The 101,708-nt window shown below is 71.9% G+C and carries 151 protein-coding genes and 1 riboswitch (2 of these 152 only partly in view); of the genes, 76 read left to right on the top strand and 75 right to left on the bottom strand.

Annotated elements, in window-relative coordinates:
* The 5 genes from AB0Q99_RS02815 to AB0Q99_RS02795 form a co-directional block, all read right to left on the bottom strand.
* On the bottom strand, positions 1 to 46 hold the 5' end (the start) of the coding sequence (locus AB0Q99_RS02815) for a hypothetical protein (protein WP_363567755.1). Its footprint begins 152 nt before the window's first position; the window shows 46 of its 198 coding nt (coding positions 1–46); it begins with the start codon at positions 44 to 46; the stop codon falls past the left edge of the window.
* Positions 46 to 264 carry a hypothetical protein gene (locus AB0Q99_RS02810; protein WP_363567753.1) on the bottom strand — a complete coding sequence of 73 codons (219 nt, stop codon included), beginning with the start codon at positions 262 to 264 and terminating at the stop codon, positions 46 to 48. Before AB0Q99_RS02810 ends, AB0Q99_RS02815 begins: the two co-directional genes overlap by 1 nt.
* Positions 257 to 403, bottom strand: a complete 147-nt coding sequence (locus tag AB0Q99_RS02805; RefSeq protein ID WP_360251546.1) for a hypothetical protein — start codon at positions 401 to 403, stop codon at positions 257 to 259. The genes AB0Q99_RS02810 and AB0Q99_RS02805 overlap by 8 nt, the downstream gene beginning before the upstream one ends.
* Entirely contained in the window at positions 403 to 594 is a 192-nt protein-coding gene (locus AB0Q99_RS02800) for a hypothetical protein (RefSeq protein ID WP_363567751.1), read from the bottom strand. Before AB0Q99_RS02800 ends, AB0Q99_RS02805 begins: the two co-directional genes overlap by 1 nt.
* A gap of 321 nt (positions 595 to 915) precedes the next feature.
* The gene (locus AB0Q99_RS02795) at positions 916 to 1,143 is read right to left on the bottom strand and encodes a helix-turn-helix domain-containing protein (RefSeq protein ID WP_363567749.1); all 228 of its coding nucleotides are present in this window, start codon (positions 1,141 to 1,143) and stop codon (positions 916 to 918) included.
* A 169-nt stretch (positions 1,144 to 1,312) separates the two neighbouring features.
* Here AB0Q99_RS02795 and AB0Q99_RS02790 point away from each other — a divergent pair, with 169 nt between their 5' ends.
* The 5 genes from AB0Q99_RS02790 to AB0Q99_RS02770 all read left to right on the top strand — a co-directional run bounded on the left by AB0Q99_RS02790 (position 1,313) and on the right by AB0Q99_RS02770 (position 4,032).
* Positions 1,313 to 1,858, top strand: coding sequence for a UTRA domain-containing protein (locus tag AB0Q99_RS02790; protein ID WP_363567747.1), 546 nt, complete (start codon positions 1,313 to 1,315; stop codon positions 1,856 to 1,858).
* Positions 1,859 to 1,860: 2 nt separating this feature from the next.
* Positions 1,861 to 2,643 (top strand): GntR family transcriptional regulator, encoded by a 783-nt coding sequence (locus AB0Q99_RS02785; RefSeq protein WP_363567745.1) that lies wholly within the window; start codon positions 1,861 to 1,863, stop codon positions 2,641 to 2,643.
* Between the two features lie 156 nt (positions 2,644 to 2,799).
* Positions 2,800 to 3,132, top strand: a complete 333-nt coding sequence (locus AB0Q99_RS02780) for a type II toxin-antitoxin system RelE/ParE family toxin (protein WP_363567743.1) — start codon at positions 2,800 to 2,802, stop codon at positions 3,130 to 3,132.
* Between the two features lie 76 nt (positions 3,133 to 3,208).
* Positions 3,209 to 3,580 (top strand): helix-turn-helix transcriptional regulator, encoded by a 372-nt coding sequence (locus tag AB0Q99_RS02775; protein ID WP_363567741.1) that lies wholly within the window; start codon positions 3,209 to 3,211, stop codon positions 3,578 to 3,580.
* Positions 3,577 to 4,032 carry a hypothetical protein gene (locus AB0Q99_RS02770; RefSeq protein WP_363567739.1) on the top strand — a complete coding sequence of 152 codons (456 nt, stop codon included), beginning with the start codon at positions 3,577 to 3,579 and terminating at the stop codon, positions 4,030 to 4,032. The genes AB0Q99_RS02775 and AB0Q99_RS02770 overlap by 4 nt, the downstream gene beginning before the upstream one ends.
* A 71-nt stretch (positions 4,033 to 4,103) precedes the next feature.
* Here the strand turns inward: AB0Q99_RS02770 and AB0Q99_RS02765 are convergent, their stop codons facing one another.
* On the bottom strand, positions 4,104 to 4,532 hold the full coding sequence (locus AB0Q99_RS02765; protein WP_363567737.1) for a hypothetical protein: 429 nt from the start codon (positions 4,530 to 4,532) through the stop codon (positions 4,104 to 4,106).
* A 130-nt stretch (positions 4,533 to 4,662) separates the two neighbouring features.
* Here AB0Q99_RS02765 and AB0Q99_RS02760 point away from each other — a divergent pair, with 130 nt between their 5' ends.
* The 15 genes from AB0Q99_RS02760 (at position 4,663) to AB0Q99_RS02690 (ending at position 12,297) form a co-directional block, all read left to right on the top strand.
* Entirely contained in the window at positions 4,663 to 5,211 is a 549-nt protein-coding gene (locus AB0Q99_RS02760) for an endonuclease domain-containing protein (protein ID WP_363567735.1), read from the top strand.
* Between the two features lie 101 nt (positions 5,212 to 5,312).
* Positions 5,313 to 5,525: a hypothetical protein gene (locus tag AB0Q99_RS02755; RefSeq protein WP_363567733.1), complete on the top strand. Its 213-nt coding sequence runs from the start codon at positions 5,313 to 5,315 to the stop codon at positions 5,523 to 5,525.
* Positions 5,522 to 5,716, top strand: coding sequence for a hypothetical protein (locus AB0Q99_RS02750; RefSeq protein ID WP_363567731.1), 195 nt, complete (start codon positions 5,522 to 5,524; stop codon positions 5,714 to 5,716). The genes AB0Q99_RS02755 and AB0Q99_RS02750 overlap by 4 nt, the downstream gene beginning before the upstream one ends.
* Positions 5,713 to 5,925, top strand: a complete 213-nt coding sequence (locus AB0Q99_RS02745) for a hypothetical protein (protein ID WP_363567730.1) — start codon at positions 5,713 to 5,715, stop codon at positions 5,923 to 5,925. The genes AB0Q99_RS02750 and AB0Q99_RS02745 overlap by 4 nt, the downstream gene beginning before the upstream one ends.
* Entirely contained in the window at positions 5,922 to 6,119 is a 198-nt protein-coding gene (locus AB0Q99_RS02740) for a hypothetical protein (protein WP_363567728.1), read from the top strand. Before AB0Q99_RS02745 ends, AB0Q99_RS02740 begins: the two co-directional genes overlap by 4 nt.
* Positions 6,120 to 6,213: 94 nt before the next feature.
* Complete coding sequence (locus tag AB0Q99_RS02735; RefSeq protein WP_363567726.1) at positions 6,214 to 7,158, top strand: hypothetical protein; 945 nt, start codon at positions 6,214 to 6,216, stop codon at positions 7,156 to 7,158.
* 97 nt (positions 7,159 to 7,255) lie between these two features.
* Positions 7,256 to 8,551: a replicative DNA helicase gene (dnaB, locus tag AB0Q99_RS02730; RefSeq protein WP_363568203.1), complete on the top strand. Its 1,296-nt coding sequence runs from the start codon at positions 7,256 to 7,258 to the stop codon at positions 8,549 to 8,551.
* Between the two features lie 344 nt (positions 8,552 to 8,895).
* Positions 8,896 to 9,075: a hypothetical protein gene (locus tag AB0Q99_RS02725; RefSeq protein WP_363567724.1), complete on the top strand. Its 180-nt coding sequence runs from the start codon at positions 8,896 to 8,898 to the stop codon at positions 9,073 to 9,075.
* Positions 9,076 to 9,181: 106 nt separating this feature from the next.
* A complete protein-coding gene (locus tag AB0Q99_RS02720) occupies positions 9,182 to 9,580 on the top strand; it encodes a DUF4326 domain-containing protein (protein ID WP_363567722.1) in 399 nt (132 codons plus the stop codon).
* Complete coding sequence (locus AB0Q99_RS02715) at positions 9,580 to 9,861, top strand: hypothetical protein (RefSeq protein ID WP_363567720.1); 282 nt, start codon at positions 9,580 to 9,582, stop codon at positions 9,859 to 9,861. The genes AB0Q99_RS02720 and AB0Q99_RS02715 overlap by 1 nt, the downstream gene beginning before the upstream one ends.
* 3 nt (positions 9,862 to 9,864) lie before the next feature.
* The gene (locus AB0Q99_RS02710) at positions 9,865 to 10,032 is read left to right on the top strand and encodes a hypothetical protein (RefSeq protein WP_363567719.1); all 168 of its coding nucleotides are present in this window, start codon (positions 9,865 to 9,867) and stop codon (positions 10,030 to 10,032) included.
* Positions 10,029 to 10,667 (top strand): hypothetical protein, encoded by a 639-nt coding sequence (locus AB0Q99_RS02705; protein WP_363567717.1) that lies wholly within the window; start codon positions 10,029 to 10,031, stop codon positions 10,665 to 10,667. Before AB0Q99_RS02710 ends, AB0Q99_RS02705 begins: the two co-directional genes overlap by 4 nt.
* A gap of 3 nt (positions 10,668 to 10,670) precedes the next feature.
* Positions 10,671 to 10,928, top strand: a complete 258-nt coding sequence (locus AB0Q99_RS02700; RefSeq protein WP_363567715.1) for a hypothetical protein — start codon at positions 10,671 to 10,673, stop codon at positions 10,926 to 10,928.
* Positions 10,929 to 10,931: 3 nt separating this feature from the next.
* Entirely contained in the window at positions 10,932 to 11,765 is an 834-nt protein-coding gene (locus tag AB0Q99_RS02695; protein WP_363567713.1) for a hypothetical protein, read from the top strand.
* Between the two features lie 73 nt (positions 11,766 to 11,838).
* A complete protein-coding gene (locus AB0Q99_RS02690; protein ID WP_363567711.1) occupies positions 11,839 to 12,297 on the top strand; it encodes a hypothetical protein in 459 nt (152 codons plus the stop codon).
* A gap of 4 nt (positions 12,298 to 12,301) precedes the next feature.
* Here AB0Q99_RS02690 and AB0Q99_RS02685 read toward each other — a convergent pair whose 3' ends face one another.
* Positions 12,302 to 12,529 carry a hypothetical protein gene (locus AB0Q99_RS02685; RefSeq protein WP_363567709.1) on the bottom strand — a complete coding sequence of 76 codons (228 nt, stop codon included), beginning with the start codon at positions 12,527 to 12,529 and terminating at the stop codon, positions 12,302 to 12,304.
* 107 nt (positions 12,530 to 12,636) lie between these two features.
* Between AB0Q99_RS02685 and AB0Q99_RS02680 the strand changes: the two genes are divergently transcribed.
* From AB0Q99_RS02680 to AB0Q99_RS02575, 22 genes are all read left to right on the top strand, one after another.
* Positions 12,637 to 13,260 carry a hypothetical protein gene (locus AB0Q99_RS02680; RefSeq protein WP_363567707.1) on the top strand — a complete coding sequence of 208 codons (624 nt, stop codon included), beginning with the start codon at positions 12,637 to 12,639 and terminating at the stop codon, positions 13,258 to 13,260.
* Positions 13,261 to 13,271: 11 nt separating this feature from the next.
* Positions 13,272 to 13,493 carry a hypothetical protein gene (locus AB0Q99_RS02675; protein ID WP_363567705.1) on the top strand — a complete coding sequence of 74 codons (222 nt, stop codon included), beginning with the start codon at positions 13,272 to 13,274 and terminating at the stop codon, positions 13,491 to 13,493.
* Entirely contained in the window at positions 13,493 to 13,933 is a 441-nt protein-coding gene (locus AB0Q99_RS02670) for a hypothetical protein (protein ID WP_363567703.1), read from the top strand. Before AB0Q99_RS02675 ends, AB0Q99_RS02670 begins: the two co-directional genes overlap by 1 nt.
* Positions 13,930 to 14,820: a hypothetical protein gene (locus AB0Q99_RS02665; RefSeq protein WP_363567701.1), complete on the top strand. Its 891-nt coding sequence runs from the start codon at positions 13,930 to 13,932 to the stop codon at positions 14,818 to 14,820. Before AB0Q99_RS02670 ends, AB0Q99_RS02665 begins: the two co-directional genes overlap by 4 nt.
* A 45-nt stretch (positions 14,821 to 14,865) precedes the next feature.
* Positions 14,866 to 15,237 (top strand): hypothetical protein, encoded by a 372-nt coding sequence (locus AB0Q99_RS02660; RefSeq protein ID WP_363567699.1) that lies wholly within the window; start codon positions 14,866 to 14,868, stop codon positions 15,235 to 15,237.
* A complete protein-coding gene (locus tag AB0Q99_RS02655; protein WP_363567697.1) occupies positions 15,234 to 15,515 on the top strand; it encodes a hypothetical protein in 282 nt (93 codons plus the stop codon). Before AB0Q99_RS02660 ends, AB0Q99_RS02655 begins: the two co-directional genes overlap by 4 nt.
* Positions 15,512 to 15,751: a hypothetical protein gene (locus AB0Q99_RS02650; protein ID WP_363567695.1), complete on the top strand. Its 240-nt coding sequence runs from the start codon at positions 15,512 to 15,514 to the stop codon at positions 15,749 to 15,751. The genes AB0Q99_RS02655 and AB0Q99_RS02650 overlap by 4 nt, the downstream gene beginning before the upstream one ends.
* Positions 15,748 to 16,029 carry a hypothetical protein gene (locus tag AB0Q99_RS02645; protein ID WP_363567693.1) on the top strand — a complete coding sequence of 94 codons (282 nt, stop codon included), beginning with the start codon at positions 15,748 to 15,750 and terminating at the stop codon, positions 16,027 to 16,029. The genes AB0Q99_RS02650 and AB0Q99_RS02645 overlap by 4 nt, the downstream gene beginning before the upstream one ends.
* Positions 16,026 to 16,613 (top strand): hypothetical protein, encoded by a 588-nt coding sequence (locus AB0Q99_RS02640; protein ID WP_363567691.1) that lies wholly within the window; start codon positions 16,026 to 16,028, stop codon positions 16,611 to 16,613. Before AB0Q99_RS02645 ends, AB0Q99_RS02640 begins: the two co-directional genes overlap by 4 nt.
* Positions 16,610 to 16,978 (top strand): hypothetical protein, encoded by a 369-nt coding sequence (locus AB0Q99_RS02635; RefSeq protein ID WP_363567690.1) that lies wholly within the window; start codon positions 16,610 to 16,612, stop codon positions 16,976 to 16,978. Before AB0Q99_RS02640 ends, AB0Q99_RS02635 begins: the two co-directional genes overlap by 4 nt.
* Positions 16,979 to 16,983: 5 nt before the next feature.
* On the top strand, positions 16,984 to 17,286 hold the full coding sequence (locus tag AB0Q99_RS02630) for a hypothetical protein (protein WP_363567688.1): 303 nt from the start codon (positions 16,984 to 16,986) through the stop codon (positions 17,284 to 17,286).
* The gene (locus AB0Q99_RS02625; protein WP_363567686.1) at positions 17,283 to 17,639 is read left to right on the top strand and encodes a hypothetical protein; all 357 of its coding nucleotides are present in this window, start codon (positions 17,283 to 17,285) and stop codon (positions 17,637 to 17,639) included. Before AB0Q99_RS02630 ends, AB0Q99_RS02625 begins: the two co-directional genes overlap by 4 nt.
* Positions 17,636 to 17,920, top strand: coding sequence for a hypothetical protein (locus AB0Q99_RS02620; protein WP_363567684.1), 285 nt, complete (start codon positions 17,636 to 17,638; stop codon positions 17,918 to 17,920). Before AB0Q99_RS02625 ends, AB0Q99_RS02620 begins: the two co-directional genes overlap by 4 nt.
* Positions 17,917 to 18,135 (top strand): hypothetical protein, encoded by a 219-nt coding sequence (locus AB0Q99_RS02615; protein ID WP_363567682.1) that lies wholly within the window; start codon positions 17,917 to 17,919, stop codon positions 18,133 to 18,135. The genes AB0Q99_RS02620 and AB0Q99_RS02615 overlap by 4 nt, the downstream gene beginning before the upstream one ends.
* Positions 18,132 to 18,626 (top strand): hypothetical protein, encoded by a 495-nt coding sequence (locus AB0Q99_RS02610; RefSeq protein WP_363567680.1) that lies wholly within the window; start codon positions 18,132 to 18,134, stop codon positions 18,624 to 18,626. The genes AB0Q99_RS02615 and AB0Q99_RS02610 overlap by 4 nt, the downstream gene beginning before the upstream one ends.
* Before the next feature lie 328 nt (positions 18,627 to 18,954).
* Positions 18,955 to 19,158: a hypothetical protein gene (locus tag AB0Q99_RS02605; RefSeq protein WP_363567678.1), complete on the top strand. Its 204-nt coding sequence runs from the start codon at positions 18,955 to 18,957 to the stop codon at positions 19,156 to 19,158.
* Positions 19,158 to 19,691, top strand: a complete 534-nt coding sequence (locus AB0Q99_RS02600; RefSeq protein ID WP_363567677.1) for an ImmA/IrrE family metallo-endopeptidase — start codon at positions 19,158 to 19,160, stop codon at positions 19,689 to 19,691. The genes AB0Q99_RS02605 and AB0Q99_RS02600 overlap by 1 nt, the downstream gene beginning before the upstream one ends.
* Before the next feature lie 37 nt (positions 19,692 to 19,728).
* Positions 19,729 to 20,259, top strand: coding sequence for a hypothetical protein (locus AB0Q99_RS02595; protein ID WP_363567675.1), 531 nt, complete (start codon positions 19,729 to 19,731; stop codon positions 20,257 to 20,259).
* Between the two features lie 32 nt (positions 20,260 to 20,291).
* Entirely contained in the window at positions 20,292 to 20,690 is a 399-nt protein-coding gene (locus AB0Q99_RS02590; protein WP_363567673.1) for a hypothetical protein, read from the top strand.
* Positions 20,691 to 20,755: 65 nt separating this feature from the next.
* A complete protein-coding gene (locus tag AB0Q99_RS02585) occupies positions 20,756 to 21,424 on the top strand; it encodes an HNH endonuclease family protein (protein ID WP_363568201.1) in 669 nt (222 codons plus the stop codon).
* Positions 21,421 to 21,663 (top strand): hypothetical protein, encoded by a 243-nt coding sequence (locus tag AB0Q99_RS02580; protein WP_363567671.1) that lies wholly within the window; start codon positions 21,421 to 21,423, stop codon positions 21,661 to 21,663. The genes AB0Q99_RS02585 and AB0Q99_RS02580 overlap by 4 nt, the downstream gene beginning before the upstream one ends.
* Before the next feature lie 194 nt (positions 21,664 to 21,857).
* Entirely contained in the window at positions 21,858 to 22,739 is an 882-nt protein-coding gene (locus tag AB0Q99_RS02575) for a PIN domain-containing protein (protein WP_363567669.1), read from the top strand.
* Between the two features lie 389 nt (positions 22,740 to 23,128).
* On the opposite strand, the gene AB0Q99_RS02570 is transcribed toward AB0Q99_RS02575, so the two are convergent.
* The 21 genes from AB0Q99_RS02570 to AB0Q99_RS02470 form a co-directional block, all read right to left on the bottom strand.
* Entirely contained in the window at positions 23,129 to 23,710 is a 582-nt protein-coding gene (locus AB0Q99_RS02570; RefSeq protein WP_363567667.1) for a hypothetical protein, read from the bottom strand.
* Positions 23,707 to 23,976 (bottom strand): helix-turn-helix transcriptional regulator, encoded by a 270-nt coding sequence (locus AB0Q99_RS02565; protein ID WP_363567665.1) that lies wholly within the window; start codon positions 23,974 to 23,976, stop codon positions 23,707 to 23,709. The genes AB0Q99_RS02570 and AB0Q99_RS02565 overlap by 4 nt, the downstream gene beginning before the upstream one ends.
* Positions 23,973 to 24,233: a hypothetical protein gene (locus tag AB0Q99_RS02560; protein ID WP_363567663.1), complete on the bottom strand. Its 261-nt coding sequence runs from the start codon at positions 24,231 to 24,233 to the stop codon at positions 23,973 to 23,975. The genes AB0Q99_RS02565 and AB0Q99_RS02560 overlap by 4 nt, the downstream gene beginning before the upstream one ends.
* Positions 24,227 to 24,412 carry a hypothetical protein gene (locus AB0Q99_RS02555; RefSeq protein ID WP_363567661.1) on the bottom strand — a complete coding sequence of 62 codons (186 nt, stop codon included), beginning with the start codon at positions 24,410 to 24,412 and terminating at the stop codon, positions 24,227 to 24,229. The genes AB0Q99_RS02560 and AB0Q99_RS02555 overlap by 7 nt, the downstream gene beginning before the upstream one ends.
* On the bottom strand, positions 24,409 to 24,633 hold the full coding sequence (locus tag AB0Q99_RS02550; RefSeq protein WP_363567659.1) for a hypothetical protein: 225 nt from the start codon (positions 24,631 to 24,633) through the stop codon (positions 24,409 to 24,411). Before AB0Q99_RS02550 ends, AB0Q99_RS02555 begins: the two co-directional genes overlap by 4 nt.
* Complete coding sequence (locus tag AB0Q99_RS02545) at positions 24,630 to 24,983, bottom strand: hypothetical protein (RefSeq protein ID WP_363567657.1); 354 nt, start codon at positions 24,981 to 24,983, stop codon at positions 24,630 to 24,632. The genes AB0Q99_RS02550 and AB0Q99_RS02545 overlap by 4 nt, the downstream gene beginning before the upstream one ends.
* Before the next feature lie 60 nt (positions 24,984 to 25,043).
* Positions 25,044 to 25,292 carry a hypothetical protein gene (locus tag AB0Q99_RS02540; RefSeq protein ID WP_363567655.1) on the bottom strand — a complete coding sequence of 83 codons (249 nt, stop codon included), beginning with the start codon at positions 25,290 to 25,292 and terminating at the stop codon, positions 25,044 to 25,046.
* 34 nt (positions 25,293 to 25,326) lie between these two features.
* Complete coding sequence (locus AB0Q99_RS02535; RefSeq protein WP_363567654.1) at positions 25,327 to 25,494, bottom strand: hypothetical protein; 168 nt, start codon at positions 25,492 to 25,494, stop codon at positions 25,327 to 25,329.
* A 56-nt stretch (positions 25,495 to 25,550) separates the two neighbouring features.
* Complete coding sequence (locus tag AB0Q99_RS02530) at positions 25,551 to 25,940, bottom strand: hypothetical protein (RefSeq protein ID WP_363567652.1); 390 nt, start codon at positions 25,938 to 25,940, stop codon at positions 25,551 to 25,553.
* 7 nt (positions 25,941 to 25,947) lie between these two features.
* Positions 25,948 to 26,421: a hypothetical protein gene (locus tag AB0Q99_RS02525; RefSeq protein ID WP_363567651.1), complete on the bottom strand. Its 474-nt coding sequence runs from the start codon at positions 26,419 to 26,421 to the stop codon at positions 25,948 to 25,950.
* Entirely contained in the window at positions 26,418 to 26,675 is a 258-nt protein-coding gene (locus tag AB0Q99_RS02520; protein WP_363567649.1) for a hypothetical protein, read from the bottom strand. Before AB0Q99_RS02520 ends, AB0Q99_RS02525 begins: the two co-directional genes overlap by 4 nt.
* A 158-nt stretch (positions 26,676 to 26,833) precedes the next feature.
* On the bottom strand, positions 26,834 to 27,166 hold the full coding sequence (locus AB0Q99_RS02515; RefSeq protein ID WP_363567647.1) for a hypothetical protein: 333 nt from the start codon (positions 27,164 to 27,166) through the stop codon (positions 26,834 to 26,836).
* Positions 27,163 to 27,381: a hypothetical protein gene (locus AB0Q99_RS02510; protein WP_363567646.1), complete on the bottom strand. Its 219-nt coding sequence runs from the start codon at positions 27,379 to 27,381 to the stop codon at positions 27,163 to 27,165. The genes AB0Q99_RS02515 and AB0Q99_RS02510 overlap by 4 nt, the downstream gene beginning before the upstream one ends.
* Complete coding sequence (locus AB0Q99_RS02505; RefSeq protein WP_363567644.1) at positions 27,378 to 27,638, bottom strand: hypothetical protein; 261 nt, start codon at positions 27,636 to 27,638, stop codon at positions 27,378 to 27,380. Before AB0Q99_RS02505 ends, AB0Q99_RS02510 begins: the two co-directional genes overlap by 4 nt.
* A 25-nt stretch (positions 27,639 to 27,663) precedes the next feature.
* Positions 27,664 to 28,005 carry a hypothetical protein gene (locus AB0Q99_RS02500; protein ID WP_363567642.1) on the bottom strand — a complete coding sequence of 114 codons (342 nt, stop codon included), beginning with the start codon at positions 28,003 to 28,005 and terminating at the stop codon, positions 27,664 to 27,666.
* Positions 28,002 to 28,238, bottom strand: a complete 237-nt coding sequence (locus AB0Q99_RS02495) for a hypothetical protein (protein ID WP_363567640.1) — start codon at positions 28,236 to 28,238, stop codon at positions 28,002 to 28,004. Before AB0Q99_RS02495 ends, AB0Q99_RS02500 begins: the two co-directional genes overlap by 4 nt.
* A 10-nt stretch (positions 28,239 to 28,248) precedes the next feature.
* Positions 28,249 to 28,692, bottom strand: coding sequence for a DUF4326 domain-containing protein (locus AB0Q99_RS02490; RefSeq protein WP_363567638.1), 444 nt, complete (start codon positions 28,690 to 28,692; stop codon positions 28,249 to 28,251).
* Positions 28,693 to 29,107: 415 nt separating this feature from the next.
* Positions 29,108 to 29,446, bottom strand: a complete 339-nt coding sequence (locus tag AB0Q99_RS02485; RefSeq protein ID WP_363567637.1) for a hypothetical protein — start codon at positions 29,444 to 29,446, stop codon at positions 29,108 to 29,110.
* A 100-nt stretch (positions 29,447 to 29,546) separates the two neighbouring features.
* Positions 29,547 to 29,795 carry a hypothetical protein gene (locus AB0Q99_RS02480; RefSeq protein WP_363567635.1) on the bottom strand — a complete coding sequence of 83 codons (249 nt, stop codon included), beginning with the start codon at positions 29,793 to 29,795 and terminating at the stop codon, positions 29,547 to 29,549.
* Between the two features lie 88 nt (positions 29,796 to 29,883).
* A complete protein-coding gene (locus tag AB0Q99_RS02475) occupies positions 29,884 to 30,300 on the bottom strand; it encodes a hypothetical protein (RefSeq protein ID WP_363567633.1) in 417 nt (138 codons plus the stop codon).
* 3 nt (positions 30,301 to 30,303) lie between these two features.
* Positions 30,304 to 30,684, bottom strand: a complete 381-nt coding sequence (locus tag AB0Q99_RS02470) for a hypothetical protein (RefSeq protein ID WP_363567631.1) — start codon at positions 30,682 to 30,684, stop codon at positions 30,304 to 30,306.
* Between the two features lie 90 nt (positions 30,685 to 30,774).
* Between AB0Q99_RS02470 and AB0Q99_RS02465 the strand changes: the two genes are divergently transcribed.
* A complete protein-coding gene (locus tag AB0Q99_RS02465; protein ID WP_363567629.1) occupies positions 30,775 to 31,131 on the top strand; it encodes a hypothetical protein in 357 nt (118 codons plus the stop codon).
* A 65-nt stretch (positions 31,132 to 31,196) separates the two neighbouring features.
* On the opposite strand, the gene AB0Q99_RS02460 is transcribed toward AB0Q99_RS02465, so the two are convergent.
* The 21 genes from AB0Q99_RS02460 to AB0Q99_RS02360 all read right to left on the bottom strand — a co-directional run bounded on the left by AB0Q99_RS02460 (position 31,197) and on the right by AB0Q99_RS02360 (position 43,413).
* The gene (locus AB0Q99_RS02460) at positions 31,197 to 31,952 is read right to left on the bottom strand and encodes a DUF2493 domain-containing protein (RefSeq protein WP_363568199.1); all 756 of its coding nucleotides are present in this window, start codon (positions 31,950 to 31,952) and stop codon (positions 31,197 to 31,199) included.
* Positions 31,933 to 32,319, bottom strand: coding sequence for a hypothetical protein (locus tag AB0Q99_RS02455; protein ID WP_363567627.1), 387 nt, complete (start codon positions 32,317 to 32,319; stop codon positions 31,933 to 31,935). The genes AB0Q99_RS02460 and AB0Q99_RS02455 overlap by 20 nt, the downstream gene beginning before the upstream one ends.
* Before the next feature lie 195 nt (positions 32,320 to 32,514).
* Positions 32,515 to 33,288, bottom strand: coding sequence for a hypothetical protein (locus tag AB0Q99_RS02450; protein WP_363567625.1), 774 nt, complete (start codon positions 33,286 to 33,288; stop codon positions 32,515 to 32,517).
* A complete protein-coding gene (locus tag AB0Q99_RS02445) occupies positions 33,288 to 34,217 on the bottom strand; it encodes a hypothetical protein (RefSeq protein WP_363567624.1) in 930 nt (309 codons plus the stop codon). The genes AB0Q99_RS02450 and AB0Q99_RS02445 overlap by 1 nt, the downstream gene beginning before the upstream one ends.
* Entirely contained in the window at positions 34,217 to 34,666 is a 450-nt protein-coding gene (locus AB0Q99_RS02440; protein WP_363567622.1) for an HNH endonuclease, read from the bottom strand. The genes AB0Q99_RS02445 and AB0Q99_RS02440 overlap by 1 nt, the downstream gene beginning before the upstream one ends.
* A gap of 65 nt (positions 34,667 to 34,731) precedes the next feature.
* Positions 34,732 to 35,790: a hypothetical protein gene (locus tag AB0Q99_RS02435; RefSeq protein ID WP_363567620.1), complete on the bottom strand. Its 1,059-nt coding sequence runs from the start codon at positions 35,788 to 35,790 to the stop codon at positions 34,732 to 34,734.
* Positions 35,787 to 36,353: a hypothetical protein gene (locus AB0Q99_RS02430; RefSeq protein WP_363567618.1), complete on the bottom strand. Its 567-nt coding sequence runs from the start codon at positions 36,351 to 36,353 to the stop codon at positions 35,787 to 35,789. The genes AB0Q99_RS02435 and AB0Q99_RS02430 overlap by 4 nt, the downstream gene beginning before the upstream one ends.
* Before the next feature lie 72 nt (positions 36,354 to 36,425).
* Complete coding sequence (gene ssb, locus AB0Q99_RS02425; RefSeq protein ID WP_363567616.1) at positions 36,426 to 36,896, bottom strand: single-stranded DNA-binding protein; 471 nt, start codon at positions 36,894 to 36,896, stop codon at positions 36,426 to 36,428.
* 147 nt (positions 36,897 to 37,043) lie between these two features.
* Positions 37,044 to 37,316, bottom strand: a complete 273-nt coding sequence (locus tag AB0Q99_RS02420; protein ID WP_363567614.1) for a WhiB family transcriptional regulator — start codon at positions 37,314 to 37,316, stop codon at positions 37,044 to 37,046.
* A complete protein-coding gene (locus AB0Q99_RS02415; RefSeq protein WP_363567612.1) occupies positions 37,313 to 37,921 on the bottom strand; it encodes a hypothetical protein in 609 nt (202 codons plus the stop codon). The genes AB0Q99_RS02420 and AB0Q99_RS02415 overlap by 4 nt, the downstream gene beginning before the upstream one ends.
* Positions 37,914 to 38,102: a hypothetical protein gene (locus AB0Q99_RS02410; protein WP_363567611.1), complete on the bottom strand. Its 189-nt coding sequence runs from the start codon at positions 38,100 to 38,102 to the stop codon at positions 37,914 to 37,916. Before AB0Q99_RS02410 ends, AB0Q99_RS02415 begins: the two co-directional genes overlap by 8 nt.
* Positions 38,099 to 38,545, bottom strand: coding sequence for a hypothetical protein (locus tag AB0Q99_RS02405; RefSeq protein ID WP_363567609.1), 447 nt, complete (start codon positions 38,543 to 38,545; stop codon positions 38,099 to 38,101). The genes AB0Q99_RS02410 and AB0Q99_RS02405 overlap by 4 nt, the downstream gene beginning before the upstream one ends.
* Positions 38,535 to 38,795 (bottom strand): LuxR C-terminal-related transcriptional regulator, encoded by a 261-nt coding sequence (locus AB0Q99_RS02400; RefSeq protein WP_363567608.1) that lies wholly within the window; start codon positions 38,793 to 38,795, stop codon positions 38,535 to 38,537. Before AB0Q99_RS02400 ends, AB0Q99_RS02405 begins: the two co-directional genes overlap by 11 nt.
* A complete protein-coding gene (locus AB0Q99_RS02395; RefSeq protein ID WP_363567606.1) occupies positions 38,792 to 39,640 on the bottom strand; it encodes an exonuclease domain-containing protein in 849 nt (282 codons plus the stop codon). The genes AB0Q99_RS02400 and AB0Q99_RS02395 overlap by 4 nt, the downstream gene beginning before the upstream one ends.
* 79 nt (positions 39,641 to 39,719) lie before the next feature.
* Positions 39,720 to 40,811 (bottom strand): hypothetical protein, encoded by a 1,092-nt coding sequence (locus AB0Q99_RS02390; RefSeq protein WP_363567604.1) that lies wholly within the window; start codon positions 40,809 to 40,811, stop codon positions 39,720 to 39,722.
* Positions 40,811 to 41,728 (bottom strand): hypothetical protein, encoded by a 918-nt coding sequence (locus AB0Q99_RS02385; RefSeq protein ID WP_363567602.1) that lies wholly within the window; start codon positions 41,726 to 41,728, stop codon positions 40,811 to 40,813. The genes AB0Q99_RS02390 and AB0Q99_RS02385 overlap by 1 nt, the downstream gene beginning before the upstream one ends.
* Positions 41,725 to 42,168, bottom strand: a complete 444-nt coding sequence (locus AB0Q99_RS02380; RefSeq protein WP_363567600.1) for a hypothetical protein — start codon at positions 42,166 to 42,168, stop codon at positions 41,725 to 41,727. The genes AB0Q99_RS02385 and AB0Q99_RS02380 overlap by 4 nt, the downstream gene beginning before the upstream one ends.
* A complete protein-coding gene (locus tag AB0Q99_RS02375) occupies positions 42,168 to 42,491 on the bottom strand; it encodes a hypothetical protein (protein ID WP_363567598.1) in 324 nt (107 codons plus the stop codon). The genes AB0Q99_RS02380 and AB0Q99_RS02375 overlap by 1 nt, the downstream gene beginning before the upstream one ends.
* Complete coding sequence (locus tag AB0Q99_RS02370; RefSeq protein WP_363567596.1) at positions 42,488 to 42,832, bottom strand: hypothetical protein; 345 nt, start codon at positions 42,830 to 42,832, stop codon at positions 42,488 to 42,490. Before AB0Q99_RS02370 ends, AB0Q99_RS02375 begins: the two co-directional genes overlap by 4 nt.
* A 93-nt stretch (positions 42,833 to 42,925) precedes the next feature.
* A complete protein-coding gene (locus AB0Q99_RS02365) occupies positions 42,926 to 43,162 on the bottom strand; it encodes a hypothetical protein (protein WP_363567594.1) in 237 nt (78 codons plus the stop codon).
* A complete protein-coding gene (locus tag AB0Q99_RS02360) occupies positions 43,159 to 43,413 on the bottom strand; it encodes a helix-turn-helix transcriptional regulator (protein WP_363567593.1) in 255 nt (84 codons plus the stop codon). Before AB0Q99_RS02360 ends, AB0Q99_RS02365 begins: the two co-directional genes overlap by 4 nt.
* A 287-nt stretch (positions 43,414 to 43,700) precedes the next feature.
* Here AB0Q99_RS02360 and AB0Q99_RS02355 point away from each other — a divergent pair, with 287 nt between their 5' ends.
* The 13 genes from AB0Q99_RS02355 (at position 43,701) to AB0Q99_RS02295 (ending at position 55,649) form a co-directional block, all read left to right on the top strand.
* Positions 43,701 to 44,141, top strand: coding sequence for a hypothetical protein (locus tag AB0Q99_RS02355; RefSeq protein ID WP_363567591.1), 441 nt, complete (start codon positions 43,701 to 43,703; stop codon positions 44,139 to 44,141).
* A gap of 4 nt (positions 44,142 to 44,145) precedes the next feature.
* Positions 44,146 to 44,424, top strand: coding sequence for a hypothetical protein (locus AB0Q99_RS02350; protein ID WP_363567589.1), 279 nt, complete (start codon positions 44,146 to 44,148; stop codon positions 44,422 to 44,424).
* 96 nt (positions 44,425 to 44,520) lie between these two features.
* On the top strand, positions 44,521 to 46,104 hold the full coding sequence (locus AB0Q99_RS02345; protein WP_363567587.1) for a recombinase family protein: 1,584 nt from the start codon (positions 44,521 to 44,523) through the stop codon (positions 46,102 to 46,104).
* Positions 46,105 to 46,414: 310 nt separating this feature from the next.
* Positions 46,415 to 46,542, top strand: a riboswitch (FMN riboswitch).
* Positions 46,543 to 46,760: 218 nt separating this feature from the next.
* A complete protein-coding gene (locus AB0Q99_RS02340; protein ID WP_363567585.1) occupies positions 46,761 to 47,489 on the top strand; it encodes a riboflavin synthase in 729 nt (242 codons plus the stop codon).
* Positions 47,486 to 48,133: a nicotinamide mononucleotide transporter family protein gene (locus tag AB0Q99_RS02335; protein ID WP_363567583.1), complete on the top strand. Its 648-nt coding sequence runs from the start codon at positions 47,486 to 47,488 to the stop codon at positions 48,131 to 48,133. The genes AB0Q99_RS02340 and AB0Q99_RS02335 overlap by 4 nt, the downstream gene beginning before the upstream one ends.
* Positions 48,130 to 49,401: a bifunctional 3,4-dihydroxy-2-butanone-4-phosphate synthase/GTP cyclohydrolase II gene (locus AB0Q99_RS02330; protein WP_363567581.1), complete on the top strand. Its 1,272-nt coding sequence runs from the start codon at positions 48,130 to 48,132 to the stop codon at positions 49,399 to 49,401. Before AB0Q99_RS02335 ends, AB0Q99_RS02330 begins: the two co-directional genes overlap by 4 nt.
* Positions 49,402 to 49,441: 40 nt before the next feature.
* Positions 49,442 to 49,915, top strand: coding sequence for a 6,7-dimethyl-8-ribityllumazine synthase (gene ribH / locus AB0Q99_RS02325; protein ID WP_363567579.1), 474 nt, complete (start codon positions 49,442 to 49,444; stop codon positions 49,913 to 49,915).
* A 101-nt stretch (positions 49,916 to 50,016) separates the two neighbouring features.
* Positions 50,017 to 50,289 carry a phosphoribosyl-ATP diphosphatase gene (locus tag AB0Q99_RS02320; protein WP_363567577.1) on the top strand — a complete coding sequence of 91 codons (273 nt, stop codon included), beginning with the start codon at positions 50,017 to 50,019 and terminating at the stop codon, positions 50,287 to 50,289.
* A gap of 99 nt (positions 50,290 to 50,388) precedes the next feature.
* Positions 50,389 to 51,237: an ATP phosphoribosyltransferase gene (hisG, locus tag AB0Q99_RS02315; RefSeq protein ID WP_363567575.1), complete on the top strand. Its 849-nt coding sequence runs from the start codon at positions 50,389 to 50,391 to the stop codon at positions 51,235 to 51,237.
* A gap of 106 nt (positions 51,238 to 51,343) precedes the next feature.
* Positions 51,344 to 51,796, top strand: coding sequence for a PH domain-containing protein (locus AB0Q99_RS02310; protein WP_363567574.1), 453 nt, complete (start codon positions 51,344 to 51,346; stop codon positions 51,794 to 51,796).
* Positions 51,797 to 52,088: 292 nt separating this feature from the next.
* Positions 52,089 to 53,432, top strand: coding sequence for a hemolysin family protein (locus tag AB0Q99_RS02305; RefSeq protein ID WP_363567572.1), 1,344 nt, complete (start codon positions 52,089 to 52,091; stop codon positions 53,430 to 53,432).
* Positions 53,429 to 54,475: a hemolysin family protein gene (locus tag AB0Q99_RS02300; RefSeq protein WP_363567570.1), complete on the top strand. Its 1,047-nt coding sequence runs from the start codon at positions 53,429 to 53,431 to the stop codon at positions 54,473 to 54,475. Before AB0Q99_RS02305 ends, AB0Q99_RS02300 begins: the two co-directional genes overlap by 4 nt.
* Positions 54,476 to 54,662: 187 nt before the next feature.
* A complete protein-coding gene (locus AB0Q99_RS02295) occupies positions 54,663 to 55,649 on the top strand; it encodes an NAD-dependent epimerase/dehydratase family protein (RefSeq protein ID WP_363567568.1) in 987 nt (328 codons plus the stop codon).
* A gap of 125 nt (positions 55,650 to 55,774) precedes the next feature.
* On the opposite strand, the gene AB0Q99_RS02290 is transcribed toward AB0Q99_RS02295, so the two are convergent.
* Together AB0Q99_RS02290 and AB0Q99_RS02285 are read right to left on the bottom strand one after the other, a co-directional pair.
* Complete coding sequence (locus tag AB0Q99_RS02290; protein ID WP_363568197.1) at positions 55,775 to 57,856, bottom strand: AAA family ATPase; 2,082 nt, start codon at positions 57,854 to 57,856, stop codon at positions 55,775 to 55,777.
* Between the two features lie 392 nt (positions 57,857 to 58,248).
* Positions 58,249 to 58,851 (bottom strand): AAA family ATPase, encoded by a 603-nt coding sequence (locus AB0Q99_RS02285; RefSeq protein ID WP_363568195.1) that lies wholly within the window; start codon positions 58,849 to 58,851, stop codon positions 58,249 to 58,251.
* A 264-nt stretch (positions 58,852 to 59,115) separates the two neighbouring features.
* Between AB0Q99_RS02285 and AB0Q99_RS02280 the strand changes: the two genes are divergently transcribed.
* Positions 59,116 to 60,279 carry an acyl-CoA dehydrogenase family protein gene (locus tag AB0Q99_RS02280; protein WP_363567566.1) on the top strand — a complete coding sequence of 388 codons (1,164 nt, stop codon included), beginning with the start codon at positions 59,116 to 59,118 and terminating at the stop codon, positions 60,277 to 60,279.
* A 154-nt stretch (positions 60,280 to 60,433) separates the two neighbouring features.
* On the opposite strand, the gene AB0Q99_RS02275 is transcribed toward AB0Q99_RS02280, so the two are convergent.
* Positions 60,434 to 60,928: a hypothetical protein gene (locus AB0Q99_RS02275; RefSeq protein WP_363567564.1), complete on the bottom strand. Its 495-nt coding sequence runs from the start codon at positions 60,926 to 60,928 to the stop codon at positions 60,434 to 60,436.
* A 229-nt stretch (positions 60,929 to 61,157) separates the two neighbouring features.
* On the opposite strand from AB0Q99_RS02275, the gene AB0Q99_RS02270 reads away from it, so the two are divergent.
* From AB0Q99_RS02270 to fxsA, 4 genes are all read left to right on the top strand, one after another.
* On the top strand, positions 61,158 to 61,598 hold the full coding sequence (locus tag AB0Q99_RS02270; RefSeq protein ID WP_363567562.1) for an Lrp/AsnC family transcriptional regulator: 441 nt from the start codon (positions 61,158 to 61,160) through the stop codon (positions 61,596 to 61,598).
* 31 nt (positions 61,599 to 61,629) lie between these two features.
* On the top strand, positions 61,630 to 63,267 hold the full coding sequence (locus tag AB0Q99_RS02265; RefSeq protein ID WP_363567560.1) for an amidohydrolase family protein: 1,638 nt from the start codon (positions 61,630 to 61,632) through the stop codon (positions 63,265 to 63,267).
* 240 nt (positions 63,268 to 63,507) lie between these two features.
* Positions 63,508 to 65,154 carry an apolipoprotein N-acyltransferase gene (lnt, locus tag AB0Q99_RS02260; protein ID WP_363567558.1) on the top strand — a complete coding sequence of 549 codons (1,647 nt, stop codon included), beginning with the start codon at positions 63,508 to 63,510 and terminating at the stop codon, positions 65,152 to 65,154.
* Between the two features lie 55 nt (positions 65,155 to 65,209).
* Positions 65,210 to 65,788 (top strand): FxsA family membrane protein, encoded by a 579-nt coding sequence (gene fxsA, locus AB0Q99_RS02255; protein WP_363567556.1) that lies wholly within the window; start codon positions 65,210 to 65,212, stop codon positions 65,786 to 65,788.
* Positions 65,789 to 65,940: 152 nt separating this feature from the next.
* Here the strand turns inward: fxsA and AB0Q99_RS02250 are convergent, their stop codons facing one another.
* From AB0Q99_RS02250 to AB0Q99_RS02240, 3 genes are all read right to left on the bottom strand, one after another.
* Positions 65,941 to 66,315 (bottom strand): RNA polymerase-binding protein RbpA, encoded by a 375-nt coding sequence (locus AB0Q99_RS02250; protein WP_188300504.1) that lies wholly within the window; start codon positions 66,313 to 66,315, stop codon positions 65,941 to 65,943.
* Positions 66,316 to 66,598: 283 nt separating this feature from the next.
* Positions 66,599 to 68,218 (bottom strand): hypothetical protein, encoded by a 1,620-nt coding sequence (locus AB0Q99_RS02245; protein WP_363567554.1) that lies wholly within the window; start codon positions 68,216 to 68,218, stop codon positions 66,599 to 66,601.
* Between the two features lie 107 nt (positions 68,219 to 68,325).
* Positions 68,326 to 68,520 carry a hypothetical protein gene (locus tag AB0Q99_RS02240; protein WP_049660046.1) on the bottom strand — a complete coding sequence of 65 codons (195 nt, stop codon included), beginning with the start codon at positions 68,518 to 68,520 and terminating at the stop codon, positions 68,326 to 68,328.
* 394 nt (positions 68,521 to 68,914) lie between these two features.
* Here AB0Q99_RS02240 and AB0Q99_RS02235 point away from each other — a divergent pair, with 394 nt between their 5' ends.
* From AB0Q99_RS02235 to AB0Q99_RS02220, 4 genes are all read left to right on the top strand, one after another.
* Positions 68,915 to 69,337 carry an ankyrin repeat domain-containing protein gene (locus AB0Q99_RS02235; RefSeq protein ID WP_363567552.1) on the top strand — a complete coding sequence of 141 codons (423 nt, stop codon included), beginning with the start codon at positions 68,915 to 68,917 and terminating at the stop codon, positions 69,335 to 69,337.
* 24 nt (positions 69,338 to 69,361) lie between these two features.
* Positions 69,362 to 69,880, top strand: a complete 519-nt coding sequence (locus tag AB0Q99_RS02230; RefSeq protein WP_363567550.1) for a GNAT family N-acetyltransferase — start codon at positions 69,362 to 69,364, stop codon at positions 69,878 to 69,880.
* A 57-nt stretch (positions 69,881 to 69,937) separates the two neighbouring features.
* The gene (locus AB0Q99_RS02225; RefSeq protein WP_363567548.1) at positions 69,938 to 71,011 is read left to right on the top strand and encodes a serine hydrolase domain-containing protein; all 1,074 of its coding nucleotides are present in this window, start codon (positions 69,938 to 69,940) and stop codon (positions 71,009 to 71,011) included.
* A gap of 128 nt (positions 71,012 to 71,139) precedes the next feature.
* The gene (locus AB0Q99_RS02220) at positions 71,140 to 71,640 is read left to right on the top strand and encodes an NUDIX hydrolase (protein WP_363567547.1); all 501 of its coding nucleotides are present in this window, start codon (positions 71,140 to 71,142) and stop codon (positions 71,638 to 71,640) included.
* Between the two features lie 15 nt (positions 71,641 to 71,655).
* On the opposite strand, the gene AB0Q99_RS02215 is transcribed toward AB0Q99_RS02220, so the two are convergent.
* From AB0Q99_RS02215 to AB0Q99_RS02205, 3 genes are all read right to left on the bottom strand, one after another.
* Entirely contained in the window at positions 71,656 to 72,306 is a 651-nt protein-coding gene (locus AB0Q99_RS02215; RefSeq protein ID WP_363567545.1) for a vitamin K epoxide reductase family protein, read from the bottom strand.
* 114 nt (positions 72,307 to 72,420) lie between these two features.
* Positions 72,421 to 73,236 (bottom strand): thioredoxin domain-containing protein, encoded by an 816-nt coding sequence (locus AB0Q99_RS02210; protein ID WP_363567544.1) that lies wholly within the window; start codon positions 73,234 to 73,236, stop codon positions 72,421 to 72,423.
* Positions 73,237 to 73,409: 173 nt separating this feature from the next.
* Positions 73,410 to 74,084 (bottom strand): hypothetical protein, encoded by a 675-nt coding sequence (locus AB0Q99_RS02205; protein WP_363567542.1) that lies wholly within the window; start codon positions 74,082 to 74,084, stop codon positions 73,410 to 73,412.
* Between the two features lie 157 nt (positions 74,085 to 74,241).
* On the opposite strand from AB0Q99_RS02205, the gene AB0Q99_RS02200 reads away from it, so the two are divergent.
* Complete coding sequence (locus AB0Q99_RS02200; RefSeq protein WP_363567541.1) at positions 74,242 to 75,123, top strand: CHAD domain-containing protein; 882 nt, start codon at positions 74,242 to 74,244, stop codon at positions 75,121 to 75,123.
* Between the two features lie 36 nt (positions 75,124 to 75,159).
* On the opposite strand, the gene AB0Q99_RS02195 is transcribed toward AB0Q99_RS02200, so the two are convergent.
* Positions 75,160 to 76,044 (bottom strand): helix-turn-helix transcriptional regulator, encoded by an 885-nt coding sequence (locus tag AB0Q99_RS02195; protein WP_363567539.1) that lies wholly within the window; start codon positions 76,042 to 76,044, stop codon positions 75,160 to 75,162.
* Between the two features lie 118 nt (positions 76,045 to 76,162).
* On the opposite strand from AB0Q99_RS02195, the gene AB0Q99_RS02190 reads away from it, so the two are divergent.
* Entirely contained in the window at positions 76,163 to 76,936 is a 774-nt protein-coding gene (locus tag AB0Q99_RS02190; RefSeq protein WP_363567538.1) for an SDR family oxidoreductase, read from the top strand.
* 7 nt (positions 76,937 to 76,943) lie between these two features.
* On the opposite strand, the gene AB0Q99_RS02185 is transcribed toward AB0Q99_RS02190, so the two are convergent.
* Positions 76,944 to 77,732: a uracil-DNA glycosylase gene (locus tag AB0Q99_RS02185; RefSeq protein WP_363567536.1), complete on the bottom strand. Its 789-nt coding sequence runs from the start codon at positions 77,730 to 77,732 to the stop codon at positions 76,944 to 76,946.
* A 232-nt stretch (positions 77,733 to 77,964) separates the two neighbouring features.
* Here AB0Q99_RS02185 and AB0Q99_RS02180 point away from each other — a divergent pair, with 232 nt between their 5' ends.
* Positions 77,965 to 78,927 carry an SPFH domain-containing protein gene (locus AB0Q99_RS02180; protein ID WP_363567534.1) on the top strand — a complete coding sequence of 321 codons (963 nt, stop codon included), beginning with the start codon at positions 77,965 to 77,967 and terminating at the stop codon, positions 78,925 to 78,927.
* A 107-nt stretch (positions 78,928 to 79,034) separates the two neighbouring features.
* On the top strand, positions 79,035 to 79,484 hold the full coding sequence (locus tag AB0Q99_RS02175) for a CBS domain-containing protein (RefSeq protein ID WP_363567532.1): 450 nt from the start codon (positions 79,035 to 79,037) through the stop codon (positions 79,482 to 79,484).
* Between the two features lie 130 nt (positions 79,485 to 79,614).
* Here AB0Q99_RS02175 and AB0Q99_RS02170 read toward each other — a convergent pair whose 3' ends face one another.
* The 4 genes from AB0Q99_RS02170 to AB0Q99_RS02155 all read right to left on the bottom strand — a co-directional run bounded on the left by AB0Q99_RS02170 (position 79,615) and on the right by AB0Q99_RS02155 (position 86,006).
* Entirely contained in the window at positions 79,615 to 82,506 is a 2,892-nt protein-coding gene (locus tag AB0Q99_RS02170; RefSeq protein WP_363567530.1) for an FAD-binding and (Fe-S)-binding domain-containing protein, read from the bottom strand.
* 201 nt (positions 82,507 to 82,707) lie between these two features.
* Positions 82,708 to 83,712, bottom strand: coding sequence for a glycosyltransferase family 2 protein (locus AB0Q99_RS02165; RefSeq protein WP_363567528.1), 1,005 nt, complete (start codon positions 83,710 to 83,712; stop codon positions 82,708 to 82,710).
* Between the two features lie 232 nt (positions 83,713 to 83,944).
* A complete protein-coding gene (locus tag AB0Q99_RS02160) occupies positions 83,945 to 84,616 on the bottom strand; it encodes a lytic transglycosylase domain-containing protein (protein WP_363567526.1) in 672 nt (223 codons plus the stop codon).
* Positions 84,617 to 85,160: 544 nt separating this feature from the next.
* Positions 85,161 to 86,006 (bottom strand): EI24 domain-containing protein, encoded by an 846-nt coding sequence (locus AB0Q99_RS02155; RefSeq protein ID WP_363567524.1) that lies wholly within the window; start codon positions 86,004 to 86,006, stop codon positions 85,161 to 85,163.
* A gap of 141 nt (positions 86,007 to 86,147) precedes the next feature.
* Here AB0Q99_RS02155 and AB0Q99_RS02150 point away from each other — a divergent pair, with 141 nt between their 5' ends.
* Positions 86,148 to 86,936: a serine protease gene (locus AB0Q99_RS02150; RefSeq protein WP_363567522.1), complete on the top strand. Its 789-nt coding sequence runs from the start codon at positions 86,148 to 86,150 to the stop codon at positions 86,934 to 86,936.
* 297 nt (positions 86,937 to 87,233) lie between these two features.
* On the opposite strand, the gene AB0Q99_RS02145 is transcribed toward AB0Q99_RS02150, so the two are convergent.
* From AB0Q99_RS02145 to AB0Q99_RS02135, 3 genes are all read right to left on the bottom strand, one after another.
* Positions 87,234 to 88,421, bottom strand: a complete 1,188-nt coding sequence (locus AB0Q99_RS02145) for a helix-turn-helix transcriptional regulator (RefSeq protein WP_363568193.1) — start codon at positions 88,419 to 88,421, stop codon at positions 87,234 to 87,236.
* A gap of 215 nt (positions 88,422 to 88,636) precedes the next feature.
* Entirely contained in the window at positions 88,637 to 90,076 is a 1,440-nt protein-coding gene (locus tag AB0Q99_RS02140) for an amino acid permease (protein WP_363567520.1), read from the bottom strand.
* Between the two features lie 232 nt (positions 90,077 to 90,308).
* Entirely contained in the window at positions 90,309 to 90,551 is a 243-nt protein-coding gene (locus AB0Q99_RS02135) for a hypothetical protein (RefSeq protein ID WP_363567518.1), read from the bottom strand.
* A 169-nt stretch (positions 90,552 to 90,720) separates the two neighbouring features.
* Here AB0Q99_RS02135 and AB0Q99_RS02130 point away from each other — a divergent pair, with 169 nt between their 5' ends.
* Both AB0Q99_RS02130 and AB0Q99_RS02125 read left to right on the top strand, forming a co-directional pair.
* A complete protein-coding gene (locus AB0Q99_RS02130; protein WP_363567516.1) occupies positions 90,721 to 91,767 on the top strand; it encodes a Ku protein in 1,047 nt (348 codons plus the stop codon).
* 72 nt (positions 91,768 to 91,839) lie between these two features.
* Positions 91,840 to 92,121, top strand: coding sequence for a hypothetical protein (locus tag AB0Q99_RS02125; RefSeq protein ID WP_363567514.1), 282 nt, complete (start codon positions 91,840 to 91,842; stop codon positions 92,119 to 92,121).
* A 33-nt stretch (positions 92,122 to 92,154) separates the two neighbouring features.
* Here the strand turns inward: AB0Q99_RS02125 and AB0Q99_RS02120 are convergent, their stop codons facing one another.
* Together AB0Q99_RS02120 and AB0Q99_RS02115 are read right to left on the bottom strand one after the other, a co-directional pair.
* A complete protein-coding gene (locus AB0Q99_RS02120; protein WP_363567512.1) occupies positions 92,155 to 93,543 on the bottom strand; it encodes an NADP-dependent succinic semialdehyde dehydrogenase in 1,389 nt (462 codons plus the stop codon).
* Between the two features lie 174 nt (positions 93,544 to 93,717).
* Positions 93,718 to 93,999, bottom strand: coding sequence for a DUF6158 family protein (locus tag AB0Q99_RS02115; protein WP_363567510.1), 282 nt, complete (start codon positions 93,997 to 93,999; stop codon positions 93,718 to 93,720).
* Positions 94,000 to 94,160: 161 nt separating this feature from the next.
* Between AB0Q99_RS02115 and AB0Q99_RS02110 the strand changes: the two genes are divergently transcribed.
* On the top strand, positions 94,161 to 95,159 hold the full coding sequence (locus tag AB0Q99_RS02110; protein WP_363567508.1) for an adenosine deaminase: 999 nt from the start codon (positions 94,161 to 94,163) through the stop codon (positions 95,157 to 95,159).
* Between the two features lie 56 nt (positions 95,160 to 95,215).
* On the top strand, positions 95,216 to 96,301 hold the full coding sequence (locus AB0Q99_RS02105; RefSeq protein WP_363567507.1) for a hypothetical protein: 1,086 nt from the start codon (positions 95,216 to 95,218) through the stop codon (positions 96,299 to 96,301).
* A gap of 25 nt (positions 96,302 to 96,326) precedes the next feature.
* On the opposite strand, the gene AB0Q99_RS02100 is transcribed toward AB0Q99_RS02105, so the two are convergent.
* The 4 genes from AB0Q99_RS02100 to AB0Q99_RS02085 all read right to left on the bottom strand — a co-directional run bounded on the left by AB0Q99_RS02100 (position 96,327) and on the right by AB0Q99_RS02085 (position 99,135).
* Entirely contained in the window at positions 96,327 to 96,959 is a 633-nt protein-coding gene (locus AB0Q99_RS02100; RefSeq protein WP_363567505.1) for a vitamin K epoxide reductase family protein, read from the bottom strand.
* Positions 96,956 to 97,747, bottom strand: coding sequence for a thioredoxin domain-containing protein (locus AB0Q99_RS02095; RefSeq protein ID WP_363567503.1), 792 nt, complete (start codon positions 97,745 to 97,747; stop codon positions 96,956 to 96,958). The genes AB0Q99_RS02100 and AB0Q99_RS02095 overlap by 4 nt, the downstream gene beginning before the upstream one ends.
* A gap of 168 nt (positions 97,748 to 97,915) precedes the next feature.
* On the bottom strand, positions 97,916 to 98,575 hold the full coding sequence (locus AB0Q99_RS02090) for a hypothetical protein (RefSeq protein WP_363567502.1): 660 nt from the start codon (positions 98,573 to 98,575) through the stop codon (positions 97,916 to 97,918).
* Positions 98,576 to 98,673: 98 nt separating this feature from the next.
* Complete coding sequence (locus AB0Q99_RS02085; protein WP_363567500.1) at positions 98,674 to 99,135, bottom strand: SRPBCC family protein; 462 nt, start codon at positions 99,133 to 99,135, stop codon at positions 98,674 to 98,676.
* 133 nt (positions 99,136 to 99,268) lie between these two features.
* Here AB0Q99_RS02085 and AB0Q99_RS02080 point away from each other — a divergent pair, with 133 nt between their 5' ends.
* Positions 99,269 to 100,138 (top strand): DNA-formamidopyrimidine glycosylase family protein, encoded by an 870-nt coding sequence (locus AB0Q99_RS02080; RefSeq protein WP_363567498.1) that lies wholly within the window; start codon positions 99,269 to 99,271, stop codon positions 100,136 to 100,138.
* Positions 100,139 to 100,253: 115 nt separating this feature from the next.
* Here the strand turns inward: AB0Q99_RS02080 and AB0Q99_RS02075 are convergent, their stop codons facing one another.
* Positions 100,254 to 101,111, bottom strand: a complete 858-nt coding sequence (locus tag AB0Q99_RS02075; protein WP_363567496.1) for an SAM-dependent methyltransferase — start codon at positions 101,109 to 101,111, stop codon at positions 100,254 to 100,256.
* Positions 101,112 to 101,378: 267 nt separating this feature from the next.
* Positions 101,379 to 101,690, bottom strand: a complete 312-nt coding sequence (locus AB0Q99_RS02070; RefSeq protein ID WP_363567494.1) for a hypothetical protein — start codon at positions 101,688 to 101,690, stop codon at positions 101,379 to 101,381.
* Between AB0Q99_RS02070 and AB0Q99_RS02065 the strand changes: the two genes are divergently transcribed.
* Positions 101,674 to 101,708: the start of a polysaccharide deacetylase family protein gene (locus tag AB0Q99_RS02065; protein ID WP_363567492.1), read on the top strand. 583 nt of this gene lie beyond the right edge of the window; the window shows 35 of its 618 coding nt (coding positions 1–35); its start codon is at positions 101,674 to 101,676; its stop codon lies beyond the right edge, outside the window. The genes AB0Q99_RS02070 and AB0Q99_RS02065 overlap by 17 nt on opposite strands.

Below are 101,708 nucleotides of genomic sequence, written 5' to 3'. Positions count from 1 at the left end.
CCCGCTCGATGCTGGCGATGCCGTCGTAGCGCTCCTGCATGGTCATCAGGTGGTCCTCCAATCGGGGGCGATCTCCCAGGTGGCGGTGTAGCCGTTGGCCTGGGCGGTGGCGATGCGCTGGTCACGCTCGGCCTCGCCGTAGGCGCTGATCCCGGACGCGGCCGGAGAGACGCCAGCACTGGCGAGGGACTTGCCGATCGGGTCGAGGTAGGCGGACCCGTCGGGGTTGAACACCCGGACGATGTAGACGGTGCGGTCACTCACCGGAGTCCTCCTCGTCGCCCTCCAGCAGGAGGTCGAGGTACGGGGTCCCGTCCGCCGCCGTCATCAGGCACAGCAGCTCGACGAGGTCTCGGCAGTCCGGGTCGCCCAAGGGGCGCGGAACGATGTCGCCGGCGGCCATCAGACGATGTCCAGCGGCGTCCGGGTCCGGCTCGCACGCTCCGACTTGAGGCACCGCAGCAAGTCCTGCTGCGCCACCAGCTCGTCGGCGATGGACTTCCGTTCGGCCGGGTCGCCGACGGCGGCACCGAACGCGGCGGCGGTCTCCGCGATCTGGCTCTCCAGCAGGGCGATCTGCTCGTCGACGTTCACTGCGGCTCCTTCTCGGTCGGGTCGATCGGCTTACGCGGCCGCGGGATCCTCGGGATCGCCGGCCGGTTGTCCCAGTCGCTCACTTCGCCGGCTGCGGGTTCGGCAGCGGCGGCAGCGGGTCGTGGCCGTAGCCACCGTTCGCCGAGTGGTCACCGCCACCGTCTCCGTTGGCGAACGCACGGTCGGGCGTGGGCATGGGGTCCTCCTTCGTGTGGCGCTGACCGATGTCCGGCGCGCCGTAGGCGGGGGTAGGGCGGGAAGGCTGCGGGCCAGGCTCGACAGGGTCAAGGCCGTCCCACAGGTGGTCGGTGGTGCCGGCCATCACGCGGCGTCCGCCAGGTCGTACAGGGCCTGGATCTTGGCGGCGACGACAGAGCGGGGGATGCGGATCGCGCCGCCCCGGCCGGCCTGACCGCGGGACCACTGCTTGCCGTGGCGGATCGCTTCGAGCTCTCCTTCGTGCACCCACCTGTAGATGGTGGGGACGCTGACCCGGAGCGCCCTGGCGGTCTCCTTGACGGTCAGTACCGGCGGACTCTCGGGCAGCATGCTGAAGCCCTCCTTCCGAGGGGTTCTCGTTGGCTGATACCTCAACTGTAGTGGTGTTCTTGAAAGGTTGCAAGGTTCTCATGCTGGCTGCTGGCTACCGCCTGGCCAACCTGGTGGCTTAACTTGATATGCAGCAAGGTGTTCGAAAGTGCAGGCGAGGGGAGGTGCGGTGACCGCGGAAGGTGAAGAGCTCGATGCCTCGGAGGCTTATCTGAAGCCGCCGAAGGCGGGCTCGGCTGACCCCTGGACGACGCAGGCGAAGACAGCTGGTGGAGTGCCCGGCCAGCGCTTGATCTCCGCTGGCGTTGTTCCAGCGCCAGCGCGAGTCGCAAGTGCCCTGGGGCTCACGGCTGGCCAGCCGGTGGTCTCCCGCACCCGACTCGTTCTGCTGAATGACAGGGCTGTCGAGGTGGTGGTCTCGTATTTTCCCGTCGAGATTGCGGGCGCCACCGCCCTCGCCGAGCGCCGTCGGATCAGGGGTGGGCATGTCGCACTGCTGGCCGACCTCGGCTTCAGGACAGCCTCGGCACCTGAGGAGGTCAGGGCTCGGCCCATTTCGAGCGAGGAGCTGGAGATCCTGGATGCGTCCGCAGAGGACTGGGTCTTCGACGTCTTCCGGACTGTCTTCGACCAGGCCGGCACCGCGTTCGAAGTCACGCAGATGACCATGCTCGCCCGCGAGCGAACCCTCCACTACACCGTTCAGATCGGTTGACCATGGCAGACCAAGAATCCAATACCCCCAAGCAGAAGCTCACTTACGAGCCCTGGGCACAGCACGAGCTCATGGCTAGCTACCTGCGCGAAGGGATCCTGAACGGGGACTTCCCTCCAGGCTCCAAGCTGCCGTCTACCCGGCTGATGCAAGAGAAGTTCGGCGCTGCACCGCAGACGATCAAGAACGCGAACGACTTGCTCGCGAAGGAGGGCCTGGCGGTGAGCCATCGCGGTAGTGGCATCATCGTTCGCCCTCACCAGCAGCAGACCCTGGTCCCCGCTGAAACAAAGGCGCCGGCTGAGCCTGGACAGTCCTACAGCTGGATCGCAGTTGCTGAGCGGAAAGGTAGGACGGCGGCAAGCGAGCTGTTGTCTGTCGAAGTCGTAGTCCCCCCTGCAGACGTTCGCCAGGCACTTGGTCTGAGCACCGACGGGACCGCGGCGGAGCGGGTGCAGGTTCTCTCACTGGATGGGGAGCCGGCCGAGTTGGTGCGGTCGTACTACCCGCTGGACCTGGCGGAGGGTACTCCCCTGCTGCAGAAGAAGAAGATCAAGGGTGGGACGCCGCGGCTGCTTGCCGACATGGGCCACCTTCCGGAGCGCTGCGTAGACAGGGTCTCCGCTCGAATGCCTACCCTTGATCAGTTCCTCGTGCTGAAAATGCCCACGCGGGAGCCCATCCTGCGGACCCTGCGGACGGTTTATGACCAGAGCGGCAAGGTGATCGAGGTGACGGTCATGGCCAAGGCGGGCAACGACTATGAGCTCCAGTACGAGTTCTAGCGCGCAGGCACCCGTCGAGGCCCGCACGCCTCGACGATCGGAGTGCGGAAACCCCGTATCGGCTCAGGCGATATCGGCTACTCTCCTTCGGGGGGAGGGTCTGCCGAAAGATGGGGGTCGCCTGTGCCCGGACGCTGGGAGCTCTACCGATCGCCGATGGGGGCCGACGTCGTACGTCGGGAGATCGACAAGTGCAAGCTGAAGCGCTTCGAGATCGCAAAGCTCCAGGCGATCATGGAGCGCGCCGCCACAGGCACGCTCCGCCCTCCCGATGTCAAGCATCTCGGTGATGGCCTGCTGGAACTGCGCTTCGAAGGGGAGAAGCGGATCTTCCGTCTCTTCTACTCCGAGGTCGACGACCAGGGGCCTGTCCTGCTCGCGCTCAAGTTCATCAACAAGAAGTCCACGCAGGGCATCGCCACGCAGCCCGGCGACATCGACTCGGCACGCAAGCGGCTGACGGAGTGGTCCAGACGCAAGCGCCCGTGACCGGAGTAAGGGCCCGCCGTTGATGGAATATCTGGCTTAGGCGATACTCGGAGCATCTTCAAGGGGAGAGAGCACCATGGATGAGCACTTGGCATCACTACTCGGCATCGACCCGGACGACCCGGACGCGAAGCGCGCTCATGAGGACGCGGAAGCCCTGATGCAGCTCATCCAGACCCTCGTGGCTCACCGCAAGTCCGCGAAGCTCACCCAGAAGGCCGTCGCTGCCGACATGGAGACGACACAGTCCGCGGTGTCCGAGTTCGAGCGGCAGGGCGGGGACCCCCGCCTTTCAACGATCATGAGATATGCGCGGGCCGTCGGACTGAAGATCTACGTCAAGGCGCACACAGACCAAGAGGTCGCCCAGCCCTCCAGCAGCTGGACACAGGTCGCCGAGACAGAAGAGCGCGTCCCAAGCTCGCCTGGCCGCCGGAAGGCAGCATGACAGACAGCACCGCACGGAAGATCACAACCGTCGACGAGCTGCTCGCTGTTGCGCAGCTGAACCGCATCCAGTACTTCGAGGTGAGTGGGCGTCGCTTCGACGGCTTCGAGCCCCCCAGTGACGGGCTGCCCGACGAGGGGTTGGCGCAGGTTCGGCTGATGCAGCTCTTCGACGGCAAGGTCATTGCCGCACGAGCGCGCGCCGAGGTGCACGCCGAGGAGGGCGCCCTGGTCGCGGACGTGGCCGCGTTCTTTCACGCCTCCGAGGAACTCAGCGTCACGCCGGATGTCCTTGCCGGCTTCGTCAAGCGCGTCGCCTCGCCCATCATCCGCCCATACCTTCGCGAGGCCATTCACGGCACCGCCATGAAGCTGGGCATGGCCGAGGTGCCCCTCCTTGCGCCACTGGATCATGCAGGCGACGAGGTTCCCAGCCCGGATTCGGCGGGCTGAATCGATTCACCAGCCTTCGCACACAGCTGCGCCCCGCCCGGTGGGATCCGGTGCGGGGCGCAGCCGTGTGTTCAGCGAACGTGGTTGATGAACGCCTTCGACCCGTCACGCAGGTCGATCGTGGCGCCGTGGCCGACGGCCGGCGGGTTCGGCTGGGATGAGTAGCGCTCGACGGCGGCAATCTCGCCCGGGTCGGCGGCCAGCAGGGCGGCAATGAGCCCGCGCTCGACGCCGCCCAAGCTGTCCATCTCTGCATCCTCAGGCTTGCCGTACCCGGCCGGCTTCTCTCCCAGCCGCGGCTCCGGGTCCGGGTGGTCGCCCCACTTCTCGCCCGGCGCGCTCATGAGGACGACCTGCCAGTTGGTGGTCCGGCCGCCGGCCTCGACGACGACACCGTACGGGTGCCGGGTATTGCCGGTGTCAGCGAAGGACTTCACGGCCGCGCCCGGCAGGGTTGCTGCGGCGTCGAGGAGGAGCTGCTGAAAACGGGCAGGGCGCATGAGTGAACGTTCCTTCGATCTTGGAGTGCGCTTCCAACGCTACATCTGTGCGCGTGGACGCCGATGAAGGCGCAGCTTGACCATACAGAGAGCATTGCTACATATCAAGAAACCCTGTATGGTTCGACTTATGCCCCACCATCTGAGCGGCATCAGCTGCACTGTGCACCGGAAGTACCTCCTGACATGCGAGAACTACGACAGCCTCTGGGAGCGATCTGGAGGCGCGTGTGAGGTCTGCGGGACGCCGGGCAACCTCGTAATCGACCACGACCACCGGTACGGTCGCGCCGCCGTACGAGGCCTGCTTTGCAACCGGTGCAACCAGACCCTCGGGGCCCTGGATCGGTTGATGCCGTTCCCGGCGGTGAGGCACCACAACCCCAGCCACTCGTTTCGCGAGTACTACGAGCGTGCTTGGTTTGTTGGGAATACCCACGAAAGGCAGGCCGGGAGGAAGGTTCACCGGAGGTCCGCCGATATCTGGCAGGACCTCGTCTACTACCGGAGGGCGGCGGCAGCCCTCCTGAACAGCAAGCCCACCGATCTTCTCCTGCCCCTGAGTAGCCCGCGCGAGACAGCCGAGGCACTCCGGAAGCACATGAGCCCTCAGGGCTTCGCGATTCTCGTACGGCTTCTCGTCAAGATGCGCGAGACCCCGAAGCGGGACAGGCAGTAGGGCAACTACGCAAACGGCCCCGCCGAAGCGAGGCCGTTCCAACCACCGTGCGCGCCCTCTGGCCTGGTAACCGAAGCGCGCACCGATCGAAGGAATCCATCATGGCATCCTCCATCGCCGTTCCCAAGCCCGCCCCGGCCGCTCTGGCCGGTCTCCTTCCCGACGACGCCCCGCACCCGCTGCGTTTCCAGCGCTTCGGCGCTGGCGTGATCGCCGCGTACTCGCCGGCGCAGATCAAGCGCAGCGATGCCTGGTCCGTCTTGACCGACCTGTTCGGTGACCTCTTCGACGTGACCCCGGCGGTGGCCCGATGATCGCCGTCACCGTCGCGCGTCCCACCGAGAGCCTGGCCATCGCCCGCATGCCCTTGATCGAGCGCGGGAGCGCGGGTGCCTACTGGCTGGCCCTCCGCGCGAAGAGCGTGGGTGACGCCCACGGGGCGCTGCTGTTCGCGAAGCGCTACCTGCGTGCGCTGGCCAACGGCAACGTAGGGGAGGCGCTGTGACCGCCACCGCCACGGCCCCGCGTATCACCGCGGGGCTGATCAACGTGACCCTCCCCGACGACGGTCCGGCGATGCGTGCGACGTGGATCGCGTCGGACCAGGTTGTCGTCGGCTTCGACCCGCGGTTCCTGACCGCCGAGCTGGTCGTCATGGTCCTGCAGTCGGTGCACGGCGACGCCATCAGCTTCGTCGAGGGGGTGCCGCGGTGAGGCTGCTCAAGGCCCGTCACGAGAGCCAGTCCGGTGCCGCGTCGCAGATCGCTGCGACTGCCGAGGACGCCCGCGTTCTCGGCTGGGAGAACGTCGAGACGCACTACGAGCCGCTGACCGGCTACCACACCGTGACCGGTGTCCTGCCGGCGACGACGGCGCAGCGGACGATCGACCGCAGCCTCGGCCGCTGACCTTCCCTGTGGGCCGCCCCGCCGCGGGCGGCCCCCCTTTCGCTCCCCTTCACCCGCCGCGCCCACAGCACAGGCACTCCTTCCCGGAGCACACGTGAACTACGGACGGATCCGCCGCGGCCCCATGGCCGCCGACGCGTTCACCCAGATTCGCAACGCCCTCTTCCGCGACACCCACCTGTCCTTCCGTGACAAGGGTGTGTTCGGGCTCATCTCCACCCACCGCGACGGCTTCGGTGTCAGTGCCGAGTCGATCGCTGCGATGTCGCCGACTGACGGTCTTACCGCGGTGAAGACGTCGCTGCGGAACCTGGAGAAGCGTGGCTATCTCCAGCGCACGCGGCAGCGGAACGCGAACGGCACTCTCGGTGGTGCCGTGTACTACATCACCGACCAGCCGGAGGCGTTCGAGGAGGCTCAGGAGCTGGAAAGTGCCAGCTCAGAGCCTGCGGTGGCTCAGCCACCGTTGGCTCAGCCTACGTTGGGCGGGCCTACGTTGGCTGAACCAGCGGTGGTTTCGCCTACGTTGGCTGAACTGCCGCATAAGAACACCAATTCCAAGCACACCAGTCGGAAGAAGACCACCTCCCCCTCCCGTCCCTGTGCGCAGCCGGCACCTGCGCCGGTTGCTAGGCCGGTCGAGAGGGAGGAGGAGGCGGGTCGTAGCCCCGAACTCAACCGCGCGGTCCTCTTCCTGCAGCGGCTGCCCGCTCCGTGGACCATCGGCCCGAAGGACGCCCAGCGGATCGCCCCCGCGCTCCTCGGGACGGCCGCACGGCTCGGCTGGTCCCTGGACGACGACCTTGCCGACCAGCTGTGCACCAACCCGGACGGGATCAACAGCTACGCCGCGGTCCTGGAGAGGGACCGGATCCCGAACCTGATCCCGCACCAGGCAGTCCACGGCCGGCGCGGCAACCTCCCGCCGGTGTGTGGCAGCTGCCTCGACGACAACCCGCACGCGGCCCACAACCCCCGCTGGCGCACCCGCAACGGCCAGGCCTGCCCCGACTGCCACCCCGCCGCCCGTGCGGCCTGAATCTCCAGGAGCCCCCGTGGCCATGTACCTCGTAGAACCGCCGCACGACGACCACGAGCCCGACTCGGACGTCATCCCCGACGGCGGCCCCGACAACATGTGGGCCGAGCAGGCCGCCCTCGCTGGCATGCTCTTCGACCGTGACACGGTTGGAGAGGTCTGTTCCATCCTCAAGCCGCGCGACTACATGCGGCCCGCCCACGAGCTCATCCACTCCGCGATCGTCCGCCTGTTCTCCCGTGGTGAACCCACCGACCCGATTGCCGTCGGTGCCGAGCTTGCTCGAACCGGTGACCTCCAGCGCGCCGGCGGGGCCCCGTACCTTCACGCGCTGCTGCAGAGGGCGTCGCAGGATCCCGCCTACTGCGCGGGCATCGTCCAGGAACAGGCCGTGCTGCGCCGCCTGGTTGCCGCGGGCGTCCGCATCACCGGGATGGGCCGCGCCGGCGAGGGCAACGTTCGGGAGATCGTCGACGCCGCGCAGAAGGAGCTGTTTGCGGTCGCCGACGAGCACGCCGAAGAGGACATGCTGTGCGTCGCCGACACGATGGAGGCGCACCTCGACGATATTGAGGCCCGCAAGGCGAACCAGGGCAAGCTCGTCGGCGTTCCGACGGGCTACGCCGACCTCGACGCGCTGACCGGGGGCCTGCGCGGCGGCCAGATGATCGTGGTGGCGGCCCGGCCGGCGATGGGGAAGTCGACCCTCGCCCTCGACTTCGCCCGCTCCGCCGCGATCCAGCACGGCCTGCCGACCGTCATCTTCAGCCTGGAGATGAGCCGTGGCGAGATCCACGACCGTCTGCTGTCCGCCGAGGCGAAGGTGTTGCTCGACCGGATCCGCTCCGGAAACCTGACCGACGACGACTGGATGCGGGTCGCCCGGCGGATGGACGACGTCCGGAACGCCCCGCTGTACATCGACGCTTCGCCCCAGCTCACCGGCATGGACGTCCGGACGAAGGCTCGCCGGCTGGCCCAGAAGTGCAAGCTGGGTCTGGTCATCATCGACTACTTGCAGCTCATGCAGTCCGGTGGCGCAAAGGCCGAGAACCGGCAGCTCGAAGTCTCGGAGATCTCCCGCGGCGCGAAGACGCTCGCCAAGGAACTCGACGTGCCGGTGGTCGCGCTGTCGCAGCTGAACCGCGGACCGGAGCAGCGGCAGGACAAGCGGCCGGTGGTGTCGGACCTGCGCGAGTCCGGGTCGATCGAGCAGGACGCGGACATGGTCATTTTGTTGCACCGGGAGGACGCGTACGAGAAGGAGTCCCCGCGGGCCGGCGAGGCCGACCTGATCGTCGGGAAGCACCGCAACGGGCCGACGGCGACGATCACGGTGGCCAGCCAGCTGCACTACTCCCGGTTCGTAGACATGGCCCCCGAAGGTGCCTGATTTTGTAGGGTCTCTCGCTCCGCGTCGGAATCTCACCGCGATGTCGGATCGGAAGTCGGATACGACACCGGTCGTGAGACAGCCCCGGTTACAGGCTCGACAGGCGCCATCGAACGAGGTGAGCCACCGAACAACCGACACGGACGTGAGACTCCAGCGTCCGACACGTCGTGAGACTGCTGACAAAGCTGCAGGTCATGAGGCCGCCGTCCGACACAAGCGGCGAGACCCTACACCTCAGGCGGAGTTGAGCGCGTTTCGTCCCGTCAGCGGGCTACCCGCACGCCCGCAGCATTTCGTGCTTGCCCATGACATCAAACAGCCGAACACGAAAGGAGCCACACATGGCTTGGGAAATCAGCCTGAAGAAGTGGCAGAAGTATGAGCGGATCGCGGCCGAGCAGGCACGGAGGGAGCCGCAGGCGCCGGAGCCTGTCGAGTGGGAGGAGCTGTCTCCGATGACGCGGCTGGCCGCGGTTGCGGCAGCCCTCGGTCTGACTGCCCAGCAGCTGCCCAACGAGTAGCGGGGCCGACGGGCGGGCGCCTCTGGCGCCCAATCACTCCCGTCGCGGGGCTATCCGCATGCCCGCAAAACTGGAACAATTCATCTCAGATCGGGAGGAATCAACCATGACTGTCACCACCCCCGCCCGCATCCAACGCCTCCGCACCAAAGGCTGGCGCGCACCCGAGAACGCCGTGTACGTCGGCCGCGGTAGCGCCTGGGGCAACGCGTGGCGCGTCGGCGACCTCCGCGGCTGGACTGTCCTTCCCGGCGGCTGGATCGACCGCCGCCCGCACGCGCCGCTCACCGCGGAGCAGGCCGTCGCGTGCTTCCAGAACTCCCGCACCCACGACGTCGAGTTCCTCCGGGTCATTCGCGAGGAGCTCGCCGGCCGGACGCTGATGTGCTGGTGCCGCGTTGGCGCGCCGTGCCACGGGGACTGGCTGCTGGAGGTCGCGAACGGCTCGACACCGCTGGAGGACCTGGTGGACCGCAGCGCCAAGCCCGAATACCTGGAGGGCTGATGGACCTCACCACCCCCGGCGGCACCCGGGAGTTCCTGCTCCTCTGCCTCGACGGCCCGCGCAAGCGCACCGCGGTTCAGCTCGTCAAGGTGTTGGAGCTGCAGCCCACGTTCGCCGACGCGGTCGATGTCCACGCGCCCGATCTCGCCGCTCTTCGTCGGCAGGTCGAGGAGGCCCGCGCCGCCCAGGCGAAGGCGAAGGGGGTCGCAGACCGGGCCCGGCGTGCCTACGCAGACGCGCTGGAGACCTGGATCCGCACCCCGACCACCAAGGAGAACTGACCGATGTCCAGCCACTACGCCATCGCCGACGTGTGGATCGGCAACCTCGACAGCGAGGATGAGGCCGACCACATCACCGAGATCATCGACACCGCTCTTGGCGCCGCTGGCTACCACGGCACCGTGACCGTCACCGCCCGCGCGTACGACACCGGTGGGGGAGACCAGTGACCGACGCCTATCCGCCGCTCACCACGGCCCGACTTGCTGACATCCGTGACCGCGGCGAGCGCCCCAGCCAGTTCACCGCCCGCACCATCCGCGACGACTACGCCGCGATGCTCGCCGAGATCAACCGGCTTGCCAGAGTGATCGACGAGCTCACCACCGAGATCGCCGAAGGCGTCACCAGCCAGACGATGCTGAAGGGGCTCACCGTCCAGGACGGCAGGGTCTGCCTGGAGATCGAGCCCGCCCGGGAGATGCTCCTGATCCTCGTCGCCTCGATGCGCGCCATGCTCGACGACGCCGGCGCTGAGAACTACCTCACCACCGAGGCCACGTTCCCGCCCGAGGTCAGCCTCGACATCCAGGACGGCCAGCACCCCGAGGACTCGTACACCCTCACCGTCCAGAGACGCCACCGGCCCACCGCGCATGACTTCCGGCGCCGTGCCGAGGCTGACCGGGACGCCGCTCGCGTAGAGGCCGACCGCCTCCGCGCCGAACTGGCCGCCGCCCGCGACCGCACCCTGACCGAGGCTGCCGAGATGCTGCGGAAGGCTGTGGTCTCCCCGAACGAGACGGATGGCATCTACGAGGCCAGCGAGATCCTGCTCGCCGCCCGAAACTCGAAGGAGGACTGACTGATGGCCAGGTCGAAGCGCAGCCCGCGTGAGCGGATCGAGCGGGCGTTCCATGTCAGCTTCCTGCTGCCTGCCCAGGCGGCGGAGTTGCTCGACGAGTACGCGGCGCAGGTTCGCGAGGAGACGCTTGCCGAAGCCGTGGCCGTGATCCACCGGTTGCCGTCGCTTCCGGCGGCTGGCGCGGACCAGCACTGGTACCGGTTCGGCCAGAACCGGGCCGCGACCGCGTTGCTCGCCGCCCGAACCTCGAAGGAGGACTGACCGATGGGTGCCGCCCTCCACCTCGCCCACGCCCACCAACTCCCGCCCGGCCCGAAGCGCAAGCGCAAGAACAGCGACGGCGGTGGAAGCGAGTTCGACCGCTACGCCACCAGGATCTACCGTGACGACCGCGCCGACCATGAGGCGAAGGAACTCCTCCTCGCCCTCGCCTACGTCCTCACCCACCCGCGCGAGGACGACGAGAAGCCGTTCACCGCGGCGTCGAAGCTGCTCGGTCACAACCGGATCGGCGGCTGGCGAATCCGAAAGCTCATCGCGAACGACGTTCCCCGCTACGAGTCGCCAATCCACCGCCCGTTCAGTCAGCAGGACGACGAGTTGTTCAAGCGCTGCGCGGCGCCACGTCTGCGCCCGTTCAAGGAGCCCGCGCCGGTTGTCCAGCAGTCGCTGCTCAGCTTGACGTTCGAAGGGCCGGGCCAGCCCTCGGAGCATCAAGAGGACTTCCGGAACCGGCTCAAGGTGTGCGGCGCGGAGGCCAGCGACTACGTCATCGAGAAGTTGCCGGAGACGGGCTGGCACAAGCCGCACTGGTTCTGCACCCGGCACCGCGCCGAGCAGAACCGCACCCAGCGCCAACTCGTCGAGCCGAACAAGCTCGCGCCGAAGCCGATCCCGAACGCTGGCGGCCTGATGCCGTGCTACTTCGACTCGGACTGGGAGTACGTGTACCGGTTCTACATGGGGGAGCGCTGGGAGCCGCCGGTGTACGGGCTTCGGGCGGATGACTGGCCTGTGCCGGGGCGGGAGCCGGTGCCGCAGCGGGCCCGGCTGCGCCTGGCGGCGGTGGACGGCGAGTTGCTCGGCGGTGTGATGTGACCGAGCGAAAGCCCCAGGAGGCCCCTGTGGCGGCCGAACGGGTCGCGTTGGACCTGGGGGAGGGGGAGGTGTCGTGAGGCCATTCTCGCCCCCTTTTGAGGGCATCTGCGGTACGTGTGAGCAGACCCTGCCGATCCGCAAAGACGGGTGCGTCAAGCGCCACCCCATCCCGTACGACCCCGACGGGCCGATCGTCTTCGCCGTGACCGCCCGCGGTCCTGTCGCCTGCACCACCTGCCCCGGCGCCGGCGAACCCCCGGCCATCCGGCTGGAGATGACGTTCGCGCGCTGGCTCCACGCCCACGCCGCCCGCCGCGACTGCCGCGACAACCCGGTCACGTTCCTCGCCCAGTGGATGTTCCGGCCCTGCTCCCGCACCCGGAAGACGCCGTCCGACGTGACCTGGTCCAGCCCTGAGGAGCTGCACCTGCAGTTCCACGCCACCGACGGCGAGTGCGGCTGGCAGTGCCGGTACATCGAGCAGGCCGCCAAGGCGTTCGCCGAGTACGACGACGCCCGCCGCGCGGCCTGAGCGGCTACCCGGCGCCGGGAAGGGGTGGCAGGGGCTTCCGGTCGGGTCGTTTGGCGACCCGGCCGGCTGCCTGGCGGGCCTTTTCGTGGTTGATGCCGGCGGAGGTGCCGATGTCGCGCCAGGAGAGGCCTGCGGCGTGGGCGAGGAGGATCTCGTCGTCGAGGGCGTCGAGCTGCGCACGGATCTTGAGGGCGCGGGTTCTGAGGGCTTGGGGCCAGTGTTCGGTGCTCATGGGCGCCATGGTCCCATGCCGCCCGTCTACTTTCTAGACAAGTGTGAGCGGGTGTGAAATGCTGGCTGTGTCTAGAAAATAGACACTCGCGGCAATAGGAGTCCGCAGTGACAAACCGCTTCTGGCCCACCCGCGAAGAATGGGCCGCCAACGCCGAGCACTACGTCCGCACTGCCTGCGCCCCCAAAGAACGCGTCAGCAACAGGCCGGCCGACTGGCTCGCCACTGACGAACTCGCCGAGGCCCGCGCACTGATCCCGGCGATCCTCAAGGCCGCCCGCGCAGGCCTCAACCGCGAGGTCGCGAGCCTCCGTGCCCAGCTGGGCGACATCCCGAAGGGCGTCGGCTGGTACGACTGGCACGACAGTCTCACCGCCGAGCAGCAGGCCCTCGCCAACCGGCACAGCGAACTCATCGACGCTCGCCGCAGCCTCAACAGCGAGGCCAAGCGAGCTCTCGAAGAACACAACACCGTCGACTACCTGCTCTTCGCCTGGGGCCAGATCAGTGCAGCCGCCGCACGAGTCGACGCGGCACAGGAGCAGACCGATCGGCTCGACGCACTGCAGTACGCGCTCGCGGAACGCCGTAACACCGCCGCGCAGGCCGCACTCCGCGACGCCATCGACCGGGCCACCGCCCGCCGCAACAGCGACGAAGGCTGGGCCGAAGAGCTCGAACGCCGAGCCGGCATCGAGGCCGGTCCCCGCGTCATCCGCTACCCCGCATAGGAGCAACCCGCATGGACCAGAGCGACGTTCCCGCCAGCCTGCTCGACCACCTTGCCGACATCGGCAACAAGGCCCTCAACGACCACTACCACGAGGACGTCTGCTACTGCCGCGAGTGGCCCGACTCCTGCGCATCCCCCGGCGGCTACTTCGCTGGCTACTGGGACACCAGCGCGTTTGCCATCGCCCTGCCCGCCATCATTGCCGCCTACGAGAAGCACAAGGAACAGTAATGAGCGCCGACCAGCCCAACACGTCCCTCGCAGCCCTCCCGCACGGCGGATTGCCCGATCAGTGGCTCGCAGCCATCCACGACCGCTACGCCGCCGCCGAGGGCGGGCACTGGCACCTCGACCCCGAGCCTCACAAGGACCGCGACACGGTCCGCACGCACATCGACGGCCACCCCCGACAGATCGGCGTCCTCAAGTTCAACGCCCCGTACGCCGAGGAGAACCGCCGGTTCGTCCTCCACGCACATGACGACATGGGCGCCCTGCTCGCCGAGGTCCACCGCCTCCGCGCCGTCGAGAAAGCCGCCTACGAGTTCGCCGACGACCTCGACGACTACTGCTCCCGGCACGGCGTATCCGCCCAGTACGCCCAGGAGATTCGTGCCCGGCTGGGCAACGCGGGCCAGCGGGCCGGCACCTGCCCGGGGGAGCATCAGTGAGCCGCGAAGTCCGCCGCGTCCCCCTCGACTTCGACTGGCCGATCGGCAAGGTCTGGCACGGCTACCTCATGCCCGACACCCTCTACGGCAATGAGTGTCCCGACTGCCGCCGCGGCTACTCGGAGCATGCCGAACACCTCTACGGTCAGTGGTACGGCAAGGCACCGTTCAACCCCGAAGGCACCGGCTCCACCCTGCTGCGCCCGGACACCCCGGCCGTGCGGGCGTTCGCCGAACGCAACGTCGAGCAGGCCCCGGACTACTACGGCACCGGCGAGACCGCGATCGTCCGCGAGGCGCAGCGGCTCGCAGACCTGTTCAACCGCCAGTGGGGTCACCACCTCAGCCAGCAGGACGTGGACGCTCTCGTCGCCGAAGACCGGCTTAGGGAACTCACCCACACATGGAGCTACGAACACGGCTGGCGGCCCATCGAGCCGCTCGTCATTCCCACTGCCGCCCAGGTCAATGAGTGGTCGCTGCGAGGCATGGGCCACGACAGCATCAACGCGAGCGTCGTCATCCGGGCTCGCTGCGCCAGGGACGGCGTCAGTGACACATGTACACGCTGTCAGGGCCACGGATCGGTCGAGGCTTACCCGGGCCAGCGGGCCGAGGCCGAAGCGTGGCAGCCGGCTGAACCGCCCGTAGGTGACGGCTGGCAGCTGTGGGAGACCGTAACCGAAGGCTCCCCGAAGAGCCCCGTCTTCGCGACCGCCGACGATCTGGCCACGTGGATGTCCGACCCGGCCCGCGGTACTGACTGGGTTCCGGGGCACGTCGCAGCCCAGTTCATCGAGGTCGGCTGGGCGCCGACCTCGGCCTCCTCAGCCGGTACCGGAATGGTGCTGGGCGTCGAGTACATCGGAACCCAGGAACAGCAGTGACTCCGCCCGCCGTCCAGAGCGCAGCGGCCTGACCGAGGAGACGCCGTGCCGATACGCCCGGAAAACCGCGACCGCTATCCCGCCGACTGGCCCACCATCAGCCTCGACATCCGCACCAACCGGGCCGCCGGCCGCTGCGAGTGCCTCGGCGAATGCGGCCGTGGCACCCACGACGGCCGCTGCCCGAACATCAACGGCGGTCAGGCGTACGGCACCGGCTCGCGCGTCGTGCTCACCGTCGCCCACCTCGACCACACGCCGGAGAACTGCAAGCCAGCGAACCTCCGCGCCATGTGTCAGGGCTGCCACTTGCACTACGACCGCGACCACCACCGGCACACCGCATCCGCCACCCGCCGAGCCGCCATCGAGGCCGCCGGCCAGCTCACCATCGACCTCACAGCGGAGCCACAGTGACCGCCAGCCCCGCCCTGATCGACCTCGAAGACGCCGTCCGCCACAGCCTCACCCAAGCCGGCTTCCACCTCATCGACATGGACGACTACCCCGACGACGATTTCGACACCGGCGTCGCCATGACCGCGGACATCCCCTACGGGTGCGTCATCGTCGGCTGGAATGTCCACGATGACCTCGCCATCGGCAGCTACGACGCGGAACAAGCCGGCTGGGACGAACGGCACCCGACGGTCGCCCGATACAGGGCCGTCAAGGCCGCGGGGGAGCAGCAGTGAACGCCGACCACGACCAGATCGCCGCGGAGGAAGCCGAGTGGCAGCGCACTGGCCGCATCCGCTGCTCCGACTGCCACACCATGGTCACCACCCGCACCTTGGAGACCCTGCCCGACCACAGCTGCACCCGACGCCAGGCCGCCCGCGGCTTCATCGCACACACGCAAGAACGAGACCACGCAGAGCTCGAACGCCTCCGTGACGAGGCCTGCGTCAGAGACGGAGACCACGCGTGAACACCACCCACAACTACGGCCCCGGCCAACGCGTCTGGGGCCACGACTACGCCGTCACTCGGACCGCCGACGGCGGCCGGCAACTCAAGGTCTCCGGCTGGGGCCCGCTCATCGGTCCGCGCATCCGCGAAGGCGACTACCTGCTCCTCCAGAAGGACCATGACCGTGACACCCGCTACCAAGTCGCCGACGTCCGATACGAGAGCGACCCGAGCGACATGTGGCACGCCACCCTCAACTTCGCACCCCGCCAAGCCGTGACGAAGGAGCCCAGGTGATTCGCAACGTCTACCTCGACACCGAGTTCATCCCCACCGACCCCACCACCGGCGGCCTCATCAGCATCGCCCTCACCGACAACCACGGCCGCGACTACTACGCCATCAACGCCAACATCAACCTGCCCGACGTCGCCTTCCACCCCTGGCTCGGCAAACACGTCTGGCCCCACCTGCCGAAGAACAACGCCAGCTTCCTCGACCACTTCCACCCCGACGTCAAACCGCTCGCGCAGATCCGGGACGACATCACCCGCTACTTCGGCGACCACGAACCCGCCCACCTTCACGCCTGGTACGGCGCCCAAGACCTGTGCCGCCTCCACTCCCTCTGGGGCAACGACTGGTCCCGCATGCCCGAGGACATCCCCCGGTGGTTCCACGAACTGCAGTCCCTCGCCTGGCAGGCCGGCGACCCGAAGCTTCCGCAGCAGGACGGCGGTGAGCATCACGCCCTCGCGGACGCCAAGTACAACCGGCGGATCCACGAGTTCCTGCTTGCCTCTCCGGCGCTGCCGTGCCCGACGTGCACCGGCACCGGCGGCGACCACCAGATCGGCTGCAACAACGAGGCGCAGCCGTGACCGACCCGGACGGAATCTGGACGTTCATGCGGCGCCTGGATGCCGCCCTCACCGCCGCCGAAGAGGCGAGACGCCAAGCCGCCAAGGCGCGCCGCAACACCCCCGAAGCGCGCGCCGTCCGCTCCGAAGCAGCACGGCGCGGCTGGATCGACCGCCGTAACCGCGAAAACGGCGAACTGGCTGCACAAGCCACCCTGGATGCCCTGGAAGCCGAACGGGAAGCCCACATCGGGACCGGTCCCCACTGCGACTCCATGGACCACAACGGGATCGGCCAGGAAACCTTCTGCATCCTCGATCCCCGCCACGATGGCGACTGCGAAGACCCTGACGGGCACACCTGGCCGAACTACGAGAAGGAGTAAGCGTCGTGACCATCACCCCGCACCAGCTCGACCAGAAGCTCGCCCTCCGCGACCGGCCCCTCAACACCCTGACCGCGGCCCAGCAGGAACGCGCCGCCCGCGAGTACGTCACCGACGGGGAGCTCGGCTGGGTCATCTACGAGCGCAAGACCATGCACCAGGCCGTCAACGCGGCCCGCGCCGAACGTGGCCTCACACTGGTCCCGATCGGAGCTGTCGAACGCGTCGAGAGCATGGCCTCCGGCCACTACGACTACAGCAGCAAGTTCGCCCTCTACTGCGCCGAACTCATCCAGGAGCAACCGTGACCATTACCTCCCGCGTCCGGCACCTCATCGAGATCACCAACGACCGCGGCACCCTGGCCTTCGACTTCGAGTCCCACGACATCGGCTGCACCCAGGGCACCACCCTCACGATCGCCGACCCGAACGGCCACGGCATCGCCGTCGTCATCGCCCGCTACCGGCCGCACACCCGCTACTGGAGCACGGCACTGGAGATCGCCGAGCAGGTCCTGGTGAAGGCAGTCGCCCGCGCCCTCGAACCCGCCAGCCCGTGGAGCACGGTGAAGCTGGGGCGCGAGCTGGAGACCGTGATCTCCGAGGAAGGGCTGACGCTGTGGGACGGGAAGGACCCCAACGAGGACTGGCAGCAGTGACCGACGTCCGGCCCAAGCTGTGGACCCGCCTCCACGAGCTCATGGCCCTCAAGCCCGGCTGGCTCGATGGGCAAGGAGTGCCGCTCAGCCCCGTTGTGGCCGCCCGCGCTTCGCTGCTCATCAACGTCCTCGCCGACTGGGCCGGGCCACTGTGCCTCTACCCGACGCTCGAAGGCGGTATCGAGCTGGAGTGGGACGACGGCAACCTCAACCACAGCATCGCCATCGGCCCGGAACTGCGCCTGAACCTGCAGACCATCGACCGTGAGGAGCACCCGTGACCGCCGGGGACGCCCCGTACTGCGCCGACGAGCAGTGCATCGAAGACGAGTGCAGCCTCCAAGACCCCTGCTGCATCAGCATCTGCGCCTGCCCCCGAGCTGAGGATGACTGCGCTTACGCGGGCAGGAACGGCGACGAATTCGAAGACCTCGACGGCGTCACGCGGGACGTGTGGTACTGCCCCGAACACAAGACGGAATGGATCGGACCGTGACCACCGCCTGGCCCTTCGGTGACGATGCCGACCGCAACGACCTCCTCACCGCCCACCGCATCGCCGTCGCCAGCCCCCACGCCCGCTGGAACTACATCCTCACCTTCGACCACGAAAGCGAAGCCCGCCCCACCCACACCGAAACGCTGATCCTCGCCTCGTTCCTCGCCGAGTACATCGACCACTGGTACGACACCCTCTGGAAGAAGCGGCTCGCCGAACGCCCCCTCGACGTCGACGGCGGCGCCAACGGCTACACGTTCCACAAGTACGGCGACGGCGACTGGGGCTACCGGCAACGTTCCTGGCGGCGCGGGCCGATGTTCGTTCCTGTCCGCCCCAGCTTCCGCGGTCACGAGTACGACGACACCAACGGCCTGGGCCCGCTCACCCTTGTCCAGGTCATGGACCGCATCCACACCATCAGCAAGCGGCCGATGCAGCACTGGCTGGACTGGAAAGCCGCCCACCCGGAGGTGTTCGCCCAATGACCGACCATCGACCGCCGGCCCTCCCCGCCACCCACCAAGGGGAACCCGCCACCTGGGGCAGCTGGGAGCGCGCGTCGGCCGGCACCGCCGCGGCCTGCGGACGCCCCCGCCGGACCAACCCGTGCACGGAGTGCGGGGCCGACGCCCGCTGGTACGTCGCCGGCACCGTCGGCCGGCCCGCGTACTCCCGGGCACACGGCAACTACTGCGGTGCCTGCGGCCACCTACGGCTGACCTGCGTCCGGCCACCCGCGGCCGGCTCGTGTAAGCCGACCGTCGAGACCGTCGAACCGGCCCCCGCCGAGCCCTGACCGAAGGAGCAAGCGTCGTGTTCAACCGAGACGACAAGGTCGAGATCACCTCGTGTGCCGACGACCCCCGCGCCGCCGGCCGCACCGGCTACATCGTCGACGAGGTCCCGCCCAGCGAGCTCACCCAAGGCCGCTGGACCGTCAACCAGGTCGGCTTCTTCATCGGGCCCGTCCTGTGCCACGCTCACGAGCTGCGCGTCATCAAGTCGGCCCACACCTGATGTCCCGCGTCGACACCGCGCTTGCGACGCTATTCGCCAAGTACACCCTCGACGCCTGGCCCGTCGACCCCCGGCGCATCGCCCAGCTCCTCGACATCACCATCGTCGAGCAGCCGGCCGTACCCGACGTGCGCGTCATGCTGCTCCGCAAAGAAGGCCAGACCGTCATCGGCGTCAACACCGCGCACTCTCCCGCGACGCAGCGCTTGGCCATCGCCCACAGCATCGGCCACCACCAGCTGCACCGCGGCCGGCCGCTGTTCCTCGACACCGACCAGCGCCCGCTCCTGAACCCGCCGCCGCCCGCGATCCCGACCGACCGTGAGGAAGCCGAAGCCAACCGCTACGCACTCGGCCTGCTCGCCCCGGAGTCTCTGCTCCGCAAAGAGGCCCGCCAGGCCGAGGCCGACACCGCGGCAGAACTCGTCACCCGCCTCGCCCGACGTTTCGACCTCACCGAGCGGGCCATGGCCTGCCACCTCATGCATCACGGAATCGTCACCGACCCCGGTGACACCAGTCCCACCCTGTGACAGCATCACCCACCCCGGCCAGCTGATCGGAGCCCACATGCCCCAGCACCTCGGAGTTCACCCCGATGACCTCCTCCCCGCTGGCCACGCCGCCCGCCAGCTCACCCCCGACGAGATTCAGGTGATTGCCGAACAAGCCGAGACCTGGATTGACGACAACGAGATCCACCTCGCCCAGGCCCTGTTCCGTCTCCCGCAGATCCCCGCTGATCCCGCCGAACGCCCTGCCTGGGCCGCTAGCCTGTCCGCGCAGCACCACGCGCTCTACGAGGACGTCGAGTCCCTCCGGACCCACCTCAAGTACCTCCGCGCCGCCCAGGGGCGCGGCGACTGGTGGACCCTTCTTGAGGCGCTCACCCTCACGAAGCCCGAAGGGTTCGAGCGGTCCGTTCTCGCACCCCTCTTCGGCATCCGGGAAGCGGCCGAGCGTAGGCGCGCGGCCGCGGTGAAGGACCTGCTTGCCGATGCCGCTGTAACCGGCATCACTCCCGTAAAGCATCAGCACAGACAACGCGAACTTCCTCGCCGCCAGGGCCTGAGGATCAGATACCGCATAGGAGAACCGTGACGGATCGAGCTGACCGTGCGAGCGTTCCAACCGTGCACCGCCCGGTCGGTACCGCTCGCCTCGCGGTTCGCATGCCCTACCGGGTAGGGAACAGGGCCTGGATCCACCAGCAGCTGGGCGACATGGTGCGACCTGAGTGGAACCGGACCGAAAAGCAGTGGGAAATCGCCCGTCCGCACATGCGAGTCCTGGTCGATGCGCTCGCCGAGCGGTTTGGCGCCGTCGAAGTCCTGATCGACTTCCGGATCAACAGTCGCTGCGACGAGCGGTGCCAGAACGCCAAGCACGACGATTGCGACTGCCAATGCATGGGCGAGCACCACGGCGGCTCCGGCTACTGGAAGTCCTGGAGCGAGGTCGGCGAAACGACCTTGGTGGCCTCACACGTCGCACAGAAGCGGTATCACGTGGAGGAGCGGCGCTGGGCGTGACGGCCCCAGTGGCGTGATCGTTCTCCAGGTGCCCGTCCACCGCCACCTGGAGAACCTCAGTGCGTCTGCGCCTCCACCTCGCCGCCGTCACCGCCGCCGCTGCCCTCCTCAGCATCGCAGCCCCTGCCCATGCCGCCTCACACCACCGCGCAGCCGGTGACACCGTCACCACCACCCTGCGCGCCGCGATCGACAATCTGCCCATCGCCGACGAGAACCGCGAAGGCTACGAACGCACCAAGTTCCGCCACTGGATCGACGCTGACAAGAACGGCTGCGACACCCGCAAGAAGGTCCTCATCGCCGAAGCCGTCGAAGCCCCAGCTGTCGGCCCGAACTGCACCCTCCTCGGCGGCACCTGGATCTCCCCGTACGACAACCTCGTCCTCACCGACGCGAAGCAGCTCGACGTCGACCACGTCGTACCCCTCGCCGAAGCCTGGGACAGCGGGGCCTCCACCTGGACCGCAAAAGACCGCGAGCGCTACGCCAACGATCTCGACGAGCCGCGCGTTCTGATTGCCGTGTCCGCGAAGAGCAACCGCTCCAAGGCCGACAAGGACGTCGCCGAGTGGCTCCCGCCAGCCACCGACTACCGCTGCACCTACCTGGCCGACTGGACCGCGGTAAAGACCCGCTGGGGCCTGAGCGTCGACCAGCGCGAAGCCGGCGCCCTGCACCAGATCGCAGCTGGCTGCGACGACACCGAGCTCCAGGTGGTCCTCGCCCGATGAGCGCCACGATCCGGATCGCCGCCCCCACCGTGACGGAAGTTCTTCTGGTCGACGGCTGGCACGAGGTCCGCCACGAGTCATTTCGAGTTGGGTCCTACAAGCTCGTGACTGGCGGCAACGGGCCCTACGAGCAGCTCATCGAGGACATGGAAGACCGGATCGCGGGCTTCATGTTCGAGGACACAAGAGGGCGCACGCTCGCTGGCCCGATCACCTCGATCCTGGCGACTCGAAGCTAGGCCGTAGAAATGCAAGCAGCCCCGCCCCGTCCAACCCGGAGCGGGGCTGCTGCCGTGGGAGGCATGCAGGGGCCCTGCAGGTAAGGACGGTACGCCCAACGCCTGCCCGGATCAACGCCCCGGGCATGAGAAGTCGAAGAACCCGTTCCGCAAAACCGTCGCCCGCTGTCAGCAGCCCCTGGCATCATCCGAAAATGCTCATCACGCCCCGCCCCGGCACCCACCGCGACAACATCCTCCAAGCCCTCCGCAACACCCGCGACGACGTCCAGAACCTCTACACCTCAGGACCTCGTGAGACACTCCCGCGGCTCCTGAAGTACCTGGAGTGGGCCAACGACGCTGTCGGACGGTTGGCCGGCCAGATCGCCGACCGCGACCTCGACAAGCTCATCCTCACCAGTCGGCACGCCCAGATACTCGCCAACGTCGCCATCCTGGCCTCACCCGATGCCGTCCGATTCGCCAACGGGCTCGTCAACCTCGAACTCCGTCAGAGGACAGACGACTTGAACGAGGCCGCCCAGGCGCTCGAAGCTGCCGCCAGGAGGCGCCAGCAGGCCGGGCGCAACATCGTCTTCGACACCGGCATGTTCCTCAACCACCCGGACAAGTTCGACCAGATAGACTACCGGGCGCTCACCAACATCTTCGACGAGCCTGTCAACCTGGTCGTCCCCATGGTCGTCATCGACGAGCTGGACAACCTGAAGCAGCACAACAAGCAGCAGGTCAGATGGCGAGCCGGATACAGTCTTGCGGTCCTGGACCGGCTCTTCTCCTCGGGCCGGCCATCCGTTGCCGTCCTGCGAGACCTGGACTTGTCCGAGGCGGCCGCTGGTGGGCTGCCGCGATCGAAGGTGACCGTCGAGCTGTTGTTTGATCAGCCTGGCCACATTCGGCTCCCCATCGCCGACGACGAGATCGTCGACCAGGCGCTCACGCTGCAGGCACTGGCGGGGGAGGAAGTCACGCTGTTCACGTACGACACGGGACAGTCGATGCGCGCTCGCAATGCCGGTCTGACGGCGAAGAAGTTGCGCTTGGAACCTGAGGAGCCGCAGGCAAAGGGCTGAGAGCGGTGCGCCCTGCCGCCCTTGGGAAGCGGCAGGGCGCAGCGGTGTCGACGGCCTGGCGCGACCGCCTACAGGGCCCGGGCGGGGTTGGTTGCCCGGGTGCCACCCCTTGTGGCGGGGAACGCTACGCCTGCGGAATGCGGTCGTCCAGATGCTGCGCGGCGGATTTTCGGGCCGCGAACTCCGCAGGTTGCAGCCGGCAGTCCCGCCACACCGCGAACCAGCGCCGCCACTCCCGCAACTGCGCCCCACGGTCGAACCACGTCCCACCCTCCATCGGCGCTCCGCCACGTCGCGGATGGGGCGGGGCGGCGGGAGGGGTTCCCAGTCGTCGGGGTCGAGGTCGAACAGGGCCTCATCCCAGCCGTCCCACTCGTCGTCAGGGCAGGTCACGGCTGGGCCTCGGTGCTCTGGGCAGCGGCGTTGAACAGGAAGTCCAGACCCGTGAAAATCTGCGGATCAGGGGCCGTGGCAGCGAGTTCGGCGAGGAGAGCCGCTATCGCCTCGTTGAGGGCGGCAGTCGCGGTGATCGACTCTCGGTAGGCCTGGATCTGGGTTACGTCGTCGGCTGACCACCCGTGTCGGGCTGCGACCTCGTCGAGGGCGTCGTTCCAGCCGACGAGCAGGGCGTACAGCCAGGCGTCGCGACGGTCGCTTGCCCAGTCACGCGGGTCTCGGGTAATCGCCTGGTGGGCGGATGCGAGCGCTTTGGCCGTGGCGGTGAGGTGGGCCTCGGCAACCTCGGCGCGGATTTTCTGGGCCTCGGCTAGGCGGTCGACGTAGCCGATGTCTCGTCGGGCCAGGTCGACAGTGTACTCGTAGTCGGAGCGGGCGCTGTTGGCTCGCATCCGGGCGTTGTGCCAGGCGGCGCGGTAGCGGTCGGCGCGGCGGCCTTGCCGACGCCACTTCGCTAGCTCGTCTTCGGCGGCGCGGAGTTGCTGGGCGAGTTGCTGCTGGTAGGCGCTGGTCATGCGGCGCTCCTCAGGGGGTGGACGAGGTGGACGTCGGCGGGGCTGATCTGTTCGGTGAGGATGCCGAGGGCGACGGCGTGGGCGCGGTCGGCGGCACCGAGCTTGCGGTAGATGCGGAAGATGTGGGTGTTGACGGTGTTCCGGGAGACGTAGAGCTCGCGGGCGGCTTGGTCCGTGGTGCGGCCGTTGGCGAGGAGGCGGAGAACCGCGCGTTCGGACCGCGTGAGCGGGGTGCCGGGGAGGGTGGTGACGTTCGTGTCGGTCACGGCTGCGGCTCCTCGGGGGTGGCGGCGGCGATGGCGGCCCAGGCGCTGGCGAGTGCCGCCTCGATCTGGCTGTGCCGGTACTCGGTTTCGGCGATGCGGGTGAGCCGGCGGGTCTCGGCGCTGGGGTGGGCGACGGGCGGTCGGCCGGTGTCGGTGAGGCGGGCGTCGTCGTTGGCGCGGGCAGCACGCGAGTAGCAGGCGTGGGCGGATTCGGCCCACGCAACGGCTTTGGCGAGGGCTTCGGGTCTGGTCACCATGCCCAGTCCTCCTGTTGCGGGTCGTCGAGTTGGGCTATGAGCTGGGCGAATTCGTCGTCGAGGGCGGCCTGCTGGTCCTCGTCGTGGCGCCGCCGGTTGTCGAGGTGGCCGAGGAGTGCTGCCGCGAGGCCGGCGCCGTAGAGGGCGCCGGCCAGGACCAGCCAGGGTGACACGGTCACGCGGGGGGCTCGGGTTCGGTGTCCGGCCCGAACAGCGTGGTGTGCAGGGAGACGATGCGGCGGGCGTCGAGCAGGCGGTCGATGTCGGGGTGGTCGGGGCCGCGCTTGCTGATGTCTTCGAGGTTGGCGTCGATGGTGTCGAGGTCGTTGGCGTTGTACGTAGAGCCGTGGGCGCCATCGACGACGAAGCGGCCGTTGCTGACGCGCAGGTGGTTGGTCACTGCTGGCCGCCGTCCTGTCCGAGCACCGCGCGGGCCACCGCGAGAGCGGGTTCGTCGTCGGGGACGTCCTGACCGGCGAGCGCCTCGGCGGCCTGGTCGAGCATGCGGGCCACGGCGAGCCCGGTGGCGGGGTGCATCAGGGCGATGTACGGCAGGTCAACCGACTCGTCGTGGTCGTCGCAGCTTCGGTCCGCAACGATGACGCCCGACGCGGCGTAGAGCATCCCTGCGCCCTCGTTGGGTTCGCGGCTGACCGTCCAGGGTGCGGGGCTGACGTGTTCGGCGTTGAGTGCGGCTTCGCGCAGCACCTGGGCTGCGGCGGTGAGCAGGTCGGCGGGCTGGTCGGTCACGCGGGGCTCCTGGGTGGGTGGTTGGGGCCTGCCGCCCACCCGGCGGCAGGCCGGGGCAGGTCAGGCTTTGGGCGCGGGAGTGGGCATGTCGGCGTCGATGTCGTACGAGATGACGACGGCCTCGTCAGTGACGGTGATGGTCAGCGCATCGTCGGCCAGGGCGTGGTCGTCGGCGGTGCCGGTGTGGTTGCGGCGGTAGTGGCGTTCGGCGGCGTTCAGGGCCTGGTAGAGCGCGGCGTGGTTGGCGGGGGTGGGCAGGACGTGTTCGATGCGACGGACGGTGGACTCGCGTCGGGTCCAGGTGGCCATGGCGATCTCCTCGGGTGCGGCAGGCCGGGGCGGGTCAGCGGGATTCGGCCTCGGCTCCGGTCTCGGGTCGGCAGATGTCGTCGCAGCCGGGGCACGGCCAGTCGACGCAGTGCTGTTCGGCGGCGTGCCAGGCTCCGTGGCACTTGCAGGCGCTGGTGTCTCCGGCGTCGGGCGAGTCGGCGTAGGGGTCGGTGTCGGTCACTGTGGTCTCCAGGGTCGGGCCGCCCGCGGGTTGCGGGCGGCGTCGGGCGGCAGGGGTCAGGCGGCGGGCTGGCGGCCGGTGCCGGTGCGGCGGTATCGGGCGTCGGCGGCGGCGTTGGCGCGCCGGCAGGGTTCGCAGTCCTCGCCGGCGGCGCGGTGTCGGAGGTAGGCGGCGCGGGAGGGGCAGGGCTTCAGCTGGCGGGGCTGCTTGGGGCCGGGGTTGAGCCAGTTGGAGACGGTGCTCTTGGCGACGCCGACCCGGGCGGCGATCTCCTCGATCGGCACGTCGTCCTGGTGCATCAGGTGGGCGGTGATCCGCTGTTCGGCGGGGGTGAGGGTGGGGAGGGGCCTCGAGTTGTTGATGACGCGCTCGATGGCGATGAGGTCGAGGTCGTCGTCGGTGGTGGTCTCGGTGGTGCTGACGTACCGGTAGGCCGTGGGTTCCATGGCGGGCTCACTCGCCTTCGGGGTCGACGAGCTGCAGGCCGAGGGCCTCGCGGTGCTCGGGGTCGAGGATGAGGGCGACGGGCTGTCCGTCGTCGGTGAGGCAGCAGACGATGGTGTCGTCGCCGGTGTGGCCGGGGTGGATGACGGTGCGGTCCCAGAGGATGACGAGCGGGTCGGTGTCGGGCTCGCTGCTCGGCTGGGCGGCGGTGATCTCGGCGCGGAGGCGCTCGCATTCCTCGACGGCGGCGCGGTGGGCGGCGGCGTTGGTACGGGCGACGGCGGTGATGGTGTCCAACTCGGCGCTGAGCCGGTCGAGGGCGGGCTGCACCACGGCGAGCACCCAGGCGGTGATGGAGTCGGCCCACTCGCCGATTCGTTCGCGGCCGGGCTCGTCGTGGAGTTCGGCGTCCTGGAGGCCGATGAGCATGGCGGGCCGGATCGCGGAGTCGATGCGGTCGCGGAGGCTGGGGGTTTCGGTCACCGGGCACCGCCGGCGGTACGGTCGGTGGTGTAGTCGGCGGTGTCCTGAATGCCCTGCACGCGGGCGGCCTGCTGCGCGACCTGAAGGGCGAGTTCGGCGATGCGGCGGGCGTCGCCGGGGGCCGGGTTTCCGGCGGCCGTGGCGCCGACGGTGGCGGCGTAGCGGCGGGTCTCCTCGGCGAGGCGGTCCGCGTCGCGGTGGAGCGTGGTGATTTCCAGCGCGATCTGGCGCCGGGTGAACTCGGCGGTGTCCATGGCGTGTCTCCGTGGTGGGTGTGGGGGGCGGCCGGTGGGTGCCGGCCGCCCGGGGGTGTGGCGGCCCGTGGCGTCCCGTTCGGGCGCGGGGTGGGCTGGTGGTCCAGTGCGGGGCTGCGGGGCCGTCAGGCGGCCGTCTGCGGGCCGCTGGGGGCGGGCTACGGGTTGAGGAGCTCACGCACCTCGTCGAGGGCCTGCTCGGGCGTCTCAGCGGTGGCGATGAGGTTGCGGGCGTCGCGGGTCACGTCGAGCCAGAAGTCGCGGTCCTTCGCGAGCCGCTCGTTCTCGGCCCGGAGCCCGCCCTGCCGGGCGAGGGCGCGGTCACGCAGGTCGGTCATCCCGGCCAGCTCGGCCTCCAGTTCCCGGACCCTGGCGAGCAGGGCGGCCAGGTCGCCGAGGGCGGTCGCGGTGGACTCGGCGTCCCACGGCGCGGGGGCGGCCGTGGTGATGCGTCGCTGGATGGCGTCGAGGTCGAGGGGCTGGGTTCTCATCGGGTGGTCTCCTCGGTGGCGGTGGCGCGGGTGATTTGCAAGTACTCGTCGTTGATCTGCAGAAGCTTCTTCCGGAGGCCTCTCCCGGTACTGCAGCGGCCAGCGAGGACGGTCTGCTGCTCAAAACAGAGTCCGCACTTGGGGTCGTGCGCTTGGATCTCGGCGATCGTTCGATCCCACGCTGCCTGGAGCTCGTCGATCCGGTTGGTGGTCATCGCGGCGTCCGGGCGTTGAGGCGGGCCTCGTCACGAGCCTCGGGCAGGGACAGATTGGCGGTGGCGCTGATGGTGCCGTTGGTGAGGACCCAACCGTGGCTGAAGTGACCGCCGTCGCCGCCGGTGTTGAACGTCCATCCGATGTGCCGCCGGCTGCCGCCGGGCTCGTCGGCGTGGACAGCACGGAGGTCGGTGGCGTTCAGGTGGGTGTGCTGGGCGTGGCGTGCTGCATCGCGTGCGGTGCGAATGCGGCTCATCGGGCTCTCCTCAGGCGGTGGGTGGTCAGAGCTGTGAGGGGTGCGGGGTGACCTGGTCGGAGCAGACGCAGGTGTGGACGGTGCCGGAGCAGGCCTGGCAGTAGTCCCGGTCATCGAACTCCGCGACCTCGGCCGGCTCGACGACGAAGGTGTCGCCAGGCAAGCGGATGATCGTGTCGCCGAAGCGGGCGACGGTGCGGGGCATGCCGTTGTGGGCCCAGATGGTGAGGCCGTCGATTTCGACGCTGAGGTCGTGGGGGCCTGCGGGGATGCGTGACCTGTAGTGCGGCTTGGACGGATCGATGAGCTCCATCAGCTCGACGAGGTTGTTCCGGGTGAGGGTCCAGGTGGGTCGGGGCTCGGTCATCGGGTTTCCTCGGTGTTGGCGCGGGTGATCCAGGCGGCGATGGGGGCGACGGTGGCCCACTCCCACGTGGCGAGCCAGGTGATGATCTGCTCGTCGTAGGCGCCGAGGTGGACACCGGCAGTAGCGAGGGCGGCGCGGAGGGCTGCCTGGGTGTCGGCGGCCGGGCGGTAGCCGGTGGGGGCCTCGTGGAGCGGGCCGGCGGGGATCGGGAAGTCGCTCACGTTGGTGGTCACGGCGGTCTCCTCAGGCGGGGTTGGCGAGTTCAAGCAGCACATCGGCGTGGCAGATCTGACCAAGCGCGCACCGGCAGACGAGGTCGCGACCGGCGAGCTCGGCGCGGGCATCGGCGACGGTGAGATGCGGGGTCCCGCGCTGCCAGAGGCTGACCTCGCCAGTCGGGGCGGTGAGGGCCTGCCGGTACAGGTCGACGCACTCGGCGCGGGTCATGTACCGCACGTGGTGGCTGGTGATCCGGCCGTCGGCGTGCTTGTACGGGTGGTGGTAGTCCGGGGCGCTGATGCGGGTCTCCAGCTCCCAGGCGGACCCGTCGAGGGCGGGGACACGGGCGAGGGCCTGGCGGGTGCGCCAGCGCCAGGGGTTGGCCCAGCGGCTGCCGGGGCCGACGTAGACGGCTCCCTCGGGGGCACGCCAGCCGCGAACGGCGGGGCGGTACAGGCGGATCGGCATGGTGGTCTCCTCAGGCGGCGGGTCGGGTGGTGAGCCAGGTGTCGAGGCGGCTGGGGTGGCTGCCGGCGGCGGCGGAAGGGCCGTCAAGCCGCCGCGCGACGAGCCGCAGAGCGTCGACGGCGATCCGCTCGATACGCCTCCGCACACGCCCCGCACGCCGCCTCCCCCCGATAGCGGTGAGAGTCAGCGCCGCCGGGTGTTCCATGCTTGATGGGGCGCAGCCGGGTATGCGGTCGGGTCCGCAACTGACGGCCGTACTCGCGGTTCGCGGTGGTGCAGTCCTCGCACGGCTTTTCGTCGTGGTCGAGGTGCCGGTGGTAGGCGGCCTGTGTCCCGCAGGGCTTCAACTCGCGGGGGAGGTTCAGGCCGCACGCGGCGAGTAGGAGCTTGACCTCGGCGTCGGACGGATTCGGGTTCACGATGCAGCTCCTCGGCGGTGGCAGATGGGGTGGTGGCACGGCTCGCCGGTGATGGTGTCGAACCCTCGGCAGGCGGTCAGGGCGGCATAGGTGCGGTCCCGAACGGCGCGCTCCTCGGGATTCAGCTGGCTGTCGCGGGCGATCGCCGCCTCGGCCGTCCATGCTGCGCCGGATCCGGTGCACAGGACTCCGCGCGCAGTGGCGTGCATACGGATGTAGCCGGCGCGCCACCCCTCGGTAGTGACATGCGTGGAGCGCGCACAGGAACCCGGGCACTGGACGAGAAGCCCGAACTGCGTCATGCGGGGAAGCGAAAGCTCGATCGGAGTGAACACCGGGGTCTCCTGAGTGGCATGGTGGGCGGGGCAGAGCACTACGCCGCGAGGGTGAGGCGGGCGAACTGCTCGGCGGCTTTGTTGGTCTTCGGTCGCCGGATCAGGCGGGAATGACCCATGCACGGCGGTAGTCGTAGATGCCGAGGGCCGTGGCGATGCGAGTCTCCGCGCTGTGGCGCTTGTGACGGGCCCAGCGCCACTCGTCGGAGCCGAACTCGGCGGCGAGGGTGGCGTGGTGCCATTCGTCGCGAAGGTCGAGGTCGGACTGGATGTCGTGGTCCCAGCCGCCGGTGGGCCCGGGGGTGCAGACGTGAACGATGCCGAAGGCGAGGATCTGGGCGGGGGTCACGGGGTGGGCCTTCCTGAGAGCTGCGTGTGGTCTGGCGGCGAACAGCTCGGCGGTCGGTGGGTCACAGCCGTCGAGCGGGGAGCGACAGTCAGGCGGTTGTGGCCCCGTACGTCCTTGCGTGGCCCGTACCGGCGCAGTTCTTGCAGGTCGGCCCGTCGAGGGACCGGCGGTCGCCGTAGCTGTGGGCCCAGAGGTTGCGGCCTGTGCCGTGGCAGCGGTCGCAATGGCGGTACATGGGCTCGGGATGGTCGACGGCACGGTGGAGCCGGTCGACGCGCACGGTCGGCTCGAAGCCGGGGAAGTACCGCAGTTGCCGGCCGTCAGGGGAGACCAGGCAGCCACTCAGCTGGTACAGGCCGGCCTTGCCGGGCCACCAAGGAATCAGGGTGGCCGTGACCTGTTGGCCGACAGTAAGGGTGAAGGGGTTGCCGTTGGCGGTCGTCACGGTGAGCGGGCGCGTGATGGTGATGAGCTGGGAGGTGCTGGTCGGGTCGGCGGCCTGCATGGTCTAGGCGGCCTCCGTGAACGAGGCCTGCGAGATCAGGCCGGCGGTGGCCTTGTAGCTGAACAGGCCCTCGATGAGCGCCGGGTCGTTGGCCGCGTAGACGAACGGGTGGATCCACCGGCCGGTCGTCCGGTGTCGAACCCAAGCCCTGGGCGCGTCCTGGCCGTTGTGGGCGGCGCGGTAGGCCTTGGCGACGTGCCGGCCGTACCACGAGGCCTGGCCGTCGGGGAGCTGGATGCCGAGGCGGTCGAGCATGTCGCCGGTTCGGATCGCGCCGCGCAGGTCGCCGTCGAGGATCGCGTACGCCGTGTCGATGGCGATCTGGGCGGCGTTGCGGATCGCGGTGATCGTGCGGTGGATGAGCTTGCGAGCCTTGGCGGTCATCTTGGTGCTCCCGACTGCGGGTTGGGCTGCTTCGTGCCGCCCTGATGACTCAAGTATGAGCCCAACGCGTTGGCCATGCAAGAGGCCAACATGTTTGCCTTCAAGATTCTTTTCGAGCCCAACGCGATGGCCTTCCCGATGACCACCAGCCGTGAGACCATGACACACATGACCAGCTACGAACCCGACCCCACGGCCGCCAAGACCTTCGCCAGTTACAAGCGCGCCTACGAAGCCGAGCAAGACCTCAAGCCCAAAATGCGGGAAGCCGCCGAAACCGCCATCCGCGCCGGCGCAAGCAACCAAGAACTCGCCAAGCTCACCGGCCTTACCTCCGAGTACTTCCGCAAGCTCGCCGCCTCCATCGGAGTCGACAACCGCCGCCGCGCACCCACCGTCGGCCGCGAAGTCGAAGCCGCGCGCAAGGCCGCCGAAGCCACCAGCTGACCCGCCACGCCCCGCAAGCCGCCGGCCCGCTACGCCGAGCGGCCCCTCGTGCTGCCCGCTCCCGGTCACCGCTCCGCCCCAGGGAAACGCCACACCGGAATCCCCGCCGCCTCCGCACGCCGCACACAATCCGCCGTACCGCGGCTGCCCGGCAGCAGGAACGCCAGGCAGTACCGCGCCCCGGCGTCGACCATCGCCTGATTCCTGCGCGGGCCAGCCGCAGGGCAGAACTCCGTCCCGTCCCGACGCCTCCGCCGATGCCCAGGCGCGCACTCCGGCCCGCAGTTGTCCCAATCGGCCGCAAACGGGTCGCACAAGATGCCAGCCCGGTCGGCCCACGCCTTCGCGAGCCTGTCAGCGCCACTCTCGCAAGCCCCATGGACAATCACGACCGGCCGAAACGTCTTGAACGCCACCCCGAGCGCCCACTCCAGCTGCGCCCGATCCGTCCAGGCCCGCGACCCCGTCACCAGAATCCGAGAGACCTCGATCACGGACGCACCCCCACAGCACCGCAGTGCACACACGAAAACCCCACCGGCGGAGACCCGAAACACGTCCCACACCCCAGCGACGTCTCGCCGCGACCTGCCGCCAGCAGAGCCAGTTCCTGCGCCCAGTCCAACCAGATCAGCAGGCTCAGCAGCAGATTCGAATCCGGCGCCCCACCGCGCCCCATCCGCGTAAACGCACCCGACGTCGTCCCCAGCGCCGCGGCCAACCGCCGACGCGACCAACCGAGCTCCACCCGACGCGCATCCACCAACTCCAGCAACCGCCCCGTGTCCAGCCGGTACGCAGTCACGACAGCGCCCCCGCATCCACGAGGCGCGCCACATGCAGCGTCCGCGGCATCGCCAGGCCCACCACCGGCCGACACCACGTGCCCGCCGCCGCGCCGCACCGCCGACACTCCACACCCATCGCCGGGTGATGCACCATCAGCAGGTCCCTCGCGTGGTCGTCCCGCGCCCGCTCCGCCTCGTCGATCTGCCGGCGCAGCTGCGCCCCGGCGCCCGCCAGGCAGGCCTTCAGGTGCTCGACCCCGCGGCGCAACTCCGCCGCTTCGACCGGCGTCAGACGGCGGCGCTCGGCAGCGTCAACAAGCTGCGCCAGGCGACCCGCAGTCGGCGGGGGAGTGCTCGTGCGGGCGGGTTCTTCAAGGAGCACGGTGGCTCTGTTCGCCATGATGGCCTCAAATCGGGGAGAGAAGGGGGCGTGTGCGGCCTGCTGGGGTTGGGTTGGGGTGATCGGGCGGGGCCGTGTTTGCGAAGCCTTGAAGGGTGCCCGGGGGGATTCGATGGCCGATTCGGCTCCAAGGAGGGCGCCAACGACGCCACGTCATGACGCTCAGCCAGACACCGTGACAGTCACGACGTCCCGTCACGCCGCAGGCAGCGCAGCACCCCGACGGACGGGGTGAACACCGTCGTAAAGCCGGCCGTCCGGCCACACGCACGGCAGCCCCACTGAGGCCCCGCAGATGGAACACGGCCGGGCGGCAATGGCCGCCGCGTCGACCCGGCCGGGGTGCGGGGCGGCCCGCCGGAACCAGGTGCCGGGAGCATCGCCGCGGGCGGCACGGCGGCGCTTGCACGGCTTCTGAGCCTCGGCATGACACCAGGTACACGGGACCGCAAGGGCATCGTCGCCACCGCGCGCACGGGCTTCTACGCGTGCCCGCCGTCCGGGCAGAGCCTCGGCGAGGGCTTCACGGACGTGGCCGGGGATGCGGCCCACGCCGGCCAGGGCATCGGCGACGGTCGGGTGCGGCCCGCCTTTGAGCTGCAGGATGGGTTCGACTTCGATGCGGCCGTCAGCGATGGCGGCGATCTGCTGGCGGCGACGTTGGACGAACTCGGCTCCGGTCTCACGGCCGACGGGCAGAGGGTAGGTGAACGCTCCGTCGGGGATGCGTTCGTCGCGGATCTGGCGGCGGATCTGGCGGACGTGGTGGGGCTGAATCCAGCGATTGCCGTCGAGGCGGCCGTCTTGGGTGGGCTCGGTGTAGTACCTGGCGACTGCTGCGAACGCGTCGGGGTCGGCGGGTACGTCGTGCAGGGCGGCGGCCCATGCGTGGTTGGCGGCTTTGGAGGGGCGCCTGTTGTCGAAAGCAGCAGCGGTGAGGAGGAGTTTGCCGGCTTCGAAGGGGTCCATCAGCGGTTCCTTTCCGCTTCCATTTCGGCGAGGACGGCGTAGTGCTCCGCGATGCGGGCGTCGGTTCCGGTGTGCTGGGGGCCGCTTGTGCCGGTGGGGGCGAGGGCGGTGCCGCGGCCGCGCTGGGCTTGGAGGCGCAGGGTGTCGTACTGCTTGCGGAGTTTGGGCATCGAAAGGACGTTGCTGCACCAGAACGGGTCGCCTTGGGACCAGCGAATGGCGCCGAGGACGTCTTCGAGGGGGACGCCGTCGCGGTCGATCATGCGGCGGCATTCGTCGCGCCACTGCTGGGTGATCGTGGGGCGGCGGCTGCCGTTGGCCTCGATCAGGTCGGCCAGCAGGGTGCAGGCCTGTTCGACGTCGATGCGGATGGGGGTGAGAGTCGTGCCGCGCGGCTTGTCCGCGGCGGCGGCACCGGCCCCGTTGAGTGGGTCTTCATGCGGTTCGCCGGTTGGCGACACGTCCCTGTTCCCTTCCCTTCCTTTCCATTCCTTTCCCTTCCTTTCCGGCAATGAGGACTCACTGAGCTGTGCGTGAGTGCTCCCGGAGCCCTCATTTCCGCAGGTGGGATGGGGTGGAGGGGGCTGGATTTCGCAGTCCGCGGGGTCGGGCAGCTCAGAGGGGGTCGGACGGTTGATCCGCTGGTGCTCATGCCAGTTGCTGACGGCCATGAACCGCTTGCGATTGAGGATGTAGCGAACGATCAGTGAGGACTCACTGAGTGCCCTGAGATCGCTCTCGATGTCGGCCGCAGACCGATCGTCGAGGGGCCAGACAGCCGCCTTGATGAGCCGGGGGTCGTCGACACAACGCCCGTCATCGTCGACGTGTGTCCACAGCCCGATGAACGTCAGCCGCTGCTCCGCGGTGAGATCCGCAATCGTCAGCGAGGTGAAGAAGGTGGGCTTGATCGTGCGAATCCTGGCCATCAGACCCGGGCCCCCTTTCGGCTGTTGCAGGGGCGGCACAGTGTCCGCAGGTTCTCGTCACGATCGGATCCGGCTAGGGATCGTGGATGGATGTGATCGAGGGTCAAGTCATCGGTAGCGCCGCAAGTCACACAGCGATGCCCGTCACGGCCATAGATCCGTTCGCGCTGGCCTTCGGCGTACTGCGGCACTCTCTCGATGCTGAACGTGCCGGCCGGGACGATTCGGTAGTCGCCCATCTCCGTGGGCTCCCACAGGCCGGCCGCCACCAGCGACCGAGCCATGCGTGGTGTGCCGTACATGCGCGCGACGGCCTTCGGAACGATTCCGGCACTTGTCTGCTGGGCCGCCCATGACCCGCAGCGGACGTACAGGCCGATCGCAGGGGTGCCTGCCGCCAGGACTTTGGGGTGGCAGTGGAACCCGTCGTCGATCTTGAACCATGGCATGGAGCTGGCTTCTTTCCGATGGTCAGTTCAGGCGCGTGGAAACGCTGTGTAGGGCGCGCCAGGGATCAGGCGGGGGAGTCAGGAGCACCGTGAAGGCGGCGGGATTCGTGCCAGAGGTCTTTGAGGATCTCCTTCATGACGAGGCGCATCGCACGGGCGTGTTGGTGTCCGGCGGAGATTGCCGTGCCTACGCGGGCAGGATTGCCGGATGGCCCGCACTGGCGGCACTCGACCTCATGGACTGCCTCGGCGTACTTGGCGCGGCCGGCGTCGTACACGGCTCGGTAGGGACTGCGGGTCTGCTTGATGCAGGACTCGGCCACCAGATAGGCGCGCATCTTCGCTGCTGTGGACCAGTTGGCGCGCTGCCCGCGGGTGCGAGTGGGGGCGACCCCGGCGGGAGTGCTATGGATGCCGCTACGGCTATGGTCGGGGTCGCCCTGCTTGCCCCCGCCGCCAGCGAGCTTCTCATGGGTGCCGTGCAACACATGGCCGGCGGCGGGGAGAACGTGGAGGCCGCAGTACGCCCACAACTCGGAGACAAGACGCGGCCTGTCGTGCAGCGTATTCCAGTACGGGTCGCCAATGGCGGCAATGAGCCGGGCGCCCTGCTTCTCGCCGACACCGACGGTGGCCTTTACCCACGGCCCAAGCGGGTGCTTACGCACGGCTCGCTGGAGACTCAGCGAGGCCTGGTGCTCCAACTTGCCCAGGGCGTCGACAAGGTCGGCAACGACCGCGACCTGGGGCACGTCCGTGGTGAGTCCGAAGCCTCGGAGTTCTCCGTCGGCGTCTTCCGCGTCTCGGGTAAGTTGCCGAAGCCGGTTCTCGTTGGCGATGCGGGTACGTTCGAGGTCGTCGAGGACGTCAGCGAGCAGCGCGAGGAGAGGACCGTTGTTGGTGGTCCAGGGGTCGGGCGCCAGCACCGGCGCGTCATCTAGGGGTGACGCGGCTCGTTTGGCCGGTGCTGGCGGGTTGTGCTCCCCGACGGCGGGACCTGTATAGGTGCCGCATGCGCCCAGGCTGTCGGGGAAGTTGGCGGTCTCATCAAAAACGCTGGGAAGTTGGGTTCCGTCGGCGCCCTGGCCGCTGACGATGCCTGCTGCGGATTCTACGAGTGTCATGCCGCCGCACCCCCAACGCCGCGCAGAACTGACTCCGGCAGGTCTCGGACCCGCCGTACGCCGTGTGCGCGGACCAGTTCGGCCAGCGCCTCGTACTCTGCGGCTTTCGCGTTCGTTCGCCGCGCCTGCTCGCGCCGGGACTGGGCGGCGAACATCAGCTCAGTGACGCCGCAGTCCCCGACCCGTTTCCACTCGCGCGGGTCGGCGCTGGTGTGGATGACTTCTTGCATCCACGCGTGAGCGGCGGCGCGTATTGCGGCGACCTTGGCCGAGCGGGCCGGCCGTGGCTTGGCTGGCACGGGCTGCGCTGCCATTGCCGTGACGGCCTGCACCGGACGCAGCGGCGCGGTGGGCGTCGACGGGAGGTGGGGGAAGGTGCCGTGGTTGCGGGTGTGCCGGTACTCCTCGCGGACGAGGGCAGGCAGGCACTCGGCGAGGGCGGTACGCAGGTCTTCGTTGTTGATGCGGCGCAGGACCTCGACTGCGATGAGGTGAGGGTCGAGCATGGTGCTGGTGGCGCGGACCTCGCGGACGAGTTGGCGGAGGTTGAACTCGTCGGCCATTGCTGCTCCTTGGGTTGTGCTGGGGTGAGGGTGGCGACCTTCAGCCGGAGATCAGAACGGGTGGCTCTGGTCCTAGTTGTTGCTCTGGGGTGCCCCCCACCCGCCCTGCGTCTGCGTCTGGGGCGAGCTGGCCCACGGGTCGTAGTTGCGAGTCTGCCGTTGCTGGCCACCGCTCTGCTGCGCCTGGGATTTGGTCTTCTCGACGCGGGCGGTGGCGTGGGTGAGGTCGGGGCCAATCGAGTCGAGCTTGACTGCGATCTTCGAGCGCTTGTTGCCGTCCTTGTCCTGCCAGTTCTCCTGCACGGCCCGGCCGACCGCGACGACGGCCATGCCCTTGGCGAGCGTGGACGCGCAGTTCTCGGCGAGAGCCCGAAAGGCGGTGCAGTCCCACCAGGTAACGTCGGCATCTGACCAGTTGCCCTGGTCGTCCTTGGTGCGGCGGGAGGTGACGACGGACAGCCGGGCGACGGGGGTGCCGGACGGGCTGAACCGCAGTTCAGGATCGGCTCCGAGCCGGCCGGTGAGGGTGATGATCGCGCTCATTCGGGTCCTTGTCGGTGAGGGCCTGCTCGGCGCAGACCTTGTGGGAGGGGCGGCGATCCTCGTCGCGAAGATGCGTGAGGTCGCCGCAGTACCTGCACGGCTTGGCCTGGGCGGCCCAATGGGGGCGGTCACCCCAGGCCAGGGCGGTCATGCTGCGGGCGTGAAGCGCCGGGTCTTGCTGAGGAGGTAGCGCTCACGGGGGGTGCGGCCGCCGCAGATCCCGTGCCGGCTCTTGGTGTCCTTCTGGCCCTCCCTGTCAAGGGCGTCCTGCAGGCAGGCGGCGGCGACGGGGCAGCGCCCGCAGACCTTGCGAGCCTCCTCGACCTGGTCCCTGCCCTCGGGGCTGGTGTAGGAGACGGGGTAGAAGAGGTCGCCGTCGATTTCCTCGTCGCAGCAGGCGCCGAGGGCTCCCCACCTCATCGGACCGCCCCCGTGCCGCGGATCCCGTCGGGCCAAACGGCCCGGGTCAGCGCGGCCCTGTTCGCGGCCGGCATGACGGCGATCGGGTGGTCGAGGTAGTCCCGACCCGCGGCCATCAGCACGACGGCATCGGCCTGGTTGTCGTCCCCGCCGGTCGCCCAGGCGGGCCATCGGCGGGCGACTGCGTCCACGACGGCGGACTTGGTGGCTGCGCCTTTGCCGGTGGCGTAGAGCATGCGCTGGCGCGGGTCCATGAGGGCCACGGGGATCTCGGAGTCCGTGAGGTACTCGTAGAGCCGCCACCACAGCCATCCGCGTTCGTGGCTTCCTCCGCCCGTGCGGGACAGGGCCGGGGTTTCCATCACGACGAGGTCGGGGCGTCCGAGGTTCAGCAGGACGGCGGCGGAGACCTTGCGCATCGCGGTGATGCGCTCGTGGTGGGGGAGCTTGGTGATGGGGTTCTTCTTGTCGGTGTGGCCGATGGTCTCGCACCAGCCGAGAGAGGAGGCGATGCCGGTGGCAGTGAGGCTGGTGTCGAGGCCGACGACGGTGGGGCCGTGGGTGAGGGTGCCTCCCGGGGGCGGGAGGAGGGCGGTGTCAGTCACGGGTGCTCCAGGCGGTGAGGGCGTACGTGATGAGGGCGAGGGCGGTGCCGGCCAGGAAGGCCAGGGCGAGCGCGTATCGGGTGAGCACGGGTCGTTTCTGGGTGAGGTGGTGGTACGCCTGGACGGTGCTGACGCCGGTGTGGGTGCACCAGAGGATGGCCAGGCAGCAGGCGGGGTTCACGCGGCGATCTGGGCAGCCGGTGCGGCCGACGTCCGGTAGTGGTTTTCGTTGGCGTCCTGGAGGGCGTGGAGTCGGTCTTCGAGGGCGATCTGCCGTTCGGCGAAGTCCCGGCGGGCGTAACGCAGTTCACGGCTCAGGCGCTGGTTCTCGGCCCGGTAGCGGGCGCAGGCCCGCAGCGCGCGGCCGAGACGCTCGGCGTGGCCGATGGCGGCGTCGGCCCAGTCCTCTGCCCGGAAAATCAGCGTCGCGTTCTCGATCCGCGCCGCGGTCAGTTCCTTCTCGGCGGCGATGATGTCGTCGGCGAACCGCTCGGACCGGTCGAAGCTCACGGTGGCCTCGTTGCGGGTGGCGCCGAGCGCCAGGTTGAGCTGCCGTACCCGGCTCTCCAGCCAGGCGATGCGCTCGTCCTTCTCGGCTATGCGGCGTCTGGATCTACCAAGCATGGCGTTCCCCTTCGAGGATGTCGCTGGACTTGAGAAGGCCGAGGGCGCAGGCGCGCCCGACGGCGTGAGTGGCGTTCACGGCCTTGAGCGCGAGGAGGACGGCTCGCAGGTGCAGCCGCACATCGCGGACGCCGATCTCCAACTGGGCGGCGATCTGGCCGGGCTGTTCTCCTCGGGCGTGTCCGAGGAGAACAGCAGACTGGAGCGGGGTGAGCAGATCCTTGTCGCGTCCGCGATGTTTCCTGCTCACGACGCCACCGCCATCGGCAAAGGGCGCAGCGGCCACGACCCGTCCACGACCGCCTCGAGGTTCCGCTTTTCGCCGGCTTTGTCGGAGCGGAGCCACGACTGCAGCGACGCGGCGTCCCGAGCTGCCCAGCCGACCTGTCGCCGGTGCAACTCGTCGATGTCGCACGCGAGGTCGTCGAACCGGTCGTACGGGCCGCGCCGGTTCCTCAACTCCGCTACCCAGTGCGGCCGCTCGGCGGCAGGCTTGTGGGCGATGACGCCCATGACCCACGCGACCTGCGCCGCCTTGTGGGCGTCGTACTCGGCGCCGTGGGCCTGCTCCTCGTCCCACGCCAGCACGTTGTCTTGCCCGTACGTTTCCACGGTCGTGCGCAGCTGATACGGGCCCTGCGTCGCGGCGACGCGGCGACGGTACGGGGCGGCGTGCCGGTCGAGCGTCATCGTGTCGATGACTCGGGTCAGCGGGCCGGTGATCTCCTCCAGTCCGGCGCCGTGGTGACGGCGCATTTCCCGGTCGAGGAGTGTGAGGTCGTAGCTGCCGATGTTGTGGCCGACGAGCGGGATGCCGACGCCAGCGGCTTCGGCAACGGCCTGCGCGATCTCGGTGACGGCCCGGTCGGCGGGCATGCCGTGCTCGGCGAGGTACTCGTCGGTGAGCCCGTGGACGGCGATCGCGTCGGGTTCCTGGGCGACTCCGGGGTTGACCAGCCAGGTGCGGTGCTCGGTCGGCATGCCGCCGCCGAGGTGGATGAGCGCACACGACACGATGCGGGCGGTGTCTGGGGTCTTGTCGCTGGCCTCGAAGTCGAGGGCGGCCATGCGGTTGAGGTGCCAGGGCTTGTGCATTCCGTTGCTCCTTTCGGAGTCGGGGATGATGGGTGGTGCGGGACCGCGCCCGATTTGGGCGGGCGCGATCCCGCATCGTTCAGTGGCCTCGAAGATGTGCCAGGAACCGGCGGAGTTCCTCGGTACTGGCGGAGCCGGGCATCGTGCCGCCGGAGAACTCGGCGAATCGCTCCTCCGTCTGGTCCATGGACCAGCCGCGCGTGCCGGCCGCTGAGAGGACCTGCTGCCAGATCTCCATCGGGTCGTTCTCGTTGACGATCTCGGGCTCGATGACCTCGGCCCTGGCTTCCTCAATTGCCCGGAGCTGCTTGAGGTAGCCCTCGGGCGCGCCCTCCCGGGCGGCCTCCTCGATCAGCGCGGCCACCGCATCGGTGCTGGCTGCCTGCTGCGCGAGCGTGAGGAAGTCCTTCGACGGGCCAGCCGCCTTCGCGGAGGTGGTCTTCGGGCCGCTCTCGATAGCCGTCCGCTGCGTGGCGCCGCCGGCCTCAACCTCGATCTTCGGCACCTCCCCGGCCAAGGCCTGCCGGGCCGTCATGCCGCGCACCTCAACCACGATCACCGGGAAGTTCTTCGTCTCCCCGTTCGCGACCCGGCGCCGCGGCTCGATGCGCAGCGACACCGGCACCAGCGCCTTGCCGCCAGTCGCCGACAGCAGCATGTCGATCTGCCCGGCGATTTCGTTCGCTGCGTAGTAGCCGTGGGTCTCCATCCGCCACACGCCCAAGTCGGGCAGGTCCGGGAGCATCACGTTGAGCCGGGTCGTCGGAGCGCACACCGTCCCCTTCTTCCGCTCGAACCAGGCCTCGCCGTGCTGCGCCAGGCACAGACACGGCCTGTCGGAAAGCTGCTCCGTCACGCCGTCGCAGCGACGCGCGCAGCCACCCTTCGACCAGAGCTCGTTCGCCTGCGACAGCGGGTCGCCGGGGGGCAGGATGGCGTCGATGGACGTCGCCTTGGTGATGACCCGCCACTGCGCCGGTCCGCCGCCGAGCGGCTGCCACTTCTCGACCTTCCCGCCCCACAGACCTGCGGCGGCCTCCAGGTAGTGCGGGGCGTGCGAGGTGACGATCCACGTGTCGGACTTGATCGGCCTCGTGCCGTTATTCCAGCCGGAGCGAAGCCGGCCGAGTTCGCGGGCTTGCCGTTGCATGGTGAGGATTCGTCCGGCCATCAGGCGGCTGCCTTCGTCGTGTCGAGGGTGGGGAGCTGCAGTGCTGAACCGATGACGGTCTTCGAGAGGCCTGACGTCCAGTCGGCAACCTTCTTCACCTGCAGAAAGGCATCGAAGACCGCGTCGCCGCACTCCAGCGGAATGACCCGGTAACCCTCGGGCCGCAGGTGCAGGACGATCCCCGTCGAGTGCACAGCTGGCATCGGGATCTGCTCTCCGCTGCGCAGCCAGCAGACCTGCGCCCGCCGGTACGCGGCCATCTGTAGGGCGGCCTTGGGGTAAACGCCCTTCTTGTCGAGCTCCCCGCCGGTCTTGGTGTCGCCCTTGAAGAGCGTTTCGGAGGGGACTCCTAGGAGGCGGGCGATGAGGCGGCTGTAGAAGAGGAAGTCGAGGGTGCCGGCGTACCCCTCGTCCGGGTTCGCGACGACCATCTCCGACGCCTCGAACACGATCTCCCAGTCACGGACGAACGCCTGGAAGTGCCGCAGGTACGCCGCGAGCTCCGGGTCGTTCACGATGTCCATGGGCATCGGTGTGCCGAGGATGGTCGACTCGATGACTCGGTGCACGGCACCGCCGACATCGGCCCTCTCGTCCTTCATGCGGACGTGCCCCTTGCGCAGCCAGTCGTAGGACTCCTCGCGCTCTTCGCTGGTGCGCGAGTTGGCGAGTAGTCGAGGCAGGCTGTCGATGGCTAGCCGCGCGGTGTGGTTGGCGGACCAGAACATGAGCGCCGGGTTTGGCTCGCCTTGGTCGAGGATCGTGGTGACCCGGCGGAGCTTGTCGCCGGTGACCGGGTTGCGGTACCAGCCCTGCGACGGCCTGGGGATACGGTCCGGGCCTGTGAGTGCGACCGCCGGCTTCTTCCGCCGCCCGGCGGCCGGGGCCTGAGCCCCGGCCGGCACAGTGATCGTCACGCCGCCCCCTCGCGCTGCTGCGGAACGTGACTCCCCATCGCGGCCAGCAGCCGCGCCGCGAGATCCTCGGCAGCACCGCACGACAGCAGCATCGTCGCGCCACCCAGCCGGTCCAGCAGAGCCTGAACCCGCTCGTCACGCTCCAGCTCCGGAGCCACGTACAGGTCCGCCAACTCCTGACCGACACCCTCCGGGTCCCCGGAGGCCTCGGAGGCGAGCGACACCAGCAACGCGGACACCAACCGCGTCACATCAAGCTCCACGCCCAACTCCCGGCGCCGCACCCACACCGGGAACGCGGCGTTGATCCGGGCCCCCGCCCGGGCCAGCAGGCCCTCACGGTCGAGCAAAGCCGTGACGGTGCGGGCCAGCGGGACGCCGTAGTTCTGAGCCAGCAGACGAGCCGCCCGCCGGGCCCCCGGGTTCGAGAAGTCGGCCATCACGCCCGCCCCTTCGTCTTCGTGTCGTGCTGGTGAATGGGCTGGCTGCAACCGCACGGGCAGGTCAGTTCCCCGCGCAGGGCCGCTACCACCCAACAGGCGGCTTCCTGTACCGACTTGCCGTGCCAGGCCACGGTCTTGACGACGGCGTCGGCAGAGCCGTCAAGAGCCTCGGTCACTACCCCTGCCGGCACCTCGGACGGCGTGGACAAGGCCCAGTACCGGCCGTGTTCGTTCCGCCCGGGCGACACCCACAGCAGCTCGCCGTCCACGACGATCTCGGTCTCGGTGCTGACCGTCCGCAGGTCCGTCACGGTGCTCACGACGCCACCGCCAGTCGAGCCGGGGCCGGCGAGGCCACGCGGATCTGGACCCGCGCGTCCCGCCATACCGTGTCGAGGTACCGGACCTCCATCGGCTCGTCCTTCCGGGCGAACGGCAACGGTTCCTCCACCACGCCGCCCAGCACCTGCTGGTACGCGTCGGCGACGGCCTCGCCGTCTTCCGCCTGGACGTAGCAGGACAGCAGTCCCAGGGTGCTCACCTGCCACTCGACGGAGCCGAGGTCGGCAAGTTCGGGGTGCTCGGTCTGGATCGCTAGCAGGGCCATCGTCTGGCCGAGCAAGGTTGTGTGGTTCCTGATGCGGGTAGGCTGTGTGGTCACGGCCTTCCTCCTCTTTGCTGTGTTGTGGGTGGGGCCGTAGGGCTGGGGTGGTCTAGCCACCACCCGCAGCCCGGCCTTAGGCCGCAGCTACCGCTATGCGGCAGCAGGCAGCGAGATGGTGGGGGTCGACGCAGTGCGAGGAGATTCCTTCGCGGCCCTCGCCCGCTGCTTCACGATCAAGTCCCGTATCGCATCGACGGTTCCGAGTTCGTGGCCCGGGAACCAGGCGGCCAGGGCCGCCTCTTCGGGTGTCAGCGCGTCTCGTTCGACCCGTGCGGCGGCCAGGATCTGTCCGGCCGCAGCGATGGCCTGCTCGCGGGTTCGGTTCATGCGGCAGCCTCGCCGAGGCCGACAACGACGAGGAGATCCTCGACAGTCATCTGATAGGCCTTCGCCAGGAAGAACACCGTGGCGAGATCCGGCCCATTTTCGTGTCGTGTGACGCGGCTGAGGACGGACGGGTCGATGCCGGCGTGGCGACTGATGGTTGCGAGGCGGAGCTGCCCGTTGCTGCGGACGTGTCGGGCCTGAGTCGCAGCGGTCTTGAGAGCCGCAGTGTTGAAGCGGAGCTTTGCAGGCATGGGGATTCACCTCCCTGTTTGCGCAGGACAGTGTGGGTGCGGACACACATTCCGTGTGCTCGCACATCAACCATACGCCCAAACCGGGTGTGTGCACAGCCTCGGCGAGAAACTGACGTACCCCCCTGGCGTGAAGATGCGGTGCCCGACATCCTTGCCCTGCCCAGGTCAAGTAACGTCGAGGCCACTGGCCTGCAATGATGTGCGCGCACACGGCTAAACCCGTCCGCTCGGGACCGATAGCATCAACCGTGGGCCCACACATCAGCGAAGGAGGCGCCACCCCCATGGACGACCAGCTCCAGGAGTTCGCCGACTGGCTGCGTACCAAAGCCGCCGCTGCCGGCTACGACATCGAAACCCGCGGAGGCCTCTCAGCTCTCGCCAAAGCCGCCGGCACCGACCGGGGGCAGACAGGGCGCGCCTTCCGCGGCGAAGTCCGCCCGTCCATCGACAGTCAGCGCGCCTGGGCCCGCGTCCTCGGCATCCCCCTCCACGAGATGCTCGTGCGTTCCGGCACCCTCCAGGCTGACGACATCCCGGACGCTCAGGTAGCCAGCCCCGCAGACCTCGACCTCTACGACGTCGCCCGAAAGTTCGGGATCCCCGAAGAGCGACGACATCTCTTCGTAGAAACCGTCGAGTCGATGGCGAATACCTTCGCCGAGACCCCCAAGAGCGGTACGATCAGCCAATCGCAAACGGGTGGACTGTCTGCGAAGAGGTGAACGTATGCTGCCGTCACTCTCCCTCAAGACGTTGCCGATCGGCGCAACGCTTGTGACGGCCGTAGGACTGGTCACCACCACCGCGGGGGTGGCTACCGACACAACCGCCGTTGAGCCCTACGGGCTCGCGGCAACGCTGCTAGGAGTGGTGCCACTGGTCGCAGTTGCCGTCACTCAGAACCGGGTGCGTGAACGGATCCAGGCAGAAGCCCTGGTGCTGGCTCTCGATCTCATCCGAGAGCGTCAACTCGACCAGAAGTCGCCGACGAACAGTAACGGCTAGACGTACGATCTGTAGTCGCATCAGGAACGCCGCCCGGCCCGCGAGCTCAGACTCCGGATGCCGAGGCGGCGTCCTCGTTTCACAGGGGACGGATACATGGCAACTTCCAACGCTCTCATCCCCCCGCAGCAGGGGCGCGGCAACGAAGAGCTGATTCCAGCGATCGGCTACATCAGGGTCAGCCTTGCGCGCGAGGAGATGATCTCACCCGAGCTGCAGCGCAAGGCCATTGAGGAATGGGCAGCCCGCACCGGACACAAGACCATCGACTGGGTCGAAGATCTTGACAAGACCGGCCGAAACTTCAAGCGCCGCATTATGCGCGTGATCGAACGGATTGAAGCGGGCGAAGCGCAGGTCATCGCAGTCTGGAAGTACAGCAGGTTCGGGCGTAGCCGCAGTGGATGCATCCTCAACATCGATCGCCTCGAAGCGGCCGGCGGGCAACTCGTCTCCGCCACTGAAAACTTTGACACCACTACCGCAGAGGGGCGTCTGCAGCGCGGCGTCATGATGGAGTTCAACGCCTACGAGTCCGAGCGGGCTGGGACACAGTGGCGCGAGACTCATGCATGGCGCCGCAACCAGGGCCTGCCGGCGACCGGCGGACAGCGACTCGGATATATCTGGCATCCGCGAAAGACATACCGTCCGGACGGGTCCGTGAAGCTCCAAGACGAACGCTACGAGCTGGACCCGAGGACCGCACCTCTAGTGGCGGACCTGTACCAGCGCTACATCGACGGTGAAGGCTTCCTGCAGCTCTGCGAGACCCTTAACCGTGCCGGCATTCGGACCGTCCGAGGGAACCCATGGTCGACGGCGTCAATCAAGTTCTACCTGGACACCGGATTCGCCGCAGGGTATCTACGGATCCACGATCCCGAGTGCAGAGTCCCCTACGACGACAAGTGCCCGCGCCACATCCTCGTGAGGCATCCCACGATGCAGCACCCAGCGATCATCTCGGAGGAGACCTGGGAGCTGTACCGGCAGCGGCGAAAGCAAGTGGCCGTCACACCACCACGGGCGCGAGCGGCGGTTCACCCGCTGTCCGGCTTGGTCCGCTGCGGTATTTGCAGCGGCAGCACGACGCGGTCCAGAGGCGGTCGGCGGGGGTTCGTCTCGCACCAATGCGGTACCCGTCACCGGCAGGGTCTGGCCGTCTGCAAGGGCATCACCATGTCCGAGAAGGCGTTGCTCACTGCGGTGAAGAGTTGGCTTCAAGATCTCCTTGACGAGGTTGAGGCCAGCGCCAGCCAGGCTGCGGACGCAGCGAAGGAGCGGGAGCTTCGACGGCTGTCCGTCGCTTCGGACCCCAAGGCGGATCTTGAGGCCCGGATCTCCAAGATCGACCGGGCGATCGCCCGCCAGATGCAGCTCTTCGCCATGCTCGATGATGATGATCATGACGGCACCCTCGCCAGCGCCCACCAGAAGACGCTTCTCGCCCTGAGGGACGAGAAGGCTGAGGCTCGGGGCAAGCTCGAAGCAGTCGAGGCTGGCGGTCGAAGTGGCTCCGGCCCCATCAGCCAGGCGTCCGCCGCGGCGGTGGCCGAAGGTCTACTGGAGGAGTGGTTGACCATCCCGCCGCAGCGGATGAACGCCCTGCTCAGGCGGGTCATCGGCCAGATTGTCGTGACTGGAGAGCGGCAGATTGTGATCGTTGAGGCGTGGTAGTGCTTTAGAAGGGTCATTGTCCATGAACTTCGTCATCGCGCTCGCCTCCGTAGCTTCGGTGCGCCACCGGCAGGACCCCACCTACCAGCGTCACCCCCGCCGCGCCCCTCCGCCACCAGACGGCTCCCTCCACCACCGGACCGCCCCCACCGTCACCGGACGACTACCGCCACCACACCGGGGAATCCCGGAACCAGCGCGTAGCACCCCGCCGCGCATTCCCCGCAAGTCCGTGAAACAGACCACAGTGAAAGCCACTCCCTGCGCTTGCGTCGACCGTGGCAGAATGACGGCAACAGCAGTGACGTTCAGCGCACTCCGGGGTCGGTGAAAATCCGAACCGGCGGTTACAGTCCGCGACCCGTCCGCAGCCAGCGGCCGGTTGACCAGGTGAAATTCCTGGACCGACGGTTAAAGTCCGGATGGGAGGCGTGCGCGGGCGGACGAAGAGCAGTACCCGTGGTCCATCGTTACCGGACCGGACCGCGGTCAGGTGAACGCCGGGAGGGCAGTGCCTCCCGGGTCGGGTGAGCGATCTCCCGGCGGCTTCGGCACCCCGGCGACGGGTCCTGTCGGCGGCCCGCGCACCGTTGCCCGTCCGTGTCATCTCCCTCTGCCGCCCCGGAGTCCGCGCCCCAAGCGCGAGGAGAACCCGGGTGTTCACCGGCATCATCGAAGAGCTCGGCGAGGTCGTGTCGATCGAGGAGATCGGCGACTCCTCGCGAATCCGTCTGCGCGGCCCGGTGGTCTGTGCGGACGCGGGTCACGGTGACTCCATCGCGGTCAACGGCGTCTGCCTGACCGTGGTCGACACCCCGGCGGAACTGGCCGCGGGCACCGGGGAGTTCAGCGCCGACGTGATGGCCGAGACGCTGCACCGCTCCAGCCTGGGCGAGCTGGAGCCCGGCTCCCGGGTCAACCTGGAACGCGCCATGGCGCTGGGCGCCCGGCTCGGCGGCCACCTCGTCCAGGGCCACGTCGACGCCACCGGGCGGCTGCTGAGCCGCGAGCCCGGCGAGCGCGACGCGAACGGCGAACTGCGCTGGGAGGTCCTGCGGTTCTCGCTGCCCGAGCCCATCTCCCGCTACCTGGTGGAGAAGGGCTCGATCACGGTCGACGGCGTCAGCCTCACCGTGGTGGAGGCCGCCCGGGACAGCTTCACCGTGAGCCTCATCCCGGCCACCCTCGCGCTGACCACGCTCGGCGCCAAGACCGTCGGCGAGAGCGTCAACCTGGAGGTGGACGTGCTCGCCAAGTACGTCGAGCGCCTCCTGGAGTCCCGCACCCTCCCGAACCTGCCGGGCCTGCCGAACCCGTCGGCCCTGTCCGACGCGCAGTCCCCGCAGTCCCTGCCGAACGACGAGACCCCGGGGGAGTCCCAGTGAGCTGGCTCAGCGGAGAAGCGTTCACCGTCCTCGGCGAACACGTGAAGTGGGCCGACATGTTCGGCAACCTGCTCGGCTTCGGCGGCCTCGCGCTCGGCTGGCGCCGTTCGGTCTGGAGCTGGCCGGTCCAGCTGCTGTCCGGCGTGGTGCTGATCACCGCCTACCTCGGCGGCCACGTCCCCGGCCTGATCGGCAAGCAGCTGATCGTGATCGCCACCGCCGCCTGGGGCTGGGCGCAGTGGCGCCGGGGCCGCCAGGACACCGGCACCATCGCCGTACGGTTCGCCCGGTGGCCCGAGCGGCTGGTGCTGGCGGCCGGCACCGTGGCCGGCACCGTCGCGCTCGCGCTGCTCTTCACCTCCTACCCCAGCCTGTCCTGGAGCCCCTGGTCGGACGCCTACATCTTCGTCGGCACGCTGGCCGCGATGGTGGCCCAGGCGCGCGGCTGGGTGGAGTTCTGGTTCGCCTGGATCGCGGTCGACGTGGTCGGCGTCCCGTTCGCCTTCAACAGCGGTTACACCTTCTCCGGCCTCACCTACTCCATCTACTTCGTCCTGGTGCTGCTCGGCCTGCGCTCCTGGTGGCTGAGCACCCGTGAGCCGCGTACCGAATCCGTCACCGTCCCGCAGGGAGCCACGGCATGACCGAGAACCAGTCCGACAAGGGCACCGCCGAGGTCGAGCTCGTCCTCGACCCCGTCGAGCGGGCGATCGCCGACATCGCGCTCGGCCGCGCGGTGGTCGTGGTCGACGACGAGGACCGCGAGAACGAGGGCGACCTCGTCTTCGCCGCCTCCGCCGCCACCCCCGAGCTGATGGCCTTCACCATCCGCTACAGCTCCGGCGTGATCTGCGCCCCGATGACCGGTGACGAGCTGGACCGCCTCAAGCTCCCGCCGATGACCCAGGTCAACGAGGACCGCAAGGGCACCGCGTACGCGGTCTCGGTGGACGCCCGCGAGGGGATCGACACCGGGATCTCCGCGGCCGACCGCGCCCGGACCGTCCGGCTGCTCTCCTCGTCCGGCACCGAGCCCGGCGACCTGACCCGCCCCGGGCACGTCTTCCCGCTGCGCGCCGTCGAGGGCGGCGTGCTGGTCCGTCCCGGCCACACCGAGGCCGCCGTCGACCTGGCCCGGCTGGCCGGGCTGCCGCCGGCCGGCGCGATCGCCGAGGTGGTCAACGACGACGGCACCATGGCCCGGCTGCCCGAGCTGGTCGTCTTCGCCCGTGAGCACGGTCTCGCGATCATCTCGATCGAGGACCTGATCGCCTACCGCCGCCGCACCGAGCTGCACGTCGACCGGGCCGCCGTCACCGCCCTGCCCACCGTGCACGGCGAGTTCACCGCCGTCGGGTACGAGGGCACCATCGACGGCGTCGAGCACATCGCCCTGGTGGCCGGCGGCCTGGACGCCGAGGGACGGCTGCCGGACGGCGAGGACGTCCTGGTGCGGGTCCACTCCGAGTGCCTGACCGGCGACGTCCTCGGCTCGCTGCGCTGCGACTGCGGCCCGCAGCTGGAGGCCTCGCTGCGGCGGGTCGCCGAGGCAGGCCGCGGCGTGGTGCTCTACCTGCGCGGGCACGAGGGGCGCGGGATCGGCCTGGCCCACAAGCTGCGCGCGTACCAGCTGCAGGAGCAGGGGCGCGACACCGTCGACGCCAACCTGGACCTCGGCCTGCCCGCCGACGCCCGCGACTACAGCATCGCCGCGCAGATGCTGGTGGACCTCGGCGTCCGCTCGCTCACCCTGCTCACCAACAACCCGCGGAAGCTGACCGCGCTCACCGAGCACGGCCTCAAGGTCAAGGGGCGCGAGGCGGTCGAGATCGCGCCCGGCGAGCACAACCTGCGCTACCTGCGGACCAAGCGCGACCGGATGGGGCACGACCTGCCCGGCCTCGGCTCCTGAACCATCCACGCCCACCCGACAGAACAGAACGGACGAGAACATGAGCGGCCACGGAGCCCCCGAGCTGACCATCGACGGCGCCGCCGACCTCAAGGTCGCGGTCATCGCCGCCCAGTGGCACGACACGGTGATGAACGGCCTGCTGGACGGCGCCCACCGCGCGCTCAAGGAGCTGGGCATCACCGAGCCGACCGTGCTGCGCGTGCCCGGCACCTTCGAACTGCCGGTCGCCGCCAAGCGCCTCGCCGACCGCGGCTACGACGCCGTGGTGGCCCTCGGCGTGGTGATCCGCGGTGGCACCCCGCACTTCGACTACGTCTGCCAGGCGGCCACCGCCGGCCTCACCCAGGTCAGCGTCGACACCGGCGTCCCGGTCGGCTTCGGCGTGCTGACCTGCGACAACGAGGAGCAGGCGCTCGACCGTGCCGGCCTGCCGGGCTCGGCCGAGGACAAGGGCCACGAGGCCGTCACCGCCGCCGTCGCCACCGCCGCGGTGGTGCGCGCCGCGCGCTGACGGCGGCGCGAACGGTCCCGGACCGTGGACGTCCAGCGGACTGTCCACGGTCCGGGACCGTTTACCGCCCGTCCGCCCGCACGCCGTAAGGTGGGCCCATCATGGCTTCGAAGACATTCGAGGAGCTCTTCTCCGAGCTCCAGCAGAAGGCCGCCACCGGCGACCCCTCGTCCTCCCGTACCGCGCAGCTCGTCCAGCAGGGCGTCCATGCGATCGGCAAGAAGGTCGTCGAGGAGGCCGCCGAGGTCTGGATGGCCGCCGAGTTCCAGTCGGACGAGCAGACGGCGGAGGAGATCTCGCAGCTCCTCTACCACCTTCAGGTGATGATGATCGCCCGCGGGCTGACGCTCGACGACGTCTACAAGTACCTCTGAAAGTACCTCCGAGCCGCACGTACTGCCGAGTCACAAGTACCCCTGAGTCGCACGTACTTCTGAGCACATCCCTCCCAACAGGTAAGGAAGCAACCTCCCATGCTGCGCATCGCCGTCCCCAACAAGGGTTCTCTCTCGGGTCCCGCGGCGGAGATGCTCCATGAGGCCGGCTACCGCCAGCGGAAGGACCCGAAGGAACTCGTCCTCGTCGACCCCAACAACGAGGTGGAGTTCTTCTTCCTCCGCCCGCGCGACATCGCCGTCTACGTCGGCTCCGGCCGCCTGGACGTCGGCATCACCGGCCGCGACCTGCTGCTGGACTCGCACTCCAACGCCGAGGAGGTGCTCGCCCTCGGCTTCGCCGGGTCGACCTTCCGCTTCGCGCGCCCGGAGGGCGTGGCGGTCGAGGACGTCAAGGGCCTGGAGGGCCTGCGGATCGCGACCTCGTACACCGGCCTGGTCGAGCAGCACCTGGCCGACCACGGCGTGAAGGCGACGGTCACCAAGCTGGACGGCGCGGTCGAGACCGCGGTGCAGCTGGGCGTCGCCGACGTGATCGCCGACGTGGTGGAGACCGGCACCAGCCTGCGCAACGCCGGCCTGGAGGTGTTCGGCGACCCGATCCTGATCTCGGACGCCGTGGTGATCCGCCCCAAGGGCGCGGGCGAGGACCCGGGGGTCGAGCAGTTCCTGCGCCGCCTCCAGGGCGTGCTGGTGGCCCGCCGCTACGTGCTGATGGACTACGACATCCGCGCCGAGAACGTCAGCGCCGCCGTGGGGCTCACCCCGGGCCTGGAATCGCCGACCGTCTCGCCGCTGCACACCGAGGGCTGGGTCGCGGTCCGCGCGATGGTGCTCCGCAAGGAGGCCCAGCGGATCATGGACGACCTGTGGGGCATCGGCGCCCGGGCCATCCTGGTCACCAACATCCACGCCTGCCGCCTCTGACCTGCTCGCCCGCGCGCGAGTAAAGAACGGTTCAATGGGGCGGGGACGCCGGCCGGCGTCCCCGCCCCGTCGCGCTGCCGCCACCAGAACCACCCGGAGACCCCACGTGTCCACGCCGCCCGTCGAGTTCCCCGTCACCTGGGCGCCGCGCCGCACCCGCATCGTGCTGCTGCCGGTCTGCGTCCTGCTGGTGGTGCTGTTCGCGGTGCTGGCCGTGCTGCTGCCGGAGAACTGGCAGCTCAACGACCGGATCATGATGATCGCCAGCGGCGTCCTGTTCGCCGCGGTCGGCCTGATGCTGGCCCGCCCCCGGGTGAGCGCCGACGCGGACGGCGTGACGGTGGTCAACTTCGTGCGCAGCCGCCGGCTCGCCTGGGCCGAGATCGTCCGGGTCAACCTCCGCCAGGGTGACCCGTGGGCCACCCTCGACCTCGCCGACGGCACCGCGCTCGCCGCGGTCGGCATCCAGCCCGGCGTCGGCAAGGCCCAGGCGATCGCGAACGCCCGCGCGCTGCGCGACCTCGTCGAGCACCACGCCGCGCACCACACCGGGGCCTGAGCCCGGTCCGGCCGCCGGGCCCGAACCCGCCCCGCCCCGCGAGGCCGTAACCCGCCCCGAACCCGTCCCGCCCGGCCGGGCCCGCGACCTGCGGTTCCCAGGCCCGGGGCACCGAGCACTCCCCTTACGTCCGTCCGGCTATGGTCTACGCTGGTAAAAGCAGGGCAAAGTCGGCCCTGCCCGAAAGTGACCGCCCGCACCGACCTGAGGAGTGACACTCCCCCTCGATGGACGATCCGTCCGGTAGTACCTGCGCCGCCCCACTTCCGATCACCGGAAGGCAGGCGGCACTGTGATCACCGCCTGGCTGCTGTTGCTCGCAGCCTTTCTCCTGATCCTCGCCAACGGCCTGTTCGTGGCCGCCGAGTTCGCCTTCGTGACCGTCGAGCGCGGGGCGGTGGAACGTTCCGCCGCGGCGGGCGACGCCCAGTCCGGCCGGGTCGCCAGGGCCCTGCGGCACCTCTCCTTCGAGCTCTCCGGCGCCCAGCTCGGCATCACCGTCACCTCGCTGGTGGTCGGCATGCTCGCCCAGCCGGCGCTGTCGACGCTGCTCTCGCCCGTCATGTCCGCCCTCGGCGTGCCCGACTCGGTCACCCGCGGCGTCGCCGTGGTCGTCGGCATGGTGCTGGCCACCGTCGTGCAGATGGTGATCGGCGAACTGGTCCCGAAGAACTGGGCGATCTCCCGGCCGCTGCAGGTGGCCCGCGCGGTCGCAGCCCCGCACATGGCCTTCTCCTTCGTCTGCCGTCCGCTGATCAGCTTCCTCAACGGCGCCGCCGACCGTACGGTGCGGGCCCTCGGCGTCGAGCCGCAGGAGGAGCTGGGCCACGCCCGGACCCCGGCCGAGCTGGTCTCGCTGGCCCGGCACTCGGCCAAGGCCGGCGCGATAGACGAGGAGTCGGCGACCCTGTTCGTCCGCACCCTGGGCCTGAGCGAGCTGACCGCCGAGTCCGTGATGACCCCGCGCGTCGACGTGGCCGCGCTCCAGCGCGACGCCACCGCCTCCGACGTGCTCAACCTGACCCGGGCCACCGGCCTCTCCCGCTTCCCGGTCTACACCGACAGCCTGGACGAGGTCACCGGCATCGTGACGCTCAAGGACGCGCTGGCCGTCCCGGCCGCCGACCGCGGCCTGGTGCGGGTGGCCGAGCTGTCCTCGCCACCGCTGCTGGTGCCCGAGACGCTGCCCGCCGAGGTGCTGCTCGACCGGCTGCGCCGGCTCCAGCCGATGGCCATCGTGGTCGACGAGTACGGCGGCACCGCCGGCGTGGTGACCGTGGAGGACATCGTCGAGGAGATCGTCGGCGAGGTGCAGGACGAGCACGACCCCGACGACCACCCCGAACTGCTCCCGCTGCCGCCGGTCAACGGCCTGCCGGTCTGGGAGGCCGACGGCCGCGCCCGGATCGACCAGCTGGAGGGCATCGGCCTGAACGCCCCGGACGGCCCCTACGAGACGCTGGCCGGCCTGGTCGCCGACCTGCTCGGCAAGCTGCCCGCCGTGGGCGAGCAGGCCGAGCTGCCCGGCTGGCGCCTCACCGTGACCGGTGTCGACCGCCACCGCACCAGCCAGGTCCGGGTGGAGCGCACCACCGCGCCCGACTCCTTCGGCGCGCACGGGGAGGACGCTCGATGACCGCGCTCCAACTGGCCGTCGCGCTGCTGCTCCTGCTCGGCAACGCCTTCTTCGTCGGCGCCGAGTTCGCCGTGGTGTCCGTGCGCCGCAGCCAGATCGAGCCGCTCGCCGAGGCGGGGCACAAACGCGCCCGCACCGTGCTGCACGCACTGTCCAACGTCTCCGCGATGCTGGCCGCCGCCCAACTCGGCATCACCGTCTGCTCGCTGGGCCTCGGTGCGCTCGCCGAGCCGACCATCGCCTCCCTGCTGGAGGGCCCGTTCCACGCGATCGGCGTCCCGCCCGGCCTGATGCACCCGCTCTCGTACGGGATCTCGCTCGCCGTCGTGGTGTTCCTGCACATGGTGATGGGCGAGATGGTGCCGAAGAACATGGCCATGGCCGGCCCGGAGAAGGCCGCGCTCTGGCTCGGCCCGCCGCTGGACCGGCTGGCCCGCTGGCTCGCCCCGGTGATCCGGCTGCTGAACGCCTCCGCCAACGGCATCCTGCGGCTGTTCCGGGTCGACGCCAAGGACGAGGTCGAGTCGGTCTTCACCACCGAGCAGCTGATGTACCTGCTGGTCGACTCCCGGGACGCCGGCCTGCTCGACGAGGACCGCCAGGAGCGCCTGGAGGACGCCCTGGAGCTGGGCCGCCGCCCGGTCACCGAGGTGCTGCTCGAACCCGAGCAGCTCGTCACCGTGGACACCAAGGCGACCGCTGCGGAGGTCGAGGAGCTCGCCCTGCGCACCGGCTTCTCGCGCTTCCCGGTCACCGACGGCGACCCGGCCGGCCACGGCTACCTCGGCTACATCCACCTCAAGGACCTCCTCGACGTGGAGGACCCCTCGGCGCCGGTCCCGGCCCGCCTGTGGCGGCCGATCACGGTGCTGCGCGGCGGCCTCCCGCTGGACGACGCCCTCGGCGCGATGCGCCGCGCGGCCTGCCATCTGGCCGCGGTGCTGGACCAGGACGGGCGCACGCTCGGCGTGGTCATGCTGGAGGACGTCCTGGAGGAGCTGATCGGCGAGATGCACGACCCGGACCACCGCGCCACCGCCTAGGCGCCCCGGCCCCGGGCGCCCACGCCTTGAGCGCCCACGCCTTGAGCACCCCGGCGTTCCCGGTGTTCCCGGCGTTCCCGTTGTTCCCGGCGTTCCCGGTTTCGCCGACGGCGTGTCCGCTCGTGGCGATTCTGCCCAGAGCATGCAACCGTTCCGTGCCGGCCACCCTCGGAGGAGAGTGGCCGGCATGAGACTTCTCCTGCTGGGTGGAACCGAGTTCGTCGGGCGGGTCGTCGCCGAAGAGGCACTGGCCCGGGGATGGGAGGTGACGGCCCTCAACCGCGGCACGCGGCCCGCCCCCGAGGGCGTCCGGGTGCTGAAGGGCGACCGCACGGCCGAGGACGGGCTCGCGGCGCTCGGGACGGGAGAGTGGGACGCGGTGGTGGACACCTGGTCCTGGGCCCCGGCGGCCGTGCGCGACAGCGCCCGCGCGCTGAAGGGCCGGGTCGGCCACTACGCGTACGTTTCCAGCCGGTCGGTGTACGACTTCCCGCTGGTGGCCGGCGCGGACGAGTCGGCGCCGGTGGTGGCCTCCGCGCCGGACCTCACCGGCGCGGTGCCCTACGCCGAGGCCAAGCGCGGCGCCGAGCTGGCGCTGGAGGCGGAGTACGGCGGACGGGCCCTGCTGGCCCGCGCCGGGCTGATCCTCGGCCCCTACGAGAACATCGGCCGGCTGCCCTGGTGGCTGAACCGGATCGCCCGGGGCGGCCCGGTGCTCGCTCCCGGACCGCGCGGGCTGGCGCTGCAGTACATCGACGTCCGCGACCTCGCGGTCTGGACCCTGGACGCGGTGGCGGCCCGCCTCGGCGGCCCGTACAACCTGGTCGGCCCGTCCGGGCACGCCACCATGGGCGAGCTGCTGGAGGCCTGCGTGCGGGTCACCGGCTCGGACGCCGAGCTGCGCTGGACCGACCCCGAGCGGATCCTGGCGGCCGGCGTCGAACCGTGGACCGAGCTGCCGATCTGGCTGGCGCCGGGAGAGCTGTACGACTTCCTGCACACCGGCTCGGTCGAGCGGGCGGTCGGCGCCGGGCTGCGCTGCCGCCCGGTCGCGGAGACGGTCGAGGACACCTGGGCCTGGCTGCGGACGATCGGCGGCACCGCGCCGGTGCGCTCCGACCGGGCCGGGGTCGGGCTCGACCCGGAGCGGGAGGCCGCGCTGCTCAAGGGGTGATCCCGCCGCGCGGGCCGGGGGAGCGGTCGACGGACGGGTCCCGGCCCGCGCCGTCGACCGGCCCGCGCCGCGGGCCCGCTGCGGTGACCGGCCGGTCCGCGCCGCCGGTCACCTACGGCTATCGGTCAACCGCGGCCGTCGATCAGCTCGCCGTACGCCTGGACCAGGTCCGGCAGCCGCAGCGTGGCCAGGTCCTCCCGGCCCGGCGGCTCGCGCAGCAGCGACAGCCGCAGGTCCCGGTAGGCGCAGGACTTCTCGTAGAGGGTGCGGATGAACCGGCCGTTGCCCAGCTCGTCGATCCAGCCCTCGCGGACGACGTGGGTGCAGATGCTGGCCAGCTCCTCGGCGGCGTCCTCGTCCCAGCCGTCGCCGTCCCGGCCGGCCAGCGCGGCGCCGATCGCGGTCAGCTCGCCCGGGCGGTAGCTCGGGAAGTCGACCCGGGTGGTGAAGCGGGAGTTGAGACCGGGGTTGGTGGCGAGCAGCCGGTTCATCCCCTCGGGGTAGCCGGCCAGGATCACCACCAGCCGGTCCCGGTTGTCCTCGGCGCGCTTGAGCAGCACCTGGAGCGCCTCGTCGCCGTACGCGTCACCCTTGGTGTAGCCGGAGTTGGAGAGGCTGTACGCCTCGTCGATGAACAGCACGCCGTCCAGCGCGGAGTCGATCAGCTCGTTCGCCTTGACGGCGGTCTGGCCGAGGAACTCGCCCACCAGGTCGGCCCGCTGGGCCTCCACCAGGTGGTCCCCGGAGAGCAGGCCGAGGGCGTGGAAGACCCGGCCGAGGATGCGGGCCACGGTGGTCTTGCCGGTGCCGGAGGGGCCGGAGAAGACGAAGTGGCGCTTGGGCGGCTGGACCGGCAGGCCCTGTTCGGCCCGCAGCCGGGACATCCTCAACTGGGCGGAAAGCGCCCGTACTTGGCGCTTGACCGGCTCCATGCCGACCATCAGCGAGAGTTCGGTCAGGGCGGCGTCCAGCTCCCGCTCGTCGCCGTCCGGCCGGAGCGCGGGCCCGGCGGCCGTCCGGGACTGCACCTGGCCGCGGGCGGGCAGCGGCGGCGCGAGGGGCCCGGCGGGGGCGGTCGGGGAGCCCGAGCCGGACCGTTCCCCGGCGGTCTGCGGGGCGCCGTCCGGACCGGCGCCGCCGTCCGGGACCCCGTCGCGCGGAACGCCGTCGGGCAGGACCTGCTGGGCCGCACCGCCGTCCGTCACGTGCCCCTCCAGCACGGCGCCGTCCACCGCGACGCCGTCCGTCAGGGGCCCGTCCACCATGCCGGCGTCCACCGAGGGCCCGCCGCTCAGCACCCCGTCGCCGGAGACGGTCGCACCGCCCTGCCCGTCGCCGCCCCCGAAGTCCTCGCCGTACCCCGGTCCCGCCGGGTACCCGACCTCGTCCAGGAACTCCGCCTCGACGTCCGGCCCGCTCCCGGCGCCGGCCGCACCCGAGCGCCCGCCCGCCGCCGGCCCGTCCGCGAGCAGTCCGTCCACCAGCAGCCCGTCCGCGAGCGCGTCCTCGGCCGAGATGGCGGCCAGCCGCGTCGCGGTGTCCATGAACGCCGGGTCCGCCCGGTGCACCGCCCGGTAGAGCGGCAGCGCCGCCGCGCTGCGCCCGGCGCCCTCGTAGGCACGCGCGAGCCAGTAGCGCAGCTCCTTGCGCTGGGGCTGCTCGGAGCGGCAGCGGGCCAGTGAGGCGGCCAACGGCGCCTGGGCCTGGGCGCACATGTCGAGGCGCACCCGGGCCATGCCGGCGAACAGCCCGGCCTCGATGCCGAGCAGCGGGTCGTCCAGCAGCCGGTCGGTGTCCCGGATCAGTTGCTCCCAGTCCTTGAGGAGGTAGGAGCGGCAGGCGTGCAGGAACCGGGCGGACGGGTCCTCGCCGGGGGCCGGGCACTGCTCCAACGCCCGGTCCAGCTCGGCCAGGTGACGGCCGTCCAGCCAGTGCGAGGCGTGCGCGAGCGCGAGGTCGCGGGCGTCCTCCAGGACGGGCTGTACCCACCAGCCCAGCCAGTACCAGGAACTGAGCGGCCGTCGGTGCAGCCGCCGCTGTTCGCCGAAGCGCTTCTGGTGGCGGTACATGGCCAGCAGCGCCGCCGAGGTGTCGCTGCGCAGCGCGTGCAGGCCGAGCCAGGCGTCGGCCATGCCCGGGTCCAGCCGGACGGCCGACCGGAACTCCTCCTCGGCCCGGGCGTACGCGCCGGCCGTGTAGGCGTCCATGGCGCGCTGCCAGGCCCGGTCGGCGAGTCGGTCCGGGCCGCCCGCCGTGCTGTCGGAACTGTCCGCCGTCGTCACTCACGCCCCCCGCGGTGTGGCCCGGGGCTCGGCCGGCGAGTCGCCTTCGCACACAGCCTGGCCGGTGGTCGTCGAGCCCCTTTCGGCGCATCTGCGCCTGCCAGGAATCGTACCGGCGCCGGGCTGATCCGGAAGGGTGCCGAGCGGGGTCAAATCCGATCGGGCGGGCGGCCGTTGAGCGGCCGGGCGCCGGAACGGGCGACGGGGGAGCGAGATTCGGAAAGGGACCGGACGGCGCTCCCGGCTCACGGGGGAACAAGCCGGGAGCGCCGGGTCCGAAGCGGCCGGAAGCTTTCGTTCCGGCGGCTGAGGAGAACCTAAGTCCTGGCGATGTCGCAGGTCAAGGCGCTTGTTGAAGGTTCACCGACGGTGCCCGGCGCGATCCGGCCGGTCACCCCGTCGACCCGCGTCGCGGCGTACGGGCGGCTCGGGTCGGCGGCGAAATGTGCCGATTCGGCCCGGGCCCAGCCGGTCCAGAACTCGGCCAGATCCGGACCGTCCCGCTCCTCGCCGCGCCGCCGGGCCGCCTCGGCGTCCAGCTCCATCCAGACCACCCGGGCCAGCCACGGCCGCACCGCCCGCCGGCCCGCGCCGACCCCCTCGACCAGCACCACCGGAGCGGCCGGCACCCTGGCCGTGCCCGCGAAGCGGCGCAGCGTCCAGTCGTACACCCGGTACGTCGCGTCCCGCCCGGCGGCCAGCGGCTCCAGCACCTGCTCGCGCAGCCGCCCGGTCCACCCGAAGAGCTGCTCGTGGGTCGCCAGGTCGTCGAGGTGGACCACCGGCGCCCCGCCGAGCGCCGCCGCCAGCCGTCCGGCGAAGGTCGTCTTGCCGGAGCCCGCGTGCCCGTCCACGGCGACCAGCCGCACCGGCCCGCAGGACGGCGGCAGCGCGCGCAGCTCCGCCGCGAGGGCGTCCAGCCCGTCACGGGGAGTGGGCGGAGCATGGGTGGGGAGGGTTCCGGAAGCAGCCACATCGGCAACCCTACGGTGCCGTACCCCACCACTGCGGACAGTTCATCTGCGCAGGTCGTGACGGCAGCGCGGGTTTCGGGCATACTCGCTTCGCCATGACTGTGAACGGCCGTTCACCGCAACCCGGTGCCGGTCGGTCCGACCTGCCCCACCCGTGCCGGACCCGCCAACACCTCGGCCCGGCGCCCTACCGAGGAGGCGACCACCGCCATGACCCCCTCCCCCGTGAACGCCGTGGAGCGCACGCTGCCCACCGCCGAGGCCCGCGAGCTGCTGAGCCTCACCCGGGATCTGGTCCAGCGCGAGCTGCTGCCGCGCGCGGCGGAGGACGAGGCCGCCGGCCGCTTCCCACGGGAGGTCTTCCGCACCCTCGGCGAGGCCGGCCTGCTCTCCCTCCCGTACGACGAGAAGCACGGCGGCGGCGAGCAGCCGTACGAGGTGTACCTGCAGGTGCTGGAGGAGCTCGCGGCCGGCTGGCTGGCCGTCGGCCTCGGCGTCAGCGTGCACACCCTGTCCTGCCACGCGCTGGCCGCCTTCGGCACCGACGAGCAGCGCGACGCCTGGCTGCCCGGCATGCTCTCCGGCGAGCAGCTCGGCGCCTACTGCCTCTCCGAGCCCCAGTCCGGCTCGGACGCGGCCGCGATGCGCACCCGCGCCGACCTCGACGGCGACGCGTACGTGGTGAACGGCACCAAGGCGTGGATCACCCACGGCGGGCAGGCCGACTTCTACAGCGCCCTGGTGCGCACCGGCGGCGAGGGCGCCAAGGGCATCAGCTGCCTGCTGGTCCCCGGCACCCAGCAGGGCCTGTCCGCGGCCCCGCCGGAGCACAAGATGGGCATGCGCTCCTCGCCGACCGCCCAGCTGCACTTCGACGGCGCCCGGGTCCCGCGCGAGCGGCTGATAGGCACGGAGGGCCAGGGCTTCCAGATCGCCCTCGCCGCGCTGGACTCCGGCCGCCTCGGCATCGCGGCCTGCGCGATAGGCGTCGCCCAGGCCGCGCTCGACCTCGCGGTCGACTACGCGCGCACCCGGCGCCAGTTCGGCCGTCCGATCGCCGACTTCCAGGGCCTGTCCTTCATGCTCGCCGACATGGCCACCCAGATCGAGGCCGGCCGTTCGCTCTACCTCTCCGCCGCGCGCTTGAAGGACGCGGGCCGGCCGTTCTCCAAGGAGGCGGCGATGGCCAAGCTGTTCTGCACCGACGCGGCGATGCGGGTGACCACCGACGCCGTCCAGGTGCTCGGCGGCTACGGCTACACCCAGGACTTCCCGGCCGAGCGGTACATGCGCGAGGCCAAGGTGCTGCAGATCGTCGAGGGCACCAACCAGATCCAGCGCCTGGTGATCGGCCGCCACCTCACCAAGGGCTGACCCCCCGGCGCCGGGCGGGTGACCGCCGCGGAGCCGGCGCGCGCCGAAGGCCAGGGCCTTCCCCCCAACGGCCTCCGGCCGTCACTCCAGGGTGCGGAGTGACGGCCGGAGGCGTTCCTGGCGGGGCGTCAACTCACCCGTGCGGCACGGTCGGTCAGCGCCGGACGAGCCGGCGGCGCTGCTCCGGGATCGAGCGGAGCGCGGCGAGGGTCGGGGCCGAGGGGGCGGCGGGCCCCGCCGGGTCGACCGCGGCGATCCGCACCGGGCAGTGCGCCACCGCGTGCGAGAACGGCTGGGTGCGCCAGTCCAGCCCGTTCGGGAGCTTGAACAGCGCGTCGAACCCGGTCGGTTCGGCGTCCTCCGGCGCCTCCACCTCCGCCAGGTCGTCGGTGGGCGTGCCCGAACCCGGGCAGATCGCGGGGGCGAAGGGGTTCCAGGCGGTCGGCAGCAGGGCGTGCTGCGGCAGCCGCTCCTCGTCCTCCACCAGGGCGATCGGGCGGCGGCACTCGGGGCAGTTGACCCGGAAGAGGTCCCAGGCCTCGGCCGTGCCGGGGCTGGTGTCCGTCGCGTGGTCGACCGCGAGGTCGTCGCGGCCGGTCGTATCGTCGGTCTCGTCGGCGCCCAGCACGCGCTGGTCAGTAGCAGGCATGAGGATCCCCCTAGGATCGGGCCCGGCGTGGTCGTCCAGGGCCACAACCAGCACTTCCCTGTGATCCGGACTCATAATCCTGCGCTGTTGTGCACCGTGATGCACCGGGTGTGTCCTTGGCCACATCCCGTGCCACATTCACCCGGCACGTGCCCGTCTGACACCTGCGATCGCTCCCCGTGCCACCTCGTGCGCCCCCCGTGCCCCCGACCGGGTAGGTTTGCGGACTGTGGAGGATCTCGACCAACGCATCGTCCAGCTGCTCCTGGAGGACGGCCGGATGAGCTATACGGACCTGGGCAAGGCCACCGGCCTGTCCACCTCGGCGGTGCACCAGCGCGTGCGCCGCCTCGAACAGCGCGGGGTGATCCGCGGCTACACCGCGATCATCGACCCCGACGCCGTCGCCCTGGCGCTGACCGCGTTCATCTCGGTCAAACCCTTCGACCCCAGCGCCCCGGACGACACCCCGGAACGCCTGGCCGGCCTGCCCGAGATCGAGGCCTGCCACAGCGTCGCCGGCGACGAGAACTACATCCTCAAGGTCCGCGTCGGCGCCCCCGGCGACCTGGAGGACCTGCTCGCCCGCATCCGCAGCGCCGCCGGCGTCTCCACCCGCACCACCGTGGTCCTCTCCACCCCGTACGAGGCACGACCCCCGAAGCTCTGAGCCCGAACGGCAGGGGTGCAGACTTGGCCGCATGACCGAACGCACCCTCCCTCCTGGCCCGCCCTCGGGCCGGAGGGGCCCACGAACCGTCCTGCTGCGCGGCGGCGCCGTCTACAGCCCCGCCGACCCCTTCGCCACCGCGATGCTCGTGGAGGGCGAGCACATCGCCTGGGTCGGCAGCGACGGCGCCGCCGAGGCGTACACCGCGACCGCCGACGAGATCGTCGAGCTGGACGGCGCCCTGGTCACCCCGGCCTTCGTGGACGCCCACGTGCACGCCACCGCCGCCGGTCTGGCGCTCACCGGCCTCGACCTCACCGGCAGCCCCTCGCTGGCCGCCGCCCTGGCGGCCGTCACCGCCTTCGTCGACCGGTCCGAGCCCGGCGGCGTGCTGATCGGCCACGGCTGGGACGAGAGCGGCTGGCCCGAGGGCCGCCCGCCCACGCTCGCCGAACTCGACGCCGCCGCCCGGGGCGCCGCGCTCTACCTCTCCCGCACCGACGTGCACTCCGCGCTCGCCACCACCGCGCTGCGCACCCTCACCGAGGGCCTCGCCGAGCGGCCCGGCCACCACCCCGAGGGCCCGCTCGCCAAGGACGCCCACCACGCCGTCCGGCAGACCGCGCTCGCCCGCCTCACCCCCGAGCAGCGCCGCCGCGCCCAGCGCGCCACCCTGGCCCGTGCCGCCGAACTCGGCATCGGCGCCCTGCACGAGTGCGCCGGCCCGGAGATCTCCTCCGAGCAGGACCTGGCCGCCCTGCTGGCCCTGGCCGCCGACCAGGAGGGGCCCGAAGTCTTCGGCTACTGGGGCGAGTTGGGCGGGGTCGAGACGGCCCGCCGGCTCGGTGCGGTGGGCGCCGGCGGCGACCTCTTCGTGGACGGCGCGTTCGGCTCCCGGACGGCCTGTCTGCACACCCCGTACACCGACGCCGAGCACACCGGTACCGCCTACCTGAGCGCCGAGCAGGTCGCCGACCACGTCGCCGCCTGCACCGAGGCCGGGCTGCAGGCCGGCTTCCACGCGATCGGCGACGCGGCCGTCGCGGCGGTCGTCGAGGGCGTCCGGGCGGCGGGCGAGCGGGTCGGCGCCGGCCGGGTCAAGGCCCTGCGCCACCGGGTCGAGCACGCCGAGGCGCTGGACGACGAGTCCGTCGCCGCCTTCGCCGAACTCGGCCTCACCGCCTCCGTCCAGCCCGCCTTCGACGCCGCCTGGGGCGGCCCGGAGGGCATGTACGTCCAGCGCCTGGGCGCCGAGCGGGCGGCCGCCCTCAACCCCTTCGCGGCCCTGCTGCGGGCCGGCGTCCCGCTGGCCTTCGGTTCGGACGCCCCGGTCACCCCGCTCGACCCCTGGGGCACCGTCCGGGCGGCGGCCTTCCACCGGACCCCGGAGCACCGGATCTCGGTGCGCGCCGCCTTCACCGCGCACACCCGCGGCGGCTGGCGCGCGATCGGCCGCGACCAGGACGGCGTGCTGGTGCCCGGCGCGGTCGCCAGCTACGCGATCTGGGCCGCCGGCGACCTGGTCGTCCAGGCCCCCGACTCCCGGGTCGCGGGCTGGTCCACCGACCCGCGCTCCGGCACCCCCGGCCTGCCCGACCTCACCCCGGGCCACCCGCTGCCGGTCTGCCTGCGCACGGTGGTCCGCGGCCGCACGGTCCACCAGGGCTGAACCCCGGGCCCGGCCGCGGCGCACCGGCCGGTGGGGCGCTCACCACGACGCCCCACCCGCCGGTGTCCGCCGATGCCCGCCGCCCGTACCGGTGGGGCCGGACCGGGGGCGAACCGGTCCGAACCGGGGCGGGCGGCCCCGGTTCGGCCGTAGCACCCTGACCTCACGTCCCGCCGACGTTCCGGGGTACCTTCTTCGCACAGCGTCCGAACAGCAAGCCCCCAGGAAGATGGTGCGCCGGTGGCCATTCCCGTCACCCAGGAGCGGTCCGGGACCGTGCCCGAGCCCCAGGAACCGGCACCCCGACCGGGCCGCGGCGCCCGCGCCCTCGCCAAGGTCCGGGCCGGCCTGCCCCGGACCGGACTGGCGGCGCTGTCCGGCCTGCTGCTCGCCCTCGCCTTCCCGCCGTACGACCTGTGGCCGCTGTCGCTGCTCGGCGTCGCCGCGCTCTCGCTGCTCACCCGGGGCCGCACCTTCCGCCAGGGCCTGTGGACGGGCTTCGCGTTCGGCCTGCCGTTCTTCCTGATGCTGCTCAGCTGGCTGCGGGTGGTCGGCTGGGACGCCACGATCGGCCTGTCCGTCGTCGAGGCGCTGTTCCTGGCGCTCCTCGGCGGCGCGCTGGCGGTGACCTCCCGGCTGCCCGGCTGGCCGCTCTGGGCGGCCTGCCTGTGGATCACCCAGGAGTGGGCCCGCGACCGGCTGCCGCTCGGCGGCTTCCCCTGGGGCCGGCTCGCCTTCGCCAACACCGCCACCCCGTTCACCCCGCTCGCCGCGCTCGGCGGCGCGCCGCTGGTGACCTTCGGGGTCGCCCTCTGCGGCGCCCTGCTCGCCTGGGCCGCGCTGCGCCTGCGCGGGCCGCGCCGGGCCCGGAGGGCCGCCGCCCTGGCGGCGCTCGGAGCGGTGGCCGCGCTGCTCGCCGGCTACCTCGTCCCGGTGCCCACCGCGGCGGCCGACACGGTGAAGGTCGCCATCGTCCAGGGCAACGTGCCCAACCCGGGCATGGACTTCCTGGGCCGCCCGATGATGGTCCTGAACAACCACGCCTCGGCCACCGAGCGCCTGGCCGCCGACATCGAGGCCGGCAAGGTCCAGCGCCCCGACATCGTGATCTGGCCGGAGAACTCCTCCGACCTCGACCCGTTCAGCGACCCGCTCGCCCGGGAGCGCATCGACGAGGCCGTCCGCGCCGTGGGCGTGCCGACCCTGGTCGGCACCCTGGTGGACGGCCCGGACGCGCAGCACGTCCAGAACGAGGGCATCGTCTGGGACCCGCAGACCGGCCCCGGCGCCTCCTACACCAAGCAGCACCCCGTCCCGTTCGGCGAGTACGTGCCCTTCCGCGCCCAGCTGATGAAAGTGATCACCCGCCTCCAGCGTGTCGCCCGGGACTTCTACCCCGGCGACCACAACGGTGTGATGCAGCTCGGCCCGGCCAGGATCGGCGACGTCATCTGCTTCGAGGTGGCGTACGACGAGATCGTCCGCGACACCGTGGACAGCGGCGCCCGCGTCCTGGTCGTCCAGACCAACAACGCGACCTACGCCAAGACCGGCCAGCCCGAGCAGCAGCTCGCGATGAGCCGGCTGCGGGCCGTCGAGCACGGCCGGGCGGTGCTGATCGCCGCCACCAGCGGCATCAGCGCGGTGATCGCCCCGGACGGCACCGTCCAGCAGCGCACCGCGGAGCTGACCCCGGCCGAGCTGTCGGCGACCGTCCCGCTGCGCGACGGCACCACGGTGGCCGACGAGGTCGGCGCCGCCCCGGAGTGGACGCTGGCGATCGGCGGCCTGCTGGCCGTCGGCGCCGCGGTGCTGGTCGGACGCCGCCGGAAGGCGTCCGCCGGAACACCGGCCGGGCAGGACGCGTTGGACCAGGTGGTGCCGTAGCCGGCCCGGACCTCCCGTGCGGCGCGCAGAGCACCGCAGGGAGTGGATCCGTACCGTGACGCAGCAAGCAACCCCCACCCGTCCGGCCCCGCGCGGCAGGCTCCGCCGGGTGCTGCCGCTGCTGATCACCGCCTGGCTGGTACTGGAGATCTGGCTGCTGGTCCAGGTCGGCTCGTGGCTGGGCGGCCTCGCCGTCCTGGTGCTGCTCCTCGCGGGCGCCCTGATCGGCGGGTCGCTGATCAAGCGGGCCGGCACGAAGGCGCTGTCGGCGGCGATCGAGCAGAGCAAGAACCCGCAGTCCCGGCAGCCGCAGACCGGCACCAGCATGACGGTGCTGGCGGGCGTCCTGCTGATCGTCCCCGGCTTCCTGTCGGACCTGCTGGCCCTGACCCTGCTGTTCCCGCCGACCCGGGCGCTGTGGCGGGTGGCCGGGCGCCGGCTCGCCGACAAGGCGCTGCACAGCACCGCCGGCGTCGGCGCCGACCCGCTGGCGGACGCCGTGCGGCTGCAGGAGCAGCTGCGGATCCACCGTCCGGACGGCAAGGTGATCCAGGGCGAGGTCGTCGAGCCCGAGACCGGCCCGCGCGGCCCGCAGGGCCCGGACACCACCTACCGCCCGCCGATCACCGGCTGACCGGCCCCCGGCCCCGGCCCGGCCCCGCGAGGAGCGGCCGGGCCGCCGGGTGCGGACGGGAACGGGCGCACCGCACGGGAGCGGGCAACGCGAAAGGGACCCTGGAAGCCAGGGTCCCTTTTCGCGTCCTCCCGCGCGGGGCGGGAGCGAGGTCAGGCGCTCTTGCGGGTGTCCCGCGGGTGCACCGCGAGGTTCATCCCGCCGGAGCGGAGCACGGCCAGCCGCTCGGCCAGTACCTCCTCCAACTCCTCGCGCGTCCGGCGCTCCATCAGCATGTCCCAATGGGTGCGCGTCGGCTTGGTCTTCTTCTCCTCCGGCTCGTCACCGTCGAGAAGCGCTGCCTCCTGGCCACAGAAGCGGCATTCCCAGGTCGAGGGGATCTCCGCCTCGACCGAGAAAGGAACCTCGAATCGGTGTCCGTTCTGACATGCGTACTCGACGGTCTGGCGGGGAGCCAGATCGATACCACGGTCGGTCTCGTAGCTAGTGGCCCCGAGTCGCGTGCCGCGGAGAGCTCGCTCGCTCATGAATCGTGCCTCCCGGGCTTATGGCCCACAGGACTAGTGGTCGCTGTTCTTCGTCGTTCGGTCAACGCTCGGCTTCCGACGAAGATTCCCGTCCCGGGACATGCGTCGTCTGTCGTGCCGCCCCTGTTTGTACCCACCCACGCCCGATTTGTCACATCTGGCCGGTGATATCACCCCGGGTGTCACCTATTTCACATCTGGTGATCGTGCGGACTTTCTGTGACGAGCGTACCGGGGCGGGTTCCGACAGTGTCCGCCGACCCCGATCCCGAGCCGTGCCCGGTCAGGAGATCGGGCGCGAGCGGATCATCGGCGCGTCCTTGGCCAGGTCGATCGGGTGCGCCCGATCGACCGGGTCGACCGGTGCGACCAGCGGCGGACGCTCCGGGCGGGGCGGTACGGCGGCGGCCGCCGCCTCGGTGCGGGTGTCGCGGTGCGGCAGCAGTGCGATGACCGCGTCCCGCAGCTGGGCCGGGGCCTCGTCGTCCAGCGGATCGACGGTGGCGGGCACCTGCAGCCGGACCGGAGCGCCGTTGCCGATCCGAGCGTAGCCGCGCCCGACCGGGGCGTGGGCGGCGGGCACGATGTCCAGCGGCGCGCCGAGCGCGTCGCGGCCCTCGTCCGGGCCGGCCGGGCCGAGCAGCACGCGGGCCCGGGTGGTGGCGCGGACGGTCGGGGTGAGCCGGTCCCGGGCCTCCAGGTCGTCGGCGACCACCACGGTGACCCGGGCGGCCCGGCCGTGCCGCAGCGGGAGTTCCAGCAGGTCCTGCGGATCGGGCCGGCCCTCGGCCTGGGCGAGCTCGCTCAGCTCGGTCGGGTGGTCCAGCAGCAGCCAGAGCGGCCGGGTGGCGTCCTCGGGCGGGGCGGAGCCGGCCTGCCGGGCGGCGTTGAGCGCGGTGAGCCGGCGGTCGGTCTCCTGGGCGGCCCACTCCAGCGCGGCCAGCGCGCCGTGCAGGCTGGTCTCCACGGTGTGCACGCCGGGCCGGTTCACCAGGCAGGCGTGCTCCCCGGTGCCCGCGCCGTCGACCACCACCAGGTCGGCGTACGGGAGGGCCTGCAGCGCGATCGAGCGGAGCAGGCTGGAGGTGCCGCAGCCGGTGACGCCGAGCGCCAGCAGGTGCGGCTCCGAGGAGCGCGGGCCGGTGCGCCAGACCACCGGCGGCTGTTGGACGATCGCGCCGCCCCGGCCGACCGGGATGGTCCGGGCGGTGCCGTCCTCGTCGGTGAAGCCCAGCACGATCTCGCCGGGGGCGGCCACGAAGCGCTGGGCGACGACGTCGGTGGGCAGCGGGGCGAGCGCGGCGATCCGCAGCCGGTTGGACTCCTCGTCCCAGTCGAAGCGGTACTCCCTGGCCCGGCCGGCCTTGCCCTGGACGACCTGCTCGATCCGGGCCCGGGCGGCCGGCTCGGTGTCGGTGAAGTACGCGGGGTAGCCCAGCTCCAGCCGGGAGAGCCGGCCCTCGCCGTCGAACTCCCAGGAGCCGAAGGCGTTCTTGTAGCTGCCCTCGAAGTGGTACAGCGGGTTGGGGTCCTCGGGGCCGCACAGGTACGGCGTGAGCGCCGCGTAGAGGGCGCCGAGCTTGACGTCGGCGACGTCCGGCGCGGGCGGGGCCGGCGGCGCCTTGGGGGAGCGTCCGGCCCAGGCCGCGCTGGCCATCAGGGCGACCAGGGCGAACAGCAGGCCGTGCGGCAGCAGGTAGATGCCGACCAGCATCGCGGCGGTCAGGAAGACCGTCGGGCCGCGGCGCTCCTTGGGGGTGGCCTGCCAGCGGGCCTTGGCCCAGGCGATCTGGTGGCGCACGCCGCGGCCGAGGACGGAGAGCGGGGCGAACATGTCGGAGGCGTGGTCACCGGCGGTCCGGGCGAACTCGCGGCCCTTGCTGAGGTGGCGGTGGAGCGGCATTCCTTGACTCCCCGGGCGAGTGGGACGGGTGGGGTGCGGGGGTGGGGTACGACGGGGCCCGGGGCGGTGGGATCCGCGCCCGGGCCGGTACGGGGGAGTGGCGGCGGCTAGAACCTGATGCCGCTGAGCAGGCTCGCGAGGCTGGCGCCGCCCGCGGTGATGCTGGGGGCGATCGACGAGCCGGCGATGTAGAAGCCGAACAGGGCGCAGACGATGGCGTGGGAGACCTTTAGTCCGTCCCTGCGGAAGAAGAGAAAGGCGATGGTGCCGAACAGAACGATGCCGGAAATCGAGAGGATCACGATCCGCTCCTCGGGAGGGGGGACAAGCGGGGGTGTTACGGAAAGTTCACTAATCGTGACAAAAAGTAATAGATGATGGAACGGGGCAAATGGGTGGTTCTGCCGTTCAATACCGATCCGGAAGCCGGACGGCGGTATGCGAACCGGCCCGGTGGGGGCCGGTCGCTTGGGGATTCGGTGCGTCCAGGCATTCCCGGTGGGTGGGCGGGAAGTTTCCGGGGGGTCCGGGAAGTTCGCTCGAATGGCTGCGCGACCCGCGGGGCCGCGTGTCGTGGCGGGCACCGGCCGTCATCCGGATCACGGACCCGGCTGGCCCGCTCCGGCGGCGGCCGCTACCGCGCCCCGGGCGCAGCCCCGAGACCGCCCGACGACCCGACCGGAAAGGCCGCCCGCCATGACCGACGCCGCCAGCCAGCAGCCCGACGCCCCCGACGCCCCCGACGCCGAGGTCATCGCGCTGGCCGGGAAGCTCTTCGACGCCGCCCGGGCCGGGGACACCGGCACCCTGGCCGCCTACCTGGAGGCCGGCGCCCCGGCCGGCCTCGCCAACGACCGCGGCGACACCCTCGTCATGCTCGCCGCGTACCACGGCCACGCCGGCACGGTCGAGGTGCTGCTCCGGCACGGCGCCGACCCGGACCTCGCCAACGACCGCGGCCAGACCCCGCTGGCCGGCGCCGTCTTCAAGGGCGCCGAGGACGTGCTCGACGTCCTGCTGGCGGGCGGCGCCGACCCGCGGGCCGGCACGCCGAGCGCCCTCGACACCGCGCGGATGTTCGGCAAGGAGGACCTGGTCGCCCGGTTCGAGGTCAGCTGATCGGGGATCGTAGGCTTTTCGACCATGGACACCACCGCCACCAGGGACACCGGCACCGTCGACTTCCGCATCACCGGCTACGCGCACCCCGATGCCCAGGCCCTCTCGGCCGAGGTGCAACAGGAGTACGTCCGCCGCTACGGCGACCCCGACTTCACCGAGATGCACCCCGAGCACTTCGAGGCGCCGGCCGGACTGTTCCTGATCGCCTACCTGGACGGCCGCCCGGTCGCCTGCGGCGGGTGGCGGGCCAAGCAGGCCGATCCGGAGGACGGGCTGCGCGACGGCGACGCCGAGCTGAAGCGGATGTTCGTCGTCCCGGACGCCCGCGGCCGCGGCCTGGCCCGCGCGGTGCTGCGCCGCCTGGAGCGGACCGCGGTCGAGGCCGGGCGCACCCGGTTCGTCCTGGAGACCGGCACCGAGCAGCCCGAGGCCATCGCGCTGTACGAGTCCGAGGGCTACACCCCGATCCGGAAGTTCGGCTTCTACCGGGACCACCCGCTGAGCGTCTGCCTCGGCAAGGAACTCGGCGCGGCGGTCTGAGCGGCCGCCCCGCCGGGTAGGCTCCGGTCGCCCTGACGACCGGCCCTGGGGGACGGGATGAGCCACCGAGCACCCGGAGCCGACCGGCTCCCCGACCTGGCCGCCCCGGGCGGGGCGCTGGACCGGCTGGTCCGCACGGGCGTGCGCACGATCGGGGCGGGCGCCGTCTGGGCCGTCGGCGACGCCGGGGGCACGCTCGGCGGCGGCAGCCACGGCGTGCTCGGGCAGGGCCGGTACGCGCGGCTCGCGCCCGGCCCCGACACGCTGTACGACCTCGCCAGCCTCACCAAGGTGGTCGCGCTCTGGCCCTGCGCCGGGGTGCTCTGGCAGTCCGGGCGGCTGCCGCTGGACGAGCCGCTCGGCCGCTGGTGGCCACCGGCCGCGGGCCGGCCCGTCGGTGCGGTGACGGCCCGGCAACTGCTCGCCCACACGGCCGGGATGCTCCCGTACACCCGCTTCGAGCAGCTCTACGGGCGCGAGCCCGCGGCGATCCGGGCCGGGGTGGTCGCCGCGCCGCTGCACCGCGCTCCCGGCACGGCCGTCGAGTACACCGACCGCGCGGCCGTACTGCTCGGCCACCTGGTCGAGGACCTCGGCGGCGCCCCGCTGGACGCGCTCGCCGCGCGCTGGGCCTGGCACCCGCTCGGCATGGCCGACACCCGGTACGGGCCGCTCGACGGCGCGCTCACCGACCGCACGGCGCCCACCGAGTACGACGAGCGGGCCGGCGCCCATCTGCGCGGCGTCGTCCACGACCCCTCCGCCCGGCTGCTCGGCGGCGTCTCCGGCAACGCCGGGGCCTTCTCCACCGCCCGCGACCTCGCCCGCTTCCTCACCGCGCTGCTCGCCCCGCCGCCCGGGGCCCCTTGGGGCGCGGCGTGGACCGGGGAGTCGCTGCGCGAGCAGACCGGCGGGCTGCGGCCCGCCCGCGGGCTCTCCTGGCTGTACGCCCCCGGCACCGAGCCGGCCGAGGGCACCTTCGTCCACTACGGCTTCACCGGGACCGGCTTCTGGGTCTCCCGGCGGCTCGGCCGCTGGGCGCTGCTGCTCACCAACAAGGTGCACCACGACCGGGTCACCCAGCCGCTGACCGATCTGCGCAACGCCTACCGGGGCGCGGTGTTCGGCTGAGACGGCGGCGCGGTGCGGGGCTGAGTCACCGACGGCACTCGTTCGGGTGATCGAGTGCGGACCGCCGTTTGCCGGGCGGGGATCGCGGCAGAGTGTCCACGAGAACGGCACCCGGCGGAGGAGGCGCGATGACGGACACCTGGGCACTCTCGGAGGAGGAGTGGCTCGCCCGGCTGGTGCGCGCCTACGTCGGCTGCAGCGTGCTGCTCACCGACGCCGCCGGCAAGGTCCTGCTGCTGAAGGCCAGTTACCGCGACCAGTGGCAGTTCCCCGGCGGCGGGATGGACCCGGGGGAGGGGCCCGCCGAGTGCGCGGCGCGCGAACTGCTGGAGGAGACGGGCCTGGTGGCGGGCGGCTTGCGACTGCTCGTGGTGGAGTGGCGCGACGCGATCCCCGACCAGGGCGAACACGCCCACCCCGCCGTGCAGTTCATGTTCGACGGCGGGACGGCCGAGCCGGGCGCGGCGGTCCGGCTGCAGGCCGAGGAGATCGCCGACCACGGCTGGTTCACGCCCGCGCAGGCGGCCGCCCTGCTGCACCCCTGCGCGGCGCGCCGGCTCACCGGGGCCCTGGAGGCCCGGCGGACGGGCGCCGCCGCGCTGCTCCACTCGGCGGGATACCTGGGGTGACGGATGATCCGACGATCAGAGCAGGGTGCTCCAGTAGTACCAGAACCGGTTGAGCACCAGCAGCGCGATCACCGCCGCCCACAGCACCGGCAGCGCCCAGTGGTACCGGGCCGCCTCCCGGACGACCACCCGCAGGCGCGGTCCCACCGGGATCACGCCGCTGCGCAGGTTGTGCAGCGTGGTGTACCAGAACAGCACCACCACCGTCGCCCACACCACCATGCAGTACGGGCACAGCGCACCGATGTCGTACAGCGCCTGGTCGACCAGCCAGTGCACGAACACCACGCCCAGCGCGGTGCCCGCGTTCAGGCCCAGCCAGAACCAGCGCCGGTACGCGGCACCGGCGAGCAGCCCCGCGCCGATCGCCGCCAGGGCGCCGAAGGCGGCCAGGCCGAGCAGCGGGTTAGGGAAGCCGAACACTTCCGCCTGCTCGGTGCGCATCACCGAGCCGCAGCTGATGATCGGATTGATGTTGCAACTGGGGACGTAGGAGGGGTTCTCCAGGATCCGGAGCTTGTCGAAGGTCAGGACGGCCGAGGCTGCCAACCCGATCAGCCCGCCGAGGAACAGCAGGATCGCGTAGGCCCGGCTCGCCCCGATCGGGGTCCGGCCGGCGGTGTCGGGAGCGGAACGGGCGGGGTGCACGGTGGTAGCGGCGGACATGGCAGCACACTCCGGTGGCTGGCTGGGAGGGGCCGGCCCGGCCGGGGTTCGGCCGGGCCGGTGGTGCCGTACGGTGCGATGCGGTGGGGCCCGGGGTCCGGGCCCCGGGGCCGACTACTGCAGGCCGGCGGCCTGCTTGACCTGAGCGGTGAACTGCTCCGGCGAGGCCACGGCGTTGCCGGCGAACAGGGTCACCGGCTTGCCGTCCACCTTGACCGTCGGCGTGCCGGTCACCCCGCTGTCGTTGAACGCGTCGGCGACCTTGGCCGCCCAGGGGGCGTACGTCTTGTCGGTGACGGCCTTCACGAAGGCGTCGGTCTTCAGCCCGGGCACCTGACCGGCCAGGTCCAGCAGGTGGTTCACGTCGCCGAAGCCGTCCTCGCGCTCGTCCGGCTGGTTGGCGTACAGCACGTCGTGGAACTGCTTGAACTTGTCGACGCCCTCGTTCAGCGCGGCGCCGGCGGCGGCCAGCGCGGTGCGCGAGCCCTTGCCGCCGAGGTTCTTGTCCAGGAACGCCGCCAGGTGGAACTCCACCTTGACCTGGCCGTCCTCGGTGAGCTTCTTGACGGTCTCGCCGTTCGTCGCCTCGAAGTGCTTGCAGACCGGGCAGCGGAAGTCCTCGTAGACCTCCATGGTGTGCGGGGCGTCGGCCTTGCCGTAGGTGATCACCGTGCCGTTCGGGCCACCCGCGTTCGCCGGGACGACCAGCGCGGTCGGGGCCGCGGCCGCGTCGCCCTTGTCGTCCTTGCCCGAGGCCGAGTTGATCGCCACGGCGACACCGCCGGCCAGGGCGAGCACGACGGCGGCGGAGACCGTCACCACGATCCGCTGACGGCGCTTGGCGGACTGCTGCTCGCGGCGCTGCGCCTCCTGGATCCGCTCACGGGCACTGATGCGCTTGGCCTGCTGCTTGCCGGGGGCCTGGGTCATGGGGAGTCAACTCCTGTACGCGGCGCGCGGGTGCGCGCGGGGAACCGCACCGGGGGTGCGGCGGGGTCGGGGAACGCGGGAGTCGTGCGCACTGCCTGCGGGCGTACGGGGGCCGGGGAACGGCCGGGCACGGAGAGGATCGGCGTACGGGGAGGTGACCGGTACGGAGACGATCAGCAGGCAGGCGCGAAGGCCGGCGGGCCACGCCGGGGAGCCGGGCTCAGCACCACGTCCTCGCGGCGCGGCCGCGGGCGGTCCGACACCGGCAGCGGCACCCGCAGCACCGGGCGCACCGGGCCGGGCACCAGCAGGACGAGCAGGGCGCGCAGCGCCCGGGCCGGCGACTCGCGCAGCGCGCGCAGCGCCCGGGCCAGGCCGGACAGCGCCGAGTCGCCCATCCGCAGCCAGGCGGCGGCGGCCAGCGCGATCGCCAGGTGCACCAGCAGGAGCAGCAGTTGGGTCATGGCCGGGGCCAACTGCCCGGAGTGGCCGAGCGAGCCGGAGAGCAGCGACCCGTCCATCGAGCCGCCGCCGCAGACCAGCAGGTTCACCCCGCGCGCGGGGACCTGCCCGGACAGCACCGGCCCACAGGTGGTCTGGCCCAGGTTGAACGTCGTGTTGAGCAGCAGCTCGACCGGCACCAGCACGGCGGAGATGTGCAGCATCCGCCGCTCCCCGCCGGCCAGCGCGGCCGCGATCAGGAAGACGACGGCGCACGCCGAGGCCACCAGCGACAGCGGCAGCGGACGGCCCGTGATGACCACCTGGCCCAACGCGGCCATCGGCACGGCGAGCGCGGTGAACACCGCGGCCCGCAGGGCCCTGGTCGTCGGGGAGGAGGTCGTCACGCTCCGGAGTATGCCACGGCGCTCACACCCGGCACGAGGGCACATCGGCCCTTGCCTTCCTCCTGACACCCCCTCACCGGGACGCGGGGTCGACAGCGGCCGTGGCCGGACTAGCCTGGAATCGTTCCCGGCGGCCCCGACGAGGGGATGGACGCGCATGGCGAAACCCGAGACCACGGTCGGGCAGGTGCTGCTGGCCCGGGTCGAGGCCCAGGCGGCGGTGCTGGCCGGCCTGGACGACGCCGTCCGGGCCGACGTACCGGACGCGGTGCACCGGATGCGGGTCGCCTGCCGGCGGCTGCGCAGCGCCCTGCGGACCTTCCGGCGACTGTTCGCCCCCGGCACGACGGAACAGCTGGTCGTGGAGCTGCGCTGGCTGGCCGCCGCCCTCGGCGGCGCCCGCGACCTGGAGGTGCTGGTCGAACGGCTGGCCGCGCAGGCCCGCGAGCTGCCCGCCGAGTGCGGGCCGGAGCGGGTCGCCGCCGCCCTGGAGCGGTGGGGCGAGTCCGAGTACCGCCGGATCCGGCCCGAGGTGGTCGCCGCCGTCGACAGCCCCCGCCGCCGCGCCCTCGGCGACGCGCTCGCCACCCTCCTCGCCGACCCGCCGCTGCGCCGTCGCGCCGCCCGCCCGGCCCTTCCCGAGCTGTCCCGGATCGCCGCCCGCGAACAGCACCGCACCGCCGAGCGGGTCCGGGCGGCCCTCGCCGCCGCCGCTCCCGAGGACCGCGACCGCGCGCTGCACGAGGCCCGCAAGGCCGCCAAGCGCGCCCGCTACGCCGGTGAGGCCGCCGTCCCGGTGGCCGGGGCGCGGGCCGAGCGGTACGCGGAGCGGATGAAGGCCGTCCAGGAGGTGCTGGGCGATCACCAGGACGCGGTGGTCGCCGCCGCGACCCTGGCCGCCCGGCCAGTGGCCGACGCCGAGCCCTTCGGCTACGGCGTCCTGTACGGCTGCCAGCTCGCCGCCGAGGCGACGGCGCGCGAGCGGCTGCCGGGGGTGTGGAAGCGGGCGGGCAAGCCGGAGCTGGCGCGGTTCGGGTGACGCGCGCGGCGGGGCGCGGGCGGTCGGCGGTTCCGGTCAGACGGGCGTCCGACCAGAGGCCGGGTCCGGGGCCGCGCCCGGGCGCGGCCCCGGACCCGCGTGCCGGGCGGCGGCGAAGGCGTGGCGGGTCGGGCTGTCGGGTGGGGCGAGGAAGGCGAAGACGTGCCGGCCCTCCTCGGGGAGCGGGAGGACGGTGTAGTCCAGGACGTCGGCGGCCAGGTCCGGGTGGCGGACGTGCAGGCGGCCGGGCCGGGGCGGGGCGGCGCGGTGGTGGTCCCAGAGGGCGGCGAAGACGGGGCTGTCGGCGGACAGCCGGTGGACCAGGGCGAGCAGGGCGCGGTCGCGGGGACGGTCGGCGTGGTGGGCGCGCAGGGAGGCGACCAGGTCGGCCCCGATCGAGCCGTCGGCGGCGACGTTGCCCTGGGAGCGGTCCCGGTACGGGCAGCAGAACACCTGCCACAGCAGGTTGCGTTCGTGCGGCGGCCGCCGCTCCGGCCCGGCCATCAGCAGGGCGGCGGGGCGGTTCCAGGCCAGCAGGTCGAAGGTCGGGCCGGTGACGAAGGCGGGCGCGGCGTCCAGGGTGTCCAGCAGGGCGAGGGTGGTCGCCGGGAGGGCCGGGGGTTCGGCGGGCGGCGGGGCCGGGCGGCCGTGCCGGGCGGCCAGTCGGTGCAGGTAGGCGCGCTCGGGACCGGCGAGCTGCAGGGCCTCGGCGAGACCGTCGAGGACGGGGCCGGTGGGCACCCGCTGGCGGCCCTGCTCCAGCCGGGCGTAGTAGTCGGCCGAGATCCCGGCGCGGGCGGCGACCTCCTCGCGGCGCAGCCCGGGCGTGCGGCGGTGCCCGGCGGTGGGCAGGCCCGCGTCGGCGGGCACGAGTCGGGCGCGGCGGGCGCGCAGGAAGGCGCCCAGCGGGGTCTCGGGCATGCGCGCCACGCTGCCACACCCGGGCCTGATCAACCAGGACCCGGCTGTCCCAGGAAGACCGCTCCCGGGGAACGCCCGGCCGCTGGTGGGCCGGCGGACGCGGCGGCAGGCTCGCCGCATGGGACTTCTCGACGACAAGGTCACGATCGTCACCGGCGCCGGCCGCGGCATCGGCGCGGCCGCCGCCCGGCTGTTCGCCCGGGAGGGCGCGCTGCTGGTGCTCGCCGCCCGTTCCGCGCCGGAGGTGGAGGCGCTGGCCACCGAGCTGACGGCCACCGGCGCCGAGGCGGTGGCGGTCGCCGCCGACCTGACCACGGCCGACGGCGCCGAGCGGACGGTGGAGGCCGCGCTGAAGGCCTTCGGCCGCCTGGACGCGGCCTTCGACAACGCGGGCAACGGCTCGGCACCCGCCCCGCTCGCCGAGCGCTCGGAGGCGGAGTGGGACGACGCCCACGCGCTCAACCTGCGCGGCAATTGGCTCTGCCTGCGGGCCCAGCTGCGGGTGCTGGCGGCGGCCGGGCGCGGCGGCGCGGTGGTGCTCAACTCCGGGGTGGGCGCCCTGGTCGGGGGCTTCGGCGACGGCGCCCAACAGGCCGCCAAGCACGGCCTGACCGGCCTGGTGAAGGCGGCCACCGCCGACTACGCCCGGCACGGCATCCGGGTCAACGCCGTCGCGCCCGGGGTCGTGCGCACGCCGGGGACCGAGCCGTTCTTCACGGCGGGCCCGGAGTTCGGCGCCCTGGTGGCGCGGTCCACCCCGCTGGGCCGGCCGGGCCTGGACGTCGAGGTGGCCGAGGCGGCGGCCTGGCTGCTGAGCGACCGGGCGTCCTACGTGGCGGGCGTGACCCTGCCGGTGGACGGCGGGATCACGGCCACCCGCCGGTTCGACTGAGGGCCGGCTACCGGGGGGTGAGACCGGCCGAACGGGCCGCGTCCCGCAGCAGGTCCCGGAGCATCGCGGTGGTCAGCCGGCCGGTGTTGGTGTTGCGCGGGCTCACGTGGTAGCAGCCGTACAGCCGCAGTGGCGGGCCGCCGTCACGGGCGGGGAGGTCCACCCGGGCGGCGTGGCCGAAGACGGGCCGAGGCCGGGGGACCTGCCAGCCGGCGTCCGCGACCACCGGCAGCAGGGCCTGCCAGGCGAAGCCGCCGAGGGCGACCACGGTCCGTACGGTCGGACGCAGCAGCCGCAGTTCGCGGGTGATCCAGGGGCGGCAGGTGTCCCGTTCGACGGTGCTCGGCTTGTTGTCGGGCGGGGCGCAGCGGACCGGGTCGGTGATCCGCACGCCGTACAGCTCCAGGCCGTCGCCGTGGCGGACGGAGTGCGGGCGGTTGGCGAGCCCGAGGTCGTGGAGCGCCGCGTAGAGCAGGTCGCCGGAGGGGTCGCCGGTGAAGATCCGCCCGGTGCGGTTGGCGCCGTGGGCGGCGGGGGCGAGGCCGACCAGGACGAGCGGGGCGTCCGGCGGGCCGAAACCGGGGACGGGGCGGGCCCAGTAGTCCCAGTCCCGGTAGGCGCGGCGCTTGGTGCGGGCGGTCTCCTCGCGCCACTCGACCAGGCGCGGGCAGGCCCGGCAGCCGGTGACGACCCGGTCCAGCGCGGCGAGGCCGCCGGCGCGGGCGGCGGCCTCGGCGGGGTGGCGGGGGTCGTTCGGGTCGTCGGCGGGGGACGGCGGCGTGGCCGTGATCGGCATGGCCCGATCCTAGGGGCCGGTCCCGGGGTCGCGGGCAGCCATCCCTTCCTTCGCTCTTCTCCGCTTCATCCGCTTTCTCCGGTTCCTCCGGGATAGGGCCGTTCGGTCCCGGTTCGATCCGGCCGCCGCCGGGCAGACGTAGCGTGGAAGCGGTTGCTCCGGCGGCCCCCGGCCCCGACCGGGCCGGCGGTGGCCGGACGAGCCGGTGCGCGCTGGCCGCGAGGAGGCCGCGATGATCGTCAATGCGGTGCTGGGGGTCCTCGGGGGGTTGGTCGGGCTGGGGGTGATCTGGGCGGGCCTGAGCCTCAGGGTGGTCCAGCAGTTCCAGAAGGGCGTGGTGTTCCGCTTCGGCAAGGTGCGCGACGAGGTGCGCGAGCCCGGGTTGGTGGCACTGATGCCGGTCGCGGACCGGCTGCGCCGGGTGAACGTGCAGATCGTGACGATGCCGATCCCGGCGCAGGAGGGCATCACCCGGGACAACGTGACCGTGCGGGTGGACGCGGTGGTCTACTTCCGCGTGGAGGACCCGGTGAAGGCCACGGTCAACGTGCAGGACTACAACTTCGCGATCTCCCAGGTCGCGCAGACGTCGCTGCGCTCGATCATCGGCAAGAGCGAGCTGGACGACCTGCTGGCCAACCGCGAACCGATCAACCAGGGGCTGGAGTTGATGATCGACAGTCCGGCGCTGGGCTGGGGCATCGAGATCGACCGGGTGGAGATCAAGGACGTCGCGCTGCCGGAGTCGATGAAGCGCTCGATCGCCCGCCAGGCGGAGGCCGAGCGGGAGCGGCGGGCGCGGATCATCACGGCGGACGGCGAGTACCAGGCCTCGCAGCGGTTGTCGGATGCGGCGGCGGTGATGAGCGTGACCCCGTCCGCGCTCCAACTGCGGCTGCTGCAGACCGTGGTGGAGGTGGCGGCGGAGAAGAACTCGACGCTGGTGCTGCCCTTCCCGGTGGAACTGCTGCGCTTCCTGGAGAGCGCGACGGAGGTCCAGCAGCGGAACCTGCTGACGGCCGCCGCGGTCGCCGCCGGGGCGAAGGCCGTGGAGGAGGCGGTGGAGAGCGGGGAGATCCCGGAAGGCGAGCTCGACCAGGAGCCGCCCCAGCACGAACCTCCGCCGCTGGAAGAACTGTTGGAGCGCTCACCGCTGGAGGAAACGGACTCGCCGGACGGGCGGGCCGAGCGCTGAGCCGGTACCGAGGCGGACGCGGAGCACCGAGCGGTGCGCCCGGTGGCGTCGGCCACGCGCCCGGACCACGATGGACAGGGGGAGGAAGCCAGGTCAGGAGGCGGACCATGACCAAAGCCAGCGACATCATGCACCCGGGCGCGGAGTGCATCCGCGAGCACGAGACGCTCGCGGCCGCCGCCCGGATCATGCGGGAACGCGACGTGGGCGCCCTGCCCATCTGCGGACCGGGCGACAAGCTGCTGGGCATCGTGACCGACCGCGACATCGTGCTGCGCTGTGTCGCCGAGGGTCGCGACCCGGCGTCGGTGACGGCCGGGGAACTGGCGCAGGGGCGACCGATGACGGTGGAGGCGGACGAGGACTGCGAGCAGGTGCTGCGGGTGATGGAGCAGTACCAGGTGCGCCGACTGCCGGTGATCAACCACCCGGAGCACAAGCTGGTCGGCATGATCAGCGAGGCGGACATCGCCCGCGGCATGCCCCAGGCGAGGGTCGCCGAGTTCGTCTCGGCGGTCTGCGCGGAGGAGGCACCCACGACGACCACCCCGGGCTGACCCCACCGCCCGCCGCCGGACGTCGTGGGCCGGCACGCTCAGCCCAGGGCGTGCGCCAGGGCGCTCCGCCGCCTGCGCGCGGGGCGGGCCCGGTGGTCGCGCCGCCCGCCGGCCGCGGTTCGCGGGGTCGTCACTTCGGGGGTCGCAAGGCCCGTGCGATCAGTTCGGCCAGGTGCACGGCTCGGCGGCCGTCGGCGAGTTGGGTGATCTGGGTGCGGCAGCTGAAGCCGTCGGCCAGCACCACCGTCCGTGGGCCGGCTGCTCGGACCTCGGGCAGGAGGACTCGTTCGGCGATCGCCGCGGACACCTCGAAGTGGCCTTTTTCGAAGCCGAAGTTGCCCGCGAGTCCGCAGCAGCCGGAGTCCAGCACCCGGTTGCGCAGGCCCAGTCGGGCTTCCACCCGGCGGTCGGCGGCGGTGCCGAGCACCGCGTGCTGGTGGCAGTGGGTCTGGGTGACGGCGTCCAGCGGGATGTGCGGGAGCGGGGCGTCCGGGGCGTACTCGTCGATGAACTCGGCGAAGGTGCGGGTGCGCTGGGCGAGCGGGCGGCCGTCCGGGCCGAGCAGCCGGGGCAGATCCTCGCGCAGGGTGGCGGTGCAGCTGGGGTCCAGGCCGACCACCGGGGTGTCGGTCGGGAGGTCGTCCGCCGCCAGCGTGCCCAGGCTGCGCCGCAACACCCGCCGGGCGGCGTCGAGTTGGCCGGTGGAGTGCCAGGTGAGGCCGCAGCAGACGGGGCCCGCGGGCAGCCGGACGTCGAAGCCCAGGTGCTCCAGGACCCGGACGGCCGCGCGCGGCACGTTCGGCTGCAGGTGCTCGGAGAAGGTGTCCGGCCAGAGCAGCACCGGGCGGGCGCCCGCCGGGGCCGGGTGCGCGGCGCGGTGCCGCCGGTACCAGGCGGTGAAGGTCTCCGGCGGGAACACCGGCAGCACCCGGCGCGGGTCGATCCCGCCGAGCCGCTTGATCGGGCCGCCGAGCGGCGAGCGGACCAGGGCGTTGGCGGCGCCGGGCGCGAGCGCGACGGCGCGCAGCCAGAGCGGCAGCCGGCCCATCGCGTAGTGCGAGCGCGGGCGCGGCCGGTGCCGGTAGTGCTGGTACAGGAACTCGGCCTTGTAGGTCGCCATGTCGACGTGGACCGGGCAGTCGCTCGCGCAGCCCTTGCAGCTCAGGCAGAGGTCCAGCGCCTCCCGGACCTCCTCGGAGCGCCAGCCGTCGGGGATCGCGTCCCCCCGCAGCATCTCGGCGAGCAGCCGCGCCCGCCCCCGGGTGGAGTGCCGCTCCTCGCCGGTGGCCATGTAGCTCGGGCACATCACCCCGGTGGTCGGGTCCACGCACTTGGCGACGCCGACGCAGCGGTGCACCGCCTTGGCCAGGCTGCCGCCGTCCTGCTCGTACGGCAGGGTCAGCGGCAGCGGGCGGCGCGGGGCGGTGACGAAGCGCAGGTCGGCGTCGAGCGGGCGGGGGTCCACCAGGACGCCCGGGTTGAGCAGGTTCTCCGGGTCCCAGATCCGCTTGAACGCGCCGAAGAGGTCGATGACTCCGGGCGGGTACATGCGCGGCAGCAGTTCGGCGCGGGCCTGCCCGTCGCCGTGCTCGCCGGAGAGCGAACCGCCGTGGGAGACCACCAGATCGGCCGCCTGCTCCAGGAACTCCCGGAAGACCAGCACCCCGTGGGGCTGGTCCAGCGGGAAGTCGATCCGCAGGTGCACGCAGCCCTCGCCGAAGTGCCCGTACGGGACGCCGCGCAGGCTGTGCCGGCGCAGCAGGGCGCGCAGGTCCCGCAGGTAGTCGCCGAGCCGCTCGGGCGGGACGGCGGAGTCCTCCCAGCCGGGCCAGGCCTCCCCGCCGCCGGGCAGCCGGGTGACGATCCCGGCGGCGGCCTCCCGGACGGCCCACAGCCCGCGCTGCTCGGCCGGGTCGGTGACCAGGGCGACGGCGGCCGAGCGTTCGCGGCGCACCGCGTCGGCGAGCCGGCGGGCGGCCCGGTAGGCCTCCAGCGCGGTGGCGCCGCCGGTCTCCAGGAACAGCCAGCACTCCCCGGCGGGCATCCGGTCCAGTGCGGGCGGGCGGGGGCCGGCCGCGAGCAGCGCGGCGATCAGGTCGGCCGCCATGCCCTCGGCGGTCAGCGACCCGAACGGCAGCAGCGCGGGGACGGCGTCGGCGGCGGCGCCCTCGTCGGGGTAGCCGGCCACCACGAGGGCGCGCGCGGGCGGGTCCTCGACGAGGCGGACGGTGGCGCCGAGCAGCAGCGCGCAGGTGCCCTCGGTGCCGGTGAGCGCCCGGGCGAGGTGGTGGCCGTGTTCGGGCAGCAGCGCGTCCAGCGGGTACCCGGAGACGCGGCGCGGCAGCCGGGGCATGCCCTGCCGGATGACGGCGAGGTTGCCGTCGGTGAACTCCTGGAGCTGCCGGTGGAGCCCGCCGACCCGGCCGGGCAGCCCGGCGAGCGCCGCGCGCTCCCCGGCGTCGAGCCGGCCGCCGACGGTCAGCTCGGTGCCGTCGGCGAGCAGCAGCTCCAGTTGCTCCACGTTGTCGGCGGTACGGCCCCAGGCGAGCGAGTGCGCGCCGCAGGAGTCGTTGCCGATCATGCCGCCGACGGTGCAGCGGCTGTGCGTGGACGGGTCCGGGCCGAAGCGCAGCCCGTACGGCCTGGCGGCGCGCTGGAGGTCGTCCAGGACGGTGCCGGGCCGGACGCGGGCGGTGCGGGCCTCCGGGTCGACCTCCAGCACCTCGCCGAGGTGACGGCGGAAGTCCAGCACCACCGCGCCCGGGCCGATCGCCTGGCCGCCGATGCTGGTCCCGGCCCCGCGCGGCACCACCGGCACCCGGTACTCGCGGCACAGCGCCAGCGTCGTGCGCACGTCGTCCGGGTCGGCGGGCTTGACCACGCCGAGCGGCAGTTGCCGGTAGTTGGAGGCGTCGTGGCCGTAGACGGTCCGTTCGGCGGCGCCGAAACGGACCTCCCCGCGCAGCACGGCGGCCAGTTCACGGGCCAGCTCGGCCCCGGGGTCGGCGGACGGACGGCTCACCAGGGACCTCCCGGGCGGTGCGGCGACACGGCTCCGCCGATGATCGCAGGCGTCCGGCCGTGCGGGTACCGGGCACGACGGGGGTACCACCGGTACGGGGGTACCACCCGCCGACGGGGTGTCGTCCGGCACTTCCGCGGCCGTGATCACCGGCTCCGCGCCCGACGGCCCGGGCGGCCTCACCGGCCCGTTCGGGGCCGGCTACTTCCGCCCGGTGATGGTGCCGCGCGCGATGTGGGAGAGCTTGGCGACCTCGAACGCCGGGTAGGCGCCGCCGGCCAGCAGCGAGAACTTGATCCCCTCGCGGCCGCCCGGCCGGCGGTGGCCCGGCGGCTGGAAGCGGCGGTGGTGCTCGGCGGCCCGGTGGAAGAACTGCGGGCGCTCGGCACGGCTGACGCAGCCGGCGAGGTCGAAGACGAACAGGTAGTGCCGGACCATCCGGACGAACAGCGCGTCGCGCACCGCGTACAGGTGCGGCTGGTCCTCCAGCAGGGCGAAGCTGCGCTCGTACTGGTCGAACAGGTCGAAGACGCTGCTGCCCGGCCCGCCGGCCGGGTGGACGGTCTCCCGGCGGCGCAGCTGGACGCACTCGCGCGGCAGCACGGCGGCCTTCCGCGCGCCGAGCAGGGCCGCGTGCACCACCGGGACCTCCTGGTAGCGGCCGTCCGGGAAGGCGAGCCCCAGATCCTCCCAGTGGCCGCGGCGGATCAGCCGGTCCCAGACCAGCGGCGGCGCGCCGAACAGCGCGGGGCGGTCGAAGGGTGCGAACGGCTCGGGGCCGACCTCGGCGAGCAGCGCCTCGGCCCCGCCCGGCCAGTCCCGGTCCTTGTGCCGGCGGGTGTGGCCGAACAGCAGCACGTCGACCGGACCGGTCTGCTCCAGCCGGTCGGCCAGCGCCCGGAGGGCGTCCGGGGGCAGCAGGTGGTCGGCGTCGAGGAACAGCAGGTACTCGCCGCTCGCCCGGGCCGCCCCCGCGTTGCGGCTCACCCCGACCCCGACCGCCGCGTTCAGGTGCAGCACGGACACCCGCGGATGCCGCTCCGCGTACGCGTCGGCGAGCTCGCCCGCCGTCTCGGGGGAGCGGTCGGCGACCACGATCACCTCGACGTCGGCGAGGGACTGGGCGAGCAGCGAGTCCAGGCAGTCGGCGAGCTGTTTGTGCTGGTCGTAGGCGGGGAGCACGACGCTGATCACGGGTGAGGGCATGATGCCGGAGCGTAAGTGGGCGCGCGAACCGTGGCAAAGCCCTGACGGCGTGTAATTACGAGCAATGACGGCAAATCGTACGACCGTGCGCCATATCTTCACGTCACCTTCCGGACGCGTCCACGACAGGCGGTGACCGTGCGGGGTCGCGGGGCGGTGGCGCGGGGCGGTGGTGCGGCGAGGCCCGCGACGCCGGTGCGTCGCGGGCCGGGGGCGCGGGCCGGGGGCCGGCTCAGTACCAGTGGTGGTTCTGCCAGAACGACCAGGCGGCGCAGGGGCTGCCGTAGCGGGTGTTCATGTAGTTCAGGCCCCACTTGATCTGGGTGGCCGGGTTGGTGCGCCAGTCGGCGCCCGCGGAGGCCATCTTGGAGCCGGGCAGGGCCTGGACCAGGCCGTAGGCGCCGGAGGAGGCGTTGACGGCCAGCGGGTTCCAGCTGCTCTCGCGGAACACGATGTTGCTGAAGCACTGCAGCTGGCCGGCCGGGACGATCTGCGCGGCGATCTGCTGCGGGGTGCCGGAGTAGGCCGCGGGGGCCAGGTTCTGGCGCTCCTGGGAGCGGGAGGCGGCGGCCTCGGCGTCGGCCTTGGCCTTGGCGTCCGCCTGCGCCTGCGCCTGGGCCTGGGCCTGCGCCTGGGCGGCGGCGTCCGCCTGGGCCTGGGCCTGGGCCTGGGCGGCCTGGGCGGCCTGCGCCTGCTGGGCGGCCTGCTGGGCAGCGGCAGCGGTGTCAGCCTGGGCCTGGTCGGTGACCGGCTTGCCGTCCACCGAGACGGCGGCCGCGGGGGCGGCGGCCTCGACGGTGTTCCCGGCCTGCGGGATGGCGAGGGCGGCGGTGGCGGCGCTCGCGACCACGAGGGTGGCGACGCCGGTGATCAGGGAGTTGCGGCGGGCATGGCTGAGCTGCATGAAGCGGGCGTTCCTTCTCCGTCGGGGGCCGTGCCGGTGGTGCCGGGCACGGGGCATCGCGCGGGCTCCGGGGGAGCGGGGCCCGCGCGGCCGTCGGGGACGGCCGGGGCGCCCCGGCGGAAGCGGCGGGGCGGGCGGGCTGCGCGGCGGATCGGATCGGATCGGCCGCACTGCCGTGGCGACAGGCCATTCTTGGCAGGGCTCGCGACGGGCCGCAAAGGCGCTCGCTACTACGCCGGGTAGTGGCCGCCGGGCGGGGGCGGTAGGGGCGGGCGATGGCTTTGTGGGTATTTGTCCGAATTGTTCATTGGAGGGTCGCGCGCCCGCGTCGACGGGGGAACGCAAGGGCGACACGAGCGGTGGCCTGCGTTCTTCAGGCGGTGAGCGGCCGGGCCCGGTCCGGGCCGGGCCCGGCGCCGATGCCCGGCCCGGGCCCGCGCGGCACTCGTCCACTACCGGGCATCGTAGATGCCGAACCGCCTGTGGGGGGCGTCACAGGTGTGCCGGGGCGAGTTCGACGCGGAGCGACCGGGCGGTCACGGCCTCAGGGGGTCGCGGGCGGATTCCCCGGGGCGGGTCGCGCGGCGGGCGCGGTAGGCGTGCGGAGGGCCGGGGTCGACTCCTCCTCGTCCTCCTCCGCTGCCTCCTGCGCGCCGGCCGGGACGAGGTCGCGGGCCAGCAGGGTGGCGCCCGCGACGGCGCCGGGCATGGCGAGCACCGTCACCAGCGGCACCAGGAACGCCAGGACCAGCGGCGTGCCGAACCCCAGCGCCAGCCCGAGCCGGGCCCGCAGCAGCCGGATCCGCTCGGGCTGCGGCACCCGGCGCCGCTGCAGGGCGACGGCCGTCAGCTCGACGGTCAGGAAGAAGCCGGACACCAGGAAACCGAGCACCGGCACCACCGTCTGCCCGACCAGCGGGACGAACCCGCAGGCGAACAGCACCACGCCGAACGCGGCCACCCGCGCCAGCACAGACACGCTTTCGCGCACCGCGATCAGCAGCTCGCGCCAGAGCGGGGTGTCCGGCGGGGCGGGTGCGCCGCCCTCGGTCTCGTCGACCTTCGCGCAGAGCGCCTCGTAGAAGGGCTGTCCGACCAGCAGGGTGACGGCGGTGAAGGTGAGCAGGGCGAACAGCAGGCCGCCGCCGAAGACGATCGCCGCGAGCGCGTCGCGCAGCAGGCCACGCCAGGGCGAGCCCCAGTGGTCGGCGAACGGCGTGGCCCAGCCCGCGAGGTCCACGGACCAGGCGCCGAGGAAGGCGAGGGCGACGGCGTAGCCGATCAGGGCGAGCAGGGCCGGGAGCATCCCGAAGCCCCACCAGCGGCCGTGCCGGCCCACCCACTTCTGGCCCTCGACCAGGTACTTCATCCCCGCCACAAGATCCCGCATGGGCGATCACCCTAGGGCCTCGGCGCCCGGAACCGTGCATTGCCGTGTTCCTGCCAGTTTCGACCGGCAAGGCCGGACCCCTGCTGCCGGACCGCTCGGCGGGCCACTCTCGGTCTCCCCCCACCTGCAAGGAGGAGACTGATGAACCGTCAATTCGGCAGGATCGTCAGCCTGTTGGCCGGACTGGTGCTCGGCGCCGGCCTGCTCGTGCTGCCCGCCACCGCCTCGCCGGCGCCGTCGCCGACCGTGGTCGGCGGCACGCGGGCGGCACAGGGCGAGTTCCCGTTCGTCGCGCGGCTCTCGATGGGCTGCGGCGGCGCGCTCTACACCCCGCAGATCGTGCTCACCGCCGCCCACTGCGTCGACGGCACCGGCGCCGACAGCAGCATCACCGCCACCTTCGGCGCGGTCGACCTGCGCAGCGGCAGCGCGATCACGGTCCGCTCCTCGTACGTCTACCAGTCGCCGGCCTTCACCGGCGCCGAGAACGGCGACGACTGGGCGCTGATCAAGCTGGCCTCGCCGGTGAACAGCAGCCTGGTCAGCACCCTGCCGATCGCCACCACCACCGCCTACGACAACGGCACCTTCACCATCATGGGCTGGGGTGCCTCGCGCGAGGGCGGCGCCCAGCAGCGGTACCTGCTCAAGGCCACCGTGCCGTTCGTCGACGACGCCGCCTGCGCCGGTGCCTACCCGGGCCTGAACACCGCTGGGTCGCTCTGCGCGGGCTACCTCGACCGGGGCGGTGTCGACACCTGCCAGGGCGACTCCGGCGGTCCGATGGTCCGCCGGGACGCGGCGGGCCGCTGGGTCCAGGTCGGCATCGTCAGCTGGGGCAACGGCTGCGCCCGTCCCGGCTACCCGGGCATCTACACCCAGGTGAGCACCTACGCGGCCGACATCGCCGCGGCGGCGGCCGGCTTCTGAGCCGGTAGGGCCGGGTGCACCGCCAGAGCGGGGTGCGTCGGCCGGACGGGGCCGGTCACCACTCCCGCAGGTGGTGACCGGCCCCGCCATTCTCCGACGGGCCGGGCGCCGACCGGCCCGTTCCGCGTGACGGCTGCCGGGCCGGCGCGGGCGCCGGGCGGGCCCCTGGGCGGCGCCGCACCCGGCCGTGTGCCCGAACCGGCCTGCGCCCGTGCCCGGACCGGCCGAGTTGCCGTGTCCGGTCCGGCCTGCACCCGTGCCCCGCCGTGCCCCGGCAGTGCCGGCCGGCCCGGGCGGTCACCCGTGCAGCCACTCCTCGGCCCGCCGTCGTTCGCGGGCGATCCGGCCGGTGGTGTGCGGCGGCAGGCGGGCGAGCAGGGTGGCGGCGGCCTCGGGGTGGACGGCGAGCGCGTGGGCGCCGGCGAGACGGGCGGTGACCAGGGCGTGGTCGCGCGGGTGGGCGGCCGGGTCGAGGAGCCGCAGGGCGGCCTCCAGCCGGGCCACGGCGGTCCGGGCGTGGGTGGTGCGGGCCCGGGCGCTGCGGGCGGTGCGCAGGGCGAGGTCGCGGTGGCAGGTGCCGTGCGCGACGGTCAGGACCAGCTCGGCGCAGGCCGCCCAGGGCGTCGGCTCGCCGGAGCTCAGCGCGGCCTCGGTCAGCCGCCGGGCGTCCGCCAGGGCCCGGCGCACCTGCGGCGGCTCGCCGGCCAGTGCGTGGGCGTGCGCCAGGACGACGGCCGCCCAGGCCCGCAGCCCCGCCGCCGGAGGGGCGGTGGCCCGGGCGGCCTCGGCCAGGGCGAGCGCGGTGGCCGGGTCGCCGCGCCACCAGTGCAGGGTGCTCTGCCGGGCGAGCAGCGCGGTCGCGGTGGCCCGGTCGCCGGCCGCGTGCGCCCATTCCAGCCCGGTGGTGTACCAGCTGAGTGCCCGGGCGCGGCGCTCGCCCTCGAAGTGGGCCCAGCCGGCGAGTTCGGCGTACTGCGCGGCGAGCGAGCGGGCGGCGGCGGGGCTCTCGTACGGGGCGGTGTGCGGCCGGCCGGCCAGGGTGCGGGCGTGGTGCTCCAGGACGGCGGCCAGGTCCTCGCCGCCGATCCGGCCGGCGGCGGCCCGGTAGCCGTCGAGCAGGTGGGCGAGCACCTCGACGGTGGCGGCGTCCGGTGGGGCGGGGTCGGTGGCGAGTGGTGGCCGGCCGGCGGCGGCGAGTTCGCCGAGGCGTTCGCGCTCCTGCCGCACGGTCTGCCACAGGTCCGCCAACTCTCCGCAGGCGAGCAGGAGTTCGTCGGCCCGGGCGGGCATTCCCGGCGGCGGCCAGCGGCGGGCGTTCTCCACCCGGCTGATCAGCGAGTTGTGGTAGCCGAGCAGGCGGCCGAGCTCGGTCTGGCTGAGGCCGCGGGCCTCGCGCCAGTGGCGCAGCCGGCGGCCGAAGCGCAGGCGCGCGGACTCGGGTTCCGCGCGGGGCAGGGGTGGCGAGGGTGGCGTGGGGGAGGGCATGAGCGGCACGGGGTCTCCCGGGAGGAGGTGGGGGAGCGCTCGTGGGGGAGCGCCATGCCGAGGTATCCCCCTTGACGTGCCTTGGTCAAACGATGGCAATCCCAGCGCCGGTGTCGGTGCCGCCGGCCCGGCGGCAGCGGCCCGGACAACGGAACCGGGCCCGGGAGCCTCCGCAACGGCTCCCGGACCCGGCGTTCCTGTGCGGTGCGGACGGGTCAGGCGCCCGCCGCCACCGCGGCCCGCCGCCGGCGGCCCACCACGGCCGAGGCCGCGAGCACGATCGCCGCGGCGACCAGCGACAGGTACATCTGCTTGCGCCCGTCGGCGTCGGTGAACATGTACGCCATGACGAACCCGATCATGCCCATCGCGGTCCAGGTCAGGTACGGGTACAGCCACATCCGGACGGTGTGCCGCTCGGGCATCTCCCGCTCGATGATCTTGCGCATCCGCAGCTGGGTGGCGCAGATCACCAGCCAGACGAAGAGCGCGATCGCGCCGGAGGAGTTGAGGAGGAAGGCGAACACCGTGTCCGGCGAGGTGTAGTTGAAGAACACCGCGACGAAGCCGAAGACCACCGAGGAGAGGATGGCCACCCGCGGCACGCCGCGCTCGGTCACCTTGGCGAAGGCCTTCGGGGCATCGCCGCGCCGGCCCAGCGAGAACGCCATCCGGGAGGCGGTGTACATCCCGGAGTTGAGGCAGGAGAGCACCGCGGTCAGCACGATCACGTCCATCACCTGGCCGGCGCCCGGGATGCCGATGTGGTTCAGCACCGCCACGTACGGGCTGGCCTTGACCTCGGCCGAGTCCCAGGGCAGCAGGGTGACCACGAGCAGGATCGAGCCCAGGTAGAAGATCCCGATGCGCCAGATCACGCTGTTGGTGGCCTTGGTGACCGCCTTCTGCGGGTCCTCCGACTCGCCGGCGGCCAGGGTGACGATCTCGCTGCCCATGAAGGCGAAGACCACGGTCAGCATGCCGGTGAACACCGCGCCCACTCCGTGCGGCAGGAAGCCGCCGTGGCCGGTCAGGTTGCTGGTGCCGACCGCGTGGGTGCCGGGCAGCAGGCCGAAGGCGGCGAGGACGCCGATCACCAGGAAGGCGGCGATCGCGACCACCTTGATGCCGGCGAACCAGAACTCGAACTCGCCGTAGGAGGCCACCGAGAAGAGGTTGGTGGAGGTCAGCACCGCCATCACGATCAGCGCCCAGCCCCACTGCGGCACGCCGGGCACCCACTGGTTGAGGATCTTCGCGCCGGCCGTCGCCTCGACCGCGAGCACCACGACCCAGAAGAACCAGTACAGCCAGCCGATGGTGAACCCGGCCCAGCGGCCCAGCGCGCGGTCCGCGTACGCCGAGAAGGAACCGCTCTGCGGGTCGGCCGCGGCCATCTCGCCGAGCATCCGCATCACCAGCACGACCAGCGCGCCGGCCAGCGTGTAGGAGAGCAGGATGCCGGGGCCGGTGGACGCGATGCCCGCACCGGAACCGACGAACAGGCCGGCGCCGATCACTCCGCCGATGGCGATCATCGACAGGTGGCGGTTCTTGAGCCCGGCCTTCAGGTGGCCGTCGCCGCCGTGGCCGTGCGGTCCCGCCTGGTGGGGGACCTGCGCGGCCGCTGCCGACGCGGTGGTGTTCGCACTCATCTAGGGGTGCCCTGTGCCTTTCCAGCGCGGCGACCCCGGGCTCGTCGCGCCACAGGGTGGGGGGACAGACCCGCGCATTGCGGTGCAACCTAACTACTACGCCCGAGTATCGGAACAAGACTTTGATAACTGTTCGCTTACCGGACACAAAAGCCCAGGTCAGGATGGGTGAGACGGGGGTCCGGAAAGCTCAGATCTGACGCATGGTCAGGCGGGTGGGGGTCGGCCGGGATCAGATTTCCCTCAAGTCGAGCACGACGATCTCCGGCGGAGGCCCCGGCGGCCCGCCGACGGCCCGGGTGGCTGCCCGGCCGGCGAGCCGGGCCGCGAGGATGCGCGGGATGTCGCTCTCCCGGGAGTACCCGGGCACCACCGTGACCTCGCCCCGGCGCACCTCGCCGGACACGGTGTAGGTCACCCGGTACGTCGTCCGCTCCGGTGGCGGAGCGTGGTCGGGCCGGCGTGCGACGGTCATCCGCATCGACCTCCTCGGCCCATTGTCGGCCCGATGCCGGCCCACCGTCGGCGCGGTGTGGCCGATCGGGGCGAATCCGGGCAGAGTGGGACTCTCGGGGCATTCGTCGGAGCAGTCCCCGAGCGTCCTCGGTGCCCGTCGGTTCCCGGCGCCGGACAGGAGCGACCCCATGCAGACCACCTGGAAGGGGACGATCAGCTTCGGGCTGGTCAGCATCCCCGTCCACCTCTACTCCGCCACGCAGGAGCACGACGTCCCGCTGCACCAGGTGCACGCCAAGGACGGCGGCCGGGTGCGGATGAAGCGGTACTGCGAGCGGGAGGAGCGGGAGGTCCCGTACGCCGAGATCGCCAAGGGTTACGAGTCCCCCGACGGGCGGACCGTCACGCTCAGCGACGACGACCTCGCCGACCTGCCGCTGCCCAGCAAGAAGATCATCGACGTGCTGGCCTTCGTCGACGAGGGCGAGATCGATCCGCTGATGTTCTCCAAGGCCTACTACGTGGGCGTGGCCGACAAGGCCGCCGCCAAGCCGTACGCGCTGCTGCGCGACGCGCTCACCGACTCCGGGCAGATCGCCGTCACCAAGATCGCGCTGCGCACCAGGGAGTCGCCCGCGGTGCTGCGGGTGCACGACAACACGCTGGTGCTGCAGACCTGCATCTGGCCCGACGAGGTCCGCCCGGCGGCCGGGATCGCGCCCGAGGAGGACGTCACCGTCCGGCCGCAGGAGCTCAAGATGGCGCGGTCGCTGATGGACACCCTCTCCGAGGACTTCGACCTGTCCCAGCTGCACGACGACTACCAGCAGGCGCTGCAGCAGGTGATCACCGCGCGGCTGGAGGGCGTCGAGATCCCGCACGAGGAGGAGGGCGGCGAGGCGCCGGACAACGTCATCGACCTGATGGAGGCGCTGCGCAGCAGCCTCAAGCAGGCCAAGGGCGGGCGCGGGTCGGCCGCCGGGTCGGGCGGGGCGGAGGCGGCGGAGGCGGCGGAGCCCGAGGAGGAGGAGCCCGCGCCGCGCAAGCGCGCCTCGGGGCGGAAGAGCGCCGCGCCCGCCGCCGGGACCGCTGCCGCCAAGACACCCGCCGCCAAGACCTCCGCACGGAAGACCGCCACCGGCACGACCGCCGCCAAGAGCGCCGCGGCCGAGCGGACCCCGGCGGCGAAGAAGGCAATCGGCCGCAAGTCCACGGCTCCGCGCAAGGCCTCCTGACCCCCCGGGGCCAGGCTCCGGCTCCCTCTCCCCGTCCCCCTTCCCTCCCGTCCAGCATTGGAGGCGATCCCGATGGACCTGCTGACCTACAAGGCCGTCGAAACCGGCCCCGACACCCCGAAGAACCAGGGCTTCGCACACCGGGCCTGGATCTGGCTGCTCACCCTCAGCCCCACCGTCGTGACGCTCATGATCACGCTGTCGGTCGGCATGGGCATGGCCGCCGCCCAGATCAGCCTGCTGGCGGTGCTGATCCCGATGGCGATCTTCTGGGGCCTGACGGTCGTCGCCATCATCGGCGTGGTCGCCCGCTGGATGACGCCCGGCCCGGGCCGGCACCGGGCGACGGCCTGACCCGGCCCGGACCGGGCGGGGGTCCGGGAGGGCTCAGCCGATCCACACCGTGGTGATGTTGCAGAACTCCCGGATCCCGTGCCCGGACAGCTCCCGCCCGAACCCGGAGCGCTTGACGCCGCCGAACGGCAGCGCCGGGTGGGAGGCCGTCATCCCGTTGAAGAACACCCCACCGGCCTGGATGTCGCGGACGAAGCGCTCCTGCTCGGCCTCGTCCGTGGTCCAGACGTTGGCGCTCAGGCCGAACGGGGTGTCGTTGGCGAGCACGACGGCCTCGTCCAGGCCGGCCACCCGGTAGACGGTGGCGACCGGGCCGAAGGTCTCTTCCTGGTGGATCCGCATCGCCGGGGTGATGCCGGTCAGCACCGTCGGCTCGTAGAACCAGCCGGTGTCCCAGCCCTCCGGGCGCCCGCCGCCGCACTCCACCCGGGCACCGTGGGTGCGGGCGTCCTCGACCAGCTCCTCCAGGTCGTTCCGGCCCTGGCGGCTGGCCAGCGGGCCGACGTCGGTGGCCTCGTCCATCGGGTCGCCGACCCGCAGCGTGCGCATCGCCCCGGTGAACCCGGCCGTGAAGCGGTCGTAGACGTCGGTGTGGACGATGAACCGCTTGGCGGCGATGCAGGACTGGCCGTTGTTCTGCACCCGGGCCCGGACGGCGGTCGCCACCGCGGCGTCCACGTCGGCGCTCGGCAGGACGACGAACGGGTCGCTGCCGCCGAGTTCCAGCACGGCCTTCTTGACCTCGTCCGCCGCGGCCGAGGCGACGGCGCGCCCGGCCGGCTCGCTGCCGGTGAGGGTGACCGCGGCGACCCTCCGGTCCCGGACCACGCCCTCGACCGCGCCCGAGCCGATCAGCAGGGTCTGGAAACAGCCCTCGGGGAAGCCGGCCCGCCGGAACAGCTCCTCGATCGCCACCGCCGTGCGCGGCACGTTGGACGCGTGCTTGAGCAGGCCGACGTTGCCCGCCATCAGGGCCGGCGCGGCGAACCGGATCACCTGCCAGAACGGGAAGTTCCACGGCATCACGGCCAGCACCGGCCCGAGCGGGCGGTAGCGGACGTAGGCGTGGGCGGCACCGGAGTCGGCGACGTCGGCCGGGGCCGGATGCTCGTCGGCGAGCAGCGCCTCGGCGTGGTCCGCGTACCAGCGCATCGCCTTCGCGCACTTGGCGGCCTCGGCCCGGGCGGCGGCGAGCGGCTTGCCCATCTCCTCGGTCATGGTGCGGGCGACCGCCTCGCGGTCCTGGTCCAGCAGGTCGGCGGCGCGGTGCATCAGCTCGGCGCGGGCGGCGAACGGGGTGCCGCGGTAGCCGTGGAAGGCGGCCTCGGCGCGGGCCAGCCGCTGCTCGATGCCGGCCTCGTCGAGCGGTTCGAAGGTCTCCAGGGTCTCGCCGGTCGCGGGGTTGACGCTGGCGATGGGCATGCGGGGCTCCCGAGGGGTCTGGGTCCGGGCCCGGCGCGGGTCCGGGTCCGGTGCGTCTGCCCTCACACCCTCCCCGACGGCCCGGCTCCGGGCACGCCACGGCGCGCCCGGCGGCGTGTCCCGCCGGGCGTCCGGCCCGGTGCCGTCACTCCGGTGCCGTCACTTCGGGGCCCGTCACTCCGGCAGCGACTCCACCCGGGCCGCCGCCCCCCGGGCCCGGGCGCCGGCCCGCGTCCGCCCGGCGGTCACCAGCCGGTTGGGGAAGCGGTGCAGGTACTCGGCCTCCAGTTGTCCGGTGCGCAGCGTGTGCCGCTTCAGCGCCTCCTCCGAGCCGTACAGGAAGGTCTCGTGGCGGGTGCGGTGCAGCTGCTCCAGCTCGTGCAGGAGCGTGTCGTTGCCCAGAGCGTGCGGGGAGATGCCCTCGGGCCGGATGTGCGTGGCGTCGGCGTGCCGCATCTCGGTACCTCCTCGGCGGAAGCCCCCTCCTACGGGGTGCCCGGCTCTCCGCGCCCGTACACCCGCGTGGGTGAGCGGGCGGGTACGAAGATCCCCTGGATCGTAGGATGAATCCTCACCGTACCTTCGGGTTCCCCCGCTACCGCTCGGACAGATCGCTGATGCCCCTTCCCAAGGCCGAACTCCACCTGCACATCGAAGGCACCCTGGAGCCCGAGCTCGCCTTCGAGCTCGCCGCCCGCAACGGGGTCGCGCTGCCGTACGCCGACACCGGGGAGCTGCGCACCGCGTACTCCTTCAGCGATCTGCAGTCCTTCCTGGACCTCTACTACGCGCTGATGGCCGTGCTGCGCACCGAGGACGACTTCGCCGACCTCGCCGACGCCTACCTGGCGCGGGCCGCCGAGCAGGGCGTCCGGCACGCGGAGATCTTCTTCGACCCGCAGGCGCACACCGCCCGCGGGGTGCCGCTGGGCGTGGTGGTGGACGGGCTGACCCGGGCGCTGGCGCGCGGCGAGGAGCGGTACGGGATCAGCACCCGGCTGATCATGTGCTTCCTGCGGGACGAGTCCGCCGACTCCGCGCTGGAGGCCTTCGAGGCCGCCCGCCCGTACTTCGACCGGATCGCGGGCATCGGCCTGGACTCGGCCGAGGTCGGCAACCCGCCGGCGAAGTTCCGCGAGGTGTACCGCCGGGCCGCCGAGGCCGGACTGCGGCGGGTCGCCCACGCGGGCGAGGAGGGCCCGGCCTCGTACATCACCGAGGCGCTGGACGTCCTCGGCGTCGAGCGGATCGACCACGGGCTGCGCTGCCTGGAGGACGGCGAACTGGTCGCCCGGCTGGTCCGCGAGCAGATCCCGCTGACGCTGTGCCCGCTCTCCAACGTCCGCCTGCGCTGCATCGACACGATCGCCGACCACCCGCTGCGCGAGATGCTGGAGGCCGGCCTGCTGGTCACCGTCAACTCCGACGACCCGGCGTACTTCGGCGGCTACGTCGAGGACAACTTCCGCGCCGTCCGCGAGGCCCTAGGCCTGGACCGGGAGACCCTGCGCCGGCTGGCCGCCAACTCCTTCCGGGCCGCCTTCCTCGACGACCGCCGCCGGGCCGAACTCCTGGCCGAGGTCGAGGCGTTCGACTTCGGCCCGGCCGAGGGCTGACGGCCGGTTCGGGCGAACTCCCCACCCGGACGGGCCGGCCTGGCTAGCCTGTCCGGGTGACCACCCCGCCGGAGCCGCCCGCCCAACTCGGGCTGCTCGACCTCTCGGTCGACCTCTCCGTCCCGCAGGTGTACTCGGGCACGGACTTCACGGTCTACCTGCACATCAAGAACCCCTTCTCGGTGCCGGTGTGGATCGACAAGGTGGACATGAGCCTGCCGACCCAGCTGTTCTGGCGGAAGCCCGAGCAGCCGGAGCCGGAGCCGGCGGACCCGGTGCTCCCGGAGGCCGAGGCCGAGCGGCTGACGGCGGCGGTCAAGGAGCGGCGGGCCCGGATCCGGCGGCTGACCGCCGAGTCGGGCGCACTCCCGCCGGGGCGGGCCGAGGAGGCGCGGGGGATCGAGGACGAGATCGTCCTGCTGGACCAGGCCAACGCGCGTGACCAGGCGCGCCTCGACGGCGCCGACGACCAACTCCACCTCCACGCCTACGGCGGGTCGCGGGTGGCCCTGCACGGACGGGCGCAGCGGACCCACATCCACGCCTACGAGGACGCGAAGGTGACGGTCTTCGCCGACCGTCCGACCGAGCAGGAGCGCGTGCCGCTGATCGGCTCGCTCCCCGGGGGGACGGCGCTGGAACCCGGGTCGACCGATGTCTGGACCATCCGCCTCGGCACTCCCCGGACCCCGCTCTTCGTCCCCGCGAGCTACCGCCTGCAGCTCAACGTGGTGTACGGGCTGGCCCCGCAGACCGAAGGCCCGCGGCCCGGCGCCGGGGGCGCGGGGCCGGAGCGCCGCAGGGTCTTCGCCAACACCACCGCCCTGACCGTCCCGCTCAAGGCCGCACTGTGGAACGTGATGACCGGCGGGGCGGCGGGCGGCGTGCTGGGCAGCGTCGGCCGTTCGCTGCAGGAGGCGCAGAGCCTGAGCGTGCTGGTCCACCGGCACCTGGGGACCACGATCGGCTCGCTCGTGCTGGCGGTCATCCTCAGCGGGGCGGCGATCGTCTTCGCCGCGCGGAAGTCCGAAGCGCCGTCCTTCGTCACCGTCGAGGACTTCTGGGGCGGCGTGCTGGTGGGCTTCCTGATCGGCTACTCGGGAACCGCCGCCTTCACCGACCTCACGGGGCTGCCGAAGTAGCCCCGCGCGTCCGCGGACGGGGGGATCAGAGCAGGGTGCTCCAGTAGTACCAGAACCGGTTGAGGACCAGCAGCGCGATCACCGCGTACCACAGGGCCGGGACGACCCAGTGGTAGCGGGCCGCCTCCCGGACCACCACCCGCAGGCGCGGTCCCACCGGGATCACGCCGCTGCGCAGGTTGTGCAGCGTCGTGTACCAGAACAGCGGGATCATCGCGGCCCACACCACCATGCAGTACGGGCAGAGCGCGCCGATCCGGTAGAGCGCCTGGTCCATCAGCCAGGTCACGAAGCCGATCCCGAAGACCGTCCCGGCCTGCAGACCGAGCCAGAACCAGCGCCGGTACGTCGCACCGGCGAGCAGCCCGGCACCGACCGCGACGACCACCCCGAAGGCCACCAGCCCGATCAGCGAGTTGGGGAAGCCGAAGGCCTCGGCCTGCTCGCTGCGCATGATCGAGCCGCAGCTGATGATCGGATTGATGTTGCAGTTGGGGACGTACGACGGGTCCTTCAGCAGCCGGATCTTGTCCAGGGTGAGGACCGCCGAGGCGAACAGGCCGATCGCGCCGCCGATCACCAGCAGCCAGGCGAACGGGCGGCTCGCGCCGTAGGCCGTCCGGGTGACGGGCGTGGCGGAGGTGGCGGCGGCCGTCACCCGGTCACCTGCTTGACCATGGCGGTGAACTGCTCGGGGGACACGGCCTTGCCGTTGCTGAGGACGTCCAGCTTCTGGCCGTCCAGCTCGACGGTCGGCGTGCCGGTGACACCGCTCTTGTCGAACTCCGCGTTGACCTTGGCCGCCCACGGCGCGTAGGTGCCGTCCTGGACGGCCTTGACGAAGGCGTCGGTCTTCAGCCCGGGGACCTGGCCGGCCAGGTCCAGCAGGTGGTTGACGTCGCCGAAGGCGTCGCTGCGCTCGTCCGGCTGGTTGGCGTAGAGCACGTCGTGGAACTGCTTGAACTTGTCCACGCCCTCGTTCAGCGCGGCGCCGGCGGCGGCCAGCGCGGTGCGCGAGCCCTTGCCGCCGAGGTTCTTGTCCAGGAACGTCGCCAGGTGGTACTCGACCTTGTACGTGCCGGCGTCGGCGAGCTGCTGGATGGTCTTGCCGGTGGTGGTCTCCAGCTGCTCGCAGAACGGGCAGCGGAAGTCCTCGTAGACCGACAGGGTGTGCGGGGCGTCGGCCTTGCCGTAGGTGATCACCGTGCCGCCGTCGCCGGTCGCGTTCGCGGGGACGACCAGCGGGCCGTTCGCGGCGGCGTCCGAACCGGAGCCGGAGGAGCCGCCGACCGCGAAGGCCACGCCTGCGGCGAGGGCGAGCACGGCGGCGGAGGCGGCGCCGATCACCACCCGGCGGCGGATCCGGTCGGAGCGCTCGGCCTGGGCCCGGGCGGCGCGCATGCGGTCGGTGGCGGAGGTCTTGTCGGTCTTGCGGCTGTTGCTCATGGGGCGTCGTCCTGTGCTCTCGGGCGTGCGGGGTGCGGGCGCGGCCGCTCGGGGCCTGCGCGGGGAGAGACGGCCGGGTGAGCGGGCGGGCCCCGGCCGAGCGGAGGAGCTCGGGAGGGGCGCACGGGCCCGTGGCCGAGCGGATGCGCTCGGGCCGGGCGAAGGGGCTCAGGCGGCCGGGGCGAACACCGGCGGACCGCGCCGGACGACCGGCCGGACGACGACGTCCTCGGCCGGGACCAGCGCGCGGCTGGCCGGGGGGAACGGCACCCGCGCCACCGGACGGCCCGGCACGGGCGCGACGAGCAGCCGCAGCAGTCGGTCAGCGGCCGGGAGGTGCCGGTGCAGGAACTCGCCCAGCATCCGGGCGCTCCGGGCGAGGCCCGCCAGCGCGGCGTCCGCGCGGCGCAGCCAGTACGCGCCGGCCAGCGCGATCACCGTGTGCAGCAGGACGAGCAGCAGCACGCCGGTCCGCTCGGAGACGCCGTGGCCGAGCAGCAGACCGCCCAGCGAACCGCCGCCGCACAGCAGCGGCTGCAGGCCGTGCCCGGCGCCGGGCGGCAGGGAGGGACAGGCGGTCTGGGCGAGGTCGAACAGTGCGCTGACGCCCAGCTCCAGCGGCAGGAACACCGCGGCGATCGCCGGGTAGCCGCGCTCGCGGCCGGCCAGGGCGAAGGCCACCGCGAAGACGGCGACCGAGGCCAGGACCATCGGGCCGACCGGCAGCGCGCGACCGGTGACCAGCACCTGGCCGAGCCCGGCGAGCAGCACGACCAGCGCGGCGAAGACCGCCGCGCGGAGCGTCCTGGTGACCGGGCCGATGTCCATGGCATCCGAGTCTGCCACAGGTCGACGGCGGAACGGGCGGGCCGGCGGGATCCTGTGAAGAGCCTCACCACCCGCGCTGAGCTGGGCTTATGCGCTTCTTACGGCTCCTGCGGCCGGTCGTCGGCGGCGCTCACCCGCGCTTCGACCAGCTCCCGGAAGTGCCGCAGGTCCGCGCGGACCGTCCGCTCGATCGCCCCGGCCTGGGCGAAGCCGCGCGGCCCGCCGAACGTCCGGTGCACGTCCTCCGGGTCGTACTCCACCCGGATCTGCACCCGGGTGTGCCGGGAGTCGAGCGGCAGCAGGGCGAACGCGCCGCTGAGCCGGAGGGGGTCCAGCGTCCGCCAGGCCATCACCCGGCCCCGGCCGCGGTCGGTGATCTCGGTGTCGACCGCGTGCTCGGCGCCGCCGACCGCCACCCCGAGGTGCGCGAGGTTGCGCCCGTGCGGATGGGCGCTGCGGACGCCGTCGACGAACTGCGGGTACTCGTGCACCCGGTGCAACTGGTCCCAGGCGGCGAGGACCGGGACGGCGATGTCGATCTGTTCCTCAAGGGTGCTCATGGTCGCGGGGCACCTCCCTCCGTTCCAGCCTGCGCCCCGGGGTGGGGGTGGGCAAAGGGGCGGCGGCCGGGAGCGGTGGCGGTGGCACCGGGCAGGGCGCGCGTCGGGCGGCGCGCCGGGGGAGACTGGGCGCATGCCGGAACTGCCCGAGGTCGAGGCGTTGAGCGCCTTCCTGTCCGAGCGGCTGACCGGGCGGGTGATCGCCCGGGTGCAGCCGGTGGCGATCAGCGCGCTGAAGACGTACGACCCGCCGGTGACGGCACTGGAGGGGCGGACGGTCGGCGCGGTGGGCCGGCGCGGCAAGTTCCTGGACATCGAGGCCGACGGGCTGCACCTGGTGGTGCACCTGGCCCGGGCGGGCTGGCTGCGCTGGAAGGACAGCCTGCCCGCCGAGCCGCCCCGGCCCGGCCCGAAGAACCCGCTGGCACTGCGGCTGCGCCTGGCGGGTGAGGCCGGGGACGGCTTCGACCTCACCGAGGCCGGGACGAAGAAGGGGCTCGCGGTCTACGTGGTGCACGACCCGGCCGAGGTGCCGGGCGTGGCCGGGCTCGGCCCGGACCCGCTGGACCCGGACTTCACCCTGGAGGCCTTCGCCGCGCTGCTGCGGGACGACCGGCGCCGGATCAAGGGCGTGCTGCGGGACCAGAGCGTGCTGGCGGGCGTGGGCAACGCCTACTCGGACGAGGTGCTGCACGCGGCCCGGATGTCGCCGTACAAACCGGCCGCCGGCCTGACCGGGGAGGAGACGGCGCGGCTGTACGCGGCGCTCGGCGGGACGCTGCGCGAGGCGGTGGAGCGGTCGCACGGGCTGGCGGCGGGGCAGCTGAAGGCCGAGAAGAAGCTCGGGCTGCGGGTGCACGGCCGGACCGGCCTGCCCTGTCCGGTGTGCGGGGACACCGTGCGGGAGGTGTCCTTCGCGGACTCCTCGCTGCAGTACTGCCCGACCTGCCAGACCGGGGGCAAGCCGCTGGCGGACCGGCGGATGTCGCGGCTGCTGAAGTGAGGCCCGGGGGCGCGAGGCCTGTCGGTGCGGGGCGCGCGGGCTCGGTGCGGGGCGCGCGGGCCGGGCGGGACGGTGCGCGACCGTCCCGCCCGGCGGCGGCTCGGCGCTTGACGGCTCAGCGCTTGACGGCGACGCCGCCCCAGTAGTACGCGGCCTTCGGGTCGGCCGGGGGCTCGCCGTCCGGGTGCCAGGCCAGGACCGGGGCGACCCCGGGCTCGATCAGCTCCCAGCCGTCGAAGAAGCGGACCACGTCGTCGTAGGAGCGCGGCACCAGGGTCATCCCGCCGGCCCGGGCGGACTCGGCGACCTTGGCGACGGCCTCCGGGTCGAAGTCCTGGGTGGGGGTGGTGAGGGCGATGCAGCTGCCGGCGGGCAGGGCGTCGCGCAGCGCGGCGACCCGGCCCCACGGGTCGTCCTCGTCGGCGATCAGCATCAGCACGGCGATCAGCAGCAGGCCGACCGGCTGGGTCAGGTCGAGGGTGGAGGTGAGCGCCGGGTCGGCGAACAGCTCCTCGGGCTTGCGCAGGTCGGCGTGGATGTAGGTGGTGCGGCTGGCCGGGCTGGAGACCATCAGCGCGCGGGCGTGGGCGAGCACGATCGGGTCGTTGTCCACGTAGACCACCCGGGTGCCGGGGCTGACCGCCTCGGCGATCTCGTGGGTGTTGGGCGAGGTGGGGATGCCGGTGCCGAGGTCGAGGAACTGGCGGATGCCGTGCTCCTGGGCCAGGTAGCGGACGGCCCGGCCCTGGAAGGCGCGGTTGGCCTTGGCCATCTCCTTGACGCTCGGCACGGCCTGCTCGATGGCCTGTCCCATGGCGCGGTCCGGCGGGAAGTTGGTCTTGCCGCCCAGCCAGTAGTCGTACACCCGTGCGGAGTGCGGAGTGGTGGTGTCGACGCCGAAACGTTCCCACTGGCTCAGCTCGGCGGGGTCGTCCTGCGGGCCCTGCTGGGGGAAGTCCTGACTTGTCGTCATGGCCACGTCCTCTGATGGCAGATCATCATACTGGGGAGGCACAGCGTAGCGGTCCGGATGGGAGGCCGGGCGGCCGGTCGGGGAAGAGCGGCCGACGAACCCGGGATGCGGGGTGTGCGCACCGCCGTGTGCGGGCCTGCTTCCGGGAGTGTTCCGCGGTGGCCGCGCCCGCTCTTGGGCCGTCTGAGTGGTGATCAGGGCCGTAGGAGGTGCCTCCGGGGAACGGCGGTGTCGGCCGGGGGAAGCATTCAGCATGCTGTCAGATCATCAGATTACTTCGCGAAGATTGCTGCTGGCCGCGGCCGGGATGTCCCTGCTGGGGGCGGCCGCCGGTTGCCGGAGCCCCTGGAGCGGCGGCGAGGGCGGTGCCGGGAACGGCGCCGAGGCGGGGATCGCCGAAAGCGCCCTCCCGGTGGCACCGGCCGGGCCGGAGGGCGCACCGGGCGCCGTGCCGGCCACGTCCTCGGCGGCCGCTTCCGGGTCGGCCGCCGCTTCGGGGGTGCCCTCGCCGGCGCCGTCGGCGGCCTCGGCTTCCGCTTCCGCCGCGCCGGGCACGATGCCCGTGCGCAAGGTGCTCACCGACTCGGAGAGCAAGCC

Source organism: Kitasatospora sp. NPDC086791 (genome assembly GCF_040685975.1).
Taxonomy (GTDB): domain Bacteria; phylum Actinomycetota; class Actinomycetes; order Streptomycetales; family Streptomycetaceae; genus Kitasatospora.
The sequence above is the reverse complement of the archived record's forward strand: the minus strand, read 5'-3'. Positions and strand labels throughout refer to the sequence as shown.

Excerpts from the sequence above, each read along its gene's own strand:
- AB0Q99_RS02120 (WP_363567512.1), bottom strand. The coding sequence starts at position 93,543 with ATGCCCATCGCCAGCGTCAACCCCGCGACCGGCGAGACCCTGGAGACC.
- AB0Q99_RS02295 (WP_363567568.1), top strand. The coding sequence starts at position 54,663 with ATGAGACTTCTCCTGCTGGGTGGAACCGAGTTCGTCGGGCGGGTCGTC.
- AB0Q99_RS02755 (WP_363567733.1), top strand. The coding sequence starts at position 5,313 with ATGGCATCCTCCATCGCCGTTCCCAAGCCCGCCCCGGCCGCTCTGGCC.
- AB0Q99_RS02225 (WP_363567548.1), top strand. The coding sequence starts at position 69,938 with ATGAGCCACCGAGCACCCGGAGCCGACCGGCTCCCCGACCTGGCCGCC.
- AB0Q99_RS02110 (WP_363567508.1), top strand. The coding sequence starts at position 94,161 with ATGCCCCTTCCCAAGGCCGAACTCCACCTGCACATCGAAGGCACCCTG.
- AB0Q99_RS02795 (WP_363567749.1), bottom strand. The coding sequence starts at position 1,143 with ATGCTGCCCGAGAGTCCGCCGGTACTGACCGTCAAGGAGACCGCCAGG.
- AB0Q99_RS02500 (WP_363567642.1), bottom strand. The coding sequence starts at position 28,005 with ATGACCGAGCCCCGACCCACCTGGACCCTCACCCGGAACAACCTCGTC.
- AB0Q99_RS02215 (WP_363567545.1), bottom strand. The coding sequence starts at position 72,306 with ATGTCCGCCGCTACCACCGTGCACCCCGCCCGTTCCGCTCCCGACACC.
- AB0Q99_RS02275 (WP_363567564.1), bottom strand. The coding sequence starts at position 60,928 with ATGCCTGCTACTGACCAGCGCGTGCTGGGCGCCGACGAGACCGACGAT.
- AB0Q99_RS02530 (WP_363567652.1), bottom strand. The coding sequence starts at position 25,940 with ATGGAACCCACGGCCTACCGGTACGTCAGCACCACCGAGACCACCACC.
- AB0Q99_RS02725 (WP_363567724.1), top strand. The coding sequence starts at position 8,896 with ATGGCTTGGGAAATCAGCCTGAAGAAGTGGCAGAAGTATGAGCGGATC.
- AB0Q99_RS02175 (WP_363567532.1), top strand. The coding sequence starts at position 79,035 with ATGACCAAAGCCAGCGACATCATGCACCCGGGCGCGGAGTGCATCCGC.
- AB0Q99_RS02350 (WP_363567589.1), top strand. The coding sequence starts at position 44,146 with ATGCTGCCGTCACTCTCCCTCAAGACGTTGCCGATCGGCGCAACGCTT.
- AB0Q99_RS02570 (WP_363567667.1), bottom strand. The coding sequence starts at position 23,710 with ATGACCAGCGCCTACCAGCAGCAACTCGCCCAGCAACTCCGCGCCGCC.
- AB0Q99_RS02390 (WP_363567604.1), bottom strand. The coding sequence starts at position 40,811 with ATGGCCGGACGAATCCTCACCATGCAACGGCAAGCCCGCGAACTCGGC.
- AB0Q99_RS02160 (WP_363567526.1), bottom strand. The coding sequence starts at position 84,616 with ATGCAGCTCAGCCATGCCCGCCGCAACTCCCTGATCACCGGCGTCGCC.
- AB0Q99_RS02210 (WP_363567544.1), bottom strand. The coding sequence starts at position 73,236 with ATGACCCAGGCCCCCGGCAAGCAGCAGGCCAAGCGCATCAGTGCCCGT.
- AB0Q99_RS02165 (WP_363567528.1), bottom strand. The coding sequence starts at position 83,712 with ATGCCCTCACCCGTGATCAGCGTCGTGCTCCCCGCCTACGACCAGCAC.
- AB0Q99_RS02230 (WP_363567550.1), top strand. The coding sequence starts at position 69,362 with ATGGACACCACCGCCACCAGGGACACCGGCACCGTCGACTTCCGCATC.
- AB0Q99_RS02560 (WP_363567663.1), bottom strand. The coding sequence starts at position 24,233 with ATGGTGACCAGACCCGAAGCCCTCGCCAAAGCCGTTGCGTGGGCCGAA.
- AB0Q99_RS02185 (WP_363567536.1), bottom strand. The coding sequence starts at position 77,732 with ATGCCGATCACGGCCACGCCGCCGTCCCCCGCCGACGACCCGAACGAC.
- AB0Q99_RS02155 (WP_363567524.1), bottom strand. The coding sequence starts at position 86,006 with ATGCGGGATCTTGTGGCGGGGATGAAGTACCTGGTCGAGGGCCAGAAG.
- AB0Q99_RS02200 (WP_363567541.1), top strand. The coding sequence starts at position 74,242 with ATGGCGAAACCCGAGACCACGGTCGGGCAGGTGCTGCTGGCCCGGGTC.
- AB0Q99_RS02440 (WP_363567622.1), bottom strand. The coding sequence starts at position 34,666 with ATGCCATGGTTCAAGATCGACGACGGGTTCCACTGCCACCCCAAAGTC.
- AB0Q99_RS02395 (WP_363567606.1), bottom strand. The coding sequence starts at position 39,640 with ATGCACAAGCCCTGGCACCTCAACCGCATGGCCGCCCTCGACTTCGAG.
- AB0Q99_RS02250 (WP_188300504.1), bottom strand. The coding sequence starts at position 66,315 with ATGAGCGAGCGAGCTCTCCGCGGCACGCGACTCGGGGCCACTAGCTAC.
- AB0Q99_RS02090 (WP_363567502.1), bottom strand. The coding sequence starts at position 98,575 with ATGGACATCGGCCCGGTCACCAGGACGCTCCGCGCGGCGGTCTTCGCC.
- AB0Q99_RS02220 (WP_363567547.1), top strand. The coding sequence starts at position 71,140 with ATGACGGACACCTGGGCACTCTCGGAGGAGGAGTGGCTCGCCCGGCTG.
- dnaB (WP_363568203.1), top strand. The coding sequence starts at position 7,256 with ATGTGGGCCGAGCAGGCCGCCCTCGCTGGCATGCTCTTCGACCGTGAC.
- AB0Q99_RS02095 (WP_363567503.1), bottom strand. The coding sequence starts at position 97,747 with ATGAGCAACAGCCGCAAGACCGACAAGACCTCCGCCACCGACCGCATG.
- AB0Q99_RS02775 (WP_363567741.1), top strand. The coding sequence starts at position 3,209 with ATGGATGAGCACTTGGCATCACTACTCGGCATCGACCCGGACGACCCG.
- AB0Q99_RS02320 (WP_363567577.1), top strand. The coding sequence starts at position 50,017 with ATGGCTTCGAAGACATTCGAGGAGCTCTTCTCCGAGCTCCAGCAGAAG.
- AB0Q99_RS02510 (WP_363567646.1), bottom strand. The coding sequence starts at position 27,381 with ATGACCACCAACCGGATCGACGAGCTCCAGGCAGCGTGGGATCGAACG.
- AB0Q99_RS02785 (WP_363567745.1), top strand. The coding sequence starts at position 1,861 with ATGGCAGACCAAGAATCCAATACCCCCAAGCAGAAGCTCACTTACGAG.
- AB0Q99_RS02750 (WP_363567731.1), top strand. The coding sequence starts at position 5,522 with ATGATCGCCGTCACCGTCGCGCGTCCCACCGAGAGCCTGGCCATCGCC.
- AB0Q99_RS02190 (WP_363567538.1), top strand. The coding sequence starts at position 76,163 with ATGGGACTTCTCGACGACAAGGTCACGATCGTCACCGGCGCCGGCCGC.
- AB0Q99_RS02345 (WP_363567587.1), top strand. The coding sequence starts at position 44,521 with ATGGCAACTTCCAACGCTCTCATCCCCCCGCAGCAGGGGCGCGGCAAC.
- hisG (WP_363567575.1), top strand. The coding sequence starts at position 50,389 with ATGCTGCGCATCGCCGTCCCCAACAAGGGTTCTCTCTCGGGTCCCGCG.
- AB0Q99_RS02805 (WP_360251546.1), bottom strand. The coding sequence starts at position 403 with ATGGCCGCCGGCGACATCGTTCCGCGCCCCTTGGGCGACCCGGACTGC.
- AB0Q99_RS02435 (WP_363567620.1), bottom strand. The coding sequence starts at position 35,790 with ATGACACTCGTAGAATCCGCAGCAGGCATCGTCAGCGGCCAGGGCGCC.
- AB0Q99_RS02130 (WP_363567516.1), top strand. The coding sequence starts at position 90,721 with ATGCAGACCACCTGGAAGGGGACGATCAGCTTCGGGCTGGTCAGCATC.
- AB0Q99_RS02420 (WP_363567614.1), bottom strand. The coding sequence starts at position 37,316 with ATGAGGTGGGGAGCCCTCGGCGCCTGCTGCGACGAGGAAATCGACGGC.
- AB0Q99_RS02580 (WP_363567671.1), top strand. The coding sequence starts at position 21,421 with ATGAGCGCCACGATCCGGATCGCCGCCCCCACCGTGACGGAAGTTCTT.
- AB0Q99_RS02670 (WP_363567703.1), top strand. The coding sequence starts at position 13,493 with ATGAGCGCCGACCAGCCCAACACGTCCCTCGCAGCCCTCCCGCACGGC.
- AB0Q99_RS02595 (WP_363567675.1), top strand. The coding sequence starts at position 19,729 with ATGCCCCAGCACCTCGGAGTTCACCCCGATGACCTCCTCCCCGCTGGC.
- AB0Q99_RS02575 (WP_363567669.1), top strand. The coding sequence starts at position 21,858 with ATGCTCATCACGCCCCGCCCCGGCACCCACCGCGACAACATCCTCCAA.
- AB0Q99_RS02135 (WP_363567518.1), bottom strand. The coding sequence starts at position 90,551 with ATGACCGTCGCACGCCGGCCCGACCACGCTCCGCCACCGGAGCGGACG.
- AB0Q99_RS02235 (WP_363567552.1), top strand. The coding sequence starts at position 68,915 with ATGACCGACGCCGCCAGCCAGCAGCCCGACGCCCCCGACGCCCCCGAC.
- AB0Q99_RS02675 (WP_363567705.1), top strand. The coding sequence starts at position 13,272 with ATGGACCAGAGCGACGTTCCCGCCAGCCTGCTCGACCACCTTGCCGAC.
- AB0Q99_RS02455 (WP_363567627.1), bottom strand. The coding sequence starts at position 32,319 with ATGGCGAACAGAGCCACCGTGCTCCTTGAAGAACCCGCCCGCACGAGC.
- AB0Q99_RS02490 (WP_363567638.1), bottom strand. The coding sequence starts at position 28,692 with ATGCCGATCCGCCTGTACCGCCCCGCCGTTCGCGGCTGGCGTGCCCCC.
- AB0Q99_RS02445 (WP_363567624.1), bottom strand. The coding sequence starts at position 34,217 with ATGGCCAGGATTCGCACGATCAAGCCCACCTTCTTCACCTCGCTGACG.
- AB0Q99_RS02330 (WP_363567581.1), top strand. The coding sequence starts at position 48,130 with ATGACCGAGAACCAGTCCGACAAGGGCACCGCCGAGGTCGAGCTCGTC.
- AB0Q99_RS02720 (WP_363567722.1), top strand. The coding sequence starts at position 9,182 with ATGACTGTCACCACCCCCGCCCGCATCCAACGCCTCCGCACCAAAGGC.
- AB0Q99_RS02695 (WP_363567713.1), top strand. The coding sequence starts at position 10,932 with ATGGGTGCCGCCCTCCACCTCGCCCACGCCCACCAACTCCCGCCCGGC.
- ribH (WP_363567579.1), top strand. The coding sequence starts at position 49,442 with ATGAGCGGCCACGGAGCCCCCGAGCTGACCATCGACGGCGCCGCCGAC.
- AB0Q99_RS02265 (WP_363567560.1), top strand. The coding sequence starts at position 61,630 with ATGACCGAACGCACCCTCCCTCCTGGCCCGCCCTCGGGCCGGAGGGGC.
- AB0Q99_RS02460 (WP_363568199.1), bottom strand. The coding sequence starts at position 31,952 with ATGCGGGGGCGCTGTCGTGACTGCGTACCGGCTGGACACGGGGCGGTT.
- AB0Q99_RS02150 (WP_363567522.1), top strand. The coding sequence starts at position 86,148 with ATGAACCGTCAATTCGGCAGGATCGTCAGCCTGTTGGCCGGACTGGTG.
- AB0Q99_RS02450 (WP_363567625.1), bottom strand. The coding sequence starts at position 33,288 with ATGGACCCCTTCGAAGCCGGCAAACTCCTCCTCACCGCTGCTGCTTTC.
- AB0Q99_RS02520 (WP_363567649.1), bottom strand. The coding sequence starts at position 26,675 with ATGGACACCGCCGAGTTCACCCGGCGCCAGATCGCGCTGGAAATCACC.
- AB0Q99_RS02710 (WP_363567719.1), top strand. The coding sequence starts at position 9,865 with ATGTCCAGCCACTACGCCATCGCCGACGTGTGGATCGGCAACCTCGAC.
- AB0Q99_RS02245 (WP_363567554.1), bottom strand. The coding sequence starts at position 68,218 with ATGCCGCTCCACCGCCACCTCAGCAAGGGCCGCGAGTTCGCCCGGACC.
- AB0Q99_RS02180 (WP_363567534.1), top strand. The coding sequence starts at position 77,965 with ATGATCGTCAATGCGGTGCTGGGGGTCCTCGGGGGGTTGGTCGGGCTG.
- AB0Q99_RS02515 (WP_363567647.1), bottom strand. The coding sequence starts at position 27,166 with ATGAGAACCCAGCCCCTCGACCTCGACGCCATCCAGCGACGCATCACC.
- AB0Q99_RS02475 (WP_363567633.1), bottom strand. The coding sequence starts at position 30,300 with ATGCAGGCCGCCGACCCGACCAGCACCTCCCAGCTCATCACCATCACG.
- AB0Q99_RS02125 (WP_363567514.1), top strand. The coding sequence starts at position 91,840 with ATGGACCTGCTGACCTACAAGGCCGTCGAAACCGGCCCCGACACCCCG.
- AB0Q99_RS02700 (WP_363567715.1), top strand. The coding sequence starts at position 10,671 with ATGGCCAGGTCGAAGCGCAGCCCGCGTGAGCGGATCGAGCGGGCGTTC.
- AB0Q99_RS02765 (WP_363567737.1), bottom strand. The coding sequence starts at position 4,532 with ATGCGCCCTGCCCGTTTTCAGCAGCTCCTCCTCGACGCCGCAGCAACC.
- AB0Q99_RS02195 (WP_363567539.1), bottom strand. The coding sequence starts at position 76,044 with ATGCCCGAGACCCCGCTGGGCGCCTTCCTGCGCGCCCGCCGCGCCCGA.
- AB0Q99_RS02075 (WP_363567496.1), bottom strand. The coding sequence starts at position 101,111 with ATGACGACAAGTCAGGACTTCCCCCAGCAGGGCCCGCAGGACGACCCC.
- AB0Q99_RS02355 (WP_363567591.1), top strand. The coding sequence starts at position 43,701 with ATGGACGACCAGCTCCAGGAGTTCGCCGACTGGCTGCGTACCAAAGCC.
- AB0Q99_RS02080 (WP_363567498.1), top strand. The coding sequence starts at position 99,269 with ATGCCGGAACTGCCCGAGGTCGAGGCGTTGAGCGCCTTCCTGTCCGAG.
- AB0Q99_RS02300 (WP_363567570.1), top strand. The coding sequence starts at position 53,429 with ATGACCGCGCTCCAACTGGCCGTCGCGCTGCTGCTCCTGCTCGGCAAC.
- AB0Q99_RS02085 (WP_363567500.1), bottom strand. The coding sequence starts at position 99,135 with ATGAGCACCCTTGAGGAACAGATCGACATCGCCGTCCCGGTCCTCGCC.
- AB0Q99_RS02290 (WP_363568197.1), bottom strand. The coding sequence starts at position 57,856 with ATGGACGCCTACACGGCCGGCGCGTACGCCCGGGCCGAGGAGGAGTTC.
- AB0Q99_RS02115 (WP_363567510.1), bottom strand. The coding sequence starts at position 93,999 with ATGCGGCACGCCGACGCCACGCACATCCGGCCCGAGGGCATCTCCCCG.
- AB0Q99_RS02280 (WP_363567566.1), top strand. The coding sequence starts at position 59,116 with ATGACCCCCTCCCCCGTGAACGCCGTGGAGCGCACGCTGCCCACCGCC.
- ssb (WP_363567616.1), bottom strand. The coding sequence starts at position 36,896 with ATGAGCGCGATCATCACCCTCACCGGCCGGCTCGGAGCCGATCCTGAA.
- AB0Q99_RS02465 (WP_363567629.1), top strand. The coding sequence starts at position 30,775 with ATGTTTGCCTTCAAGATTCTTTTCGAGCCCAACGCGATGGCCTTCCCG.
- AB0Q99_RS02770 (WP_363567739.1), top strand. The coding sequence starts at position 3,577 with ATGACAGACAGCACCGCACGGAAGATCACAACCGTCGACGAGCTGCTC.
- AB0Q99_RS02685 (WP_363567709.1), bottom strand. The coding sequence starts at position 12,529 with ATGAGCACCGAACACTGGCCCCAAGCCCTCAGAACCCGCGCCCTCAAG.
- AB0Q99_RS02365 (WP_363567594.1), bottom strand. The coding sequence starts at position 43,162 with ATGAACCGAACCCGCGAGCAGGCCATCGCTGCGGCCGGACAGATCCTG.
- AB0Q99_RS02360 (WP_363567593.1), bottom strand. The coding sequence starts at position 43,413 with ATGCCTGCAAAGCTCCGCTTCAACACTGCGGCTCTCAAGACCGCTGCG.
- AB0Q99_RS02505 (WP_363567644.1), bottom strand. The coding sequence starts at position 27,638 with ATGAGCCGCATTCGCACCGCACGCGATGCAGCACGCCACGCCCAGCAC.
- AB0Q99_RS02145 (WP_363568193.1), bottom strand. The coding sequence starts at position 88,421 with ATGCCCTCCCCCACGCCACCCTCGCCACCCCTGCCCCGCGCGGAACCC.
- AB0Q99_RS02470 (WP_363567631.1), bottom strand. The coding sequence starts at position 30,684 with ATGACCGCCAAGGCTCGCAAGCTCATCCACCGCACGATCACCGCGATC.
- AB0Q99_RS02430 (WP_363567618.1), bottom strand. The coding sequence starts at position 36,353 with ATGGCCGACGAGTTCAACCTCCGCCAACTCGTCCGCGAGGTCCGCGCC.
- AB0Q99_RS02405 (WP_363567609.1), bottom strand. The coding sequence starts at position 38,545 with ATGCTTGGTAGATCCAGACGCCGCATAGCCGAGAAGGACGAGCGCATC.
- AB0Q99_RS02600 (WP_363567677.1), top strand. The coding sequence starts at position 19,158 with ATGTCCCGCGTCGACACCGCGCTTGCGACGCTATTCGCCAAGTACACC.
- AB0Q99_RS02540 (WP_363567655.1), bottom strand. The coding sequence starts at position 25,292 with ATGGCCACCTGGACCCGACGCGAGTCCACCGTCCGTCGCATCGAACAC.
- AB0Q99_RS02760 (WP_363567735.1), top strand. The coding sequence starts at position 4,663 with ATGCCCCACCATCTGAGCGGCATCAGCTGCACTGTGCACCGGAAGTAC.
- AB0Q99_RS02780 (WP_363567743.1), top strand. The coding sequence starts at position 2,800 with ATGGGGGCCGACGTCGTACGTCGGGAGATCGACAAGTGCAAGCTGAAG.
- AB0Q99_RS02380 (WP_363567600.1), bottom strand. The coding sequence starts at position 42,168 with ATGGCCGACTTCTCGAACCCGGGGGCCCGGCGGGCGGCTCGTCTGCTG.
- AB0Q99_RS02140 (WP_363567520.1), bottom strand. The coding sequence starts at position 90,076 with ATGAGTGCGAACACCACCGCGTCGGCAGCGGCCGCGCAGGTCCCCCAC.
- AB0Q99_RS02715 (WP_363567720.1), top strand. The coding sequence starts at position 9,580 with ATGGACCTCACCACCCCCGGCGGCACCCGGGAGTTCCTGCTCCTCTGC.